Annotated in this window: 89 protein-coding genes, 3 pseudogenes and 2 riboswitches; of the genes and pseudogenes, 81 read left to right on the forward strand and 11 right to left on the reverse strand. The window is 47.6% G+C overall.

Annotated features, from left to right (window positions below):
- Window positions 1-530: 530 nt before the first annotated feature.
- Complete coding sequence (locus E2980_RS14070; RefSeq protein ID WP_135152819.1) at window positions 531-1,796, reverse strand: alpha-L-fucosidase; 1,266 nt, start codon at window positions 1,794-1,796, stop codon at window positions 531-533.
- A gap of 22 nt (window positions 1,797-1,818) precedes the next feature.
- A complete protein-coding gene (locus E2980_RS14075; RefSeq protein ID WP_167747126.1) occupies window positions 1,819-2,520 on the reverse strand; it encodes an SGNH/GDSL hydrolase family protein in 702 nt (233 codons plus the stop codon).
- 181 nt (window positions 2,521-2,701) lie between these two features.
- Here E2980_RS14075 and E2980_RS14080 point away from each other — a divergent pair, with 181 nt between their 5' ends.
- From E2980_RS14080 to E2980_RS24945, 6 genes and pseudogenes are all read left to right on the forward strand, one after another.
- Window positions 2,702-4,360, forward strand: a complete 1,659-nt coding sequence (locus E2980_RS14080; protein ID WP_135152821.1) for a DUF4091 domain-containing protein — start codon at window positions 2,702-2,704, stop codon at window positions 4,358-4,360.
- 99 nt (window positions 4,361-4,459) lie between these two features.
- A complete protein-coding gene (locus tag E2980_RS14085; protein WP_135152822.1) occupies window positions 4,460-4,750 on the forward strand; it encodes a hypothetical protein in 291 nt (96 codons plus the stop codon).
- Between the two features lie 37 nt (window positions 4,751-4,787).
- Window positions 4,788-5,102 (forward strand): immunoglobulin-like domain-containing protein, encoded by a 315-nt coding sequence (locus E2980_RS14090; RefSeq protein WP_135152823.1) that lies wholly within the window; start codon window positions 4,788-4,790, stop codon window positions 5,100-5,102.
- 233 nt (window positions 5,103-5,335) lie between these two features.
- Window positions 5,336-5,515, forward strand: a complete 180-nt coding sequence (locus tag E2980_RS14095) for a hypothetical protein (protein ID WP_135152824.1) — start codon at window positions 5,336-5,338, stop codon at window positions 5,513-5,515.
- A gap of 110 nt (window positions 5,516-5,625) precedes the next feature.
- Entirely contained in the window at window positions 5,626-7,293 is a 1,668-nt protein-coding gene (gene poxB / locus E2980_RS14100; RefSeq protein WP_135152825.1) for a ubiquinone-dependent pyruvate dehydrogenase, read from the forward strand.
- A pseudogene (locus E2980_RS24945) lies at window positions 7,190-7,531 on the forward strand (winged helix-turn-helix domain-containing protein); the annotation flags it as partial. The gene poxB and the pseudogene E2980_RS24945, both read left to right, overlap by 104 nt.
- A 71-nt stretch (window positions 7,532-7,602) precedes the next feature.
- Here the strand turns inward: E2980_RS24945 and E2980_RS14110 are convergent.
- Window positions 7,603-7,788 (reverse strand): enolase C-terminal domain-like protein, encoded by a 186-nt coding sequence (locus tag E2980_RS14110; RefSeq protein ID WP_167747128.1) that lies wholly within the window; start codon window positions 7,786-7,788, stop codon window positions 7,603-7,605.
- An 82-nt stretch (window positions 7,789-7,870) separates the two neighbouring features.
- Between E2980_RS14110 and E2980_RS14115 the strand changes: the two genes are divergently transcribed.
- The 39 genes from E2980_RS14115 (at window position 7,871) to E2980_RS14300 (ending at window position 53,666) form a co-directional block, all read left to right on the forward strand.
- Entirely contained in the window at window positions 7,871-8,086 is a 216-nt protein-coding gene (locus tag E2980_RS14115) for a helix-turn-helix transcriptional regulator (protein ID WP_135152828.1), read from the forward strand.
- Window positions 8,087-8,267: 181 nt separating this feature from the next.
- Window positions 8,268-8,990, forward strand: coding sequence for a SatD family protein (locus E2980_RS14120; protein WP_135152829.1), 723 nt, complete (start codon window positions 8,268-8,270; stop codon window positions 8,988-8,990).
- The gene (locus E2980_RS14125; protein WP_135152830.1) at window positions 8,983-9,936 is read left to right on the forward strand and encodes a hypothetical protein; all 954 of its coding nucleotides are present in this window, start codon (window positions 8,983-8,985) and stop codon (window positions 9,934-9,936) included. Before E2980_RS14120 ends, E2980_RS14125 begins: the two co-directional genes overlap by 8 nt.
- 139 nt (window positions 9,937-10,075) lie before the next feature.
- Window positions 10,076-10,249, forward strand: a complete 174-nt coding sequence (locus E2980_RS25020; protein ID WP_338080684.1) for a GNAT family N-acetyltransferase — start codon at window positions 10,076-10,078, stop codon at window positions 10,247-10,249.
- A gap of 113 nt (window positions 10,250-10,362) precedes the next feature.
- Window positions 10,363-10,459, forward strand: a riboswitch (glycine riboswitch).
- Window positions 10,460-10,578: riboswitch (glycine riboswitch) on the forward strand.
- A gap of 85 nt (window positions 10,579-10,663) precedes the next feature.
- Entirely contained in the window at window positions 10,664-11,791 is a 1,128-nt protein-coding gene (gene gcvT, locus E2980_RS14130) for a glycine cleavage system aminomethyltransferase GcvT (RefSeq protein ID WP_135152831.1), read from the forward strand.
- Window positions 11,791-13,143: an aminomethyl-transferring glycine dehydrogenase subunit GcvPA gene (gcvPA, locus tag E2980_RS14135; RefSeq protein WP_135152900.1), complete on the forward strand. Its 1,353-nt coding sequence runs from the start codon at window positions 11,791-11,793 to the stop codon at window positions 13,141-13,143. Before gcvT ends, gcvPA begins: the two co-directional genes overlap by 1 nt.
- Complete coding sequence (gene gcvPB, locus E2980_RS14140) at window positions 13,140-14,597, forward strand: aminomethyl-transferring glycine dehydrogenase subunit GcvPB (RefSeq protein ID WP_135152832.1); 1,458 nt, start codon at window positions 13,140-13,142, stop codon at window positions 14,595-14,597. Before gcvPA ends, gcvPB begins: the two co-directional genes overlap by 4 nt.
- Before the next feature lie 26 nt (window positions 14,598-14,623).
- The gene (locus E2980_RS14145; protein ID WP_167747129.1) at window positions 14,624-15,304 is read left to right on the forward strand and encodes an L-serine ammonia-lyase, iron-sulfur-dependent subunit beta; all 681 of its coding nucleotides are present in this window, start codon (window positions 14,624-14,626) and stop codon (window positions 15,302-15,304) included.
- Between the two features lie 18 nt (window positions 15,305-15,322).
- Window positions 15,323-15,712, forward strand: coding sequence for a glycine cleavage system protein GcvH (gene gcvH, locus E2980_RS14150; RefSeq protein WP_135152834.1), 390 nt, complete (start codon window positions 15,323-15,325; stop codon window positions 15,710-15,712).
- 52 nt (window positions 15,713-15,764) lie between these two features.
- Entirely contained in the window at window positions 15,765-16,613 is an 849-nt protein-coding gene (locus tag E2980_RS14155; RefSeq protein ID WP_135152835.1) for a lipoate--protein ligase family protein, read from the forward strand.
- A 118-nt stretch (window positions 16,614-16,731) separates the two neighbouring features.
- A complete protein-coding gene (locus E2980_RS14160; RefSeq protein WP_135152836.1) occupies window positions 16,732-17,103 on the forward strand; it encodes a DUF2294 domain-containing protein in 372 nt (123 codons plus the stop codon).
- Window positions 17,104-17,271: 168 nt separating this feature from the next.
- On the forward strand, window positions 17,272-18,393 hold the full coding sequence (locus tag E2980_RS14165) for an ABC transporter substrate-binding protein (RefSeq protein ID WP_135152837.1): 1,122 nt from the start codon (window positions 17,272-17,274) through the stop codon (window positions 18,391-18,393).
- A 25-nt stretch (window positions 18,394-18,418) separates the two neighbouring features.
- Window positions 18,419-19,348 (forward strand): nucleoside hydrolase, encoded by a 930-nt coding sequence (locus E2980_RS14170; RefSeq protein ID WP_135152838.1) that lies wholly within the window; start codon window positions 18,419-18,421, stop codon window positions 19,346-19,348.
- A gap of 146 nt (window positions 19,349-19,494) precedes the next feature.
- Window positions 19,495-20,316, forward strand: coding sequence for an ABC transporter permease (locus E2980_RS14175; protein WP_135152839.1), 822 nt, complete (start codon window positions 19,495-19,497; stop codon window positions 20,314-20,316).
- A 4-nt stretch (window positions 20,317-20,320) separates the two neighbouring features.
- Window positions 20,321-21,109, forward strand: a complete 789-nt coding sequence (locus E2980_RS14180) for an ABC transporter permease (protein ID WP_135152840.1) — start codon at window positions 20,321-20,323, stop codon at window positions 21,107-21,109.
- A 40-nt stretch (window positions 21,110-21,149) separates the two neighbouring features.
- Window positions 21,150-22,214: an ABC transporter ATP-binding protein gene (locus E2980_RS14185; protein ID WP_135152841.1), complete on the forward strand. Its 1,065-nt coding sequence runs from the start codon at window positions 21,150-21,152 to the stop codon at window positions 22,212-22,214.
- Window positions 22,215-22,276: 62 nt separating this feature from the next.
- On the forward strand, window positions 22,277-23,992 hold the full coding sequence (locus E2980_RS14190) for an adenine deaminase (protein WP_135152842.1): 1,716 nt from the start codon (window positions 22,277-22,279) through the stop codon (window positions 23,990-23,992).
- Window positions 23,993-25,463: 1,471 nt separating this feature from the next.
- Window positions 25,464-26,882 carry an ABC transporter substrate-binding protein gene (locus tag E2980_RS14195; protein ID WP_135152843.1) on the forward strand — a complete coding sequence of 473 codons (1,419 nt, stop codon included), beginning with the start codon at window positions 25,464-25,466 and terminating at the stop codon, window positions 26,880-26,882.
- A gap of 88 nt (window positions 26,883-26,970) precedes the next feature.
- Window positions 26,971-29,892 (forward strand): extracellular solute-binding protein, encoded by a 2,922-nt coding sequence (locus E2980_RS14200; RefSeq protein WP_135152844.1) that lies wholly within the window; start codon window positions 26,971-26,973, stop codon window positions 29,890-29,892.
- A 92-nt stretch (window positions 29,893-29,984) separates the two neighbouring features.
- Window positions 29,985-30,857, forward strand: coding sequence for a carbohydrate ABC transporter permease (locus E2980_RS14205; protein ID WP_240703038.1), 873 nt, complete (start codon window positions 29,985-29,987; stop codon window positions 30,855-30,857).
- A 5-nt stretch (window positions 30,858-30,862) separates the two neighbouring features.
- Window positions 30,863-31,729 (forward strand): carbohydrate ABC transporter permease, encoded by an 867-nt coding sequence (locus tag E2980_RS14210; RefSeq protein ID WP_135152846.1) that lies wholly within the window; start codon window positions 30,863-30,865, stop codon window positions 31,727-31,729.
- A gap of 16 nt (window positions 31,730-31,745) precedes the next feature.
- Window positions 31,746-33,809 carry a YIP1 family protein gene (locus E2980_RS14215; protein ID WP_240703030.1) on the forward strand — a complete coding sequence of 688 codons (2,064 nt, stop codon included), beginning with the start codon at window positions 31,746-31,748 and terminating at the stop codon, window positions 33,807-33,809.
- 13 nt (window positions 33,810-33,822) lie between these two features.
- Window positions 33,823-36,414 carry a DUF5696 domain-containing protein gene (locus tag E2980_RS14220; RefSeq protein ID WP_135152847.1) on the forward strand — a complete coding sequence of 864 codons (2,592 nt, stop codon included), beginning with the start codon at window positions 33,823-33,825 and terminating at the stop codon, window positions 36,412-36,414.
- Window positions 36,411-37,319 carry a carbohydrate ABC transporter permease gene (locus E2980_RS14225; protein WP_167747130.1) on the forward strand — a complete coding sequence of 303 codons (909 nt, stop codon included), beginning with the start codon at window positions 36,411-36,413 and terminating at the stop codon, window positions 37,317-37,319. Before E2980_RS14220 ends, E2980_RS14225 begins: the two co-directional genes overlap by 4 nt.
- 13 nt (window positions 37,320-37,332) lie before the next feature.
- Window positions 37,333-38,283, forward strand: a complete 951-nt coding sequence (locus tag E2980_RS14230) for a carbohydrate ABC transporter permease (protein ID WP_135152848.1) — start codon at window positions 37,333-37,335, stop codon at window positions 38,281-38,283.
- A 95-nt stretch (window positions 38,284-38,378) separates the two neighbouring features.
- On the forward strand, window positions 38,379-39,527 hold the full coding sequence (locus tag E2980_RS14235) for a GntR family transcriptional regulator (RefSeq protein WP_135152849.1): 1,149 nt from the start codon (window positions 38,379-38,381) through the stop codon (window positions 39,525-39,527).
- A 166-nt stretch (window positions 39,528-39,693) separates the two neighbouring features.
- Window positions 39,694-40,716, forward strand: coding sequence for a carbohydrate-binding family 9-like protein (locus E2980_RS14240; protein WP_135152850.1), 1,023 nt, complete (start codon window positions 39,694-39,696; stop codon window positions 40,714-40,716).
- Window positions 40,717-40,722: 6 nt separating this feature from the next.
- Window positions 40,723-43,335, forward strand: coding sequence for a transglutaminase-like domain-containing protein (locus E2980_RS14245; protein WP_135152851.1), 2,613 nt, complete (start codon window positions 40,723-40,725; stop codon window positions 43,333-43,335).
- A gap of 60 nt (window positions 43,336-43,395) precedes the next feature.
- On the forward strand, window positions 43,396-44,439 hold the full coding sequence (locus tag E2980_RS14250; RefSeq protein WP_135152852.1) for a glycoside hydrolase family 18 protein: 1,044 nt from the start codon (window positions 43,396-43,398) through the stop codon (window positions 44,437-44,439).
- Window positions 44,440-44,723: 284 nt separating this feature from the next.
- A complete protein-coding gene (locus E2980_RS14255; RefSeq protein WP_135152853.1) occupies window positions 44,724-45,389 on the forward strand; it encodes an HAD hydrolase-like protein in 666 nt (221 codons plus the stop codon).
- A 69-nt stretch (window positions 45,390-45,458) separates the two neighbouring features.
- Window positions 45,459-45,941: a DUF6526 family protein gene (locus E2980_RS14260; RefSeq protein WP_240703031.1), complete on the forward strand. Its 483-nt coding sequence runs from the start codon at window positions 45,459-45,461 to the stop codon at window positions 45,939-45,941.
- Window positions 45,942-46,526: 585 nt separating this feature from the next.
- On the forward strand, window positions 46,527-47,315 hold the full coding sequence (locus E2980_RS14265; protein ID WP_135152854.1) for a sugar phosphate isomerase/epimerase family protein: 789 nt from the start codon (window positions 46,527-46,529) through the stop codon (window positions 47,313-47,315).
- Between the two features lie 315 nt (window positions 47,316-47,630).
- A complete protein-coding gene (locus E2980_RS14270) occupies window positions 47,631-48,113 on the forward strand; it encodes a peptide ABC transporter substrate-binding protein (RefSeq protein WP_135152855.1) in 483 nt (160 codons plus the stop codon).
- 159 nt (window positions 48,114-48,272) lie between these two features.
- On the forward strand, window positions 48,273-48,734 hold the full coding sequence (locus E2980_RS14275) for a hypothetical protein (protein WP_135152856.1): 462 nt from the start codon (window positions 48,273-48,275) through the stop codon (window positions 48,732-48,734).
- Between the two features lie 213 nt (window positions 48,735-48,947).
- Window positions 48,948-49,391: a hypothetical protein gene (locus tag E2980_RS14280; protein WP_167747131.1), complete on the forward strand. Its 444-nt coding sequence runs from the start codon at window positions 48,948-48,950 to the stop codon at window positions 49,389-49,391.
- Between the two features lie 218 nt (window positions 49,392-49,609).
- On the forward strand, window positions 49,610-50,773 hold the full coding sequence (locus E2980_RS14285) for a copper amine oxidase N-terminal domain-containing protein (protein ID WP_135152858.1): 1,164 nt from the start codon (window positions 49,610-49,612) through the stop codon (window positions 50,771-50,773).
- Between the two features lie 126 nt (window positions 50,774-50,899).
- Window positions 50,900-51,877 carry a phosphotransferase enzyme family protein gene (locus E2980_RS14290; RefSeq protein WP_135152859.1) on the forward strand — a complete coding sequence of 326 codons (978 nt, stop codon included), beginning with the start codon at window positions 50,900-50,902 and terminating at the stop codon, window positions 51,875-51,877.
- Window positions 51,878-52,056: 179 nt separating this feature from the next.
- A complete protein-coding gene (locus E2980_RS14295; protein WP_135152860.1) occupies window positions 52,057-52,542 on the forward strand; it encodes a hypothetical protein in 486 nt (161 codons plus the stop codon).
- 98 nt (window positions 52,543-52,640) lie between these two features.
- On the forward strand, window positions 52,641-53,666 hold the full coding sequence (locus E2980_RS14300) for an NAD(P)-dependent alcohol dehydrogenase (protein WP_240703032.1): 1,026 nt from the start codon (window positions 52,641-52,643) through the stop codon (window positions 53,664-53,666).
- 152 nt (window positions 53,667-53,818) lie between these two features.
- Here the strand turns inward: E2980_RS14300 and E2980_RS25025 are convergent.
- Window positions 53,819-53,920: pseudogene (locus E2980_RS25025) on the reverse strand (GNAT family N-acetyltransferase); the annotation flags it as partial.
- Between the two features lie 156 nt (window positions 53,921-54,076).
- On the opposite strand from E2980_RS25025, the gene E2980_RS14310 reads away from it, so the two are divergent.
- The 12 genes from E2980_RS14310 (at window position 54,077) to E2980_RS14365 (ending at window position 64,833) form a co-directional block, all read left to right on the forward strand.
- On the forward strand, window positions 54,077-55,762 hold the full coding sequence (locus tag E2980_RS14310; protein WP_135152861.1) for a glycoside hydrolase family 2 protein: 1,686 nt from the start codon (window positions 54,077-54,079) through the stop codon (window positions 55,760-55,762).
- A gap of 246 nt (window positions 55,763-56,008) precedes the next feature.
- Window positions 56,009-56,362: a hypothetical protein gene (locus E2980_RS14315; RefSeq protein ID WP_135152862.1), complete on the forward strand. Its 354-nt coding sequence runs from the start codon at window positions 56,009-56,011 to the stop codon at window positions 56,360-56,362.
- Window positions 56,363-56,574: 212 nt separating this feature from the next.
- A complete protein-coding gene (locus E2980_RS24720) occupies window positions 56,575-56,898 on the forward strand; it encodes a nucleotidyltransferase domain-containing protein (RefSeq protein WP_240703033.1) in 324 nt (107 codons plus the stop codon).
- A 219-nt stretch (window positions 56,899-57,117) separates the two neighbouring features.
- Window positions 57,118-57,501: a hypothetical protein gene (locus E2980_RS14325; RefSeq protein ID WP_135152863.1), complete on the forward strand. Its 384-nt coding sequence runs from the start codon at window positions 57,118-57,120 to the stop codon at window positions 57,499-57,501.
- Window positions 57,502-57,641: 140 nt separating this feature from the next.
- Window positions 57,642-58,025, forward strand: a complete 384-nt coding sequence (locus E2980_RS14330; RefSeq protein ID WP_135152864.1) for an HIT family protein — start codon at window positions 57,642-57,644, stop codon at window positions 58,023-58,025.
- Between the two features lie 195 nt (window positions 58,026-58,220).
- On the forward strand, window positions 58,221-59,174 hold the full coding sequence (gene mraY, locus E2980_RS14335; RefSeq protein ID WP_135152865.1) for a phospho-N-acetylmuramoyl-pentapeptide-transferase: 954 nt from the start codon (window positions 58,221-58,223) through the stop codon (window positions 59,172-59,174).
- A gap of 88 nt (window positions 59,175-59,262) precedes the next feature.
- A complete protein-coding gene (locus tag E2980_RS14340; protein ID WP_135152866.1) occupies window positions 59,263-59,994 on the forward strand; it encodes a class I SAM-dependent methyltransferase in 732 nt (243 codons plus the stop codon).
- Between the two features lie 653 nt (window positions 59,995-60,647).
- Window positions 60,648-61,364 (forward strand): FHA domain-containing protein, encoded by a 717-nt coding sequence (locus E2980_RS14345; RefSeq protein ID WP_240703034.1) that lies wholly within the window; start codon window positions 60,648-60,650, stop codon window positions 61,362-61,364.
- Between the two features lie 4 nt (window positions 61,365-61,368).
- Entirely contained in the window at window positions 61,369-62,661 is a 1,293-nt protein-coding gene (gene murA / locus E2980_RS14350) for a UDP-N-acetylglucosamine 1-carboxyvinyltransferase (RefSeq protein WP_135152868.1), read from the forward strand.
- A gap of 35 nt (window positions 62,662-62,696) precedes the next feature.
- Entirely contained in the window at window positions 62,697-63,293 is a 597-nt protein-coding gene (locus tag E2980_RS14355) for a hypothetical protein (protein ID WP_135152869.1), read from the forward strand.
- 88 nt (window positions 63,294-63,381) lie between these two features.
- On the forward strand, window positions 63,382-63,870 hold the full coding sequence (locus E2980_RS14360) for an NUDIX hydrolase (RefSeq protein WP_135152870.1): 489 nt from the start codon (window positions 63,382-63,384) through the stop codon (window positions 63,868-63,870).
- Window positions 63,871-64,056: 186 nt separating this feature from the next.
- A complete protein-coding gene (locus E2980_RS14365) occupies window positions 64,057-64,833 on the forward strand; it encodes a DUF817 domain-containing protein (RefSeq protein WP_135152871.1) in 777 nt (258 codons plus the stop codon).
- On the opposite strand, the gene E2980_RS14370 is transcribed toward E2980_RS14365, so the two are convergent.
- The gene (locus E2980_RS14370) at window positions 64,834-65,283 is read right to left on the reverse strand and encodes a DUF6273 domain-containing protein (RefSeq protein ID WP_135152872.1); all 450 of its coding nucleotides are present in this window, start codon (window positions 65,281-65,283) and stop codon (window positions 64,834-64,836) included. It lies immediately after the preceding gene.
- Window positions 65,270-66,913, reverse strand: coding sequence for a glycan biosynthesis hexose transferase WsfD (gene wsfD, locus E2980_RS14375; protein ID WP_167747132.1), 1,644 nt, complete (start codon window positions 66,911-66,913; stop codon window positions 65,270-65,272). The genes E2980_RS14370 and wsfD overlap by 14 nt, the downstream gene beginning before the upstream one ends.
- 428 nt (window positions 66,914-67,341) lie before the next feature.
- Between wsfD and E2980_RS14380 the strand changes: the two genes are divergently transcribed.
- The 7 genes from E2980_RS14380 to E2980_RS14410 all read left to right on the forward strand — a co-directional run bounded on the left by E2980_RS14380 (window position 67,342) and on the right by E2980_RS14410 (window position 74,540).
- Entirely contained in the window at window positions 67,342-68,469 is a 1,128-nt protein-coding gene (locus tag E2980_RS14380) for an ROK family transcriptional regulator (RefSeq protein ID WP_167747133.1), read from the forward strand.
- A gap of 20 nt (window positions 68,470-68,489) precedes the next feature.
- Window positions 68,490-69,494: an asparaginase gene (locus tag E2980_RS14385; RefSeq protein ID WP_135152875.1), complete on the forward strand. Its 1,005-nt coding sequence runs from the start codon at window positions 68,490-68,492 to the stop codon at window positions 69,492-69,494.
- Between the two features lie 73 nt (window positions 69,495-69,567).
- Complete coding sequence (locus E2980_RS14390) at window positions 69,568-70,908, forward strand: ABC transporter substrate-binding protein (protein ID WP_135152876.1); 1,341 nt, start codon at window positions 69,568-69,570, stop codon at window positions 70,906-70,908.
- A gap of 102 nt (window positions 70,909-71,010) precedes the next feature.
- Window positions 71,011-71,940: a carbohydrate ABC transporter permease gene (locus E2980_RS14395; protein ID WP_135152877.1), complete on the forward strand. Its 930-nt coding sequence runs from the start codon at window positions 71,011-71,013 to the stop codon at window positions 71,938-71,940.
- An 11-nt stretch (window positions 71,941-71,951) separates the two neighbouring features.
- Window positions 71,952-72,779, forward strand: a complete 828-nt coding sequence (locus E2980_RS14400) for a carbohydrate ABC transporter permease (protein WP_135152878.1) — start codon at window positions 71,952-71,954, stop codon at window positions 72,777-72,779.
- Between the two features lie 21 nt (window positions 72,780-72,800).
- Window positions 72,801-73,484, forward strand: a complete 684-nt coding sequence (locus E2980_RS14405; RefSeq protein ID WP_135152879.1) for a copper homeostasis protein CutC — start codon at window positions 72,801-72,803, stop codon at window positions 73,482-73,484.
- A 51-nt stretch (window positions 73,485-73,535) separates the two neighbouring features.
- Window positions 73,536-74,540 carry an ROK family protein gene (locus E2980_RS14410; RefSeq protein WP_135152880.1) on the forward strand — a complete coding sequence of 335 codons (1,005 nt, stop codon included), beginning with the start codon at window positions 73,536-73,538 and terminating at the stop codon, window positions 74,538-74,540.
- A gap of 97 nt (window positions 74,541-74,637) precedes the next feature.
- Here E2980_RS14410 and E2980_RS14415 read toward each other — a convergent pair whose 3' ends face one another.
- On the reverse strand, window positions 74,638-75,030 hold the full coding sequence (locus E2980_RS14415; protein ID WP_135152881.1) for a hypothetical protein: 393 nt from the start codon (window positions 75,028-75,030) through the stop codon (window positions 74,638-74,640).
- Window positions 75,031-75,239: 209 nt separating this feature from the next.
- On the opposite strand from E2980_RS14415, the gene E2980_RS14420 reads away from it, so the two are divergent.
- The 6 genes from E2980_RS14420 (at window position 75,240) to E2980_RS14450 (ending at window position 81,697) form a co-directional block, all read left to right on the forward strand.
- On the forward strand, window positions 75,240-76,487 hold the full coding sequence (locus E2980_RS14420) for an IS110 family RNA-guided transposase (protein ID WP_135152882.1): 1,248 nt from the start codon (window positions 75,240-75,242) through the stop codon (window positions 76,485-76,487).
- 218 nt (window positions 76,488-76,705) lie between these two features.
- A complete protein-coding gene (locus E2980_RS14425) occupies window positions 76,706-77,977 on the forward strand; it encodes a phytoene desaturase family protein (protein WP_167747134.1) in 1,272 nt (423 codons plus the stop codon).
- 40 nt (window positions 77,978-78,017) lie between these two features.
- Window positions 78,018-78,599: a TetR/AcrR family transcriptional regulator gene (locus E2980_RS14430; protein WP_135152884.1), complete on the forward strand. Its 582-nt coding sequence runs from the start codon at window positions 78,018-78,020 to the stop codon at window positions 78,597-78,599.
- Window positions 78,600-78,994: 395 nt separating this feature from the next.
- The gene (locus E2980_RS14435) at window positions 78,995-79,375 is read left to right on the forward strand and encodes a hypothetical protein (RefSeq protein ID WP_135152885.1); all 381 of its coding nucleotides are present in this window, start codon (window positions 78,995-78,997) and stop codon (window positions 79,373-79,375) included.
- Window positions 79,376-79,779: 404 nt separating this feature from the next.
- A complete protein-coding gene (locus E2980_RS14445) occupies window positions 79,780-81,135 on the forward strand; it encodes a hypothetical protein (RefSeq protein WP_135152887.1) in 1,356 nt (451 codons plus the stop codon).
- Window positions 81,128-81,697: a HupE/UreJ family protein gene (locus E2980_RS14450; protein WP_135152888.1), complete on the forward strand. Its 570-nt coding sequence runs from the start codon at window positions 81,128-81,130 to the stop codon at window positions 81,695-81,697. The genes E2980_RS14445 and E2980_RS14450 overlap by 8 nt, the downstream gene beginning before the upstream one ends.
- 427 nt (window positions 81,698-82,124) lie before the next feature.
- Here E2980_RS14450 and E2980_RS25155 read toward each other — a convergent pair whose 3' ends face one another.
- A complete protein-coding gene (locus E2980_RS25155) occupies window positions 82,125-82,211 on the reverse strand; it encodes a MerR family DNA-binding transcriptional regulator (protein ID WP_420808651.1) in 87 nt (28 codons plus the stop codon).
- 167 nt (window positions 82,212-82,378) lie between these two features.
- Between E2980_RS25155 and E2980_RS14460 the strand changes: the two genes are divergently transcribed.
- Window positions 82,379-82,651: a YajG family lipoprotein gene (locus E2980_RS14460; RefSeq protein ID WP_135152889.1), complete on the forward strand. Its 273-nt coding sequence runs from the start codon at window positions 82,379-82,381 to the stop codon at window positions 82,649-82,651.
- Between the two features lie 97 nt (window positions 82,652-82,748).
- Here the strand turns inward: E2980_RS14460 and E2980_RS24730 are convergent, their stop codons facing one another.
- Both E2980_RS24730 and E2980_RS25160 read right to left on the reverse strand, forming a co-directional pair.
- Entirely contained in the window at window positions 82,749-83,021 is a 273-nt protein-coding gene (locus tag E2980_RS24730) for a GyrI-like domain-containing protein (protein WP_338080688.1), read from the reverse strand.
- A 14-nt stretch (window positions 83,022-83,035) separates the two neighbouring features.
- A pseudogene (locus E2980_RS25160) lies at window positions 83,036-83,280 on the reverse strand (helix-turn-helix transcriptional regulator); the annotation flags it as partial.
- Between the two features lie 111 nt (window positions 83,281-83,391).
- Here E2980_RS25160 and E2980_RS14470 point away from each other — a divergent pair.
- From E2980_RS14470 to E2980_RS14480, 3 genes are all read left to right on the forward strand, one after another.
- Window positions 83,392-84,168, forward strand: a complete 777-nt coding sequence (locus E2980_RS14470) for a TerC family protein (RefSeq protein WP_135152890.1) — start codon at window positions 83,392-83,394, stop codon at window positions 84,166-84,168.
- A 396-nt stretch (window positions 84,169-84,564) separates the two neighbouring features.
- Window positions 84,565-85,047 (forward strand): DUF2975 domain-containing protein, encoded by a 483-nt coding sequence (locus tag E2980_RS14475; RefSeq protein WP_135152891.1) that lies wholly within the window; start codon window positions 84,565-84,567, stop codon window positions 85,045-85,047.
- Window positions 85,048-85,057: 10 nt separating this feature from the next.
- On the forward strand, window positions 85,058-85,282 hold the full coding sequence (locus E2980_RS14480; protein ID WP_135152892.1) for a helix-turn-helix domain-containing protein: 225 nt from the start codon (window positions 85,058-85,060) through the stop codon (window positions 85,280-85,282).
- Between the two features lie 74 nt (window positions 85,283-85,356).
- On the opposite strand, the gene E2980_RS14485 is transcribed toward E2980_RS14480, so the two are convergent.
- The gene (locus E2980_RS14485) at window positions 85,357-85,782 is read right to left on the reverse strand and encodes an SRPBCC family protein (RefSeq protein ID WP_135152893.1); all 426 of its coding nucleotides are present in this window, start codon (window positions 85,780-85,782) and stop codon (window positions 85,357-85,359) included.
- Window positions 85,783-85,817: 35 nt separating this feature from the next.
- On the opposite strand from E2980_RS14485, the gene E2980_RS14490 reads away from it, so the two are divergent.
- The 7 genes from E2980_RS14490 to E2980_RS14520 all read left to right on the forward strand — a co-directional run bounded on the left by E2980_RS14490 (window position 85,818) and on the right by E2980_RS14520 (window position 91,472).
- Window positions 85,818-86,369, forward strand: a complete 552-nt coding sequence (locus E2980_RS14490; RefSeq protein ID WP_338080689.1) for a GNAT family N-acetyltransferase — start codon at window positions 85,818-85,820, stop codon at window positions 86,367-86,369.
- 154 nt (window positions 86,370-86,523) lie between these two features.
- On the forward strand, window positions 86,524-87,558 hold the full coding sequence (locus E2980_RS14495) for an ABC transporter ATP-binding protein (protein WP_135152894.1): 1,035 nt from the start codon (window positions 86,524-86,526) through the stop codon (window positions 87,556-87,558).
- Entirely contained in the window at window positions 87,555-88,343 is a 789-nt protein-coding gene (locus E2980_RS14500; protein ID WP_135152895.1) for an ABC transporter permease, read from the forward strand. The genes E2980_RS14495 and E2980_RS14500 overlap by 4 nt, the downstream gene beginning before the upstream one ends.
- Before the next feature lie 17 nt (window positions 88,344-88,360).
- Entirely contained in the window at window positions 88,361-89,155 is a 795-nt protein-coding gene (locus E2980_RS14505) for an ABC transporter permease (protein WP_135152896.1), read from the forward strand.
- A gap of 213 nt (window positions 89,156-89,368) precedes the next feature.
- Entirely contained in the window at window positions 89,369-90,289 is a 921-nt protein-coding gene (locus E2980_RS14510; RefSeq protein ID WP_240703037.1) for an aminoglycoside phosphotransferase family protein, read from the forward strand.
- A 96-nt stretch (window positions 90,290-90,385) separates the two neighbouring features.
- Window positions 90,386-90,850, forward strand: a complete 465-nt coding sequence (locus E2980_RS14515; RefSeq protein WP_135152898.1) for a hypothetical protein — start codon at window positions 90,386-90,388, stop codon at window positions 90,848-90,850.
- A gap of 139 nt (window positions 90,851-90,989) precedes the next feature.
- Entirely contained in the window at window positions 90,990-91,472 is a 483-nt protein-coding gene (locus tag E2980_RS14520; protein WP_135152899.1) for a hypothetical protein, read from the forward strand.
- The last annotated feature ends 212 nt before the right edge of the window (window positions 91,473-91,684 follow it).

A 91,684-nucleotide genomic window follows, 5' to 3' on the forward strand; every position in this document is an offset into this window, starting at 1 on the left:
ACACGCCTACACCTTTACAATAGGAGTTTTTATGTTGATTCACCAGAGATATTTCATCATAATTTTACATAAATAGTAATTTATAGATTTAATTTTATTCATGTTAGGTTTTACGCATGTCTAGTGGCGTAGGTCGAACTAATTGCGTGCGGGGAGCGGGTTTGAAGCGCCGTAGTTTACGTAGGTCGAACTAATTGCGTGCGGGGAGCGGGTTTGAGGCGCTGTAGTTTGCGTAGGTCGAACTAATTGCGTGCGGGGAGCGGGTTTGAGGCGCTGTAGTTTGCGTAGGTCGAACTAATTGCGTGCGGGGAGCGGGTTTGAGGCGCTGTAGTTTGCAGCGTAGGTCGAACTAATTGCGTGCGGGGAGCGGGTTTGAGGCGCTGTAGTTTGCGTAGGTCGAACTAATTGCGTACTAGGGGCTAGTTTGAGGCGCCGTAGTTTGCGTAGGTTTATTAATTGCGTGCGTGAAGTTGATTTATGAGTGAAGCAGGCTGTCTCAAAAGTTTCTACTTTTGAAACAGCCCCTTTCTTTATTCCTGCAATTCAAGCTCGACGACCGTGTCGCGTTCATCCGGCAGCTTGTTGGAGGCGAGGTTGATAAATAGATCGTCTTGATGGGCATGAAATCCCATCCAAGGGGTTTCTATGCTGATTTCAGAGTTGTCGGAGAGTAGACGGGCCTTCTTTACCTTAGGTTTCATGCCGTTAACGTTCACCGATCCGATTCCCCGGTCGAGAATATGGGCGTAAAGCTTGTTGCCGTTTCGGGTAAAACGGCCCCATTCCGGTTTAGGCAGCCCCGATGAGCTGCAGCCGACAATGCTGTCGGCGTTACGCCGCATCCATTCGCCAACCTCGGCCAGAATCGCGAGGGACTCCTTCGGAATTTCTCCTTTGGCGTCGGGACCGACGTTAAGCAGGAGATTTCCGTTTTTGCTGACGCATTCGACAAGCACGCGGATGACTTGCTGGGCAGACTTATAATCTTTGTCCATGGCGCTGTAGCCCCAAGTATTGTTAAGAGTGATGCATGCCTCCCACGAAATGGAGTTTCCCGCCTCGTCCGTAACGCCTTGCGGGGGAATGATCTGCTCCGGCGAAGCGAAGTCGCCGGCGAATATTTCCGGGTTCGGAGATTTAATGTTTCCTCCAAGCCGGTTATCGATCAGAATATCCGGCTGAATCGAGCGGATCATGTTGACGAGCTCGGTCGATCTCCATTTCTCGCCGGTCATATCGTCAAAGGAGTAATCGAACCACATGACGTCGATCGTTCCATAATTCGTTAGCAGCTCCTTGACTTGTCCATGCATATAGTCCAAATATTGGTCGAAGTCGATTTCCTTGTTCTTGTAATCATCATTGTTTCTCATAGGATGGTTTCCGACGGCCGGATAGTCGGGGTGATGCCAGTCGATGAGGGAATAATACAAGCCGACTTTCAGGCCTTCCGCGCGAAACGCCTCGACATATTCCTTAATCAAGTCCCGTTTAGCTCGTGTGTTGGTGGCTTTATACTCGGTCAGCTTACTGTCGAACAAACAAAATCCGTCATGATGCTTGGCCGTTAGTACCGCGTATTTCATCCCGGCTTGCTTCGCGGCGCGGGCCCATTCTTTCGGATCGTAACGAACCGGATCGAACTCGTCGAAATACGGTTGGTACGCTTCGTTGCTCATATATTCGTAGCTTCTTACCCATTCGCCCCGTGCCGGTATGGCATAGAGACCCCAGTGGATGAACATTCCGAACCTATCGTGCAGAAACCATTCCGTGCGCTTTGCGTGCTCCTTCATACTGTCACCTCGTTAACTTTATTTACAACCGAATCCCGTATTTCATAACCGTATTTCGGAGAGCTTCAGCCATCACGCCGTAACCGTAAACATCCGGGTGGATGCCGTCGTAAGTCAGTTGTTTGTTTAATGTCAGTCCATCGAGCTCGCACATGGCAGTGTGATAATCGATGTAGATGATTCCGTATTCCGCGGACAACCTTTGAAGACGTTCGTTAAGAGCCCGAATAAGCCGGTTTCTAGAATGCGTGGAAGGAGTCTCGTTACATGTCGGGATTAAGGAACAAACGATCGGTTGAACGACAGCATGAAGCGACCGCTGAATCATGGCCTGAAGATCTCCGGCAAATTCCCGCTCGATTTGATCCGCCGTTTTGTTGTCCTGCGGATGTTCCGATTCAAGTGCCCAAGTATTGTTGATGCCGATCATGATAATGACATATTTCGGCTTCAGCTGTATAACATCCGCATTAAATCGCTGGAGTGTAAACCCGGTCATATCCCATCCCATTCCCCGATTTTCGATACGCTGTCCCGATGAACCGAAATAAGACTGCAAGTTCCAGAAATGAGTGATAGAATCGCCGATAAATACGATGTCGATGTTCTCTTGATGGGACAAAATGGCTTCATTGTGCAAATCCAACTGAACTCTCCGTTCCAAAGTCGACAACGATCCTTCGCCAAGTCCTGGTCGTTCCATAGGGAATAACATTTTATCCATGGCAATCCTCCGTTTTCTCCATCCCAGTGTACCTTGCGAGATAGATCCGATGAAGCGTTTTAGCCAAAGAAGTAAACAGAACGGAAGCATGTAAAAATCTTAATACTGTTACAAAGGGATTGCCGTTATTATGATGGAAGGAGCAAGCGGAAATAGAAGATAAAGAAGGAGAGTATGAGCCATGAGCGATATTCGATTTGAATCCAGGTGCCTTAGTTCGTTGGTTAAAGTGTTCGCCGACCGGGAACTGACCGACGCGCCAACGATCAAGGCATCGGCCATGCGGAACGAAACCTTTTCTTTTCAGGTAGCTTTTCGAGCGAATCATCTGTTGAAGGAAGTGCGGGTGCGTATCGAATCCGACTTGTCGGAGGCCATGTCCGTGCGGACGGTTGGACTTGTTCCTTCCGAAATGCCGATATACGCAGACCATGACTCATCCATTCTTCGTGCCGAGCCAGGGTTGTTTCCCGATCCTTTATATCCGGTTGATGACAGGGAAGGAGTCACTGTTCTGCCAGGACAATGGCGGGCGATCTGGCTGACGGCGGAAATTCGCGACCAAGCGCAGGCAGGCATTCACCGGATTCAAATTCGGTTTGAAACAGCAGCCGGAGAGATTCTCTCCGAACAATATTTTGAACTGGAAATCGTCCCTGCGACTTTACCGAAACAGCGATTGATACATACGGAATGGTTTCATGCGGATTGCCTTGCCGTTCATTACGGGTATAAGGTGTTCAGCGAGGAACATTGGGACATGATCGACCGGTACGTTCGGACCGCTGCGCAACACGGGATGAACATGCTGCTCACTCCGCTTTTCACTCCGCCGCTTGATACGGAGGTAGGAGGGGAACGGCCAACGGTTCAACTGGTGGACGTGGTGAAGACGGGGGAAATCTATCGATTCGGATTCGACCGATTGACCCGGTGGGTGGAGATGTGCGACCGGAGAGGAATCGAGTATTTGGAAATGTCGCATTTCTTTACCCAGTGGGGGGCTAAACACGCTCCGAAAATCATCGCGGAAGTAGATGGGGAAAATCGGCAGATCTTCGGCTGGGAGACGGATGCCGGGGGAGAAGCGTACCGGGGCTTTCTGTCGCAATTTCTTCCGGCGTTGAAGGACTATATTAATCTGCACGGATTGGAGCGGCGTTGCTATTTTCACGTATCGGACGAACCGAATCTTAATAGCCTGGAGTCGTACAAGAGGGCAAGCCGGATCGTAAATGAACATTTGCCGCAATTTCCGATTATCGACGCTCTATCCGACTATGACTTTTATGAACAAGGACTTGTAAAGAATCCGATTCCCGCAAACGATCACTTAACGGCATTTATGGATAACGGTGTTGAAAATTTATGGACGTACTACTGCTGCGGGCAATACAAGAAGGTATCCAACCGCTTTTTTTGTTTTCCTTCGGCGCGCAACCGCATCATCGGGATGCAGTTGTACAAATTCGATATTGCCGGTTTTTTGCATTGGGGCTACAACTTTTGGTTTTCGCAGCTTTCGCGGAAGGTGATCGATCCGTATCGGGTAACGGACGCCGGTCATGCTTTTCCTTCGGGCGACGCATTCCTTGTTTACCCTGGAGAGAAAGGTCCTATTGAGTCGATCCGTTTAGAAGTATTTTACGAGGCGTTGCAGGACTTAAGGGCGCTGCAGCTGCTGGAAAGCCTAATCGGAAAGGAAAAGACGCTAGAGCTGTTGGAAGAGGATTTGCCTCAGCCGCTGACCTTTACCGAGTATCCGGACGATTCGGAGTGGCTATTGTCCAAGCGGGAACGGATTAACCGGACCATTTCCGAACATGTTCGATTGGGTTAATTTAACAGCTGCATGCACATTTTACCACGCAACATTTTGCACCGATTCCACGTCTTCACATCAAGCAAAACTAACATTGACTGTAGGGATATACAACAAATGAAAAAAGCGTTAGCGTCAATAATCTTAACCTTCTTAATTGTGGGCTGTGATCAGCAGCAACCTTTTCATTCGAATGATATTGAAATAGCCGCACAAGCACGGAATGAATCAGGAGTAGAATACGGAAAGCTAATTAATGGGAGAAACATTTTGAAATGGACCCCGCAAGAAATCTATGAGAAAACGGGGTATCCGGCACACTCGGGGAAACAACTTGTTGCCTTTTTGCCTCAGCACGTAGAATATGGCCCGGTTTATGTAGGCTTGTCTAAATACGCAAACTTATGAGAAGGAAATGAGGAGCAAGGAAGAAGTCAGGAAAAAAATGCCTACCAGATTAGGCTTGCTTTTGCCCCAGAAGAAGAATGTTTTGTATACATTAAGAACTGAGCTGATTGAGACCGATGGTACAGTTTCTGATTCCATAATGAGCATCGTCTATGTGCCAAGCGATACGATAAATGCGACGCTGACGACAGATAAAGAAGTATATTCATCGGATGAAACCGTTGTATTGACCGTATCAGATCTTGGGCCAATGAATTTATCCTTCGGAGTCATGTACCTGATAGAGAAAGAAGATAATGGAGCATGGGTACCAATTCAACAACGATTGGAGCTGGACATTGCAGGGCTATAGCGCGTCTCCGGAACAGGATTTTACTCAAGAAATCACTATCGACAAATTGGAGCCCGGTAAGTATAGGATTTCAAAAGGCGTCGAAGTGGCTGAATCGGGAAGCAGCACCTCGCTTTCCGACACGTTTGAGATTACGGGTTAAACCGAAATAGGGCAATTGTTCTTCTGGAATAATTTTCGATTGCCATGGAAACCATAAAGATCATTCCCCGCGCAAGGAGAGGAAAAAGCCCGTGAGCGAAATGGATTCCGACGTAAATGAAGACCGCAATCGAGAACGGCAGCTGGATCAGTCATTTGAAGTTTGGTATAAACAAATGGAAAACCAGATTCAACAACAAGAAGGAATAACTCGCGTTTCCGATGAAAATGTATTTGAAGCAGCGGTAGATATGGATGCCGAATCCGAATGAATATACGCTAGACAGAGCCCGACCTTCCGAGGTCGGGCTTGAAAATGTTTCTGAATAAGTCCATTGGGAAGAGGTGAACATATAAAAAAATTGGAAAATGGGGAGAAAAAATGAAGAGAACGATTGCGGATTCAATCATTGAGACATTATTGAATGCAGGCGTAACAAGAGTTTATGGGATCATCGGCGATTCGCTCAATGCCATCCTCGACGCCATCCGCCGTTCCGAAAAAATCGAGTGGATCCACGTTCGCCATGAAGAGGTTGCTGCGTTCGCAGCCGGTGCGGATGCCGACGTGAGCGGCACCATTGCCGTATGTGCAGGAAGCAGCGGGCCCGGTAATCTGCATCTCATTAACGGATTGTATGATTGTCATCGTAACCGGGTCCCCGTACTCGCGATAGCCGCTCATATCCCGAGTAACGAAATCGGAGGCGATTTTTTTCAGGAAACTCGCCCGGATCACTTATTTAAGGATTGCAGCTACTACTGCGAGGTTGTGACGGGCCCGCGGCAAATGCCTCGATCGATCACGATAGCCATGCAAACTGCCATTTCGCGGTCAGGAGTATCCGTATTGGTGCTTCCAGGGGATGTCGCGGCTTTTGAACTCGATAGTAGTCCCGTGCCAGAGCAAGTCCTCCATGTCACGAGCCCGGTCATCCGCCCTTCCGAAACGGAGTTGAAGCGGCTGGCCGAATACCTGAACAAAGCCAAGCGCATCACTTTATTGTGCGGTGCCGGTTGTGCGGGTGCTCATTCGCAGCTTATGCAGCTTTGCGATAAACTCAAATCGCCAATGGTTATAGCTCTCCGAGGCAAAGAGTACCTAGAGTACGACAACCCTTACAACGTAGGATTAACGGGTCTCATTGGCTATTCGTCCGGATACCACGCCATGATGGAATGTGACGTACTATTCATGCTTGGCACCGACTTCCCGTATAGACAGTTCTATCCGAAAGACGCGATCGTTCTTCAGGTAGACATTAAGCCTGAACATCTCGGCCGCCGAACCCCCCTTACTTACGGGCTATGCGGGGATGTGAAAGAGACGGTCGAAGCGCTGCTTCCTTATTTAATGGAGCCGCATGACACCGGCCATTTGGAGCAGCATGTTTCCCACTTCGCCAAAGTCCGTCAGGAATTGGACGAGCTCGCGACGGCAGGCCGCAAGCCCATTCATCCCCAGTACCTGACGAAGGTCGTTAGCGACTTGGCGAGCGAGGACGCCGTAATGACCTGCGACGTCGGAACGCCGACGCTGTGGGCTGCCCGGTATTTGCGCATGAACGGAAAGAGAAGACTATTAGGTTCTTTTAATCACGGTACGATGGCAAACGCTCTGCCTCAGGCCATTGGAGCACAGATTGCGAAACCGGGCCGGCAGGTCATCTCCTTATCCGGGGATGGAGGTCTCACGATGTTAATGGGCGATCTATTAACTCTTAGACAGCATAGGTTACCGATCAAAGTCGTGGTGTTTAATAACGGTGCGCTGAGCTTTGTGGAATTGGAAATGAAAGCAGCTGGATACTTAGAGATAGGAACGGAGCTTGATAATCCAAACTTTGCAACCGTGGCGCAAGCAATGGGAATAGAAGGTATTCGGGTAGAGGATCCGGGCGACCTTGAAGATGCTGTGAGACGCGCTTTTAAACATGATGGACCGCCTGGCCCGGTACGAGCGCTTGTCTGGAGGCGGCCAGAAGAAAGAAGAGATCCGCATCCGCGGTCTCCTCATCGACAAGGCATCCCGCCGGGTATTCGTGAATGACAAAGAGGTAGCTTTCACGACGAAGGAATTCGACCTGCTCACTTACCTGGCTTCGAATCCCAACCGGGTGTTCAGCAAAGATCAACTGTTCGAGCAATTATGGGGGATGGACTCGCTAGGCGACATCGCTACCGTCACGGTTCACATCCGCAAGATCAGGGAGAAGATCGAGATCGATCCATCGAATTCCCAATATATCGATACGATTTGGGGAGCGGGCTACCGATTCAAGGTATAAGTAACGCCGCTTCACTTGCCTCAGGTCGTAGAGAACCAGCAGCTGAAACAAATATAGGGAATCGGGTGCCTCTACCACTCCGCGAACGAACCGTCCACGTAGGATAGACGGGGGGTATCCCAATCTCCCTGATAGCTCCGTTCGATTAACGCTTCCTCGTTCACTTCGATTCCTAGGCCGGGACCTTCCGGAACGGCGATGTACCCGTCTTGAATCCGAAACGGCTTCTGAAGAGGTAACCTTCTCCCAAATCTCATCCCTCCGCCATGGAAGGATGCTCTTAGGCGTGCACGCATCGAGCTGCAGGCAGGAAGCCAGCGATATCGGTCCGAGCGGATTATGCGGGTTCGCCGTGCAGAACGTCAGACCGCTCTCGGTATCTGCTTCAACGATTATATAACGCGGGTTCGAATAGATCGCGCCAAGGAGCAGCTCCGAACAACGACGCTGAAAATCGCGAGAATCTCTCAGATGGTCGGTTACGAGGATCAGAATTACTTCTGCAATGTGTTCAAGAAGGTAACGGGGGTCAGCCCATCCGCATATAGGGGATAAGCAACCCCTTTGCTCAAAATTAATTAGGGGTATCATGCTAGAAAATCCGGTATACTAAAGAAAATTCCGGAAAAACCGGTACATACGGAAGAGTACCGGAAAACCCGGTATATATGAAAAAGTACCGGAAAATCCGGTATATTTGAAGAAATGCCGGAAATCGGGTACGGAGGGGACATCTATGTTGGAAGACGATCGAATATTGGGAATTTGTATCATCGCGGATGTTATAGCGTCGAGAAAAGCGGATAAGAAAGAAGAATTAAAAAAAATGGTAAGTATGCTTAATGAAACATTTAAGGAAGGACTATTAACAGATTTTACTGTCCGAAGCGGAGACGAGATATTCGGCATTTTAAGAAAGTTTTCCGATAGTTACAGGGCGTTAAAGGAGATGCTGCGACTTTCGGATGAGTTAAATGTACCTTTATACGTTGGACTAGGCTTAGGCTTCATTACCAACAGAGATATAACCAATCCTCACGAAGTTAACGGACCGGCTATATGGGATGCGGCAGATGCATTAAGCATGCTAAAGAAAGAGAAAAACGGAACACATAAAGGAGTTCAGATCCAAAAGACGTTTAAGTTTTATTTCTACTCTTCCGGTGATTTGCCTTATGAAGCATTAAACTCTCATTTATATTTTCTGTTCGAGCGCGTGCTTAAGCGTACGGAAAAGCAAAAAGAGGTAGTAGAAGCTGTTGAAAACCTAGCGGATTCCAATAAGTATGGGGAAATCGGAGAACGTCTTGGTTATGACAAGTTTCCATCGACAAACGTAAGTAAAATACTTGCTCGCGCAGACTTCAATCTCGTTTCCAATGCAGAAAAAAGCTTAATTAAGCTCTTAAATTATTTTCAAAAACAAATTCAGTCAAATGAGGATATCAGTCGTGATTAAACCTTTACTTTTATTTCTTATCGCTTACTTTCTGATAAACGGGTATTTGAGGGAGCCTATTAGATTCAATAAAATAGCTTGGCTTGACCGCCCCTGGGTAGTTAATGGGATGCTATCATTTTTGTGTGTAGTTGTATTATCTTATGTATTTAATTGCGGAGATTTCTATCTCGTTTTAGCGGCATTCCTTATTTTTGGAGCTCAGTATTTAGTAAACATTACTTTGCGGCCCCTTTTAAGAGAGAAAATGTCGCATTTCTTATTGTATCAGGCAATCCAACTATCCATAGTTTACTTCATTCTTTTATTGGTTGGCCGAACGGGTAACCCTAGGTTTGTTTTGGATCAAATTCATACATTGTTATTTTCGGCAAATTTGCATGTTGAAGCAGATTTAATCGTTCCGGTGATTTTTCTAATTCTGGTATTTATAACATATGTTGCTTCAGATATAGTCACAACATTTTTATATAAGTACGGAAACCCGGTTGCATTAAGTCAGAATGAGACCGCTGCAGCCTTGGAGTCAATAAGTGAGGATATCAAGACTAAGAAGCAAAACTTTAAGAATAGCATGCTTACAGATATGTCCGTTGAAGAACAAACTGAAGTTATCTTGGAACAAAATGAAGCGGGGCCTCAGAAGAAGACAACGGAATCGATAAAAATTCAGTATCAAATTCAGCAGACTGAGGATGACTCATCAAAGGGAAAATACATTGGTATATTAGAAAGAATCTTGATCTGCGTTTTTGTGTTTTACGAAATCTATCAGGGATTACTCTTATTGGGTGCTATGAAAACGCTGGCCAGATTCAAATTATTCGAAAATAAAGCATTTGCGGAATACTATTTAATCGGAACGTTGTTAAGTTTAATCATCGCGATGATGTGTGGGTTTTTACTACAACGGCTACTATCGGATGCAACATGGATCTACCATTAGACTTCATGAATATAAGACTGGCAAGGGAAGAGGACATTGATGCGATGGGAATTCACTTTGGAGCATCAACCGGAAAATAAGGGCGATTACCAGCAATTCGCCACGGAATGCGGAGCCTTCCTTATTCAAGCCATAAAAGGTGATCGGTGGCATACGGGTTGCGGAAACGAATGGAGTTATTGCTTCGCGCATATACATTCAATTGATCGATAAGGTACCAAGGCCAGGGCGCGTTACGTATCCTTTTGCCTATATGACCAATGTCTACACGGATCCTGATTATCGGTCGCGAGGGATTGGAGTCAGATACTGAGATGTAATATTATCTAACATGGTAAATCATTAATGATATATTTGTTGACATGCAATAGGGTTGGGCCGTTATAATGAAACCAAGGATAGGCAATAAGATAACTACATACGCGGATGATGGTAGTGGGAGAGATTACCGGTTCGAGAGGTAACGCCGAAGGAGTAAGCCCATACGGGTGAATCTCTCAGGCAAAAGGACCGCTATCGGACGCAATTCTGGAGAGAATCCCGGCAACGGGATCACCCAAGGGGAAACTTGCGTGTCGTTTCCATGAAGCCATGGAGACGAAGGCGAGGTAACTCTCAGGTACAAAGGACAGAACGGAAGGAAAGCATGCTGCGCTTATGGCGAAGTGCGTGCAGTTCCTTTTGGCTGTCCTTTTTGATGTGAATAGACTGTAGAAGAGGTGATGGAATGAGTGAATTGCGACGGACTTCGCTGTTTCCCTTGTATGCGGGCTATCCCGCCGTCCGATGCATTGATTTCGGGGGTTGGGAGCTGCCGGTCCAGTTCCATGGCATTCTGCAAGAGCATGATGCGGTTCGTAAACAGGCGGGACTGTTCGATGTTTCCCACATGGGCGAGTTCTGGGTGACCGGACAATATGCGGAAACCTTCTTGCAGCGGATGACGACGAACGATGTGTCCCGTCTCTCGGCGGGCCAGGCTCAGTATACGCTCATGTGTTATCCGAACGGAGGCGTTGTCGACGATCTGCTCGTCTACAAGCTGTCCCAAGACCAGTACCTGCTCGTGGTCAACGCCTCGAATATCGACAAGGATTTCGCTTGGCTGAGCGAGAACCTGATCGGGGACGTCGTCTTGGAGAACCGTTCCGAACAGACTGCGCTGCTTGCGCTCCAAGGGCCGATGGCCGCACGGATTCTAGCCCGCGTCACGGCGGAGCAGATCGGAAAGCTCGCTCCGTTTCATTTCCTTCATCAAGCGGAGGTATGCGGACGCAAGGCGCTTGTCTCGCGAACAGGTTATACGGGAGAGGATGGCTTCGAATTATACCTCGACTCCGGGGACGCGCCGCATGTGTGGCGGGAATTGTTGAGGGCAGGCGAAGCGGACGGCCTCATTCCGACAGGATTGGGCGCGCGGGATACTCTCCGCTTCGAGGCTAAGCTTCCCTTGTACGGTCAGGAGCTGTCCAAGGATATTACGCCGCTGGAAGCGGGACTTGGCATGTTCGTAAAGCTGGGTAAAGACGGTGGTTTCATCGGTCGGGAAGCGCTGGAGAGGCAGAAAGAAGAAGGGCTGCCTCGCAAGCTGGTCGGAATTGAATTGCTGGACCGAGGTATTCCGAGATCCCATTATCCGGTATTCGCCGATGGCCGCCAGATCGGCGAGGTGACAACGGGAACGCAATCGCCAACGTTGAAACGAAATCTGGGACTGGCATTATTGGAGACCGCTTATGCTGAGTTGGGCACGGAAGTTGAAGTGGAAATTCGCGGCAAACAGCTGAGGGCCGTAGTCATCAAAGCCCCTTTTTACAAAAAAACGCAAACAACGGGAGAAGGAGCTAAACCATGATAAAGCACCGCTACTTGCCGATGACGGAACAGGACGAAACCGAGATGCTGAAGACGGTCGGAGTGAATTCCGTTGAAGAGCTCTTCGCGGATATTCCCCAATCGGTTCGCTATGACGGCATCATGCCGATGTCCGGGGCGCTGAGCGAACCGGCGTTGCTGAAGCATATGCGCGGACTTGCGGACCGGAACGCCGATTTCGACCGTTTCACCAGCTTTTTAGGCGCGGGCATTTATGATCATCACATCCCTGTCGTTATTAATCACGTCATATCCCGTTCCGAATTTTATACGGCCTACACGCCTTATCAGCCGGAGATCAGCCAAGGCGAGCTGCAGGCGATCTTCGAGTTTCAGTCCTATATTTGCGAGCTGACCGGCATGAAGGTTGCCAACGCCAGCATGTACGACGGCGCTACCGCATTAGCGGAAGCCGCGGCGCTTGCCGGCGGGGCGACGAAGCGCAAGCGGATCGTCGTCTCCCGCACCGTCCATCCGGAAGCCCGCGAAATACTGCTCACCTCGGCGCGCGGGTTGGGACTTGAGGTCGTGGAGGTCGGCTATGCGAACGGCGTAACCGACCTCGATGAGCTGGAAGCGGCGATAACCGACGATACGGCCGCGGTGCTCGTCCAGACGCCTAACTTCTTCGGCTGCTTAGAAGATATCCGTCCCATTGAACAGCTCATTCATAAGCGTAAAGGGCTACTGGTCATGAGCGTCAACCCGTTATCGCTCGGAATACTCGAATCGCCCGGCGAGCTGGGCGCGGACGTCGTCGTAGGAGATGCGCAGCCGCTTGGCATTCCGGCATCGCTCGGCGGCCCGACCTGCGGCTTCTTCGCGGTGTCGGAACCGTTAATGCGGCGAATTCCGGGCCGGATCGTCGGGCAGACGGTCGACTCGGAAGGCAAACGCGGGTTCGTGCTGACGCTGCAGGCGCGCGAGCAGCATATTCGCCGGGAGAAGGCGACCTCCAACATTTGCTCGAACCAGGCGCTTCTGGCGCTATGCGCTTCGGTATATATGTCCACCTTAGGCAAAGCGGGTATGCAGGAAGCGGCGTTGCTGAACGTGAAGAAATCCCATTACGCTTCCGGGCAAGTGCAAGAGAGCGGATCTTTATCGCTGTCGTTCACCGCTCCGTTCTTTAATGAGTTCGTAGTGAAGCTGCCTTCGGGGGCAGAAGTGAGTTCAATAAGCGCCAAGCTGCTCAAGGCGGGATATATCGGGGGTTATGATCTGGGCTCAGCCTATCCGGAGCTTGCGGGACATATGCTCGTGGCCGTTACCGAGCGCAGAACGAAGGAAGAGATCGAAGGATTCATTCGCGAAATGGAGGCTTGTCTATGAAACCGGAAAAAGCGTTGATCTTCGAAATGAGCAAGCCGGGACGAGTCGCGTACTCTTTGCCGGAATGCGACGTTCCCGACATCGAGGCATCCTCCGTCATTCCCTCCGGACTGCTGCGCGGCAAGCCGGCCGAGCTTCCGGAAGTGTACGAGGTCGATGTTATCCGCCACTATACGGAATTGTCCCGCCGCAACTTCGGCGTCGACAACGGGTTCTATCCGCTTGGTTCCTGTACGATGAAATACAATCCGAAGATTAATGAAGACGTGGCACGATTTGCCGGCTTTGCCAAGATTCATCCTTACCAGCCCGAAGAGAGTATCCAGGGGGCGCTCGAGCTGTTGTATACGCTCCAGAACGATTTGGCCGCGCTAACGGGCATGGATCAAGTAACGTTGCAGCCGGCGGCCGGAGCGCACGGCGAGTGGACGGGTCTGATGCTCATTCGGGCGTATCACGAAAGTCGCGGCGATAAGCGAATGAAAGTGATTGTACCGGATTCTTCTCACGGCACGAACCCGGCTAGCGCAACTGTGGCGGGGTTCGATACCATCACCATTAAATCCAACGAACGCGGCATGGTCGATCTTGAAGCGCTCCGCGCCGCGGTCGGCAGCGACACCGCGGCTCTCATGTTGACGAATCCGAGCACGCTCGGCTTGTTCGAGGAGCAAATCGTGGAGATCGCCAAGATCGTGCATGATGCGGGAGGGCTGCTCTATTATGACGGTGCCAATTCGAATGCCATTATGGGCATCGCCCGTCCAGGCGACATGGGATTTGACGTCGTCCACCTTAACCTGCACAAGACGATGAGCACTCCGCATGGCGGCGGCGGTCCGGGCGCCGGACCGGTTGGCGTGAAGAGCAAGCTGACCCCGTTCCTGCCGAAACCGATCGTAAGCCGACGGGAAGACGGAACGTACTATTGGGACACGGATCGTCCGCAGTCGATCGGTCGCGTCAAAGCCTTTTACGGAAACTTCGGCATTCTCGTGCGCGCCTATGCGTACATTCGTACGTACGGACCCGAAGGTCTCCGCCGGGTATCCGAATGCGCCGTGCTGAACGCCAACTATATGATGCACCGGCTCGCCCCCTATTACGAAGTGGCGTATCCCGGCGTCTGCAAGCATGAATTCGTGCTTTCCGGAAAACGGCTTAAGGCATATGGCGTCCGTACGCTCGACGTAGCCAAGCGGCTGCTCGACTTCGGTTATCATCCGCCGACCATCTATTTTCCGCTTAACGTCGAGGAAAGCATCATGATCGAACCGACGGAAACCGAAAGCAAGGACACGCTCGATGCTTTCATTGAAACGATGATCCAGATTGCCAAGGAAGCGGAGACGGATCCGCAGCTAGTCCTGAACGCGCCTTATTCGACCGTCGTCAAACGGCTGGACGAGACGACGGCAGCGCGCAAGCCGGTGCTTTATTGTTCTTGCGGTTAATCGTAAAAGCAGAGGAGATGGAGAACGTGAGGTTTAAAGATGAATTTTCCATCTCTGGTCTTGCGATGATCGGGTCGCCAGACTCGCATACAGCGGGAGCGGCTCGGCTCGGACGCGCGGCCAGACAGTTGCTCGGCGGTCCGCCGGATCATGCGGTGATTATCCTGTGCGACTCCTTTGCCGCTATCTATGAAGGTCAAGAGACAAATAAGGCTCTGGTCGGAGGGGTGCTGAATTACTCTGCTGAAGATCCCCGCATGTCCAGCGCTCTCGCGGATGCCGAGCGATTAGGGATGAAGGTTTCCTTTGAACGAGGAAAGGGATTGGCGCTCCATCCGAATACGATTCGCTTGCTGCTTCAAGCCAAGGACGACGGGCGAAAGCTGATCCTGGTCGGAACCTCCATCGGCGACGGCCATATCGAAGTAGTTGAAGTGAACGGATTTGCCGTTAAATTCAGTTGCAGGTATCCTACGTTGGTCATCCGTCATTCGGACCAGCCGGGCATGATTGACGACATCGCGAATGTATTGAAAAATGAGGGCTCCAATATTGGAAACATGATTTTGGAGAGAGCGGGACAGCTTGGAGATGCTCTTCTCGTTCTGGAGCTCGACAAACCCATTACAACTCGATTAGTTGCGAATATTCGACGTATTCCTTACGTTCGTCAGATTGATTGGCTCGATTTATCCAATACTCTATGAAGAGAGAAGGCGCTAACGATGAGCGAAGTAAGAGAGCATTTGGCGTACAGCGAAGAGCACGAATGGGCAGAGGCGGTTGAAGGGCAGATCGTCAGAATAGGCATCACGGATTATGCGCAGAGCCTACTGGGCGACATCGTGTTCGTCGAATTCCCGGAGCCGGGAACGAGCGTTTCCGCCGGAGAAAGCATGGGTTCGATCGAATCGGTCAAAACCGTATCCGAGCTGTACAGTCCTGTGACCGGCAAGGTGCTTAAGGTAAACGGATTATTGCTGGATCAGCCCGAGCTTGTGAACGGCGAGCCCTATGAAGGCGGTTGGATCGTGGAGGTGGAAGTCGAGGGAAGCGTGGAGGAAGCTTTCGGCAAGCTTCTGTCGGCCGAAAAGTACAAGGCCATCATCGGGTAATCGACATCACGGTAAGAATCCACATCTAGGCAAGCAAGAGGAGGCAGCGCGCATGTGGAGATTCATCCATACCGGCAACCGTTCACCCGCGGAAAATATGGCGATCGACGAAGCGATGCTCACGGCGCATCAAGAGGGGATGACTCCGCCGACCGTCCGCTTCTATGGGTGGAGCCCCGCTACGTTGTCTATCGGCTATTTTCAGCAAGCGAGCAAGGAAGTCGATTTCGAGGCGCTTCGTTCCCGCGGCATCGGATTCGTCCGACGGGCGACCGGGGGGCGTGCCGTTCTTCACGACCGCGAGCTGACATACAGCATTATCGTCTCCGAATCTTATCCGGGCATCCCGGCCAACATTACTGAAGCGTACCGCGTGCTCAGTCTCGGATTGCTTCAAGGTTTCCGCAACCTTGGATTGGATGCCCGCATGACCGGCGTAGACGCCGCGAAGGATGATGCGGAGGAGACCGGAGCATCCCGCCCTGCGGGTTCTTCGGCCTGCTTCGACTCCCCTTCGCGTTACGAGCTCGTCGTCGAAGGCCGTAAGATAGCGGGCAGCGCGCAAATGCGAGCCAAAGGCGTTATCCTCCAGCACGGTTCTATTCCGCTGGATCTTGACGCCGGCCTTCTGTTCGATGTTCTGCGCTTTTCCGACGACCGCGCCAAGATCAGGATGAAGCGCGTCTTCGAGAACAAGGCGGTAGCGGTAAACGCCTGCATGCGCAGCAAGAATAAGTCTCCGGTGACCCTGCCGGAGCTTGAGTCCGCATTCCGCGCAGGGTTCGCCGAAGGTCTCGGGGCCGAGTTGGTATCGGACAAGCTATCGGATATGGAGGAGGAGCGGGCTCGGCGCTTATCCATCGACAAGTATGCCTCCGACGGGTGGAATTTTCGAAGGTGATTTCCTCGAATTGCGTTAGATAATGTGACATTTAGGTTGTCGAATCCTCATTATTTAGGTATAATAAACAGTATTAACGGTCCAAATGTTCGGATATACCGGATTTGAAGGTGAAACCATGAGACACTTGGACACAAACGAGAATAAAAAAAGGTTATGCCAGATTTACAATGAGATCTCGAAGGAATTGTTCGGCTTCGGCACGACGCTCCTTAAAGCGACCGTCGAAGGAGATATCGTGACTCTCATCGCCAAGCACCGCCGTTCCCCGCGTTCCGACGCCATGGAGAAGGAATCCCCCGGCTTGAAGCTGGAAGTGGATTTCCGCATGTCGCTTCTATATAAGAAGAAATATCGGGAGAAGCTGGAGACGGACATGGACTTGCCGGTCGAGGCGGTGCTGCGGGATTACGATTCCGCCACGCAATGGGCCGTAACGAACGTCATTTTACGAAATTCCGATCGAAGCGATCCTTCAAAGCACAATTAAATAGTGGGCGGAGTTTCCTGCGGATCCATTCTGACGGAGAATCCAATGAGCGGCAGCGGGCGACTAACTTTCTTTGTTTACAAAGAAAAGTGTTCTTGTTTATACAAGAGCGCTTTTCTTTTTGTTTTATATAGCTTTCAAAAAACAACACTACGGGAGGAAAAAACGATGAAAAAGAAATGGTTAGGCACTACGATGGCGACCGCGCTTGCGACTTTGATGCTGGTCGGCTGCGGAAGCAACAACGCGAATAACGCGGGAGAGAGTCCGGCGGCTAGCGCGCCGAGCAGCCAAGCGGCATCGACCGCGCCTGCGGACGCGCCGTCGGGCGAACCGGCGAAGCTGGTCATCTCGACATGGGGCTTCTCTCCGGAATTTTTTGACCAAGAAGTATTCGGGCCCTTCGAGAAAGCGCACAATGTTAAGATCGTACTGGAAACCGGCAACAACGCCGACCGTTTGAACAAAATTCGTCAAGGCACCTCGGAGATCGACGTGATCTACCTTTCCGACTATTACGCGCAGCAAGCGATTGACGAAGGTTTGCTGGAGAAAATCGATCCGGCGCAAATCCCGAACATTCAGAACATTTTCAGCATTGCCCAAGCGCCGCTCGGCGCCGACTACGGTCCCGCCTACACGGTCGGCCAACTCGGTATCGCGTACAATCCCGATATGGTGGAGAAAGAAGTGACCTCTTGGAGCGATCTTTGGGACCCTAGCTTCAAGAATAATCTTACCTTGCCGAACATAACCGGAACGGCCGGTCCTATGGTCGTAGACGTCGCCTCCCGCGTTGCCGGCAACGCTGCCTTCAACGAAGATGCGGCTTTCTCGAAGCTTGCCGAGACGAAAGGCAACGTCGTGAAATTTTACAGCAAGACGTCCGAATTCGTGAACATGTTCGCGCAGCAAGAAATCGCCGGCGGACCGATCATGGAATCTTACTTCAAGGATCTGCAAGCGGCCGTTCCCGGCGCCAAGTTCGTCAAGCCGAAGGAAGGCGGTTATGCCATCATGAACACCCTCAACGTGGTGAAAGGTTCGAAGAACAAGGAGCTGGCCGAAGCATTCATCGACTGGCAGTTGAGCAAGGAAGTGCAGGAGAAGTCCGCCAAAGCCAAGATCGACTCCCCCGTCAATAAGGACGTGCAACTGACGGAAGAAGAAGCCCGGGGCGTTACTTACGGCGCCGACGTAATCGAGAAGCTGAATAAGCTGGATATGGCGCTCGTCAATAAAAACATGGCTAACTGGACTGATCGCTGGAACAAGGAAATCGCGAACTAACAGTCGGCTGGAAGGAGATGGCAAAGTGAGCAAGCGAGTCATTCTGGACGTGGATACCGGCATCGACGACGCGCTCGGGATTCTGCTGGCCGTGAAGAGCGGCAAGCTTGAGATCGAGGGCATCACGACCGTATGCGGCAACGTATCGCTTGAGCAGGCGACATTGAATACTTGCAAAATCCTGGAGCTCGCGGGCGCGACGGATATCCCCGTCTATCCCGGAGCCTCAGCGCCCCTTATTCGCAAGTCCCACTACGAGCACCGGGTCCACGGCTCCGACGGTTTGGGAGGCGCGCTTTCCGGCGTTGAACCGGGGAAACGTCCGGAGTCGGGCTTCGGTCCGAGCTTTATCGTAGAAACGGCGCTGCGGTATTCCGGCGATCTGACGCTTATCATGACGGCGCCGCTCACTAACCTCGCGATCGCGCTTCAGCAATGCCCGGACTTGCCCCGCCATATTAAGGAAGTCATTTATATGGGGGGCGTCGTACGGGGACCCGGCAATGTGACGCCTACCGCGGAATACAACATCTACGCCGACCCCGAGGCCGCAAGAATTGTCGTACACGCTGGATTCGAGCGCCTGACCCAGGTCGGTCTGGATGTCACGCGAAGGGCGCTGCTGACGGAGAGCCATATCGGGCTTCTGACCGAACCGGCAATCCGCAGTTACGTTCAAGAGAGCACGGCCATCTATATCGATCGTTACGAGTTCGTCAACGGCGTGCGCGCTTGCGCGCTGCACGATCCGCTCGCCGTCGGCGCGGCGATCTGGCCGGAGCTCGTGGACGCGAAGGATTATTACGTCGATGTCGAAACGACAAGCCGGCTATGCGACGGCCAGACGGTATGCGATGTTCTGAACCGGCTTGGTCAGCCGCCGAACGTGCGCGTCTGCGAGCAGGTTGATTCGGAACGCTTTTTGGAGAGATTTATAATGACATTGAATCTCTAAGATTTTGTAAGCAGTCGTCTATGAACAGGCGTCCAGAGGCGTTCATAACCCGTCCGCGCTGGACGCCGATTCTTTTATTTTCCCGATATCGAATATCTCTCCCGCCGCCTGGCAACAGGCAAGGAGTCAAGCATAGGAGTTGTGTCATGAAAAAATCCGTGCTGTACGGGCTGCTTCTCCCGGGACTTCTCTTTCTGGGAATCTTTATGGTCGTACCGATCGTGCTTACGATCGGCTCGACCTTCTATCGCGGCGGCTCCTTGACGCTAAGCGGCTATGCCCACTTCTTCGAGGATTCGTATTTCAACCAGATTTTGCTGACGACGGTCGGAATCAGCTTGATCACGACGCTGCTGTGCGTGGCGCTCGGTTTTCCGACCGCTTACTACATTTCCAGGAAGAAGGCGCGGAGCAAGGGGATCCTGCTCGCGATAGCGATCTTTCCCCTGCTCACCAGCCCTATCGTCCGATCGTTCAGCTGGATGATCATTCTCGGCCGCAAAGGGCTGATCAACGACGTCATCGTGGGATTAGGCCTGGCGGAGAAGCCGCTCGATATTCTGTATACGCCTACGGCGATCGTTATCGGGTTGACCCACCTGTTCCTGCCGATCATGATCATATCGCTCGTCGGCGTTCTGGAGAACATCGATACGGACCTTGTCCAAGCGGCGCAAAGCCTTGGGGCATCCCGATTGTCCGCTTTCGCCCGAATCGTCTTTCCGCTCGCTTTGCCCGGACTTGTCATCGGAGCGGTAATCGTGTTCGTCGGCAGCCTGACGGCCTATACGACCCCGGCGCTGCTCGGCGGGAAACAGCGCGTGATCTCCACGTTCTTGTATCAGAACGCGATGACGCTTAATGATTGGTTTCTGGCTTCGGTTATCGCCGTCATCATGATTGCCATCACCTTTATCGTCGTCGGTCTGATGAACCGGGCGACGCATCAATTCAATCCGAAGGGGTAGAAGCATGCGGGAAAAACATTTCGGACTGGGCCTGTTCAGCTTGATGGTCTTCGTCTTTCTGCTCGGTCCGCTGCTCATTATATTCGCTACTTCGTTCGAGCCGGGGATCGTTCTTCAATTTCCGCCGCATGGCTTTTCTCTCCGCTGGTACGAACAGATTTTCAAGGTGGAGGGCTTTATTCGCACGTTCAAGACGTCGATCGCCATCTCGTTGCTCGGCAATGCTTTCGCTCTATTGCTGGGCATTCCCGCGGCATATGCGCTCAGCCGGTCTTCCTTCCGGGGGAAGGAGCTGCTCAACGGGATCTTTCTCTCGCCGATTCTGATTCCCGGCATCGTGCTGGGGTTCACGTTAATGAAATATTTGATCGTCGTGTACCATTTGCCGATGTATACCGGTTTGCTGATCGGGCACGTCGTCATTATGCTGCCGTTCATCGTCCGGGTCGTGGCTTCGAGCCTATCCAATTTCGACTTCGCCGTCGAAGAAGCGGCACTCAGTCTGGGCGCGGGACGAATGAAGGCTTTCTTCAAGGTGGTTCTGCCCAACATCCGCTCCGGCATTATCGCGGCCATGCTGATCGCGTTCCTGGAGTCGTTCAACAATATCGATATTTCGGTTTACATGACGGGCCCGGGAGTCAGTACGCTGCCGATCGAGATGCTTACGTACGTGGAAAACCATTTCGATCCGACCATCGCCGCGATATCCGTACTGCTCATGGTGATGACTGGCGTGATGATGTTCTTGATCGAGCGTTTGATGGGACTGTCCCATTTCACCTCGCGGTGAATTTGATTCAACATTACGGCAAAGGAGGCTCTGATAAGCTATGGCACTGCTAACGCTGGATAGCGTCTCGGTCGCTTACGGAAGCCAGACGATTCTGAAGGACTTAAAGCTGGACGTGGAAAAAGGGCAGCTGCTCTCCCTGCTCGGGCCGAGCGGCTGCGGCAAGACGACGACCCTGCGGTTGATCGCCGGCTTCATGGAGGCTCAGCAGGGGACGTTCCGCTTCGCGGGCGAAGATTATACGAGAAGGCCCGTGAATAAACGGAACTTCGGCATCGTGTTTCAAAGCTACGCCCTGTTCCCGCATCTGTCGGTTTTCGACAATGTCGCGTTCGGGCTGCGGATGCGCAAGCTGAAAGATTCCGACATCAAGACCCGCGTGGGACGCATTCTGGAAGTCGTCAGTCTCGGCGGCTTCGAAAAGCGGTTTCCGAAAGAACTGTCGGGCGGACAGAGGCAACGGGTAGCCATCGCCCGGGCGCTCGTCATCGAGCCCGATCTGTTGCTGTTCGACGAGCCGCTCAGCAATCTCGACGCGAATCTGCGCTCCGGCATGCGCGTGGAAATCCGCCGCATCCAGCAGGAGCTCGGCATTACGACGCTGTACGTCTCCCATGACCAGGAAGAATGCTTCTCTATCTCCGATCGGGTCGCCGTCATGAACAAAGGACTGATCGAGCAGATCGACAGGCCGGAAACGATCTTCAAATACCCGGCAACGGAATTCGTAGCGCGGTTCATCGGCTTTCATAACTTCGTGAATTTCGCCGAGCGCGCCGAATCAGACGGCGTCATCACGCTGCGGGCAGGCGACCGCTTGTTCGCGGCCGTCGGCAATCCGGGTACGAATCACCCAAGCGCGCTCAAAGGCGCCATTCGTCCGGACGACCTCGTAGTCACGGCCGGGAGCGAGGCTGGGCCGGCCAGAGTCGGCTCTTTGCCCGGCATCGTGAAGGTCAGCACGTATTTGGGCCGGAGCTACCAATATGTCGTGGAGACGGCGCTCGGCCCATTCACGGCCAATCAGGAGATGGAGAAGCCGTTTTACAGCGGCCAATCGGTCACCCTGCAGTTTCCGCCCGACAAGCTGGTGCTGGTCGACTAGCCGCGGACTTACCCGCGATTGGCCGGGACTAGATTTTCCAGGATAGGAGAGACTTTGAACCCATGATTGCAGATCAATTGATTACTAACGTGAAGGTGTTCAATAGTTATTATAAAACGTTCCATGAAGGCGATGTCGCCGTAGCGGACGGAAAAATCCTGTACGTTGGCCCCGGAGGGCCCGAGCTGTTCGAGGCTGCCGAATGCGTTGACGGTAAAGGGCAATACCTGATTCCCGGACTTATCGACATTCATCTTCATATCGAAAGCTCTATGGTAACGCCGTCTACCTTCTCTTACGGAATTATCCGCTGCGGAGTCACGACGATCGTGCCGGAGCCCCACGAGATGGCTAACGTGTTCGGCGTGGAGGGCGTCAAGGAAATGATAGCCGCAAGCCGGGAATGCGAAGCGGACATGTTCTACGCGATCCCGAGCTCCGTTCCGGCGACCCCGATGGAGACGACGGGCGGGTCCATCGACATTCCGCATATCGACGAGCTGATGCAGGGCGGGGGAATCATTTGTCTCGGCGAGATCATGAACTACGTGGACGTGATCCGGGATCCGGATTGCAAAACGAACCGCATTCTGCGCCATGTTCAATCGAACTACCCCGAGCTTATCATTGAAGGACATGTCCCGAAGGTGATGGGGTTGGATTTGCATCGGCTCATCCATGCCGGCGTCGGCTCCGATCATACCCATCAGAGCATCGAAGGGCTTGAGGCCCGCATCGCGGCGGGGATGTTCATAGAAATTCAGGAGAAATCGATGACGCCAGAGTTAATGGATTATTTCAACAGCCACGACGTTGCGGAGCGTTTCTGCTTCGTCACCGACGACGTCATGCCCGATACTTTCGTGGCAAACGGCCATCTCGACCACCTCGTTCGCAAGGCGATAAGGATGGGGATGCGTCCCGAGGACGCGATATACGCGGCGACTTACACGCCCGCGTTGCGAATGCGAATGCAGGACCGAGGCAGCATCGCTCCTGGCAAAATCGCCGATCTCGTGCTGGTGTCCGATCCCGAGAAGTTGGATATTCAGCAGGTGTACAAACGCGGCCGCAAAGTGTACGACGCGGCCAGCGAGTACGCCCAGGTATCGTCGTCGGGCCAATTCCCGGACTCCTTCTATTCAAGCGTCCGTCTTGAACCGCTGTCGGACGCGGACTTTACGGTTGCGACGGAGGCGGAGGACGGTACGCATAAGTTCCGTGTGATGATCGTGAAGGACGGTTCGACCTTCGTGGAGGAGAAGCACTCGCCCGTCGAGAGCAGGGGCGGGGAAATCCGCTGGGAAGAGAGCGGCCATGCCCTCATTGCCACCTTCGAGCGATACGGCGTAAACGGCAACCGGGCCTATGGCCTGATCGGCGGCGACACGATCAAACGCGGAGCGATCGCGACGACTTACTCCCACGACAACCACAATCTTCTCGTCGTCGGACGCAACGCGAACGATATGACCGCGGCGGCCAACGCCGTCATCGGCAGCCAAGGCGGCTTCTGCGTCGTAGAGGACGGCAAAGTGCTCTCGCATCTGGAGCTTCCCGTCGGCGGCATCCTGACCGAGGAGCCGCTTGAGGTCACCTCCCGCAAGGTAAAGGAGCTTCGCGAGGCGATGCTGACGCTGGGTTATGTGCATTACAATCCCATAATGTCCATCAGCACCCACTCCCTTACCGTCAGTCCGGCACTCAAAATCACCGACCACGGCTTGATCGACGTGAATGCGGGGAAGATTGTCCCGTTGCTGGTAGGGAGAGAGTAAAATCCATTTCGAATCGCCTATATAGTTTAATATCGCCTCTTGGTGACGCATGGGTTTGCGCTGTTCGACCCCCATGGCTCCGTGGAGTTTCCGCGGAAAATAGCACCGTGGGCGGGGGAGTGAAAGTCGCAACGGAAGAGCAAGGGAAAACTGCATCTGACGGTCAACGATGAAGATCACTCCTTGCTCAACGCTCCTTCGACCGGCAGTCCATCGGACTTTACCGGCCTTGCAAGCATTACGGTTCCGTTAAAGTATAGGAGTGACAATATCTCAGGCGGCAATGGCGAAATCAGTATGGAAAGCATACCCGTCAGCCCGTTCATGTAAGTAGTCGGCGAAGGGCCTCAGGGAGTCGGTGGGGTCGGCGCGGTAGGGCGTAGTTAGCTTTAGTCGAACTAATTGGGTGCTCGGAGTCGATGTCGTCTCGTAGTTAGCTTTAGTCGAACTAAATGGGTGCTCGGAGTCAGCGCGGTGAGTCGCAGTTAGCTTTAATCAAACTAAATTGGTCCTCATTGTCGGCGCGGTAGGGCGTAGTTAGCTTTAGTCGAACTAATTGGGTGCTCGGAGTCGGTGTGTCGTCTCGTAGTTAGCTTTAGTCGAACTAATTAGGTGCTCGGAGTCGATATGTCGTCTCGTAGTTAGCTTTAGTCGAACTAATTAGGTGCTCGGAGTCGATGTGTCGTCTCGTAGTTAGCCTTAGTCGAACTAAATGTCGGAGTCGGTACGGTGGGGCTTAGTTAGCTTTGCAACTAGAAAAGAAAGGTGGACTTGGCGACCTATCACTGACCTGCCTGCAACCCTGTTTTTATCGGCTAATCTAAGCGGATTTTTCCATTGGGCCTCGCGTATTTGCTTACTACAAGGCGATCAATTTATCTTCATAGGTTGGCCGTGACTTTCTTTCGGATCTCTGCTTCAATTCTACGTGTAATAACTGGAAGTTCTTTCAAGAACCTTTAGTTCAACTTTTGTAGTTGGATAGCTAGATATTGTGTTAGTCCCCTTACTTTCCCCGCAATTAACTAATGCCGATAAATATTAATCCTATAAGACTATGTCCGTTGGCTGCGCTTTCATGGTTTAATGTTGATAGACAACGCTCGACTTCCACAGAGACTGATCTTACATGTATATATCATAAATACGTGAGTCTTAGTCAAATATCGATAAAAGTTCCAAATATGATATATCATATTATTCTAAATTATTGGAAACCCTCTCAATGTAATCGCTTTATCGTAAAATAACAGTTAAAAAAGATATAGAAATACTTTACACTCTATGGGATTGAATATACAATGTAATAGAAAATGATAAAAAGGTATACTATTGATTATATCTAATGGTATATCAAATTAATTGATTATACTTAGTAGATCGGAGGGGGACCATTCCGGCGGAGGCGGAAAGCACTTGGATTCGGGTTGAAGCTTTGTTCATTTTCAAGTTAAGGGGAGGAAGTCACGATATGTTTATACGGACAAAACGCAATTGGATCGCGGCATTGCTCGCAGTATTTGTTGTTATTTTCGTAATAGGCTGTTCCAGCTCCAGCAATACAGAACCAAGCGCAACCTCATCGGCAAGTGAAACGCCAGCGGCTACTCCTGCTCCTTCTGCGTCAGCATCTGAAACTCCGGCCGAAGAAGCCGTAACCGATCTGCAAGGCGCTACGATCAAGATCGGCTCATGGTTCGACATGGACCCGCGCGCAATCGCCGAAGCCGACCGCGGCCCGAGCCAGGAAACGCAAATTCAGCTCATCGCGGACGCCGAGAGAAAGTACAATTGCAAGATCGAATTCGTCAAGTTCGCCGACTACGATAAATATATGGAAAACTTTACGACGACGGCGCTTTCCGGCGAACCGTTCGCCGATGTGGCAGCTCTCGAGTTGTTCCATGCCTTCCCTCAAATGGTCAAGAAGGGCTTCATCTTGCCGATCGACGATATGATCGATATGTCGGATGCAACCGAATATACGACCTGGATGAAAGAGGGAGGAAGCTTCGACGGCCATCAATACGGCTACTATGATGGAGGTCCGTCTCCATACGGATTGATCTACAACAAGTCGCTGGTTGAAAAGCTTGGCCTAGAAGATCCTTACGAGCTTCAGAAGAGCGGAGAATGGACATGGGATAAATTCCGCGAATTCATGAAGGCAGCGACTCAGGATACGAACAACGACGGAAAAACCGACGTATGGGGCTTAACCGGCGGATGGGATGGTATCCCGCGGATTACCGAGCAGTTCATTTACGCGAATAAAGGCGCGATCGACCGCGATGCAAGCGGCAACGTCGCGTATTCCTTGAATAGCGAGAATGCTATCGAGGCGCTGCAATTCGTATCCGACTTGTATAATGTCGATAAATCGATCGAACAGCCTTATCCCGAAGATCCTTTCAAGGATTTCGTCTCGCAAAAAGGCGTCATGGTTGCCGGCTATAGCTGGAACATCGGCGACTTGCTGACAAACATGAAGGATCAGAAGCTGGGTCTCGTATTTTTCCCGAAAGCTCCGAAGAGCGACGGATATGTCACGTACACGCCATTCGGCAACATGTTCTTCGCAGTGAAGCAGTCCAAAAACGCGGTCGCAGCCATGAAAATCATGGACGAAATCAGCTTGAAGTCCAAAGCCCGCGAGCTGGCGATCGAAGCCTATAAAACGGCTTTCCCAACGGAGGAAATGGTCGATACTCGCACTCAGATGTACGACAGCGTGCAATATTCCGGCGGCTATCTGGGAATTCCGACGGGCAATGATTTGTTCCAGGCTGTAATTAAGGATGTTACGGATGGCAAGGTCGCTCCCGCGACTGCCGTCGACAAGGCGAAAGGCCAATTCGAAGGCAAGATTAACGAGCTGCTGACTAAGTAACAGTTAACTATTTCTACATAAATAGTACCCCTAATCTCCGAGGAGCTCGTATGGCGATTAGGGGTACTATTTAGAAAGGGAAGGTCCTATGCGGCGTCCATCGCTAAAATTCCTGACATTACTGGCGGTTGCAGCCGCAGCTCTAACCATTAGCATTATACGACTCAATGCGCGACCCGACATGCCAGCAGCGAACATGCATAATCTCCCGGACGGCGGGGTTGTCTTAAACAGCCCGGTTCTCAAAGGGAGCTACTTGGATTATTTGACCCGGCACCCAGAGCTGGAGCCGGCTAAAGGTGAAGTGTTAATCGAAGGGGAAGCTTACAGCTCGGCCGTCGGCATGAAACCGGAAATATTGAATCGGTACGAAGGCTTGCAGGGCAAGGCAGTTAAAACCGGTGAAGAAGGCTCTATCGATTGGAGCTTTCATGTAGAGCAGGAAGGCTTCTATAATATCGACATTCGTTACTTTAACGTCGAAGGCAAGGGCTCCGATATCGAAAGGGAGCTTGCCATTGACGGCGTATCTCCGTTCTCCGAAGCGAAGTCGCTCGTTATTCATCGAATATGGCGCAACGAGACCGATCAGGTCGAACGGGACGGGCAAGGCAACGATCTTTCTCCCGATCAGGTCGAAGTGCAGAAGTGGCAGGATATCGTCCTAAAGGATGAAAGCGGCTATAATACGGATCCTTATCTTTTTTATATGAGTAAAGGCAAGCATACGTTGAAACTGACTTCCATCAAAGAGCCTTTGGTTATCGACTTCATTAAACTGTTAATGCCGAAAGTAACGCCGAGCTACGACGAAACGGTGAATTTATATAAGAACAAGGGTTATGAACCGGCGTCAAAGGCTCTGGTGAAGGTTCAGGGAGAAGCGGCGGCTTTCAAGTCTTCGCCATCCTTGCTGCCCTATAACGACCGGTCCAATCCGGCTATCGAACCTTTTCACGTATCCAAAATCCGCAATAACGCCATGGGAGGTTACGGCTGGAGAATTCCGGGCCAGTGGATCGAGTGGGAGGTTGAAGCGCCTGCGGACGGGCTGTACAATCTCGCGGTGAAAAACAGGCAAAATTATTTGCGGGGTTTCTCGTCCTTGCGCAAGCTGACCATCGACGGGAATGTGCCGTTCGAAGAGGCTAAGCAGATCGGGTTTCCTTACGGCAGCGCATGGAAAACGACCGTACTTGGAATAGACGGAGACAACCCGTATTTATTCTACCTTACGAAGGGCAAGCACCGCATTCGCCTGGAGGTTACACTGGGAGATCTGGCCGTAGCGCTGCGAACCGTTCAGTCGAGCATCCTGGATTTGAACGCGATGTATCGCAAGCTCATCAGCTATACCGGAACGGTTCCGGACCCGTTCAGGGATTACGACTTGGAAAAGCGCATTCCAGAGATGACCAAGGTATTCCGGGAGCAGAGCGATCTATTGTATGAAGTGGCCAGCTATATCGATGGGTCGGGAGGCTCGGGAAGCGATCGAACGGCCATGTTGAAAACGCTAGCCTTCCAGCTGAAGGATATGGCTGAACGGCCGGATACGGTTCCGTCGCGAATCGATTCCTTCAAGGGCAATGTCGGCGGGCTTGGATCGTGGCTGCTGACAACGAACGAACAACCGCTGACGATCGATTATTTAATGTTGGCGTCTCCTGATATGAAGCTTCCGAAAGCGGAAGCATCGACTTGGACCAAGATGACCAGCGGCATGCAATCGTTCGCCGCTTCGTTCTATGAAGATTACGACCAGTATGGCGGAGATTCCGGCGACTCCCAATCGATATCGGTATGGATTACGTCCGGTCGGGATCAAGCCCAGGTGCTGAAGAAGATGATTGACAGCTCCTTTACGGCGAAGACCGGCATTCATGTCAATCTGAAGCTGGTTGCGAGCGATGTGCTGCTGTCCGCAACCGTTGCGGGCAATGGTCCCGATGTCGCTCTTCCGGTAACGAACGACGTGCCGGTCAGCTATGCGAGCCGCGACGCGTTGCAGGATTTGTCCGTTTTCCCAGGTTTCGAAGAAGTGAAGAATCGATTTGCCGCTGACATAGTGACACCCTATGAATTTAACGGCCAGACGTTTGCCCTTCCCGATCAGCAGACGTTCCCTGTCATGTTCTACCGCAAGGATATTCTGGAGGATGAATTGAAGCTGAAGATTCCGCAAACGTGGGACGACCTATATAAGATCATTCCCACGCTGCAGAAGCATAACCTGCAATTCGGCTTCAGCAAGCTGATCGACCCGCCGGGCGTAGCGGCGCTTCCGCCTAATCCGCTATTCAGCCTGCTGCTGTATCAGAACGGCGGACGGTTCTACGCGGACGATCAGCAAGCGAGCGCTCTTGATTCCGAAACCTCGATGAAGGCGTTCAAGGCGTGGACGGAGCTCTACGTCAACTACAAGCTTCCGCTGCAGATCGATTTCGCGAACCGGTTTCGCACGGGCGAGATGCCGATCGGGATTTCGGATTATACGGATTACAACAAGCTGAGCGTGTTCGCGCCGGAAATCAAAGGTTTATGGAGCTTTTCGCCGGTTCCGGGCGTTCTCGGAGCCGATGGCACGATTCACCGGGAAGTCGCGGGAACAGGGACGGCGATCGTCATGTTCAAGAAAACGAAAAACAAGGATGCGGCATGGCAGTTTCTTGATTGGTGGACCAGCAAAGAGACTCAAATCGACTTCGGACGGCAAATGGAAATTAGGTTGGGTACATCCGCCCGCTACCCGACTGCTAATCTTGAGGCACTTGGTCAGCTGCCATGGCCGACGAAGGATTATAAGATGCTGAAGGAGCAAATCCATTGGCTGCGCGGAATTCCAGAAGTACCAGGCGGCTATTTCACGGGACGCCATCTGGACAATGCGTTCCGCCGGGTCGTCGTCCAAGGGGATGACCCGCGCGAGACCTTGGACAACTATATTAACTACATTAACGACGAAATTACGATTAAACGCAAAGAGTTCAAGCTTCCTTACAGGGAATGAGGGGGATCATCATGCAGCAAAAGGCACAGGCACATTCGGTCGACGCCCCCTCCCCGGGAGGGGAGAGGAAATTTCTTCGATTGTTCGCAGAGATGAAAAAAAGCAAGCATGCCTACGTGCTGATGGCTCCCTTTTTCCTCATCTTCGCCGTATTTACGGTTGTTCCGGTCGTCATGTCCGTTCTGCTGAGCTTTACGCATTTCAACATGCTCGAGCCGCCGAGCTGGGCGGGGTTCGATAACTTCGCCAGACTGCTGGTGAAGGACGACGTCTTCCTGGTCGCAGTGAAGAACACGCTTCTCTTTGCCGCGATCACGGGTCCGATCAGTTATGTGGCCTGCTTTTTCTTCGCCTGGATCATTAACGAGCTGCCTCCGAAGCCGCGCGCTTTGCTGACGCTGGTGCTCTATGCGCCGTCTATCTCGGGTAATACGTACATGATTTGGGCGTTGATGTTTTCCGGCGACTCTTACGGCTATATCAACTCCTTCCTTATGAACTGGGGATTCGTTCTCGAGCCGGTCCAATGGCTGCAGGATACGAGATACGTACTGGGCATTCTGATCCTGGTTCAGCTGTGGCTCAGTCTCGGAACCTCTTTCCTCGCTTTCATCGCCGGATTGCAAACCGTCAACCGCACCCTTTACGAGGCGGGGGCTATCGACGGCATTCGCAACCGCTGGCAGGAGCTTTGGTTCATCACGCTCCCGGCGATGAGGCCGCAATTGATGTTCGGCGCGATTATCCAAATTACGAGCTCCTTCGCGGTAGCGGAAATATCGATTTACTTGCTCGGGTTTCCTACCGTCGATTACGCGGGCCATACGATCGTCACCCATCTTATCGATTACGGAACGATCCGCTTCGACATGGGCTACGCATCGGCGATTGCCACCGTGCTATTCATGATCATGATGATGACCAACGTTCTGACGCAGAAGTTCTTAAAGAAAGTGGGTGAGTAGGAAGGATGAAGGCGGTTATCCAAAAAAGACTGAACCGCTCCTGGACGGTCGACATTCTTCTGCTCGTCCTGCTTGCCGGTATCGCAACCTTCATGGCGTTCCCGCTGGTGTTCACGATCAGCAATGCCTTTAAGCCATTGGACGAAATATTCGCGTTTCCTCCGAAGCTTTTCGTTCGCAACCCGACGTTTGTTAACTTTACGATATTGCCGGATATTTTCTCCGACTCCTGGGTCCCCTTCTCCCGTTATTTGTTCAACTCGCTGTTCGTGGCGGTAGTCGGTACGGGAGGGCACGTCATCATCGCTTCGGCGGCGGCTTATCCGCTGGCGAAGCTGAAGTTCCCGGGACGAACGATGATGATGAGCATCGTCGTCCTATCGCTCATGTTCACCTCGTACGTGACCCAAGTTCCGAACTACATGACGATCTCGTGGCTAGGCATGCTGAACACGTACTGGGCCATTTTGCTGCCTGCCTTCGGTTCGACCTTGGGCATCTATCTGATGAAGCAATTCATGGAGCAGCTGCCCGACGAGCTGATCGAAGCGGGTAAAATAGACGGGGCCAGCGAGTATCGCATCTTCTGGCAGCTCGTTATGCCTATCGTCAAACCGGCGTGGCTGACGCTCATTATTTTCTCGCTGCAAGTCCTATGGACCAACAGCTCCGTAACGAGCCACAAATACATTTATAGCGAGCAGCTGAAGACGATCGATTACGTATTCGGTCAAATCGCAAGCGGCGGAATCGCGCGCACGGGTCCGGTGGCAGCCGTCACTTTTCTTATGATGCTTGTTCCGATCGTGGTTTTTGTCGTCACGCAGAGCAGCGTCATTCAGACGATGGCCACTTCGGGTATGAAAGAATAGCAGGGGGGAACGGCCTTTGATTTCCAGAACAAGCATACTGGCGCTGTTCATATTAGCCGTCCTGCTAGGAACGGCGACTCCGGCATCGGCACAGGCGGACACTGGGTATACCTATTCTTATTGGGGCGATCCGAATCCGGCGCCCGCTGCTTACGAGCCGGTAAGAACGATGTACGGCAGCGATCTGTCGCTCGGCAAGCTGTCCTCCCCGCAGGACTTGTATATTAGCAAGGATCGCAAAATCTATTTGGCCGATACGGGCAACAATCGGATTATCGTCATGGATGACCGGTTTAAGGTGCTGCGGACGATATCCGAGTTTGACAGAGGCGGCAAGAAGGACCAATTTAATGGGCCGGAAGGGGTATTCGCCGCCCCGAATGGCGACATCTACGTGGCCGATACGCTGAATCGCAGAGTCGTGCGGCTTTCGGCTGATGGCCGGTTTCTCCAGCAGATCGGCGCGCCGGAATCGACTTTGTTGCGTCAAGGCTTTCAATTTACCCCGATCAAGCTCGCGACGGACAAGGCGGGACAGGTGTATGTCGCCAGCCGCGGTTCCTACGAAGGGATCATGGAATTCGATTCGGATGGCGTCTTTACCGGTTATATCGGTACGAACCGGGTTCGGTTCAATCCCCTGGATCTGCTGTGGAAGCGGATTTCCACGAAGGCTCAGCGCAGCCAGATGGAGCAGTTCATTCCGATCGAATTCAATAACCTCTCTATTGAAGACAACGGATTTATTTACACGACGACATCGGAGGAAAACGGCAGCCAACCGATCAAGCATATGAACGTGTCTGGTGTCGATATCTTGCGCAGCAAGGGCTATTTTCCACCAAAAGGAGACATTCGCGTTTCCATGACCGGCAGCAAACCCGGCAGCTCGATCTTCGTAGACGTGACGGAAGACGAGGCGGGGATGTACAGCGCTCTCGATTCCAAGAGAGGGCGTATTTTTACCTATGATAAGGACGGCAATCTGTTGTATGAATTCGGCAATCTGGGAAGCCAGGCGGGTTTGTTCCGTACGCCTTCGGCGATTGCCATGCTCGGCGATCAAATCGTCGTGCTCGATAAAGACTACAGCCGTCTGACCCTATTCAGGCCGACGAAATATGGTAGCGCCATACGAGAGGCCGTCCGGAATTTGGATGCGGGCAAAGTCGAAGAATCTACTGCCGCTTGGGAGCAGGTTCTGAAGCTGAACAGCAATTATGAAGTGGCGTACATCGGTATCGGCAAATCGCTATTGAAGCAGGGCGACAACAAGGAAGCCATGGCATACTTCAAGCTGGGCAACAACCGCGAATATTACTCCCAAGCATTCAAGAGGTATCGTCAAGATGCGGTCTATGATAATTTTGGTTACATCGTGCTCGGTATCGGTCTGATCATTGCGGCGGCGTACACAGCTATGAAGCTGGCGAAGCGCCGAACGGCCGGGCGGCATTTCGTGGAAGTCGGCGTATTGAAAAACCCGTTCTACACGATGATTCATCCCTACAAGGGCTTCTGGGAAATGAAGTTCGAGAAAGTCGGTCGCGTCAAGCTGGCCGTGCTGATCGTGGTGCTGCTCGCCCTGTTTACGATCTTAAAGCGGCAATTCAGCGGTTTCGTGGTCAACTACAATAATTTGGCAGAGCTTAACAGCATTAATGAGTTGAAATTCGTTCTGCTGCCTTTCGTGTTATGGTGCCTTGCCAACTGGTCGCTGACGACCTTGATGGATGGGGAAGGAAAATTCAAGGAAATTCTGACGGCAACGGGATATGCCTTAATGCCTCTTGTCGTCATTTCATTGCCGCAGACGCTTTACAGCAATCTGATTACGGTAGACGAGAGCGCGTTTTATTATTTGTTGGATTCGGCAGCGTACTTGTGGTCCTTCTGGCTATTGTTCGTAGGAACGATGACGGTCCATCAATATACGCCTCTTAAGACAGTCTCTACAATGGCGCTGACGCTTGTCGTCATAGGCATCATCCTGTTCCTCGGTCTTCTTTTCTTCAGCATGATGCAGCAAGTCATTAACTTTGTAATGTCGTTCTATCGCGAATTAGCGTTGAGATGGTAAAGGGGGGGAGGTCATGACAAGAACGCGAACGAAGATCGTCGGTATCGCGGGGGCTTGTATCCTCCTTGCGGGAGGGTTGTTCTACGGATTGCGGAAGTCGGGCGTTGATGAGGTTATGCCGAGCCAAGCAGGCATCGCATCCGGTCAGACAATCGGTATACTCTCGGACCGACAGAGTGGGGCGGCAAGCTCCAATTCCGCGGAAGAGCAAGCAGCTTTGAGCTTGATGGAGGTAGCTGCCGAGAACGAATTCTTAATTCTATATGTCAATAACGAGACGGCCGAAGTGGCCGTTAAGGACAAGAGAAGCGACTACGTCTGGTTTTCCAATCCGCCGGAGCGCGAGCAAGACCCTATTGCCTCGCCGCTTTACAAGTCCGAGCTATCTTCCCAGGTGACGGTAAGCTACTACAATGACAAAGGTCAGTTGTCCGCCTACAACAGCTACGACGACAGCGTAAAGCTGAAGCAGTTCGAGATCAGCCGGAAGGATGGCGAAATCGAAGTGCGATATTCCATGGGTAAAGCGGCGATTGCTCAGGACGGCATCCCTAAGATCATTAGCAAGGAGCGGATGGAACAAAAGATCCTGAGCCGTCTGCAGGATGAGGATGTCAAAAAATCGCTGCTGTACAAATTCAAATACGACGAGACGAAACAAGTATACGTCGTTCGCGAATTGAAGGAATTCGTTGCGCAAGAGCTGCTGGGATTATTGCGGCAAGCCGGATATACGCAGGAAGACGCGGCGGAAGACAACGCGGCGAACGGTATTACCGCTGCCTCTGAGGACGGCGGGGATAACATCCAATTTACGGTTCCGGTTGTCTATTCACTTGAGCAGGATCAATTCGTCGTTACTATCCCTGTAGACGAGGTGCAGTATCCTAAAGCGAATCCAATCGCAGCTCTGAGCGTCTTGAAATATTTCGGCGCTGCGGATGAAGGCAAGGAGGGTTATCTGTTCGTTCCCGACGGTTCCGGTGCGTTGATCCGGCTGAACAACGGAAAGGTCGGAGCTGAGCCTTACCGAATGCCGCTATACGGGGAGGACAGCACCATTGTCGTAAAGGAAAAGATACAGAGCAACGAAGCATCCAGACTTCCGGTGTTCGGCATGAAGCAGAACGATCGCGCCTTCGTCGGGATCATCGAGAAAGGCGATGCGCTTGCAACTGTGACTGCAGATGTGAGCGGGCGATATCACCAGTACAACAGCGTAGCCAGCGAATATCATCTCGTCAATATGGATTACTATACGCTTAACTCGGGTGAACGCACCAGCTCCGTCCCGATGTTCCAATCCAAGACCTATAAGGGCGACATCCGCATTCGTTACGCTTTTACGGCAGGTTCCTCCGCCGATTATGTCGGAATGGCCAAGATGTACCGGCAGTACCTGGTTCAAAGCTCCGGCTTGACGCGATTGCCCGCGCAGAAGGCATCGCCGTTTATCATGGAGCTTCACGGCGCATTTCAACGGGATAAATCGTTTCTCGGGATACACTACAACGCGACTGAACCGCTAACGACGTACGGCGAAGCGAAGAAGCTGCTTGGCATGCTGGAGGATCGAGGCGTATCCTCGATTGTGCTGCGATATGTAGAATGGTTTAATGGCGGCATCCGCTACGCCTCTCCTAGGAAAACAAGTCCGATCGGTGCGCTTGGCGGGAAGAGCGGGCTGAAGGATTTGGCGGAATACGCGCAAAGCCGGCAAATCGGATTCTATCCGGATGTCTCCTTCTTGGAGGCGGATAAAAAGACAGGAGCAGCGGAGTTTCTGAATCATAGCAAAGCCAGAATCTATGAATACGATCCCGTCATGAATACGCAGGATCTAAGCCGATTCTCTCATTATGTCGTGTCTGCAACCCAGGTGCCGGACATAGTAAGCAGCTTCATCCAGCGGTATCCGAAGCTGGTTAGCGGCGGCGTTTCGCTGAATGATCTGGGCAATCAAGTCGATTCCGACTATTCGCCGGACCATCCGATCGACCGTCAAAACGCGCGTGGCGTGATTGAAGGCGAGCTGGCAAAATTAAATCGGGCAATCGGCTCAGTTATGGTCAGCGGAGGCAATGCTTATTCGATCCCTTACGCGGATATTGTCGTCCATGCTCCAACCCGCAGCTCGGGGATGAACCTAACGGACGAAGATGTCCCATTCTATCAAATCGCGCTTCATGGTTATGTGCAGATGGCCGGTCTTCCTTTCAACACAGATAGAGGCCAGAACCCCCGGCTATCCTTGCTCAAGGCGCTGGAAACCGGGTCGAATATTTATTACGAATGGTTCTATCGGGAGCCATCGGTTGTTAAGGACACGGATAGGAACGGATTGTATTCCGCTAACTACGAGGGATGGCTTGACGAGGCGGTACAGATTTACCGGGAAGCCGACGGTATATTGTCGAAGGTCGCGGATCAAACGATCATTGGCCACAGCAAGCTTGCCGAAGGCGTATACCGAACCGTATACGAGAACGGGCAGTCCGTGACCGTCAACTACAACGAGGAAGCGGTGTCGGTGGACGGCATGGAGCTGGCTCCCGAAGGCTACAATCTGCAGGCGGCCGGCGCTTCCGCTGGAGGTGCGAAATGAAATTGTGGAGGAAACGGCTGTCTCTTGAGCAGAAGAAGGCCTGGACGGGAGTTCTGTTCGCTTCTCCGTTGATTATCGGTCTTATTCTGTTGTTCGTCTTGCCGCTTATTCAATCGTTCCGGTACAGCCTGAGCTCGATCGATCTGGTGGAGGGCGGGTTTACAGTAAATTATAAAGGCATCGGAAACTTCGTAAGCCTGTTTACGACGAATCCCGATTTTCCGAGAAAGCTGACGGAGTCCATCGTCGACATGGTCGTGAACGTTCCGATTATTCTGATCTTCAGCTTGTTCGCGGCAGTGCTGCTTAACCAGAAATTCAGAGGGCGCGCTTTCGCGAGGGCCGTATTTTTCCTGCCCGTCATTCTCATGTCCAGCGCGGCGGCGTCGGTCAGCATCAGCTATTTCGTAGGCGGGATGTCGATGGGTGATTCGGGCGCTTCCGGCGCCGGGCAAGAGAGCTTGATGAAGAGCTTCGAGCTGAAGAAGATGCTGCTCGATTCGGGCTTTGCTCCGATATTCGTCAATTATTTGACCGGAGCGGTCGACCGGATCTATGACATCATCAGCTCCTCCGGCGTGCAAATCCTCATTTTCCTGGCAGGGCTTCAATCGGTATCGCCGTCCCTGTACGAAGCGTCAAGAATCGAGGGCGCAACGGGTTATGAGATTTTCTGGAAGGTGACGTTCCCGATTATGACTCCGCTTATGCTGACGAATTTGGTCTATTCGATTATCGATTCGTTCAGCACGAGCAAATTAAACGAGGTAATACGTTCCGCGGCGTTCGAGCTGTTCGATTTCGGATTAAGCTCGGCCATGTCCTGGGTGTTCTTTATGGTCGTTGCGGTCGTGCTAGCCGGTTCCGTCGGTCTGATTTCCAGAAAAGTATTTTACTACGATTAAGGAGGAGTGCGGAATGAAGCTCCCGGCGTCGCGCCTGAACCTGATTGCCGATCGGTATAACCCGGTGGAGAACGGGAAGAAGGGGTTGTGGATCACCTTGCGCACCCTCTTGATTGTCGGATTTTGCTTTATTATTTTGTTTCCATTGTTCCTGAGGCTGTCCGTCGCTTTCCGCAGCAAGGCGGATATTTACGATCCGACCGTATTGTGGATTCCCAGACATTTTACGCTCGAGAACATCAGGCTGGCGATCGAGTCGATCGATTACCCGACGGCGTTGCTTCACACGCTGCTCATCTCTGGCGGCACGACTTTTATCCAACTGCTGTCATGCGGTTTCGCGGCTTACGCCTTCGCGCGATTGAAATTTCGCGGCAGCGGGCTGCTGTTCGTGCTTGTTCTGTTCACGATCGTCGTGCCGCCTCAGACCATCATGATTCCGGTATATATGACGTACCGATATTTTGATCTGTTCGGACTTGTTCCTCTATTAACCGGGCGCCAAAGCTTTAACCTGATCGATACCTTCTGGCCGTTTCTCATTTCGTCTGGTACGGCTATGGGGTTGAAAAACGGACTCTATATTTATATCTTCAGGCAATTCTTCAGGGGAATTCCGAAAGAGCTGGAGGAAGCGGCGTTCGTGGACGGAAGCGGGGTTATTCGCACCTTTATCCGGGTCGTATCGCCGAATGCCATTCCCGCCTTCGTGACCGTCGCGCTGTTCTCGTTCGTATGGCAATGGAATGACAGCTACTATGTATCCTTGTTCCTTAACCGGGTTAAGGTGCTGTCGACGGAAATGATGAGCATGGGAACGAATTTGAAGGAGCCGGATCCAATTTATCAATTGATGCTGTTAAATACAGGGGTATTTCTAATGATGATCCCTCTGATTATCCTGTACTTGTTCGTCCAACGGCATTTCGTCGAAAGCGTGGAGCGTACGGGAATTACCGGATAGCGGGAGTCTGCCTTGCGAGTATGCAATTGTATATTGATAGAATGTAAAATAAGGATATACTGAAATTAGATAGCAAGATTGAGGAGAGGACTTACTTGTTGAAAGGCGACAGTCCGTTATACCAGCAGATCATCGAGATTTTGCGGGATCGCATCGCGCGCGGAGAATATATACCGAACCAGCAGCTTCCGACCGAAGTGGAGCTTGCGGAACAATTCGATGTCAGCCGGATTACATCCAAGAGAGCGCTGATCGAATTGGAACGCGAGGGGCTTATCTATCGAAGAAGAGGCAGCGGAAGTTTTGTTAAGAAAAGAGATATCGCAAGAGCGACGGAGGAACAGGCGGCAGTTTCTTCAAGCCGAATTATTTCCATGATCATTCCTTACGTCGCCTCGAACAATATGCTTGGTTACTATCCAGGCGTGGCAGATTATTTGGAGTCTAAGGGATACTACCTGAGCATTCATAATAGCGATTGGAGCAGCGAGCAAGAACGGGAGCTGCTGCGGTCTTTACCCAAGCGAGGGACGTCAGGCATTCTTCTGTATCCTGTCAGCAACCAGCACAATTTGGATATTGTCCACTCTTTGCAACTGAACGATTTCCCGATCGTGACGATTGATCAGTACTACAGCTTCCTGACAATGGGCAGCGTTGTTTCCGACAATTATAAAGGCGGTTATATGGCGGCAACCAAGCTGATCGAGCTGGGCCATACTCGCATCGCTTTTTTATCGACTATCGGCATTCAATATCGAAGTACGGTGCGCGATCGGTTTTTCGGATACAGCAAGGCGCTGACCGACAACGGAATTCCCCTGGACATCGAACTGATATTCAGCGACCTGCCGCCGGAAGCGGAAGGGGAACCGCTGAGCAGAAGAGCCTATTATAAGATGCTGTTGAACAAAATGTTAGAGCTTGAGGTGACGGCCATTCAGGCCGAGCATGATGTCGTCGCCCTGGATTGCATCAAAGCCGCGCTCGACATGAATATTAAAATTCCCGAAGAGCTCTCGGTTGTCGGCTTCGACAACAATGAAGAAATTTCGCTGCAGACGAGTATACCGATTACGACGATCGAACAGGATTATCAGGAAATCGGCAGACAGTCCGCGATCATGATCATCGAGCAATTGGAATCGGGCAAACGCCAGCAAACCCGCCACGAAATACCGGTGAAATGGATCGACCGGCAATCTGTCGGACCGGGGCCGGAACTGCATAACCTGATTGACTAATGGTCAGTCCGATTAAACCTCTCATGCAGAGGTTTTTTCTTTATCTATATTTAATTTGATATTGATATAACCAAAATCGAACTTCTATTGCATATCTAGAATATATCTAATAAAATAATAATATAATTAGGTATATCATATGATTAGAGGGATTGGAGGGAAGGTAATGTTCAAAAGCGGGGTGCCGGAACCCAATATTTCGTTTGCTCCCAAACACTATATTTGTCGCAGAGCTTCCGGACCTCTCGCGGTGGACGGTCGTTTAGACAAGCCATTCTGGAAAGATGCGGCATGGACCGATGATTTCGTCGATATCGAGGGTGATCTCCGGCCGAATCCGGGCAAACGGACGAGAGTCAAAATGCTGTGGGATGACGAGTATTTTTATTTCGGCGCCGAGATGGCGGAGGATCAGATTTGGGCGACGCTGACGGAGCGGGACTCGGTCATTTTTCACGATAACGACTTTGAAATTTTCATCGATCCGGATGGCGATACGCACCACTATTACGAATTCGAGATTAATGCGTTAAATACCGTGTGGGACCTGTTTCTCGTTAAGCCCTATCGCGATGGCGGGCCGCCGCTCAACGGATGGGATATTAGCGGGCTGAGGACTGCTGTACATATTGACGGGCAACTGAACAATCCAAAGGCGAATAACCGCGGCTGGAGCGTCGAAGTCGCCATGCCATGGAACAGCCTGCGCGAATGTGCGCCGGAAGGGCGACTTCCGCGCATCGGAGAATATTGGCGGGTCAATTTCTCCCGGGTACAGTGGCAGGCGGAAGCATTGGAAGACGGCTACCGCAAGGTGAACGACCCGGCTACGGGCAGGCCTTATCCGGAGGACAATTGGGTTTGGTCGCCGATGGGCCTCGTCAATATGCATTATCCGGAGCTATGGGGTTATGTCGTCTTCGCGGACGAAGAGGGGCCATATTCCTTTCAGCCGCCCGCAGACGAGAAGGTGAAATGGGAGCTGCGCAAGCTCTATTACCGACAGCGCAATCATTATGCCCAGCATGAAGAGTTTAGCCGGGATGCGGCCCTGCTGATGGGGACGGATCAATGGACGATCCAGCCGGCAATCGAAACGACCGGAAGGCTATTTCAAATAGCGGCTTCGTCGGCGGACGGCAGCAGCACGTACTATATCCGCGAAGACGGAAAGCTCTGGAAGGAGTGAGGGACGATGACGATAAGCTCGGCGGCATTTTCATTGGAGGAACAATCGCTTGCGACGATCGAGCGCAAGTTCGAAGAGAAGCGCAAGCTGGCGCATGAGAGGGAAGAGGAGCTGTTCGGCATTTTCCGCGGGGAGCTTACCGGCGAGGAGAGGTTGGCGCTTAAGTTCTTATATGCGTATATGCCGTTAAATGACTTGGCGGATTATGATGGTGAATTGTTTCTGAAGCACGTACGCACAACGCTGGATATTCGCAATCGGGTGCCGTGGGGGAATCGGGTGCCGGACCATTTGTTCCTGCATTTCGTGCTGCCGTACAGGGTAAACAACGAAAATATCGAGGACAGCCGCGGCATCCTGTATGAAGAGCTCTCGGAGCGCGTATCGCATCTGTCGATGGAGGACGCGATTCTGGAAACCAATCATTGGTGCCATGAGAAGGCGACCTATATCAGCAACGATGTCCGCACCGTTTCCCCGATGACGCTCATCCGGACCGCTATCGGACGCTGCGGCGAGCAATCGACATTAGCGGTTGCGGCGCTGCGAAGCTTATGTATTCCAGCCCGGCAATGTTATACGCCGCGTTGGGCGCATAGCGACTCGAACCATGCGTGGGTAGAGGCATGGGCAGACGGAGCGTGGCATTATATCGGCGCCTGCGAGCCGGAGCCGCGTCTGAACCAAGGGTGGTTCAGCGGTCCCGCCCGAAGAGCGATGCTCGTTAATACAAGGGTGCCGGCTAACTATCTCGGACCGGAGCCGCTTACGCTTGCCCATGAATGGTATTCGGAGCTAAATCTGCTCGACACCTACGCACCTGTTCGCAATATCACGGTCAGGGTGACGGATACAACAGGAACACCGGTTGCGGGCGCGTTGGTCTGGTTTCATGTTTACAATTATGCGGATTTTATACCTATTGCCAAGCTGACGGCGAATGAAAGCGGCGAGGTCGCGTTCAGAACCGGATTCGGCGACTTGTACGTTCAGGCTTGGCAGGGGGACAGTCGCACCGAAGCTAAAATTCGCGTCGGGGACAGCGATGTGTTTTCATTCGTACTTGATCTGAAGCCGCAAACGGAAGGCATTCTCGATCTGGATATGGTGCCGCCGCCCGTCATTCCCGACAGTGAGGCGGATCTCGTATCCGCAGAGGAAAGAGCGCTGCATAACGATCGTGTCCAAGAGGGTGCAAGCATTCGCAAGCGCTTTGAAGATACGTTCCTAAGCGAGGCGCAAGCGGCGGAGCTTGCAGAGGAGCTTGGTTTGCCCGTAGAACGGGTATGGCCCGTTATTCGCAAGGCTCGCGGCAACAGCCGGGAAATTGCCGCATTCCTGCAAGAGCAAACGGCTGAGCATGGACAATGGCCGCTTCAATTGCTCGAAAGCTTGAACGATAAGGACTTGACCGATACGTTCCGGACGACTTTAATGGACCATTTGACCGGAGCGCTGCCTTATCGGAACGACTTCGATGAACAAATCTTCATTTCCTATATTCTATGTCCGCGCGTGCTCTTCGAGATGATTCGCCCATACAGAGCCTATTTCCAATCGACTATTAGCGCCGATCAAATCGAGCGATTCCGCAGCGATCCGGCGGAATGGATCCGGTTTCTGGAGAACAAGTTCGAGGTCATCGACGATCTGTCGTTCTATCAGGGCTCGGCTACTCCTGCGGGCAGCTACAGATTAAAGAAGGGCGACGGCGCTTCGCGCGACATTCTGTTCGTTGCAAGCTGTCGCAGCTTCGGGATTCCGGCAAGGCTTCATCCAAGCGAAAGGATGCCGCAATATTGGCTGAACGGCGCTTGGCAGTCCGCGGAATTCAAATCTGGGGAAGGCGTGCCGGCCGCTAGGCCGGAAAGCGGCAAACTTCTCCTCCTTCGTGACACTGACGCTTCGGACGATATGGCCGCCTCCTATTATTTGAACTTCTCGTTCGCCAGATTGGAGAACGGAGTTTATAAGACGCTCGTTTATGCCCGCAACAAAACCGATGTGTACGACGAGCCTTTCGAGGTTGAATCGGGTTACTACCGGATGATCGCCGGCACGCGGCTGAAGGACGGCACAACGCTCGTACGCTTGACGTATTTTGCGATATTTCCAGGGAAATTGACGAAGCTTCCGTTAACGTTCCGTCAGCAGCCGATAGACATTCCGATCATTGGCGAAGTCGACCGTTCTTGGACCTTCACGCTGTCGGATGACGTCAGCAAGCCAATCGGCGAATGGCTAAATCCGAAGGGCATCGTGCTTGCCTGGATCGAGCCCGATCGCGAGCCTTCCAAGCATTTGCTCCGCGAGATCGGCGAACTGGCCGGCAGGTTCGAATTAACCGGAACGAAGATACTGTTCGCGGTCGGGGACAGCGGCTGGACTGCATCCTTTAATCCGGCTGCCTACGAAGATTTGCCTTCCGACACCTCATTCCTGCGCGATGTTCGGCATTCGGCGTTGCTTGGCGCAACGTCCCAGACGGTCGTCAACACCTTGGGATTGCCGCATGTGCTAGTCATAGACGATCAGGGCAGAATACGCTACGAAACATCTGGGTATAAGCTCGGCATCGGAAGAGAAGCGCTGCGCATTGCGGAGCAATTAGCGGACTAACGGTAAATACTGGGGCTTCTGGCCATGCGGAGCGCTTATAGATGAGAGGAATCGTTAACGATGAGACGGAACTGGATAACTGCGGGATACGCCGTAGACGAATGGCTTTCGAAAATAACGAAGGAAGCCGCCTTGAAATTAACGCATTTGAATGTCGCTTTCGGACATGTCCGGGAAGATGGGATTTCGATCGATCATCTCAAGCATTTGGATAGCCTTCAAGTGCTTAAGGGTTATAATCCCGAACTGACGATCCTGTTGTCCGTAGGAGGCTGGGGCGCAGGCGGCTTCTCCGAGGCCGCCGCCACTCCGGCGGGACGTAAGCGGATGGCCGAAACGGCTGCTCTTATTTTGCGCAACCATCCCTTCGACGGGATCGATCTCGATTGGGAGTATCCTTGTTATTCCGAGGCGGGAATCGTATCCAGCCCCGACGATAAAAGCAATTTTACGCTGTTGCTGAAGGAAATAAGAGAAGCACTCAACTTACAAGGAGCAGCGGCAGGCAAGCATTTCCTGCTGACGATTGCCGCGGGCGCGGATCAATATTATTTCGATGGCACCGAGATGGACCGCATTCATCCCTATTTGGATTTCATCCAATTAATGACTTACGATATGCGCGGCGGATTTCAAACGCTGACCGGACATCATACGAATCTGTATACGCCTACCGGAGATTTGTTCCGCATAAGCGCGGATGCATCCGTCCGGTTGTTCAGGAACGCGGGCGTCCCGGCCGACAAGATCGTCATTGGCGCCGCCTTCTATTCACGCATGTGGAAGAACGTCCCGGATAACAACAACGGCCTCCATCAAATGACGACGGGAGCCGGCGGATACGGGCCCGACTTCACCCGGCTGACCGCCGACTATATCGGAAAGAATGGCTTTACGCGGCACTGGGACGAGGAAGCCAAAGCCCCGTATTTGTTCGACGGCGAAAGCTTTATCTCCTACGAGGATGAGGAATCGTTGCGATATAAATGCGACTATGTCGTGGAACAAGGATTAGCCGGAATCATGTTCTGGGAATACGGCTGCGACACGACGCGGCGTTTGCTGAGTGCTATTTACTCAGGTTTCGAAGAGAGGCATTTGTAAGTTTGATTTAGCATAGATTTAAGGGCATGGGCTGTCTCGAAAGTAGAAATTTTACTTGAGAGGCAGCCTTATTCGCGATCAAGTCTCCCTTTTCCGGTTTCTTCCCAAATAAGTGCTATATGCTGTTATCTTCCTTATAACCCTCACTGAACCGGTAAATAATTGCATATCGTTGTTATTTTATAGGCTAGAGGGTTTTTGTGATGAAAATTCCGACCAGCAAATTCCAATATGTGGTAGTATTTAATGAAGTTCAATTCTAATGTGTGTGGAGGTATGGATTTATGATGATTTCTTTGTATAAAGCAGAACTAAAAGATGCTTCAAAAATCCATGAAATACAAGTCAAATCATTCATGCCGCTTTTGGAGAAATATAAGGATTATGAAACAAGTCCAGCGAATGAGTCTGTCGAAAGAATTGCTGAACGTATTAATCAATCTTTTACCGACTATTACATAATAAAAAGTTCTGAAATTGCAGTAGGTGGTATTAGAATTGTGAAAAAGGAAAATAAATTATTTCGAGTCAGTCCTATTTTTGTTCGTGATTTTGAACTATTCCCTTATTCGATGGATGCTATAAATCGCTTAAGGTCTTCCTACATTTGTCCACACGCTTCTGACGCTGGATGCGAGTGCCATAAACCGAAGCCAGGTCTCCTTATAAAGGCTGCACAGGACCATCAGTTAGATTTAACCCGTTGTGCCGTTATAGGGGATGTTGGTTCCACAGACATGATGGCGGCAGACGCGGTTGGTGCTATTAAAGTTATAGTCATGACAGGTTACATGACAGGTTGGAGAAAAGAGTCTTTAGAAGTCTATCGACATAAATGGAGTAATGTGGAGCCTGATTTTATAGCCCCAGACTTTTTAGAAGCCGCAAAGTGGCTTGTTTCGAAAATGGGCAAACGATTTCAAAAAACTTTTAACCCATTGCACAATTAATGACAGGTTATGGGTACAACTTGGCATATAAACAATTGATGGAATATCTAACAAGGGAGAGGATTGGCAATGATTGAGGACGTAAAAAATGTTGTTGCTCCGAGCTTGGAAACACAAGGGTACAAAGAGAAACGAAGCGGATTTCGGCGATTGGATTGGTCCTACCACTTTGTGGCGGCTCCGTTGGCGATTGTCGTGCTCATATTCTTGACCATAGAGCTTTTCCGTGGTCTAGGCCAGAGGGAGATGTCGAACCTAGACTGGCTGCTTTTCATTCTAGCGGTATGTCTTGTCTTCGCGGTTGCGTGCATCCGGCGATACGCGACGAAGACGCAAGACCGAATGATCCGGATAGAGGAGAACTTCCGTCATTACCGGCTAACCGGGCGAACACTGGACCCGCGCATTTCGATCTCCCAGATTATCGCCTTGCGTTACGCCGGCGATGATGAATTTCCAGCCCTGTGTGAACGGGCGGCGACCGACGGAATGAGCCCTACAACCATCCGTTCGGCGGTTATGAACTGGCGCCCCGACACAATGCGGATTTAATCGCATCCCGACAGGGTACGCATCTTTCGTCCAGATTATTGTTAATAAAGGAGCTTGCAGCGTGAAGCTCCTCTTTTCTTATTGACGGTCAGAATAGTTGAATAGGGCAGACTGCCGCGGCGGGTCAGCTTACTAAAATGCTAGATACCTGTTATAAAGATATATGGCACCTGACTCTTGTCGGGCATTTTAATATAATCAAACAAACATTTGATGGGCAGAGGCATTATGGAAATTTCTTTCATTCCTGATAATCATATCGAACGGCTTGGCGGAATCCGGCTTTACGAATATAACCCGGTTTTTTTCTACTGGTCTTTTCGCGGGATGGATTTGCCATGCGGAAATACTGAGAACTTGAAGTATATAACTTTAATGAAAATGCCGAGTACATAAACTTATCGAAATCCAAACGATAATGGAATGAAGCAGATTGCTGCGGCAGTCTGCTTTTTCATTAAAGTAACGGGTAGCATTCCTACAAATAAAGGAAATCATATCTTGTATATAGAAATAAACATGAAAGGTTTACGGATGGCACACCAATAAAAGCTATGACAGAAAAAGCAAGAAAGGAAGAGGCTTATGATTACCATTTATGATTGGTTTGGCTATGATTTGCCGATTAAGGAACGTTATCAGTTAATAAAAGAAGCTGGATTTGATGGCGTTTTATTATGGTGGAGTGATGGCTTTGGTCGTGACTGCTTAGGTCGGAACGATTACCGCAACGGACCGCAAATTGCGCGAGAAGCGGGTCTTTTTATAGAAAACATCCACACACCAGTCCAAAACGAAAACAAACTCTGGATTGACAATCTGGACGGTGAAACCGTAACTGATTGCTATTTACAATGTGTTGCAGATTGCGCCGAATTTGAGATTCCGACAATGGTGGTGCACTTGCCCAACGAAAACAATCCATATAACACATTGGGACTGGATAGAATCAAGAGAATCACTGAAAAAGCTGAACAGCTTGGTGTCAATGTTGCACTGGAGAATTTATGGAACCTTTCCAATTTGGCATATGTACTGGAGCAAGTGGATTCCCTGCGTATCGGATTCTGTTATGACTGTGGACATCACTACCGCCATTATCCAGGCGATGATTTATTATCCATGTACGGTTCCCGGTTAATGGCACTACATTTACATGATAATAACGGAAGTTATGCCCAACACGGGTTACCCTTTGACGGCACGATTGATTGGTCTACAACAATGAAAAAAATTGCGGAAACGGATTATACAGGCGCGACTGCAATAGAGGCCATGAATTGGGATTATGAGGATTTATCGGCTAAAGAGTTTTTACATAAAGCGTTTGAGCGAGCAAAAAGGCTGGAAGCATTAAAACTCTATAATCCATGAAAACGGAAATAATCTGCAACAATCTTTGATATATGCAGGATGCCGTAATTAGCTGCATCTTCTGCCTATTTCCCAAAGACGAATAAAAGGCACATTTACCTGTCGAGTAAAGCCCGAACGTATTCAGCGCTCGGGTTTTTGAGTATTTGGAGGGGCGTATTGCCGTGTGTTCGCTCTTCAGGAGTTACGCTAATGGTCAGTTTAGTTAAAATTGTGCATAGAATTTTCACAGGATTTACAAGTTTATAGTAAAATAAGTAAGTAAAAGGGACTGACTTGAAACAATAACAGAATGATGAAATAGGGGGGATGAAAATGAGAATAACAAAACTTTTTTTATCTTTAGCTATACTTAGTGTAATGTTAGCTACTGCATGTTCGAATACAATGCCCACAAAAGATATTGGGAAATTGTATAGCTTGGCTTTAGATGCATACATGCCAATTGATGAAGGTCTAAATGGCGGAATGAAATATATTGCAATTGACATGAGTAACTTTAAAGACCTTGATGATAAAGATAAGGGACAAATTCTCAAGCATTTTAATAAATACAATGTTGAAGTAATGGAAGCGACGTATGAGCAATTAAAAGCCAAAGGGTTGTATGACCCCAAGACAATGGTCCTTAATGGCATATTGTTACGAGTCGAAAAGACGGAGATATTAAATAATAAATTTGTTGTTGAAGGCTCTAAATATAGGGCTGCGTTAGGAGCAATTGGAACAAAAGTCGTTGTTGAATTGAAAAACGATAAATGGCAAGTAACAAAAGCCGCCACTACATGGGAAAGTTAGTATTTGATAAGATACCAATATGATCATTGAGGGACGGATACAATAGTGGAGGAGCTCGCTTCGGGCAGCTCCTCTTTTGGTTCATTGAAGAAACGGGCAGGATAGTTCCAATTTATGGTAGCATAAGAGTGAAATTCATTTGTGCGGAAGGGGGCACTAATGTTGTGCGAATTGCGAAAATGCATTCTAGTTTGTTTTTTCTTAATAACCTTTCTATCTGCTTGTGGCAAGGAACAGTCATTCGAGTCCGAAACGCTTTATTTTTACAGCGGCGAGATGTTATCTTTGGTTGACCAACGGGAGAGTGAATATTCAAGGGACAGAGGAGTTTTGTATACCCTAGGACTAACTGACTTCCGTCCGCAAGAACCAGCATTTAAAAAGTTTACTGAATCCTATCAGGGTACTGGTAAAGAAGGTCATATTTCATTTTCAGAACGGACCAAAATATATTCCCGCTCTAAGGCCACCAATACAAAGATCACAATTCCTGTTTCAGATTTATTTCAAGCTTTGAAGCCTATTGGTTCAGGAGATTACCCGAAAATCGAATTCTGGGTAACCCCTTATAAAAAAGGGGAGTATGACGTTGAGGCGGTTGAAGTTGTATTGCTGCATTAGCGTCGAACCTTGAACTAACAGGTACGATAGTGGAGGAGCTTGCCTGTAGGCAGCTCCTCTTTTTCATCATTAAAGTAACGAGTAGGTTAACGTGGCAGTGTAGAAGATATCAGAGTTTCAACAACCAACGTTAGCGATGGTAATTCGTTGCACAAAGAATTGTTCTTTGGGTCTTGGGTAAAATATCCAAAACAATTGAATTGAGGCTAAGTAATGAAAACGGTCCTTTTGTTCATCATGATCTTGACAGCGAATTACTCACCAATAATTTCATTACTTAAGGGTGAAGATGTTGCATCCATGCAGATTGTTAGAAACATGCCTGGAGAACAAGGGCATATTTATAAAAATACTGATCAATCAGGAAAAACTACAATAACAAAAGTAATTGGGTGGATCAACACTTCAAAACCTGTCAGTGGCCCAGCGGAATTTGGAAAGTATCCAATGCTTATAAAAGTACAGTTGAACGATGGAAGACTGATTATTGTTTCACAAGCATATAAATGGTTCCATGGAACAATGGCCGATGGGAGAGGGATTTCACACTCTGCCCCTATAAAAAACGAAATAGTGATAAGGAATGGTTCGAACATGTTTCGTGCAAAATCGCTAGAACTTTATGGTTGGATTGAAGAAGTCTGTAAACAAGAATAAAATGAGTTGGAACAACAACACAAAGGCTGCCGAGGGACATGAATCAACGGCCTTTGCTCCACTAACGGATAACGATACTTGAGGAGCTTGCTTTACTGAAGCTCCTTTTTTTAAGAACGAGCAATGTTGTAAGTGGAATTAGAGGAATTCATGCGTAACCTTTTGTTCGTTTCCTCGTCTAAGTATTGTTAGCATTTTTCGGAAATGGAGTGAATTTATTGAAATTAATTAAAAATTCAATTCATGCTTTAGGCATATCCGCATTCATTATGGCAGGGATGATTTTCTCAAGCCCCATTTCAATGGCAAGTAGCGAACGTGTTATATCTATGACTTCTGGGGCCCCAACTATTCGAATTTTCCTAAACAATTCACAATTTATGGCACCTACCGGTATTCCAATACTAAGAAAGGGTGCAGTATTAATTCCATTGGAAGGCTTGTTAGCCGCAAAAGGAATGGTCAATTACGACAAAAGATCTAAAGTAATTAAGGTAAATAACATTCTCACGGTCGGAACAATAAAAGAGGGCTCTAAAGTAGGGTATATAAACGGGAAAAAGATAGTCTATGCAGCAGAGCCCCAGCGAATAAATGAGCAACTCTATGTGCCGCTACGATTCATAAGTGACGCAATCGGAGGCAAGCTCGAGTGGAACGCACATGAACATTACGCAAGTATAAAATATCCGGAATTCATCGGTGATAATACGGAAAGTGGTAACTACCTCCTCGATGGTATGAGCGGAGTATTATACAACCGTGATGATAGTGGGAAAATCCATCGACTCGGGATATCTACCGCGAAGCTAGAACCGGGTTATATCATCGGTACGAAGATGACAGCAGCAAAGGTAGCTGATGATGCTGACTTGATCAGTATTTATCATTCTCACGGGGAGCCATCGTCTAATGTTGAGGTTTACACCTTGTTTATAAAAAAAGGAAAAATCCTTCGTCAATCACATGCGCATTACTGGGAGTTCGTACCTGATGATATAAAGTTATATAAGGGTAATGCGGTGATGAACGACGGTCATATTGTTCGTTTGATCGGGGTTGATGGCTCCGTGATATCCTCTTGGAACGTTTCTAAGCTTGCTGGAAACCCGGATCATAGTTACGCAGTTGAAGCTTTAGGGGAGGGTTATATCGTGGTCCGTTGGAGCAATGAAGGTTTTCTTACGGTTATTGACCTACGCGCGCAAAAAGCTGTAATTCTCTTTAAAGAATTTGGAATTGATCTTAAGGATATACCTGGCTTCAGATATGATTCTATAAGGTTTTCGGGCATCGGTAACGATCCGACTGAATTAGAATTTACGTTTACGAATAGAGACAATCAAGCCAAAATTTACACGTACAAGTTGGGTGCGAATTGAAGTCTGAGATGAAAAATCGAAAACTAGGCGGGATTTAAATTGATTTAGGTACGGCAGGGCTGCTTCGTGGTAGCCCTTCGTTCAGCTAGAATAAGATCAAATTACTTCCGGAGGTCAAAGAATAATATGGAAAAGAAGATCAAACAACTATTCACTCAAGATATATTGAGACAAGCTGCGGAACGTTATGGTATACGCGATGACTCAATGATCGATTTAAATGGGTTTCAAAACTTCGTTTATTCTGGGTTGGTCGGAGATCGTGAAGTTATTCTAAGAATTGCCCATATCACACATCGGAATGAAACATTAACGAAAGCGGAATTAGATTTTATCATGTTTTTGGCGGAGTCTGGAGTAAAAGTGGCTAGACCGATTCAGTCTCTATCCAGTGATCTTCTTCATACAATTGATGATGCTTTTGTTGTGACAGCCTTTGAGAAAGTCCCTGGCAGAAATGCAAAAATTGCCGAGGAGAGCAATACTTTTTATGATAATATAGGTCAATTCGTTGGGAAAATACATAAGCTTTCACTTCACTATGCCCCGCAAAATATACGATATGATTGGAATGACAATGCACTATTAGCTTCATTTAAGAAATATTGTCCGTCAGAATTATATAGCAGTTTCGACCGTTTAATTGGTGAAGTTAGCGCTCTTTTCAAGGATAAAGATACATACGGCCTTATTCATGGGGATGTCAGTTGCGGAAATTATCTAAATGATGGGGATAAGGCCAATATTATCGACTTTGACGAGGCGGAATATAGCTGGTTTGTGTCCGATATTGCTACACCATTATTTTATGAAATCCCTATCCCGTGGGTTGTGGATGGAGAGGTAAGAAAGGAGATTACAAAGCGCTTCTTTTCCAACTTCTTAAACGGCTATTGTAAAGAAAATACTATAAGTCAAGAATGGTTAAAGAAAATATCTTTATTTATCGATTTAAGACAAGCTAGAGTTTTATCCGCGCTATATAGAAGCAGAGATTTTAATGCTCCTGATTGGAGTGAATGGGATGAACAAGCTCGACGCTTCTATTATTTTAACTTACTGAATAACACACCGTATATTGATATGGACTTTTCGCGAATGTAAATTTGTTTGTTCCTCTAATGGGACACGATAACTTAATAAAATCAAATCGGTAGCGGCCAGAATCGTTGACATAGTCTCAATATCAGAACCTGTTGTAACGGAGGTTACTGCTGACCAATAAACGCTAAGTTATTAGTCTTACGTTAAATAAAAAAATCATAAAAGTTGGTGCGATTTTGGTGAGTGGCAACGGGATCATCCGAGCCATTCAATCAATTGAGGACGAACAGGAAAGAGATACGATTACGAACGACAACGATTTGTTCGCGCCTCCTCTTCCAAGAGGTGCTATGGATAACATAATGGAAGGAATTGAGGGAGACGGATCGCCTTGGTCATATATGTGCGCATCGCTGTTCGCAAGGGAAGCGAAAGAATACGGCGCATTATGGCATGGCGTCAGTTGGGAAGCTCACTGTGTAGTGTCACCTGATTTTAGCGACGACGCAATCATTACTCCCGACTATATAGACTTGGAATGGAAGAAAAAGCCCAGCGACTTTACGCCTAAGGTGGCCTTTGTAGAAGAATCCGTCGTCGTAACGTTCTACACCTTCAGCGGATTGGGCATTTCAGGCGTCTACGAACATGTTGACACGTACAGGAAAGGCACTTATGTATTCGAAACTATTAATGAAAAGATTGCCGAAGGTGGTATGGGTTGAACGGCTGCCGTAGGTGGCCGTTTTTACGTTAACGCAGTATAGTTCCTGTAATGGTAAAATAAAATGTTGTGAGACGTCAAAAGGGTTGGAGGTTTACGATGAGACCGGAGACAGAAGTTTCATACCATTCTGAAGAACGAGGAATACGCACAATGAGGGCGCTGGTTTATGAAAAATATGGCTTAACCGATGTCCTGCGGATTGAAGAGGTGGATGTCCCCGCGCCCAAGGACCATGAAGTGCTGATAGAGGTCCATGCATCATCTGTGAATTCCTGGGATTGGGATCTCCTGCGCGGAAAACCGTACCTCACCCGTCTTGGCGCGCTCCGTAAGCCCCGTTACAGCATCCTTGGCGCGGACGTCGCGGGGCGAGTAGTCGCCGTGGGCGCAGCTGTCGAACGTTTTCGACCGGGGGACGAGGTGTTCGGGGACATTTCCGGCAGCGGTTGGGGCGGATTTGCTGAATATGTAAGCGTTCGTGAGAAGGCTTTGACTCCGAAGCCTGCAGGGCTGAGCTTTGAACAGGCGGCGGCCATTCCTCAGGCGGCGGTTCTCGCCTTGCAGGGATTGCGAGATAAAGGAAAGCTTCGAAAGGGCCATCGGGTTTTGATAAATGGGGCGGGCGGCGGCGTCGGAACGTTCGCTATCCAATATGCTAAGTTGCTAGGGGCGGAAGTGACCGGTGTGGATAGCGCCGGGAAGTTGGAAATGCTGCTTTCAATCGGGGCTGATCGTGTACTGGACTATACTAAAGATGACTTCACTGCAATCGGACTACAATACGACCTGATCCTCGATGTCGTCGGAAACCGATCAGTCTTTGCGATCAAGCGCGCGCTTAAATCAGGCGGTACGTATGTGATGGTTGGCGGCTCATTGCATCGCATCCTCCAGGCTATGTTGGTGTCACCACTTACCGCTTGGTTAGAAAAGAAGAAAATGACACTTCTCCTCCATAAGCCGAACCACGACGATCAGTTGGTCTGGAAAGCGTTTGTTGAAGCTGGCCAAATCGTGCCTGTCATTGATCGTCAGTATCCGTTAAGCGACGCGGCTCAGGCGATTCGTTATCTTGGAGAAGGCCGTGCGAAAGGGAAAATCGTCGTGTACATGAAAAGCTAGCTAAGCTATCGGGAAACGATAATTGAGGAGCTTGCTACGCGGCGGCTTCTTTTTTGTTTGTTGATTGAAGTAACGGGCAGGGTAACTGGGCAATCATGTTTAATTAATTAAGCACTGAAGATTCGGATCTTTTTTGAGCAACAATTGGACGCTCACGGTAGTTTCAGAATATACTCTTCGACATCTTCACCACGTGCGTTGGCGAACCCCTTGTCCTCTCCAGAAATCTTGAACCCGCATTTTTCCAAAACACGTTAACGGTTGGATTACCGGTGATATTTCTAATTAATTCTAGATGTTGTTTATTGAGCTACCGCGTAAGGAATTCGGGCGACATCATACGTTCACGGCAAGGATCAAATATGCTACCATGATTTAAAGAGAAGAGGAATCTGGAGGGAAACGCCGCGATGATCCGCTTGTTTGAAACGAATCGCATTCGTTCTGTCACGGAGTTAGAAGGAATATGGGAATTTGCGACGATCGAAAGGGGAGACCGACAGGTATCCTCATACCCGTACCTTTTGCCGGTGCCGGGTTGCTGGGAGAACCATCCCGCGCTAAAGACATACCGAGGGGTCGGCGTATACCGGCGGACGATCGAAGTCTGCGAAACTGCCAACCTCCGTTTTACGTTCAAAGGGGTAAGTCATACAGCCACGGTGCTGTTAGACGGGAAGCCGATCGCCTCCCACTATAACGCTTATACCGCGTTCTCGTCCGTTGTTAGCGACGTGAACGCGGGCACACACGAGCTGGTCGTTATAGTCGACAATTCGTTCCATGCCGACTCTTCGTTGCACCAACCGAACGATTATTATTCGTACGGCGGCATTACACGGCCGGTTGTCATGGAGCGAGTTCCCGATACGTTCCTTGAACGGCTGCAGTTCACGCCTCGTCGCGCGAACGAAACGTGGAGCGCCAACGTCTCGGCGACGGTCGCGAACGTCGGAGACAAGCCGCGCAACGTTCGCGTACGCTGCAATCTTGCTGGCCGCAAGTTCGATCTGGAAGCGGGCGTCGTCGCTCCCGGTGCCGTCGTTGCGTTATCCGGCTCGTCAGAGTTCACTTCGCCAGAGTCTTGGTCGCCGGATTCGCCGAAGCTCTATTTATTGGAAGCGCAACTGTATACGGACGAAGACGAATCACCCTGCGACGATCTTATCGAGCGAGTAGGTTTCCGCATTGTAACGACGGAAGGCGGCAAGATTCAACTGAACGGCGAAGATATCGTTCTGAAGGGGTTTAATCGGCATGAGGATCATCCGCATGTCGGGTGCGCGTTCCCGCTGGCGCTCATGTCGCAAGACCTGGATTTGATGGAGGACATGGGAGCCAACACAGTCCGGACGAGCCATTATCCGAACGACGAACGGTTCCTGGATCTGTGCGACGAGCGCGGGTTCTTCGTGTGGGAGGAAAATCATGCGCGGGGGTTTAGCATCGAACAGATGCGTCATCCGAAGTTTTCTGAACAATGCGAGGCGGTCAATCGCGAGATGGTGGAACAACACGTCAATCATCCTTCGATTATTATCTGGGGCGTCCTGAACGAGTGCGCCAGCGATTGCGAGGAAGGACGGGAGCATTATGTCCGGCAGCTGAATCAAATTCGGGCAATGGACGACAGCCGACCGTTAACGTTCGCATCCCATCATCGCGATCGCGAGATCTGCTTTGATCTCGTCGACATCGTCTCGTTTAATTTATATCCGGGTTGGTACGGGGACGAGGACCCCGGCGAACTCGTCGATCTAGCGCGCGGATGGGCGGAAGCGGCCGGCGGGGCCGGCAAACCGATCATCATGAGTGAGTTCGGAGGCGACGGCTATTATGGTTACCGAGATTCGAGCCGCGTTCGAGGGACGGAAGAACGTCAGGCGGACATTATTGAAGCGAATTTGGCCGCCTATACGGCTAGACCCTACCTGTCCGGGATGCTGATCTGGCAGTTCTGTGATTGCCGTGTGACGGAAGGAACGGGGTGGCTCCTGACGAGAGCCGGCACGCAGAACAGCAAAGGCATCGTCGACCGCTACCGTCGTCCGAAGCTGGCATACGACGTCGTAAAGAAGTATTTCCGCCCAAATTGAGAAGAAAAGAAGAACGTTCAGTAAAGGCACTATATTTTTAGATTTGTAACTGTAACACATTAAGCTAACGAGTACGATAGCTCAATAAATATCAGGAGATGGCAGCAGACATCAATGGATCGGTAGCCTTCTCCGCTAACAGGTTATGAAGGAAGCTTTCAATTTTAACTTATTAACCTTGATTTCGTACATAAACATGAGGAACTTTCTATACTGGTGCTATATGAGCAACTAAAGGAGAATATTATGGTAAGAAGAATGAATATTACTTTTACAATTATAATGATGTTAATCTTGCTTATTTCCTGTAATAAAGTCTCATATAATAATTTATTGTCTGAAGAGAACGATAAGTATTTCATTCTTTATGTTGGATCTTCTGAGGATGGTCATCACAAAACACCAGAAATTATTAATAAAATAACTGACAAAGGAAAAATAACAGGAGCAACTTTAATGTGGAGTTTAGAAAATGCGAAAAAACAATACCCTGAATTGGAAATAGAAAGGTCTCCAGCTTTTTTAATATTTGATACCAAAGGTGTTGTGTTGAAGACTTATAGCGAACAAGAGGCTATAGATTTTCTTTTTTCACGTTAAATAAAGTTTATTTAGGTAACGGGTACGATAGTTGAACACGAAAGGGCTACGTTATTAACGATAGCAATAAAAACATGGAAGCAGCCGACCACAATGATCGGCTGCTTCATTACGCTAACGGGCAGAATACTGGAACGATGGTGAAGAATTAAACTGGAAATGAGACTGCGGGGTGAGCGCTAATCGAAAAGTGTATTGAGGTAAACAAAATAATGAATGGATTTCGTTTGCCTTGGGTTATTGCTGGAGGATGGTCGATCGATCTCTATCTAGGTAAAGTAACACGAGATCACTCTGACATTGAAATAGCTATTTTAAGAGACCATCAATTAGCAATACGAGAATATCTGACTGGTTGGGATTATAAGAAGGTCCAAGGCGGAAAAATAATAACGTGGTCTGAAAATGAAATATTAGAACTGCCTATCCATGAAACCTACGCGGAAAAAGTTACTGAGAAGATCGAGATCCTCTTAAATGAATCCAACAAAGATTGGTGGATATATCGCAGGGATTTTCGAATACAAAGATATTAATTACAGCAAATGGAATCCCATACTTAAGTCCAGAAATTACATTACTATTCAAATCAAAGAACCCAGAACCAAAAGACGAAAAGGACTTCAAAAATATTGTTAATTACCTGAATGATGAACCAAAAGCTTGGCTGCAAACATCTCTTAAGCTCATATATACCGAGCATCCTTGGATTGAGTTACTAAGCTAACGACTACGAAAGTGGAAGAGGTTTGGATATGTACATATTAATGTCAGCAATCGTATTCTCTACTTTAATCGGAATTGTAATTCTTTTTCAACTTGCATTAGCTGCAGGAATGCCTTGGGGAAGTTATGCAATGGGCGGGAAGTTTCCTGGCAAATATCCACCAGCTATGCGTTTCGCCGCTATATTTCAGGTCATCATCCTGGCATTACTAGCGTCAATCGTGCTAAGTAAGTCAGGTTTCATGTTTCCTGATTGGTACCCCTTTGCAAATGCAGCTATCTGGTTTGTTGTGATTTCTTCGGTGATTGCTACTATATTAAACATTATTACGAGGAGCAAATGGGAAAGAAGAATTTGGGCACCTGTATCTTTGTTGCTGCTTATTACAATTATAACTATAGCCATCAGATAGTTGATCATTCAACTATCGGGTACGATAGTATAATGAAGCGGATTACAGTTGCAGTCTGCTTTTTTCATTGAAGTAACGGGCAGGATAATGGAAATAAGTTGGAGAAATTTGGGAGATGAAAAGAAATGAGGGATTAAACATTGTATTTTCCATTTTGCTTTCCTGAAAATGATAAAGAACAAAGCATCGTTCTTAGTAACGAATATTGTTTATTCGTTCAAAAACCTCAGCCTGTCTTATTGGGTTCAGGCTTAATTGTTCCCAAAACACATAGGGAAACTGTATTTGATTTAACTCACCAAGAATGGCAAGCTACTTTTGAACTTTTACAAAAGGTTAAGGGACTACTGGATAAAGAATATCAGCATCAAGGCTACAATGTCGGCTGGAATTGTGGTCACGTTGGAGGACAGGAAATATTTCATGCACATTTGCATGTTATCCCTAGATTTGAAGATGAACCCTTAGCAGGAAAGAGTATAAGGTACTGGTTAAAACAACCTTCTAACCAACGGGTAGATTAGAATGAAAGTTAAGTTATTCCGCTAACGGGGAAGTAAAGTGGAATACGCGGTTGCTTCGGCGGCCGTTTTTAATTTGTTTAGCTAACGAGCAGACTAGTGGAACTGTACATTGGTAAAAATCGGATTTGTGGGAGGAATATTTGTCCAGTGAAAAGAAGTACAATAATCAATAAATAACTCAATTGGAGCAATGAAATGGATATCTCTATCTTGAGTGTTTCAGGAATGACTTTCTTAATTGTAATTTTGCTCATGCCGATTTTAATACGCGGTCTTCGTACATTAAAGCTAACGCAACCAATTAGAGCTGAGTTGCCCCCTGACCATCAAGCAAAACGCGGGACGCCATTAATGGCAGGAATTATCCTGCTGATCGGGGTAATTACTTCATTGGCATCTTATCCAAGACCACTTGTGTTATTTCTTGCGGCAACATTTATTCTATTCAGTATGATTGGTTTTATGGATGACTTTAAGAAGGCTGTATTTCAAGATCCTTCAGGAATATCAAGCAAAACCAAACTGGTACTTCAGTTTGGTTTTACTAGTTGTCTTTTATATACGCTGATCAGCCAGTTTTCAATATCTCCAGAGATCACCTTATTTAAAAACATGTTTATTGATCTTCCAATTCCCGTCTACCTTATTTTGACGACCTTGTTCATTGTAGGTTCGGCAAATGCAATAAATTTTACTGACGGCTTAGATGGTCTTTTAATAAACGTGGCAATACCGACTTACTTTTTCTTTTTTATCATTTCAGACCATATCGAGGTTAAAGCTTTTTGCTTGGTAATGATTGCTTGCTTACTAGGCTTATTTTTATACAATATTTATCCAGCAAAGGCTTTCATGGGGGACACAGGATCACTTGCAATAGGTGGTTCATTATCTTTTTTAGCCATTATTGAAAAGGTCGAAATTCTCATGCCTATTTTGTTTTTGGTCTATTTTGCTGAACAATTATCAGTGATTATTCAGGTGTGGTATTACAAAAAAACTAAATTACGCATATTTAGAATGACACCAATACATTATCACTTCAGTTTGAAGTACGGTTGGAGTGAGAATAAAATCGTTGTTATTTTCGGTTTTATCTCTTGGGTATGTGTTTTTATCAGTTTGGTAATCTGGTACTTCTTACTTTAGCAACTGCTGTTAACGGCACTATAACTCAATAAAGACGCGAAGGCAGCCGACAAGAACGACCGGCTGCCAGTATCAAAGGAGGGTAGACATGGCTGACAAGATATTTGAAGAGTCCAGGCTTGCAGATGTCTACGATTTGTTTGATTCGTCAGAACGTCCAGATCTTGACCCGTATATTGCAATGACCGAAGAGTTCGGCGCTCAATCCGTGATTGACCTTGGTTGTGGAACCGGCATCCTTGCCTGTCGACTTGCTGCTTTGGGTAAGGAAGTCATTGGAGTCGATCCAGCCGTCGCCTCGCTCAAAGTCGCAAGCCGTAAGGCGCATGCAGATCGGGTTAAATGGCTTCATGGAACAACCGCGATGTTTTCTGGATTGCAGGTGGATCTAATCACGATGACCGGAAATGTCGCCCAAGTCTTTGTAACCGACGAAGAGTGGATGTCAACACTTCGTGAATGTCGAGGCGTTATTCGACCGGGTGGACGGCTTGTGTTCGAGGTCCGGGACCCTTCAAAGGAAGCTTGGAAGAACTGGAATTGTGAACAGTCCTATGAGGTGATTGAAGCGCCTGGAATCGGAAGGGTAGAGACGTGGGTGGATCTCGTCGATGTGCAACTACCACTAGTTTCGTTCCGTCGCACATTCGTTTTTCAGAGGGACGGGACGGTACTGACCTCGGACTCGACATTGAGGTTCCGGAGTCGGTCCGAGATTTTTGACTCCTTATTCGCCGCGAACTTACCTGTCGAGGATATTCGAGATGCACCGGATCGCCCTGGACTAGAATTCGTATTCATCGCTCGCTGCTCGGACTAAAGCGATGGGCCTCTTAAGAAGCGGTTCCTCTTTTGTTACTCAGTGAAAACTGTGCTATGAGCAAGGAGTACTAAATGAAAAAAAGACTAATCATTTCATCTTGCTTTGTTGCTTGTAGTGGGTGTGGTATGGTTTCTTTGGTCAATTCAATCCAAAGATATTTCCGTCGAGCTGAAAGGAACGAGATATCAGTTGGGCGAAAAGGGTTGGCTTTCGTGAGATACCCATCTATGGTGGTTACGACTTCCAGGAAATGAACGATGATCAGACATTTATGATCTTCAGGGCAAGAAAGTAAGTAACTAAGTAAGCCAAAGGGAGGAACCTGTTGCAAAGGACGGTTCCTCATTTTTTCTTAGGTTATTGCTTTTTAACCGTCTTGCGACTCTGATTTGCCATAAAACTATAAGAAAGATACTTGAACGGCTGCCATGGGCGGCCGTTATTACGTTTAAGCCAAAGTAATGTTCAGTTATCGTCTCCCTGGATCTTTCCCGAAGCGGGAAGACCGGTGGGTGACTCCCAGCGTTATTGAAATGTGAGCGTGGCGTCAGTGAATAGTGGTTTTCTTCATCCCTGGTTTGAGTTACGATAAATAGTGGGAATATTAACCAATGTTATTGAAGGCCTGTTCTAGCAAATGGAGGTGCAAAATGGAAGAAGACTTTGCATGCTTGTATGTTATTCGAGGTGAGCCCTACCGCTCAGGCACCTGCCTGAATTTGAGTGGGGATGAAACGCTCGTCGGCCGGGTCTCCGATTTTGTGATTCCGGATTTAGCTTTTACTAATGCGTTTATTTCCCGACGGCATTTCATCATTCGCAAGGAGCATGAAAAGGCGGTGCTGTACGATTTGGGGAGTCGACAAGGAACGGAGATTAATGGCGTACGGCTAACACCGCACACCCCATATCCCCTAAACAATTTTGATATTATAAGGCTCGCCAAAGGGATGACTGTCCTACACTTTTCTTTTATGTTTGCCGAGCAAACCCTTGAAATCGAACCGCTCAGTATCACTAGTCGGCTAGAAGTGCCGGACTTGCGACTAACGATTCATTGGGAGAAAAGGGAATGCGTGGTGGAAGGCAAGCGGATCCCTATGTCGGAAAAAGAATATTTGCTGATTCGCGTGCTTCATGAGAAAGCGAACCAACTTGTTACCCTCGAGGAAATCAGATCCAGAGTGTGGCCGGAACGGACGTTGGGAGCGGAAGGCTACTCCGATGTCTCACTCGACGAGTTGAACGCTTTGGTCTACCGGATTCGCAAAAAATACGGTAAAGACACCTTTCTTATTAGTGCAATACGCGGCAATGGCTACGTTCTCGAATCGGAATTGAAATCGTCATATCGAAAGTGGGAATAGTTTAATGAAATATATAGAAACGGAGTTTTCTGGCTCGTTGAATGGAAAAGTACATATACCGGGAGCAAAGAACAGTTCCCTTGCACTTCTTGTCGCCTCTTGTCTGGCGGACGATATCGTAACGCTACGAGGTATTCCACGTATAGAAGATGTCAATATTATTGCGGCGATCGGCCAGGATATCGGCATGGAGTTGAAACAGGCATACGGACAAGTTATCATCGACCCGCGAAGAATTCACAACGCTATGATAGACCCGGGCAAGGCTTCGAGCTATCGGGCGTCTTATTATTTTGCAGGTGCGCTGTTATCCAAATTCGGTAGAGTCACGATTGGATTCCCGGGTGGTGACGATTTCGTTTCAAGACCGATTGATCAACATATCAAAGTGTTTAAAGCACTTGGGGCAAAGGTTTATACGTTCAATGATTATTATGTAGTCGAAGCTGCGGAGCTGAAAGGTGCGGAAATTTATTTCGACACAATTACTTCCGGTGCGACGATTAATGCAATGCTAGCGGCTGTTCTGGCAAAAGGACGGACACAACTTCACAACGCAGCTTTGGATCCGGAGGTGGTGGATACGGCAGCCTTTTTAAACCGGCTTGGCGCGCGGATCTATGGGGCGGGAACGGAACATATTCGCATTGAAGGCGTCTCGTTTTTAACCGGGGGATCGCACGCGGCGATTCCGGATCGATTGATCGCTGGGGCATTTCTTATGGCGGCCGGACTACGTGGGGGGCAGGTTACCGTCATGGATGTCATTCCTGAGCATCTTGGCGCCTGCCTCGCAAAGATGGAGGAGATAGGAATGGATGTCGAATTTGGAGAGAGTCACATCACGGCATTTGGTACAGGATCACTGAAGGCGACTCGAATTCGGACAGGCATGTATCCGGGCTTTGCTACCGATTTACAACAGCCAATGACAGCGCTATTGCTGCAGGCTAAGGGCAAGAGCATTGTTACTGACCGTGTCTTTCCGAAACGGTTCGCTCACTTGCCACAATTGAGACGGCTTGGCGCAGAGATTGAACTGCGAAAAGAAAGCGCTTTTATCAGAGGGGGACTTCCGCTTCAAGGTGGCTGGGTGCATGCTACGGATGTACGTGCCGGCACCTGTCTGTTGCTTGCTGGTTTAGCGTCTGAGGGTCGCACTTGCATTACGGGCGTCGAGCACATCGAGCGTGGATACGAGGACGTAATCAGCAGTTTCCAATCCATCGGAGCCAAGCTCTCGATGCGCGAGTTGAATGCGCAGGAGTTGCCCGGCCGGATCCATATGAACAACTAAAGGGCTATCAGAAATTTTATGCAAAGGAGATTTACATGGGATCAAGAGTAATGCATTATTGTATCGCTGAGCTATTAGCGAATGAATTAGGAATAGTAGACGATCAATTCTTATTAGGTGGAATCGCACCTGATGTTCATAAGAATATGAATGAACCCAAAAGTAAATCTCACTTTATAAGATCAAATTCTGAAGGCATATTTTTTGCAGACCATATTGGATTCAATGAAAAGTATATCAACCACATGAAAAATCCATTTTACTTAGGGTACTTTTATCATTTAATATCAGATGCGATCTGGGTTGAAGAAATTTATTATAAGAAGATAAAGTGGTTGCCACAACCAGAAAAGAAGGAAGCTCAGGAAAAATATTATAGAGATTTTTGGAGATTGAATGGAAAACTGATAGACCATTATTTCTTAATCCTTAAACCTTTACAGGCTAAAACAATACATATTGATGAGATCGATTACAGATTTCTACCAGAATTAATAAAAGATTTAGAAAGAGATTTTGAAATGACGGATGAAGCGAAAAAGCAAGAGCTAGAAATCCTTGATCTCGAAGAAGTAATTGAAATACTGGAAAGAACAGTAAAGGAATGTGTAGCAATTTCCATCAAGACATAGACTCGGAATTCAGTCTTGCTGAGGTATCTGAAAGTACAGGAACAATATGAAATAAATATACAACCTTACCATATTAGGAGGTCGTGAAATGGCGTTTCCGACACATATTGTTTCAGCAGGCGGAATTGTAGAAGATGGGAATGGAAATATCCTATTAGTAAAAGCCCATGACGATGGTTGGGTGTATCCTGGTGGGATAACTGAAGTTGGAGAAAACCTGATTGATGGCGTGATTCGTGAAATCAAAGAGGAAAGTGGAATAGACGCCACTGTTAGCCATTTAATTAGTGTTGTTTCGAATACAACGATCCATAAGTGGTATGACGGTGTGACTGATGTTCCTACGAAGGTCATGTTTGATTTCGTGTGCAAAGCTGTGGGTGGAGAGTTAGCTACTTCTGATGAAACGAGTGAGTGCAGGTGGGTTCCAAAGGAAAATGTTCTGGATTTGATTACTTTACCCGCAATCCGCATGCGTTTTGAAGCTTATTTGAACTTTAACGGCTCTGTGAACTATATGGAGTACGTCACTGCGACAACGTCAGAATGTAGTGTCAGGCTTCAAAGGCGTGTTTAGTTGTATGAGGGCTCGTGTTTTGGTATTTCTCGTTCAAATTCGGATACTCGGCGTTCGGCGAATAATTTTTCTAGTTATACTCGCTCTGCATCACGATTTGCCCGCCAACGGTAGGAAAAATCAATGACTAGAATTAAAATTGATGAATCGTACGATAAAATGGGCAGGGGGAGGAGATAAGCATAATTGAAACCAATCATTCAACTACTGCATTTTGGCTATCATCAGGCGATGAGCTGCATATTTCCTGTTGCGATCTTTGGAACTTTAGCTCTCTCTAACGTAATAGCGGTACCTTTCATTCATCGTTATGATGCCATTTTGCTTATACTGCTTGGAGTGCAATTCTTTATGTACCGCAGCGGATTAGAGACACGTGATGAAATCAAAGTAATCTGTGTATTTCACTTTATTGGATTATTGCTGGAGATATATAAGGTATGGATGGGATCATGGTCATATCCTGAGCCTGGGTATACGAAGTTGCTCGGTGTCCCGCTCTATAGCGGATTTATGTATGCAAGTGTAGCAAGCTTTATGTGTCAGGTGTGGCGGAGACTGCGGATGGACATGACCGGCTGGCCTGGGCTTTGGCCTGCGGTACTGCTAGGAGGAGCAATCTATTTCAACTTTTTCACACATCATTTCATTCCCGATTTTCGTTGGTGGTTGACGGCGCTTGTGTTTATTATCTTCTGGAAAACACGGATCATCTATCGGGTACGGACTATAACTTATCGAATGCCCTTAACTCTCGCGTTTTTCATTGTAGGTTTTTTCATCTGGTTAGCAGAAAATATAGCCACATTTTTTGATGCTTGGAAATACCCTGATCAGCACCAAACCTGGCAACTGGTTAGTTTCAGCAAGATCAGCTCATGGTTCCTTCTGGTAATCATTAGCGTCATCATCGTTGCCCAACTTAAAAATGTTAAAGCTAATCGAATAAGGAACGATTCATGATTAATATTTAGCCCTAACCCACATGACCGGCCGTATACCCAGTACAGTATCCACCTTTCGATGATATACCTGATAGTCAGAAGAAACTATGCGCGCTTTGTCGGTGCTGCTGTAATAAGGGGTGGAAAGCCAATAATCAATTGGCAAAACAGAAGCGGTCTTAGATATGTCAAAAAGCCGTTCCACATCATCTACGGACGGCAATGTTAAATAAGCTGAGTATATCTTCCAAAATGCCCGATTACTGTCCTGTGAAACATATTTAATGGGCGAAAACCAGTAATGGGGCCGATCTCCGCCATCGGCTTGTTGCGAGTTTTTTTCGTTACTAAACGCAGGATATTCTGCTTTTTGAATGCGATTCAACTCGTCATGCGTAAACCATAAATATACTTTGGCATTCAAACTTTTTTGAATGCTGGCTTTTGCATAATCGTTAGAGCGTTTCATCATACGCACTGCGATATAACGCGTCTTTAGCGATAACCTTTACCCAAACGTTGCTTTTCTCCAAAACATACCACTCGATGGGTTTGCCATCTATGCGGCCAAGCGTTATGGTTTCCGGTTTGCTCGGATAAAAGGAAATGACTACTAATAAAGCCGCGGAGGCAATGCCAACTCGTCTAAAAGTTCGGCTTTTAAGATCAAGATTGTCCAACAACAAAAGGATGATCAGGATATCCAAATGCACATTAAATAAAAACATGTGCTTTTGCAAATCCGCATTGCCGTTGCTCACAATGGGGACAATGAATTGCCCCGCTGCGGCACCCAAAAGCGCCAACCTCAGCAAGATGCTGTATAAGCTAGCCTTTTTCCTAAATAAGGAAATCAAATTTGCTAAAGACAAAGCCAAGACAATGCTTAAAAACACAGAGGCAAAGCCAGAAAAACGCTTTCTGATGCTCTCCCAGACATTCATTCTAAAATCAAACAACAAGTCCGCTCGCTGGTTTGGCAAATTAATGTTGGCTAAATAAGTGGGCCTAAGAGGTAAAGCTGCCTCAGCACTTATATCCAGCTTTTCAGCAAAAAAGGCAGGATGGGTCAAATAATATTTTAAAACTCCGATTTTGCTTATTCGGTCAAAAAACAAAGACTGAAAGTTTGGATCATAATTGTTATAGGGATTTAAGGGTTGTCGTACGTAGGCGTTTATGGATTCCAACTTGGACAGTTCCGGCGGTAAACCCAGATCTTTAGCGGCCTGCTCCGGCACCGGATTATCGTATAAAACGCCAAAAAAAACAGATTGAAACGTGGTAACCTTTTTCATCCATTCGGGCGCTTGTTTCACATAATAGTAAGATGCGAACAGCATAACAACTACTGAAACGCATATAATGATTTTCTTCCTCAGCCCTTCATTTTTGATCGCATAATAAGCGAGGGGGACGGACAACAACAAAGTTGAGGGAAAGTTGGCCGGTTTCGAACCGGAAAATATAAACAGTGACAGGATCAAACCTATATAGACAAAATAGGTGTTTTTATCCTTTTCAAGATACATAAGCAGTACAAAGGATAAAATCAGAAAAATAAGCGTAGTTGATTCTCCGAAAAAAGAGTTGAAATAAACCAAATACCCGCAATCTAAAAAAATAAAAGCAAAAGCAATTTTAACGGCAATATTGGCGTACGTATTGTTGTTCCACTTTTCCTTCAGAAACAAAACCAGGGCAAATGCATAAATGATAATAAATTGAACCGTTTGAAAAAATAGGTTAAACAAGTTGGAATCGCGATGTACAAGTTTGTTGGCTAAGGCATTAAAAAACAGGGCTATTTTAATAAAGATAAATTGCGTGGAGTAATATCCTGCAGGACTGTCTTTAACGGGAAGAAACATATTTTTAAAATACTGAATAATTCTGGTGGGGTTCGATATCTTATACCAATATTCTGCACTCAAATACTTTATACCACTGATAGAGGTCAGCCCAAATGCTCTCATCGTCCTGTTAAAGTCGGAATTATCGGCAAGCCCTATGGCCGTTGGCACATAAATCAGTAAGGTAATGACGATCACAATGAAAATGTAGAGAGCCGATATCCTAATCTTGTTGGATTTAAGCAAAATATCGCTCCTTCTTATGTGGAAGCAGACACGAGTTAAGTTGTTATTCGAAAACTGTGCCCAAAAATTAGTTTCGAAATACTCTTTAAGCCGAAAATGACTTCACATGAACGAATAAGTAAGAATTCCTTACATTAATTTTCTGTTAAAAGGATATTGGCTATTTGTAACCGTGTTCAATGTAAGGTATATTGACATATTATAATATTTCTTATTGACATCCTAAGGAATGACGATTTATAGTTAATAACATGATGTAATTAATTAACGCGTATATATTCAAAAATGTTTGCGTTTTATAATTTTATTCTCGCAAAAAGCCATATTGTTTGTTTATTTAATAACCTTATGAAATTAATTAAAGAAAGGCTGTGTTAGCAATCTACTCTGAAAAACACGATCAGGAATTCATCAAGAAGAAAAATCAATTGCTGATCCTGGATATGGTCCGTAAACATCGGCCCGTCTCGAGAGCGGAAATCGCCAAGTTGATCAGAATGAGCCCCACATCGGTAGGGCGTATTGTTAACGATCTGATTGAAATCGGATTGGTGAAAGAGACGGACCAGTTCTCTTCCGGCGTAGGACGTAAGGCGACCATGCTCGACATTGATGTTCAACAAATTCTTTCGGTTGGCGTGGAGGTGGACCGTAGTGTCATCCAAGTTGGTCTGGTCGATTTGGATGGTCGGGTTGTAGCGGAGCAGCACCACGTGATTGAGCGTACCGCCGGACAGCCCGGGATTATTGCCGAGAAAATTGCCGGCATGATTATCGGGTTGGCGGATACGCAAGGAATAGCGGCTTCCAAATTTATAGGTGTCGGTATCGGAATTCCCGGCATTATGGATACGATCACCGGAAACGTCGTTTTTTCCGCCCAAATGGGTTGGACAAATGAACCGTTCGCCAAGATGGTGGAAGCGATAATTAACTTGCCCGTTGTACTGGATAACGACTTAAAAGTGAAAGCCCTTGGTGAAAGCAGCATCGACGCCATGTCCAACAAAGAGATAACTGCTCTTATCAGCATAGGGAGCGGCGTTGGCTCTGCCCTGGTCATGGATGGGAAAATCTATCGCGGCGCCAACAACATAGCGGGCGAGATTGGGCATTCCACTATTGATCCCAATGGAAAGCTATGTGAATGCGGCAAGAGGGGGTGCCTGCAGACTTACATAACCGATTTGGCCATGCTGCAGGAGGCTAACCAAATCAAGCCGGTGTCGAGCGTAAATGAGTTGTTTGCACTGATGAGAGCCGGCGAAGCGTGGGCGCACAACATTATTGATCGTGCCTGTACATATATTGCGGTTACCATTAATAATGTCGTTTGCACCTACAATCCGGATACGATCATTCTGACGGGAGACTTTATCGAGAATCATCCCGAAGTGTTCGAAACGGTAAGAAGCAAATCGAAGGCTTTCATTTGGGAACCTTTTATCGGAACTTTTGAATTGATCCGTTCCAAGCACGGGGAAAAATCGGTCATGGTCGGAGCTGCTAAGCTTGTGCTTCAACAACGCTTGGACCGGGGCTTGCGGCACAAATGACATCATGGGGGGGAAAAAGCATGGAAGTGAAGCTTGTCAAAGAATTCCGCGGCGGCATTGAAGAATGCGTACATACAGGACATATTTGCGGTGTGAACGACCGGGGCGAAATCCAATACTCCGCAGGAGATCCGAATGCGATCACGTTCTTGAGGTCAGCGGGCAAACCGTTCCAAGCGATACCGGTCATCCGGCATGGCGCCGATGCCAAATTCGGTTTAACCGATGCGGAAGGAGCTATTCTAGTAGGCTCCCACCGGGCTGAGCCGTTTCATGTCGAGGTTTTGGAGTCGATTATGAAGAAAACCGGAATAGGCGAAGAACGGCTCATTTGCCATCCGACCTATCCGCTCAGCGTATATGCGACCGAAAATCTGCTGCGCGAACAAAAGCCCAAAAGATCCATTTACCATAACTGCTCCGGCAAACATCTTGGCATTCTGGCCCTCTGCGAAACGATGGGGTATTCCTTGGATGGATACGGAGAACCGGATCACCCCGCGCAACAGGAAATTCTGGAAACGCTGGCCTACTTGGCGCATTATCCAAAGGAGAAAATCGGTCTCGGAACCGATGGCTGCGGCTTCCCGGTGTTCGCAATGCCGCTTCAAGCCTTGGCAGTAGCCTATTTGAAGCTAGCCTGTCCTGACCTTATCGCAAATCCCGAAATCCGCGGCGCCGTTCAAGTTATCGTGCATCGGATGAATAAACATTACGAGATGGTCGCGGGAACCGACAGGATTTGTTCAAATCTTCTTATGGATCCGAATATCGTGGCCAAGGGCGGTGCCAAAGGCGTCTACTGCTTTGGACTAAAGAAGGAAAGGCTTGCCTTTGCCCTGAAGGTTCTAGATGGTTCCGAAGACGAGTGGCCGATCATCGTGGCGTCCATTCTGGAACAAATCGGGTATGAGAACCGGGCGACGATCGACCGGATGTACGGGCTTACGCCAGCAGACATTCGAAACGACAACGGGCGGACTATCGGCCGTAATCAACCTGTGTTTACGTTGAATTTACAATAAATAATCAAAAACAATCCGCATCCTTTCATATAACGATTCGACGGAGCGGCTTCAATCAAAGGAGGAACAAAACATGAATAAACGAGTTTGGACTGTCATTTTGCTGGGTGTATTATTAATTTCTTCCGTACTTGCAGGCTGCGGGAACAACAAGGAAAGCTCGTCTTCCGGGAGCGCAAGCGAAGGCGGAAGCGGCGAGAAGGTTAAAATCTCTTATCTGGATCCGCTGCCGAGCAATGAACGGACAGAACTCATGAAACAACTCATTCAAAAGTTCGAAGAGCAAAATCAGAACATTACGGTCGAGTATATGTCCGTTCCTTGGGAGGAAGCGAATAAAAAATGGATGACGATGGGCGCAGCGAAAATCTTGCCGGACGTTATCAGCGTGGACGATACATCCCTAGCGGGAATGAGCGCAGCCGGATACCTTCAGAGCCTTCAACCCTACTACGATAAATGGGATCAAGTCGCTAACCTGACCGAAGCGACCAAGCAAGCCCGAAACAAATACAAAAATGAAGTATACGCCATTCCAGACGCATTTCTACTGCAGGGTCTGTTCATCCAAAGCAGCTGGTTTAAAGAGAAAAGCCTGCCGGAAACAATCGATACATGGGCCGATTACTTCTCTCTTGCAGAGAAGCTGACCGATGAGAGCCAAGGACGTTATGGAATCTCTTTCCGCGGCGGCGCGAATGGCATCATCCGCGCAATGGAATACGTGATGGCGGCAACCCATTCCGACAGCTGGTTTGATAAAGAGGGCAAGGCCATTCTGTACAAACCGGAAGCCAAAGAAGCGTTTAAGAAGTTCTACGATCTTTACCTGAACGGCTACGCGCCGAAAGAATCCGTCAACTGGGGTTTCAATGAAATGGTGCAAGGCTTCATGAACGGTCAGGCGGGTATTCTGAACCAAACGCCGGAAGTCATCGCAGTCGCCGAGAAGAACATGCAGCCGGGCAGCTGGAATGTCGTCCCGATGCCGAAGTCGGACGACGGGAAGCGGTACATATTCTGGGGATTCACGGCCGCATACGCGATGTCCTCGAACTCTGAACATAAGGACGAGGCATGGAAATTCATCGAGTTTTTGAGCTCGCCGGAAAACAATCTCGAGTACAGCAAGAAGAACTCGAGCATTCCGATCTATGCGGAGAACCTGAAGGATCCTTTCTTCAGCACCGGCCCAATCTCCGGTTACGCAGGTTCAATGGCCGACACGAACATCGTGTTCGCCGGGCCCCCAAGCCACTTGACCAAGCTGGGAGAATTCACGGGTACTTACGCGTTAGAAGAAACGCAAAAATATATGACCGGCAACCAATCGCTGGATGATACGGTCACCCGCTTGGCCGACTGGCTTACGAAGGAACAAACTGAATACCTAAAGGAAAACCCGCAGCCTTAATTTCAACATCAAAGAAAGAACACGCATAACCGAGCGTAAGGGCGGTGAAGCCGTTTTGCTTGGTTATGCGTGTTTTCCATCTCATGAAGGCGGTGAAGCGATATGTCTTCGACAAGCTATCCAAGGAAACTTTCCTCCGTTCGAACTAAGCGATTATTACGCAGATGGGAGCCCTATTTTTTATTGCTTCCGGCGCTGCTCATTGTGCTGTCCTTTTTTGCTTATCCGGTAATAAAAGCGTTTCAACTTTCATTTATGCATTACGTGCTGTTTGAGCCAAGCAAAATCGGTTATTCGGGTTTCGATAATTTCAAGGCGCTGTTGATGGATTCAAATATGCCCCGGATTCTGTTTAACTCGGTCATCTGGGTCGTTGCGACGGTAGGGCTGCAGTTTGTGCTTGGTTTCATGCTTGCGCTTGCGCTAAACAGACATTTCAGAGGCAAACACCTGTATCAAGCGATCGTTTTTCTGCCGTGGGCGGTATCCGCCTTTCTTATTGGAATGATATTCAAGTGGATGTTCAACCAGCAGAACGGTCTGATCAACCATTTGTTGTTGGAGCTCGGACTGATCGACAAAGCGATTGCTTTCTTGGCCATTCCGGGAACCTCCATCATTCCCGTTATCATCGCCATGGCGTGGTATGGCGTACCGTTTTTCGGAATCATGATATTGGCTGCGCTGCAATCGGTCCCGCACGAAATATACGAAGCGGCGGATATCGACGGAGCGGGCAGGGTAAAACGGTTATTCTCAATTACGATTCCCTACATTAAGCCGACGCTCGTCCTGACCGTGCTGCTGCGGGTGATCTGGGTTTTTAACTCGGCGGATCTGATTTATATCATGACCAATGGGGGACCTGCCAACAGCTCGCATAATCTGCCCTCCTATATTTTCAACAAAATCGGTTACTCGACAGACTTCGGGCAAGCCTCGGCGCTTGGCGTTCTAATGCTAATCATCCTGACCGTGTACACAATCTTCTTCCTAAGGGTAACGAAATACAACGAAGCGGGTGATATCTGATGCAGCTTTTCATGAGAAAAAGACTACCGGGCATCATCCGTTTCTGCGTTTTAGCTTTATTTCTGGCAGGTACCCTCCTTCCTTTTTATTGGATGCTGGTTACGTCGTTAAAAACGCGTTTGGAAATCTACGGCAAGAAAATCACGTTGTGGCCGGAAAATCTTACATGGGTTAATTATGCGGAAACGTTCCGAAGCTCGAGTTTTCCGCACTATTTTGCCAATAGTTTTGTCGTCAGCATACTCAGCGGCATTCTGGTGCTGGCGGTATCCATTCTCGGGGGGTACAGCTTGGCCCGGTACCGTTTTCGGGGTAAAGGCATAATCTTGCTCATCTTTTTGTCCACGCAGATGGTACCGGTTGTGATCATGTTGGTTCCTTTGTTTATGGTATTCGGCAATTTGAAGCTTCTGGATACGCTGCCCGCTCTTATTATCACGTATACGGCCATCAACATTCCGTTCTGCATGATTACGATGTCCGGTTTCTTTCAACGCGTGCCAGTTGCGCTGGAAGAAGCGGCGATGATCGACGGTTGCAACCGAATGGAAACGGTGGTCCGGATTATATTGCCCATCATGCTGCCAGGCATCGTCGCCACCTTCGTCTTCGCCTTTACGGCTGCTTGGAACGACTTGTTCTTCGGCATCATGTTCACGACCAGTGAAAGCGTTAAGACGGTACCGGTCGGATTGAACAGCTTTGTGCAAAAATTCGATATCAACTGGGGCGAAATGAGCGCTGGCGGCGTTCTGTCTTTGATTCCGGTGGCCGTTCTTTTCGCATTCATACAGCGTTACATTGTGGCAGGGCTCTCGCAAGGAGCGGTAAAAGGATAATGGAAACGGAGACGAGAGAATATGCTGCTTGAAGTCATCGCAACATGTGCAGACGATATTGTCAAAGCGAATTCGGGCGGCGCCGACCGGATTGAACTGGTGACGGGGCTGCAGGAAGGCGGCATGTCTCCAAGCCTGGGATTGCTGGAAGCGGCGGTTAACTTATCCGCCGTTCCCGTTAACGTCATGATCCGTCCGCACAGCAGATCCTTTCATTATGATCCGGACGACCTTCGCATCATGATCAAGGATATCGGCGCGGTTCGGCGGGCAGGCGCGGCTGGAATCGTAATCGGCGCTCTTCAGGAGAACGGCCGGGTGGACAAAGATACGCTCAAGCGGCTTCTGGAAGCTGCGGAAGGCCTTTCCGTTACGTTTCATCGCGCATTCGATGAAACACGGGATTTAGACGAGGCGCTGGACGATTTGCTCGCTTTTCCCGTGGACCGGATTTTGACCTCCGGCGGCAAGCCGAGCGTACTGCAAGCCATGGACACCATTGGTCGTTTGGTTAAGCGAACGCAAGGAACACGACTCCGAATACTCGCCGGAAGCGGCTTGACGATAGAAAGTCTGCCGGAATTTATAATGAAAACCGAAGTGAAAGAATTTCATTTCGGAAGGGGTGTACGCGCAGGCATGCTGGCGACCGGCCAGATCGATCCGGAGCTTGTCCGACGGATTAAACAGTCGATCGGTCAGTAACCGAAGAGGAGCCAAAGCCCGGCGACCCGCTTATGAAAGAGGTAACTCATCATGAACGACATATATGTAGGCATCGACGTAGGCGGCACTAAAATGCTGGCTGCGCTAGTAAACGGAAACGGAACGATAATGGCCAAGGTTCAGCAACCTACAAGGGCAGAACGCGGAACGAAGGACACCATTCGCCGCTTAATGGCGATGACGGAATCGCTGATCAAAGAATCTTGTTCCGAAGCCGAAGGCAATACCATCCAAGGTATCGGTATTGCCGTTGCCGGAATTCTCGATCCATCCAAAGGAACAGTAATGCTTGCGACCAATCTGGGATGGGAGAACGTTCCGATAGGCCCGTTGTTTAAGCAATATTTCCAATGTCCCGTTCAGGTCATCAACGACGCCAATGCTGCTGCTCTAGGAGAATGGCTTGCCGGGGCGGGCGTCGGAATGAAAGACGTCATCTATGTTACGGTGTCAACCGGAATCGGCGGCGGCATCATTAGCGACGGGCGATTGATGCTCGGTTCAACTAACAGCGCGGCAGAGCTCGGTCACATTAGCATAGACCGTAACGGACCGTTATGCGCATGCGGGAATCGGGGATGTATAGAGGTTTACGCCTCCGGCAACACCATTGCCAAACGTGTACGGGAAGACATTAGGAGCGGAGAAGCGAGTACGGCGATCGTTCTTGAAATGGCGGGCGGGAACCCGGAATTGTTAAATGCCCGGCATGTTGCGGAAGCAGCGCAAGCAGGAAACGAGTATGCCAAAGACAGACTGGCAGATGCCGGATCGGCTTTGGGGATGGGTCTTACCGCTATCATCCATCTGGTGAATCCTGAGATGATCATACTCGGAGGCGGAGTTTCCCAAAGCGGCCGTCTTCTGTTCGAACCGATGCTCGATACAGTACGCGGACACGGAATTCCGGAAATGGTAAATAGAGTCCGGTTCGTTACAGCGAAGCTCGGCGGAGATGCGGGAGCGGTGGGGGCCGCCCTCTGGTGGCGGTATGAGCGGACAATTACGTCTGCCGTCCAAGAGGCGGTTTGGTAGGGGGATATAGACAAACACGATATTGAAAGGTTACCGTTCTCTCCATACACCCTAAAGCCGGCAGCGATCGGCTCGAAGGTCCCGGCAGTTCATAATGTTAGAATGGTCCTTCTTCGTTTCCTTCTTGTGGCGGGGTGTCGAGCCTGCTCGGATTTGACGATACGAAACCGGGGATGACTCTTCGTCCTGCATCTCTGGCAGCAACCGAGACTGCGATCGAATCCTCACCAACACCGGAAGTCGTTACTCGTACAGTCACCGCATCAAGGTCTGCAAAAATATTATCAAAGGTTTGTAACTGATTGGGTATTACGGCGACAAGCCTCTGCACATAAAGCTCCTGCATAGAAGGCCCGTCCGCGGCTCCCCGGGCATGAAACACTTCAAGCAGGACTTCGGCCGAATCCGAACCGATATTCGCAGCGCGAACGGTGAGCGACTTCATATCCCTTCCACGATTCTCTATAGCCCCGGTTGAAAGTCTAGCCACTTTATCACCTCTTTCTGATTTGTTTTTAGAGTATGTATCAAACTTCCATTTCGATTGGATGAGTCCCTAGTATAGAACGATCGATAGATGATTGAGCTAAACATTCCTGTAAGGGCTAAGAAATGGCCTTTGTCAAAAAAGGAGCGCCTCGGTATGATGGGTTTGTCCAAGGGTTCGAAACCCAACACCATCAAGGAGGCGCTCTTACCATGAAGTTTAAGCAATCTAACGGCCAAAATCAACGAATTGAACGAATTACCGCTTCTCATCTTGTTATAGGTATCGATATGGCAAAAGAGACCCATGTGGCACAAGCTACAAACTACCGGGGGATCGTACTGTCTAATCGACATCTATCTTTTAGTAACACCATTGAGGGGTTTGAAAAGCTACGGCGGTGGATGGAAGGATTGCAGCAAAAGCACCGGCTAAGCAGCCTCATCATTGGCATGGAACCCACCGGACACTATTGGTGGAACTTGGCGAATTGGCTTGCAGACAAAGGCTTTAACGTGGTGCAGGTGAATCCCGCAACCACTAAAAGAAATAAAGAGAACCGCGATAATTGTCCTTCCAAGAGTGATCCGAAGGACGCACTTGTTATTGCAGACGTTGTAAGCCGTGGCTACTACTATGAATACTCCCGTCAAGCGAATAGCTTTCAAAGGTTGCGCACCATTATGAGTGATAGAGAATTTTGGGTCACGAATAGTGTTCGGCTGCAGAATCGGATTATCCGTTGGCTGGATATTCGCTTCCCTGAATATGCCTCGGTGTTTAAAGATTGGACCTGTCCACGATCGATAGCGACCCTCAAAGCGTTCCCGTCTCCGCTTGATCTTAAAGGTCAATCGACGGCAGAGGTAATTACAGGTTGGAGAAAATATATGCAGCGAGCTTGCGGTTCCACTGGCATTCAGAAAGCTGCGGAACTAATCTCTAAAGCGAGCCAGAGTGTGGGTGATACTGCTGCGCTCAATGAGGCTAAACAAGATTTACAACGCTTAGTAGAAGAATACGAGCGTATCGTTAGCATATTAGAACAGATTGAACAGAAAATTGTAGCTTTACTCGGTGAGATTCCTATGGCTAGCCAACTTCGCTCTATTAAAGGTCTTGGCCCGATCTATACCGCAGCAATTCTGTCTGGTGCGGGCGACCTGAAACAGTATGCCCATGGGCGTCAGTTGCTGCGGAAAGCCGGGTTAAACTTGGCCGAAAGTATGTCGGGAAAACGAAAGGGACAGATCGTGCTTTCGAAACGAGGAGATGCCACGCTGCGAAAATATATGTATCTCGCTACCCTTACGCTAGTAGGAACCAATCCTGAGTTTCGACAGTTGCATGAAAATAATGTCCAAGTTAAGCAAATGAGTAAGCAACAGTCGGTGTTTAAACTGCTTGGAAATATTGGGAAGGTCGAGATTATCTGTTGTTTTCAATCTTGGCTAATGTAAGGAACAACAATTCTATCCAACCTATATCTCAGCCCAGGGGGCTTGCACAGTGAGGATAACGCGCTACCGATGGCTCTCATTCTTCAGTTGACCAACTCAAGATGAAAAAGTTCCCAAATCGTTCACGGTTACAACGCATTTGACATTGCAAAAGGGGTATTGCAACGATAAAATTAGACTAAATGGTTAGTTTAATTTTTTTTGGGGGAGTTGATAGTATGAAGAAAGTGGGTATCGTAGGAGCGGGTCTAGGTGGCTTAGTAACGGCGGCTTTATTAGCGAAAAGAGGAAACCAGGTTGTTGTTATGGAACGTTCGCCGATTCTGGGCGGCAGAAGCCATGTCGTTTCAAAGAATGGTTTTACAATCAGTTATGGTGCCCATGCGGTACTGGCTCCCAAACAGGAACCTCTGCGTTCCATTGTTCGCGAACTTGAACTGCCGATGGAGTATAGGAAGGCAAGCTTGTCCAAATTTAAACTCTTTATGGAAGGCAAAGTAATCTCCAGTCCGCTTGGTTTCGGTGCGTTGACCTCTCCCGCGATTTCGGGTTTTTTCAATCATATGTTATGTTTGAAACAATTTTACAAGATGGTAAAGCAAGCTCCGGCTTTTCCGCAAACCATGTCCGTAGGCCAATGGATCAGGGAAAACGTCAGGAACCCCGAGATCGCCAAAGTCCTTTCTGCTTATGCAGCGTTATCGGTCTACGACGGCGCACTCGACTTGTACTCCATGAACCGTTTCGTTGAATTAACCGCCCGAGAGTATGAAAAAAACGAGCCTCTAAGCTATATGGGGTATGACGTCCTCTTGGGAGAGTTGCAAAAAGCGATTACGAAAAATGGGGGCGGCATTCTTTTCGGGAAACCTGTCTCGGATCTTATCGTTGAAGCTGACCATGTGAAAGGCGTCATATGTGCGGGAGAACGGTATGAATTCGATGAAGTGGTGCTGAACGTTCCGCCGAAAGAGTTAGGTAAGCTTCTAAGTTATCCATCCCTTGCGGATGAGTTCGGCTGGTATGTCAATCAAACGGCTCATTATGTGTTCGTCTATGATCTCATGCTATCCAAGAGGCTCCGCGGCGATATCGGTAATTTGTTGGATCTGGATGGAGGCTTCTACATAAATGATTACGGCTTAAACAATCCTTCTTCCGTACCCGCCGGCGGACAGTTGATCAACGGCCTGAAATTTTTGACCGAACAGGAGCAACTAGACGACAGCCACGCGAAGGAGTCTCAAACTGCATTTGAAACTTTGCTCCATAAAGTATACCCAGGATGGGAAAAGTACGTGATAAACAAACGAATTATAAACAGAGCTATGGTGAACGGAATCGCCAGAAGAACAAATGCCAAACTTTTGCCGTTGCAAAGCCGAGCCGTACGGGGATTATACCTGGTTGGAGATTCTACGGAAGGGTCGGGAGCACTTGGTATGCCTTGTTATGATAGCGCGAAGAAGGTAGCGGATTTATTATCCTAATCGAAGCAGGAAGTATGATCTTAGATGGAGGAACCAATACATGAGTCAGGGAAAAGAAAAAATTCTGCAAACCGCTTTACAGGAATTTGCGGAGAAAGGGTACGATGGGGCCAGAATCGATTATATTTCAAAAATGGCCGGTGTTAACAAAGCATTAATTTATTACCACTTTAAAAGTAAGGAAGAATTATTCACGGCGGTTATTAACGACTTATTCGAAAAAGCGGTTTCCGTTTCAATTGAACCTACAGGTACATCCGTTCGCGAAAACTTGATTCAAGTCATGGAACATTTCATTGATTTTCTTCATTACAACCCATATTTCGTGAAGATTATGGACCAAAGCGTTGCGCAAGATCGAGACATATTTCATCAGCTTCATCACCAAAATTTCTTTTTCGAAACGGTGATTGGGATGTATCAGCTTGGCGTCCAGACCGGCGAATGCAGGAAGGTCGATCATCCTGAAGATTTCATCGTAAGTTTACTAGGTGCGGTTTATTTTTATTTCTCTCACCACAAGGCGATTCGTAAATTTTACGGGAATATCTCCGAAGAGGAAGTCATCTCGATCCGAAAAAAAACGATGAAGGATATGATCTCGAGGTTGACTTTTTTGTGATCCGTCTGAAATCTCTAAGACATTTTTGCTGCGGGAATTTTTTTCTCTTCATACGGCATCAAATTCCATAGAGTCTAGGAAACAAGCTTACTCCAACGAGCAAAGGAACATAAATGAACTGAATAAGCCCTTTTGAAAAAATCGTGGTTACTCAACTAACGGAGAACAATAGTTCAACACCAAAACGGTTGACGCGTGGCAGCCGTCACTTCGCTCCCATGAAAATAATACCCCATTTTCATCATCTGTGGTGCTGCGTCAGCATATGCGTGGCTAACGGATCGCTACCACCGATTCGTATCCATATATACCTCCGTCCTCCGCACCCAGACCCTAAGAAATTAAGGCAAAACCAAAAAATTTAAGATGGTACCTATTGACAAGGAGGAGCTTCCATGAAGATCGTGAATAGTCATTTGCATTTTCCGAAAGCAAAACTCGCTGCACCAAACGGCTACGGTTATATTCATGTAGCAGCAGAGCTGGAAAGACCGGCCGGCCCGTTTCCACGCAGCACTGATCTGAAGCGCAGCGTCATTCGGCAATGTAAAGCAATTGCAGACCGCCTTCAAAAGCTGCCTCACGTTCGTAACGTTCATGTTTTCGAAGCCGTGCTAATCGCCCCCGGTCGCGGTAAACTGCTCAACAAGCGTAAAGGGCAAGTTCATCTCGCTAAATTCGATGCAGTTGTCCTTATTGAAACGGACAGTTTACAGACGGCACAAGCAAGTGCAGGAAAGTTCACTGTTTCAAGAATTGATACAACTCTTGTCTAAACATTCCGCGTATACCCACTCGGTAGCCGCTGTAAATGCCCGTAAAATTGCGGAAGTCGATAAGACTCGGCCTGGGATATTTCTATTCAACTATTTTTACGCTGACGATGTCCGAGAACTATTGCCCGTTTGGGAGTATACTGCTGGATGGTTTATGGTAAAGACCGGCCTCGACAATTCAACGCTGCTTTTGCCCACCGAAGGGGAATCTTCACAGTATGGGGTTATCAACCACTGCAGATGGGACCGCTTGTCCGATATCGTCCCGGATCCCCTGTTTCGCAGATCGTTCCGCAAATATGTGTTGGACAATTTCGAATCCAACGGTATTGCGGCGATGCCAATCTTGTATAAACTCGTATAATCTAAACTTGGAGGTTGTATAAATAGAAGAGACCATCAGCTTGAGAATCGTTCAAACCGCCTATCAATTATTTACGAGTAGAGGAATTCCTAAGCGATGTTCAGAAATCAGTTCCGGAGTTATGGAATCAAATCGTCCATTTCCGCATGGAAAAGGCGAGGTTACCATTTATGAGCGAAAGAGAGGGATCTCAAATATGGAAAACGCTAGATTAACAAGTCTCTTAACAGTAGTGTCATCCACCATTACATTATCCGTCATACTGTTCATTACTATAGGATCTGGTATTGCCATCGAGTACGGTCTGATCAGCTTACTTGCATTAATTGGATGGTTAAAATTTTCATATAAGTCAACACCAAGTCAAACTAATACCGTACCAAAATATATATTAGGTATTGTATTGATTGTTGCTTTAAACACAGTTCGATATACAGCTGACTTCTCACAATTTATTTATTTGAATTACAATCAGTGGTTCACAGAATCTTTCACACTTAATCACACGCAATGGTTTGTATGGATGGTATGTCTGCCAGTCTCCCTTTTACTTTTTGGTGGATATTACCTGAGCAAACGTCAAACCGTCGGTTATTTCTTCGCTTGGTGGGGGTTTATTTATATCACAATTGAATCTCTCCTACAATTACAGATAGAGTTAGGAAATTATTCATCCTATAATCATGTTTACTATTTGGGTCTCATTTTGGCGATGTTGCTATTCAATATCAGTGTATCTGGTATCTTGAAGCTCATTAAACCTAAAGGAGAAGAGCAAAAAATTGAAGATTATCAGCCTTTGACCAAAAAGCAAAAGAATTTATGGTCTTTACTATTAGTGACCTTTGTTATGGTATATGCTGTAACCCTTTATACGCAAGCTGGTCCCTTACCCGTTGGAGTAATTGTAGGGTCCATGATGGGAGGAATGATTGGTTGGCGGAAAACGACTTCCAATATTCCAGCAGATCCTTATAAACTAGTTCCTTTATACCTTTTATTACAAGCACTTTTTTACATTCACGTTGGAGAAGAAGTGCTCACACACTTTAACCGGGGAATTGCATCCATTTCAGGACTCCCATGGTCTGACGTGGAATTTGATTACGTTATCACTTTCTTAGGACCCATCTTTTGGGTATTTGGAGCATATAGTCTATGGAAAAGACAAGTATTTGGAAATTTCATCTTATGGTTTATGATTGTTGGAATGATTTTAGGGGAACCAACCCATCTTCTTGTATTCCCTATCGTAAGAATGGTCAAAGAGGGAATCGGTTACGAATATTTTTCAGGCATGTACACGGCTTTGTTCCCTATGATACCAGCAATATTAGGATTAATCATAATTCTAAAAGATCATAAGAAACATAAGAAGGCGATAAATAATGTTTAGATATTGTTTACTCTTTGTAATATTTTTTATGTTATCGATTGATACCTCTTATGCGCACGGATTTGGTGGAAGTGGATTTCTACATCCATTAACAGGAATTGATCATCTTTTTGCGATGGTAGCTGTAGGGCTTTGGAGTGCTCAAATAGGAGGAAGAGCAGTGTACCTAGTACCTTCTTGCTTCTTATTTATGATGGCAGTTGGGGGGATTGTTGGGTTTCAAGAAATTCAACTCAGTAATGTAGAGTTTATGATTGCCTTATCAGTTTTGTTATTAGGCTTAGCTATATCTTTAAACAATAAGAGCTCAATCGTCTTGGCCGGATTGGGAGTTGCCATTTTCGGATTTTTTCATGGGTATGCCCATGGTACTGAAATCCCCAATACATTAAATCATATTGAATACATGATTGGATTTCTAGTTACAACTCTAGGTTTACACATCATTGGTGCAGTTAGCGGATTACTCATCCTAGAAAAAAGAAAAGGATCGACTACTTTAAGGTTCTCAGGCTTAACGATTTTTGTTATTGGAGTATATTTAACAATATTAAAGATTTAAAATGTCATTGGGCTCTAGGAATGAGCCGCCCCGTATCAAACCCGGGCGGCTTAATCGAAGTTTTTTAAATTAGATGACGTTTAGTCCCGGAATCGTCTTTGCGCGACGTAACTCGATACGATCGTACTCGGGAACTGATCCGCTAAAATAATAGTAACCGTCGGCATGAACGAGATTGCTACGAAATATGAAATGAGTCCAGTGATGATTAGCCGATGGAAGGCAGAGTTCCTTGATCGAGCATCAACGGTGTTCGAGAAGAAGACGGGCGATACTGAGAAGCTGAAGAACAAGGAACGTCGTGAGTGGGTCCGATATCTTATACCGAGGGTTGCCTCATGGAGAAGGTTATCATTATAGGAGAGATGCAAATACGCCTTCATATCATCGAGTGACAAACCCGCTTTTTTCAGGCATATAATGAACTTCATTTATCCTCTGAACGGTACACGCGATGACCATTTGCCTTTCGTTCCGCACGTGGCAGCAGGCCAATTTTCTCGTAATATTGTATGGTATCTTAGGTTAATCCGGTCTGCTCCGAAATTTGTTTAATAGTATTCCCATTGACTTCACTCATTATTTTTATCACATGCTATCTTATCTGTTTAAGTAAATTGTACAACTTGGAGCTTACTCCAAGTCAAGTAAGGCAGTCCACTCAGTAAGGGAGGCAGAAAAATGAAGAAAATAGTTATTACAATGTTTGTCTTACTGACTTTTATTGTAAGTGGTTGTAATAGTTCAGAATTAAAGGTATCAGAAGAACAGGCGAAATCAAGTGTTATCGAACAACACACTGGAAACAACGGCAAGGTTAAAATACTATCAGTAGACCTCAAGAGAAATAACTATATAGTTGAGTGGGAAAATGAAGAAAATTGTGAGAAGGGAATCGATTCTGTTAACGGAGAAAATGGATCGATTAAAATGATTGAGGCTTCAATCTGTTAATAAAGTAGTCCTCGAGCTGGACTGTCTCAAAATTTAAATGAACCGAATTTCATGAAGAGAGCAACACGAAGTGTAGATACTCGTGTTGCTCTTTGTTCTAAGATTCAGACTTCTTAACGATAGGGATCCAGATTTCCATTTCATACATATTGTTGCCACGATCGTAAGTCATTTCAAACTCGGGACCGTTTGCGAATTCGTAGTTAGAGCTCGGAAACCATTCTCCCCAAATACGCCGCCACAATTCATGAATACCGCTCTGTCCGTCAGGGTAGTGGCCGGTTGGGAAAATCGCGTAAGTTTGAGGGGGAATTTGAAGCTGCTCAAACCCTCCCGGCAAGCTGCTTTGGGGTAAGAAGTAACCGATCAAGTAGGAAAATTGGTGGATAACCGAGGATAGGCTTTGAGTGAAACGCCTTTATCGCGCGCTGACATTGGCATCACACCATGCATTTTTTTGAACGCTCTGGAAAATGCCTCAGGTGATTCGTAACCATACTTCAAAGCGATATCGATGACCTTTGAACCGCTTTGTTGCAGCTCAAATGCGGAAGGGTCAGCCGAATGCGCCGAATATATTCTGAGAGCGGCGCATTGGTTATGAACGAAAACATCCGATTAAAAAAATGAACTCCATCGGTGACTTATTCCGTATAACTATTGCGGAAAAGTCAATATTATCTACATCTGACTTTGTCGGCTCATTATACTTACCATGGTTGTAAAGGAGAGAGTGCAAGTTGGAGTCATTGTGGTTGGAATATGCGTGGGCACTGCTAATTCTTATCTGTTTGGAAGGATTGCTATCGGCTGACAATGCGCTCGTATTAGCGGTTATCGCAAAGCATTTACCGGAGGACCAGAAGAAGAAAGCCATCAACTATGGGATCATCATGGCTTTTGTTTTCCGCTTCGCCGCTCTCTTTGCGATATCGTTTATTGCGAACGTCTGGCAAATACAGGCGATCGGAGCTGCTTACCTTCTATACCTCGGGTTAAAGCACATCATCAAAGCGCGTTTTGGCAAGGAAAACGAGAAATTTCGCGAGGACGTAGAGAAAGATGCTGCAGGAAAAGGTTTCTGGCCAACCGTGGGAAAAATCGCTCTTTCGGATCTCGCCTTTGCGATTGATTCCATTCTTGCTGCAGTGGCTCTGGCGCTTGGTCTCCCGGATTCACCGCTTGGTAATTTCGGCGGTATGGACGGAGGAAAATTCTTGGTTGTCGTGCTTGGCGGTATCGCTGGGCTCGTCTTGATCAAATTCGCGGCCGCATGGTTTATTAAGCTGCTTGCTCAACACCCAGCACTCGAGACCACCGCTTATGCGATCGTGGCATGGGTCGGTGTGAAGCTCACAGTAATTACGCTGTCCCATGAAGATATTGGCGTATTAGATCATGATTTCCCGCATAGCACAGTCTGGACCCTTATCTTCTATGTTGTGTTGGTTGCGTTAGCCCTTCTCGGTTGGTTTGCGCCTTCGAATAAAAAACATTCACAGACTGATCAGGTCTAATGCTGGATTAATATTTCTCCAAAAAAAGAACCCGGTAAAGTATACCGGGTTTATTGATGCTTTCATAATATTTTACTGGGTGGATACATCAGCTTTACTTCGATTTTTTTTGTACTCCAGTTCTTCCTTGATCGTTCGGGTTGTTAGATCGTGACGGGGCATGCTTTGGGTTGTTTTTATCGGATGGTTTGATCATGTTTATAGTTCACCTCCTGTCTTATTCCATAAAAAGTATTTCTCCAAACCGCTATCCTTATGTTTGCATTCCGGAGGGCTGCCGTAATGTGGACATTACAAAACAACAATAATATAATTCGATTTAACAATAATTTATTGTAAAACGATAAACTTTGTGTTAAAGTCAAATTAAATTTAATAATAAGTGAGGGGCTTTTTATGAAACGAGGCACAACGCTCTTTTTAAAGACGGCGGTTATTCTTATTGGCATCCCAGTTCTTGCTTTGTGCATATTTTTGGTGCCTGAGATAGCAAATTTTGCAGCAGAATTGTATCCGGATCTTACTTATATGAAATATCTCGTTTTTATCGATTTCTATGCAGCGGCGATACCTTTTTACTTTGCCCTGTATCAAGCTTTTAAACTTTTAAGCTATATTGACAAAAACAACGCTTTCTCCGAATTATCCGTACAAGCGTTAAAGAATATAAAATACAGTGCAATCATAATTAGTAGCTTGTTTGCGTTAGGCATGCCGCTTTTCTATCTGGTGGCGGAGAAAGACGATGCCCCAGGTATCATAATAATCGGAATGGTGTTGATTTTCGCCTCCATGGTGATTGCCGTTTTTGCTGCCGTTCTCCAAAAGCTTTTAAAAGACGCTATTGATATAAAATCAGAAAATGATCTGACGGTCTGAGGTGAATAACATGGCGATTATCATCAATATTGATGTGATGTTGGCTAAAAGAAAAATGAGCGTCACAGAACTTTCGGAGAGGGTTGGAATAACGATGGCTAACCTCTCTATATTGAAAAATGGAAAGGCAAAAGCGATTCGATTATCAACTTTAGAGGCGATTTGTAAGGCTTTAGAATGTCAGCCTGGAGATATATTAGAATACAAAAGTGACGAAGGCACCATTACCGGATAATGTACAATTTAATTTAATCCACAAAAAAACCTTCCGAAAGGAAGGTTTAATAATGGTTTCTTATCTTAATCTTGTTAAGAAATTTCACTATATCTTTTAAAATTGTCAAGGAACGACTGCCAGCCTGCTTTTTGCTGCTCGATGGAATGGGTTGCTTCAGCTTCAAAATCTTCAATTACCTTAGTGTGGCTTTCTTGACTAATAAAAGAGACCGTAACTTTTCTTCCATCTCCAAGAGTGTAAGAAATAAATTCGTTTATTCTCACTTCATCATAAACTCCGCCAAAATCAAATCCAAAGCTCCCATCCTTTGCTTCCAATCTTGTAAGAAATTTTCCGCCGACCCTTAAATCATTTTGAGCAATTGGTGCATGCCAGTCGTCAGCTGCAAAAGACCATTTCGTTATATGCTGTGGTTCCGTCCAATATTCCCACACTTTTTCAACTGGCGCATGAACTGTGGTTTCTACCGTTATTGTTACTTTGTCACCTGTTTCCATTATGATTACCGCCTCACTATATAAGATTTAGATTTATGGATAATTATACCACTAAGCTAATTGGAAACGATAGTGGAAGAGGAGTGTTCCATCGCAACTCCTCTTTTGTCTTTTACGAACGGGCAGGATTGTTTCAATTTGGTGGAGAACTTTACCAAAGACGAATTAACAAAGGGGATAGTCAACTGAAGCGAGAGATAATAATTAATCTGCCTATAGAACCGCACGAAGTTCCAGCTTTAAGAGAACTGGTGGGTTGGGACGGCCGACATTCTGATTACCCAACTTTATTTGAGCGTTGCAACTTTTGGGCCGGTCTCCGAGATGCAAAAAAAGAGCTTATAGCATTCGGCTATGTTACTGGAATGGGTCTACAGCATGGCTATATGGAAGACATAATTATACATCCGCATTTTCAGAAGAAAGGACTAGGCCAAGCCTTAGTAAAGGAATTACTTCAAGAGGCGGAGCGTGCCGGGTTAGAGATTGTAACCTTGACCTACGATTCAAAACATACATCATTCTATACAGAGAGTGGATTCATACCTTGTTCTGGAGGATTGTGGAAGAGAAAGGAAGGCTGCTAGAGATCCGGTAGCCTTCGCTCGAGTTAAAGGAAAATGCGATTCCTTTGCATAAAATAGATATGATTTTCCCTCTAATTTTAGGGGTATTTGGGTTCTTATTTGTAAGATAAAATTGAAAATTAAGCAAACAGATCAATAGTGATGGAGTGAACAAATGAGTATCATTTCTGTAAGTGGTGTCACGAAAATATATAGGCAATATCGGCGCTTCCCGGGGATTATTGGTTCCGTCAGAAGCCTTTTTACACGCCAATATTCAGAGGAGATAGCTGTAAAGGATATTACGTTTTCGATTGAGAAAGGTGAAGCAGTCGGGTATTTAGGACCCAACGGGGCAGGAAAGTCCACGATGATTAAAATGATGACGGGAATCCTTTTGCCGTCAGCTGGAGAGGTTAGAGTTCTTAATGAAATTCCTCATAAAGCAAGGAAAAACAATTCCCAACATCTTGGTGTGGTTTTTGGTCAGAGAAGCCAACTATGGTGGGACCTCCCTGTTACGGACTCCTTTGAACTACATAAATACATTTATAAAATATCTGACGAGTCGTACCGTAAAAATCTTGGATTTTGTACGGAGCTATTATCGCTTTCGGATTTCATAAATAAACCCGTGAGGCAGTTGAGTTTAGGACAGAGAATGAGAGTGGAAATCGCTATGGCTCTTCTTCATGAACCCGAGATCCTATTCCTTGATGAACCAACTATTGGTCTCGATGTGATGGCCAAAGACCAAATCCGGCAATTTTTACGGGCAGTTAACCAGGAGAAAAAGACTACGATTTTGTTGACGACTCATGACATGAAGGATATTGAGGAAATTTGCCCGAGGATGATCATCGTTAATAAAGGAAGCCTAGTTTACGACGGCTCCGTTGCCGCTCTTCGAAGTAAACTTGGAGATGAGCGTCGTGTTGTGATTGAATTCGCTCAAGATCCTGGATCAATTGAGATATCGGGATTAACCTTAATTAAAGAAGAGGGTTCTAGAAAAACATTTCTATTTACTCGGAATGGAACAACGGTTTTTGATTACGTAAGCCGCATTGCCGAGAAATATCCTATTGAGGATGTCTCAATCGAAGATGTAGATATCGAATCAATCATCAGGCGGCTGTATAAGCAATTAGCAGCAGAAGATGAAGAGAGTCAAGGGCGGCAACCCATATTGGTAGGGGGAGCAAATTGAAAACTTATCTCATGTTTACTGCAAAAGCGTTCTCGAATCAGATGGCATATCGCTCTGAAGTCTGGTTTCGATTGCTGGGCAATTTTGTTACGATTCTTATTCAAGTAGCAATTTGGAAAGCGGTAATAGGTGAGGTTGATGTAGGACAAGTTTCCATTGAAACGATGACCACTTATAGCATTCTAAATACTCTGCTCACTGCCTTACTGTTAAACGGGATCAGCGGAAAAGTAGATAGCAGTCTCAAATCTGGTTCGATATCTTCCGAGTTGGTCAAGCCTATTTCCTATCCACTTTATTTGCTATTTGAGGGATTAGGTGGTTCCGTGTATCAACTGGTTTTCACGGCTGTTCCTTCATTTCTCATTGCGTGGTTATATTTTGGTATTATGCCGCCTGCTTCACCTGTGTTTCTAGCTGCATACGTGACTGCACTTCTGATGGCGTTGGCCATATCTTTTTTGCTTGGCTACCTAGTATCTTTAATTGCCTTCTGGTTTATGAATCATTTTGCACTCAGTTGGATGCTCGGCGGACTGTTAACAATCTTCTCGGGTTCTTTTCTTCCACTGTGGCTGTTCCCTCCAACCTGGGAAGGCGTGGCAAAGCTTCTCCCGTTCCAATTTCTTGGTTACGTACCAGCGTCTCTGTATCTAGGTGTAATACCTGCGGAATCTATTCTTGGGGTATTTATAGCAGGGATTATCTGGATTGCAATACTCTTATTAATCGTACAATGGCTCTGGAAAAAAGCAATTAGCCGTTTGGTAATCCAAGGTGGTTGATAGAAAGGCGGACAGAAATGACCTTACCATTATTTTTTAAGTTAGTGCGCCTTTTAATGAAGGAGAGAATGGAATACCGGGCTGATTTTCTCCTCTCTATATTTGCACAGATTATTGCTTATGGCGGAGATTATATTGTCATTTGGATGTTTATACAAAGATTCGATACAATAGCAGGGTGGAACTGGCCAGAGATCGCGTTTCTCTACAGTATTGGACTTTTTACATACGCATTAGGGGCTTCCTTTTCGTTTGTACAGATGAGGGATTTGGAAGAGCAAGTCAAGAACGGCACATTCGATTCATTGTTAATAAAACCAGTGAACCCTTATTTGTTTTTAATTAGTAGGGGGTTTAATCTTGGATATATTGCGCATATACTCATTTCAGCTTCTGTCATGATTTGGGCAATAATTCAATTAGATTTAAAATGGACACTAATTAATGTCTTGTACCTCATCCTGTCGGTGATTAGTGGTGCATTAATTAACGCGGGTATCATGACACTGATAGGGTCAGTATCATTTGTTTGGGTAAGGTCTGGATTTCTGTTTAACTTATTCTTTAGACTTAAGGAATTCATTTCGTTTCCTTTACCTGTATTTGGTGCTCTGATCCAAATATTGCTTACCATTGTAATGCCACTTGCATTCGTAAATTATTATCCTGCTGCATTTCTACTTTCAAAAGACATTTTGGGGTTGCCTACTTGGTCCATGTGGTTCGTTCCAGTGGTTGGACCGTTTTGTTACTGGGTGGCATATAGAGCTTGGATGGGAGGAGTTAATAAATATCAGAGCGCAGGTGGCTAATTATTTCGGCAACCCAAATCGTAACTCTAGAGGTTTAAGCTAAACGGATATGATAGTGGAGGAGCGTTCATGTTGGCAGCTCCTCTTTTTCTTCATTAAAGTAACTGGCATTATAGTTTAGTTATAAAAGTACTTTCCAAAAAAGTGTGTGGTAAACTGTTCGAAGCATGACACTTGAGGGGGGTTAAAGAAACTATGGAGGACTCTGTAGTTATGCAAGCAGAACGAATTGCAGGCGATTTTCTGCGAGAACAAACAAAAACATCTTACCAAATCATAGGTAAAGGTATCACAAATCAGGTTTGCGTAGTCGAAACTAAGAGCCATAAAGTCGTTGTCCGCATGAACCATAAAGATACATTTCCAAGCTTTATCAAAGAAAAATGGTGTATCGAGCAAGCAGCCGCAGTTGGCATTCCTGGACCTGAGGTGTTGTCCATTGGCATCGTTGATGAAACAGCCTATATGATTCAAACTTTTATAGATGGCAACAACGGGTTAGACAGTACGGTTCCCAAGTCCGATATTTGGAGGCAGCTTGGCGAATATGCCAGGCATATTCATTCGATTCAAGTGAAAGGATACGGAGACAATCTGATTGATCCAGTACATGGTGAGTTTCAGTCACCTTCTCATGCAGGATCGGACGGCAGTTGGCAAGGGTATGTGCAGTATAATATCAATAGTTTGACGGAGTCTGATCGGTTGATTGAGCTTGGAGTAATTACTCGGATGGAATCGCTGAGAGTAAGAAAACTGTTCGAGAATCTGAAGAAGGAAACGTTCCGCTTCGGTTTAAACCATGGAGATATCTCTTTAAAGAATACGATTGTCAATCAGGCAAACCAAGTTATATTGCTGGATTGGAATGCAGAAGTAAGCGTGGTACCGCATGCAACTGTTGCTCAATTGATGCATTACCAAATCCTAGGACTAGAAGAAAGCGCAAGTGTTGAGGAATTCAGAGCGTTTATGGACGGGTACGGATTAAGTGATAAAGACCTTTCTGAAACAAGGCATTTGCTGCTATTAAGGGCTTTCGATAACCTCAGGTGGGCTATTGATCGAAGTCCTGATCTGATCGAACCCTATGCTGTATTTGCGAAACAAGTCGTTGACATGATTTTGGATTAGTTAGCAGAGATAGAGCGATGTTTTTAACCAAGGGTGAAGAAATAATGAAATTAGGATAGTTTGAATTCTAGTTGGTTATAGGGAGTTGTGATGAAATTGAAGCGTATTTTTGGCATTTTATTTTTATATGTAGTTGTACTAAGTGGCTGCACAGGTGAAAGCAGGTTATATTCTGGTATTGAGAAAAGTGATATTGTTGATATTTCTAATGTCAAAAATATTGAGTTTATCTATCAATACAAAGGGCACACCGAAAATTGGGCAGCACATTATATCGTGTTCAAAATGAAAGATAATGATAACCATACATCAAAAATGTTATTAAAATATATTGGCAAGAAACCTGGACCGACTGGTGAATTAAGGTATGCATATCAAACAGAAGGTGGTGGAGATGGTAGTGGCACAATGTCCAATGCCGAATCAGAAAATCAAATTTATAATCTAGGTTCTTCAGGAGGTAATGGCGCCATTGCAGCTGAAGATTCCATAGTTAAAATGCAGGTCTATTGGAATGGAAATACAGAAGATTTTGAACTGAAACCTGAGATGAATCAGTAAACTGAATGATAAAATAGATTGAACTAAAGGATAAGACCTTTATAAATATCTAACGTCTATACTGTTATGACTGTCTAAATTAAAGAGAGGGGTTCTTATTATATCATCTAAAATAAAATTATTTGTAATCCTGACTGTTATGCTATTCCTAATTGTTGGCTGTAATAATGGCAATAAGGAGAACGCTGTTAATGAATTCTCAATCCATTTGGTTAAAGACTTATCCATAACTGAAGCCATGAGTAAGAAGCTTAATGATCTTCCATTAGAAACTATACCAGTGCTTACCGACAAGGAAATTAGAACATATAATTGGAAAGAACATGAATTCACAATGAAGGAAGGTATTAGTTTAGAGGAAAAGTTAGAAGGGATAATACCGGGAAGTGGTGGTAAACCGTTTGTTGTAGTCGTGGGCATTGAAAGAATATATCTAGGGAGTTTTTGGTCCAATTCTTCTTCTCAATTTTATGCTTTTGATATTCCAAGGATATCTTCAATGTGGCTTAAAAGAAGTGATAATGATATTTACAAAATAAATCATGGAAAAAATCAGAATCCTAGAGGAGATACTAAAATATTTGAGGCATTAAAAGGATTAGGGAAAATCATTAATTATTAATTGTTCAAAGTTCCCAAATAATCATCCTTTCTAAAATAATAAAGCCCTCGCCTCTTAAAAAGAGAGACGAGAGCATACCCCGATGTATAATGCTACATATAATCTAGACAGCAAAAAAGGAGTTTCTTAGTTGTATGACAGGTCCAAGAAGGAAGTTTACACCGGAAGAAAAGGCTCGGATCGTACTGGAAATTCTGAAAGAAGAAAAATCG

The organism is Cohnella luojiensis (genome assembly GCF_004564235.1).
Classification (GTDB): Bacteria; Bacillota; Bacilli; order Paenibacillales; family Paenibacillaceae; genus Cohnella; species Cohnella luojiensis.

What these genes read in the sequence shown, in the direction of transcription:
- E2980_RS14195 (WP_135152843.1), top strand. Translation starts at nt 25,464, where the DNA reads ATGTTTATACGGACAAAACGCAATTGGATCGCGGCATTGCTCGCAGTA.
- E2980_RS14360 (WP_135152870.1), top strand. Translation starts at nt 63,382, where the DNA reads ATGGCGTTTCCGACACATATTGTTTCAGCAGGCGGAATTGTAGAAGAT.
- E2980_RS14495 (WP_135152894.1), top strand. Translation starts at nt 86,524, where the DNA reads ATGAGTATCATTTCTGTAAGTGGTGTCACGAAAATATATAGGCAATAT.
- E2980_RS14370 (WP_135152872.1), bottom strand. Translation starts at nt 65,283, where the DNA reads ATGAAACGCTCTAACGATTATGCAAAAGCCAGCATTCAAAAAAGTTTG.
- E2980_RS14075 (WP_167747126.1), bottom strand. Translation starts at nt 2,520, where the DNA reads ATGGATAAAATGTTATTCCCTATGGAACGACCAGGACTTGGCGAAGGA.
- E2980_RS14420 (WP_135152882.1), top strand. Translation starts at nt 75,240, where the DNA reads ATGAAGTTTAAGCAATCTAACGGCCAAAATCAACGAATTGAACGAATT.
- E2980_RS14340 (WP_135152866.1), top strand. Translation starts at nt 59,263, where the DNA reads ATGGCTGACAAGATATTTGAAGAGTCCAGGCTTGCAGATGTCTACGAT.
- E2980_RS14300 (WP_240703032.1), top strand. Translation starts at nt 52,641, where the DNA reads ATGAGACCGGAGACAGAAGTTTCATACCATTCTGAAGAACGAGGAATA.
- E2980_RS14175 (WP_135152839.1), top strand. Translation starts at nt 19,495, where the DNA reads ATGAAAAAATCCGTGCTGTACGGGCTGCTTCTCCCGGGACTTCTCTTT.
- E2980_RS14405 (WP_135152879.1), top strand. Translation starts at nt 72,801, where the DNA reads ATGCTGCTTGAAGTCATCGCAACATGTGCAGACGATATTGTCAAAGCG.
- E2980_RS14275 (WP_135152856.1), top strand. Translation starts at nt 48,273, where the DNA reads ATGTTGTGCGAATTGCGAAAATGCATTCTAGTTTGTTTTTTCTTAATA.
- E2980_RS14250 (WP_135152852.1), top strand. Translation starts at nt 43,396, where the DNA reads ATGAGACGGAACTGGATAACTGCGGGATACGCCGTAGACGAATGGCTT.
- gcvT (WP_135152831.1), top strand. Translation starts at nt 10,664, where the DNA reads ATGAGTGAATTGCGACGGACTTCGCTGTTTCCCTTGTATGCGGGCTAT.
- E2980_RS14385 (WP_135152875.1), top strand. Translation starts at nt 68,490, where the DNA reads ATGGAAGTGAAGCTTGTCAAAGAATTCCGCGGCGGCATTGAAGAATGC.
- E2980_RS14265 (WP_135152854.1), top strand. Translation starts at nt 46,527, where the DNA reads ATGATTACCATTTATGATTGGTTTGGCTATGATTTGCCGATTAAGGAA.
- E2980_RS14190 (WP_135152842.1), top strand. Translation starts at nt 22,277, where the DNA reads ATGATTGCAGATCAATTGATTACTAACGTGAAGGTGTTCAATAGTTAT.
- E2980_RS14220 (WP_135152847.1), top strand. Translation starts at nt 33,823, where the DNA reads ATGACAAGAACGCGAACGAAGATCGTCGGTATCGCGGGGGCTTGTATC.
- E2980_RS14205 (WP_240703038.1), top strand. Translation starts at nt 29,985, where the DNA reads ATGAAAAAAAGCAAGCATGCCTACGTGCTGATGGCTCCCTTTTTCCTC.
- E2980_RS14160 (WP_135152836.1), top strand. Translation starts at nt 16,732, where the DNA reads ATGAGACACTTGGACACAAACGAGAATAAAAAAAGGTTATGCCAGATT.
- E2980_RS14200 (WP_135152844.1), top strand. Translation starts at nt 26,971, where the DNA reads ATGCGGCGTCCATCGCTAAAATTCCTGACATTACTGGCGGTTGCAGCC.
- gcvH (WP_135152834.1), top strand. Translation starts at nt 15,323, where the DNA reads ATGAGCGAAGTAAGAGAGCATTTGGCGTACAGCGAAGAGCACGAATGG.
- E2980_RS14355 (WP_135152869.1), top strand. Translation starts at nt 62,697, where the DNA reads ATGGGATCAAGAGTAATGCATTATTGTATCGCTGAGCTATTAGCGAAT.
- E2980_RS14255 (WP_135152853.1), top strand. Translation starts at nt 44,724, where the DNA reads ATGATGATTTCTTTGTATAAAGCAGAACTAAAAGATGCTTCAAAAATC.
- E2980_RS14240 (WP_135152850.1), top strand. Translation starts at nt 39,694, where the DNA reads ATGTTCAAAAGCGGGGTGCCGGAACCCAATATTTCGTTTGCTCCCAAA.
- E2980_RS14400 (WP_135152878.1), top strand. Translation starts at nt 71,952, where the DNA reads ATGAGAAAAAGACTACCGGGCATCATCCGTTTCTGCGTTTTAGCTTTA.
- gcvPB (WP_135152832.1), top strand. Translation starts at nt 13,140, where the DNA reads ATGAAACCGGAAAAAGCGTTGATCTTCGAAATGAGCAAGCCGGGACGA.
- E2980_RS24720 (WP_240703033.1), top strand. Translation starts at nt 56,575, where the DNA reads ATGAATGGATTTCGTTTGCCTTGGGTTATTGCTGGAGGATGGTCGATC.
- E2980_RS14085 (WP_135152822.1), top strand. Translation starts at nt 4,460, where the DNA reads ATGAAAAAAGCGTTAGCGTCAATAATCTTAACCTTCTTAATTGTGGGC.
- E2980_RS14090 (WP_135152823.1), top strand. Translation starts at nt 4,788, where the DNA reads ATGCCTACCAGATTAGGCTTGCTTTTGCCCCAGAAGAAGAATGTTTTG.
- E2980_RS14505 (WP_135152896.1), top strand. Translation starts at nt 88,361, where the DNA reads ATGACCTTACCATTATTTTTTAAGTTAGTGCGCCTTTTAATGAAGGAG.
- poxB (WP_135152825.1), top strand. Translation starts at nt 5,626, where the DNA reads ATGAAGAGAACGATTGCGGATTCAATCATTGAGACATTATTGAATGCA.
- E2980_RS14260 (WP_240703031.1), top strand. Translation starts at nt 45,459, where the DNA reads ATGATTGAGGACGTAAAAAATGTTGTTGCTCCGAGCTTGGAAACACAA.
- E2980_RS14280 (WP_167747131.1), top strand. Translation starts at nt 48,948, where the DNA reads ATGAAAACGGTCCTTTTGTTCATCATGATCTTGACAGCGAATTACTCA.
- E2980_RS14325 (WP_135152863.1), top strand. Translation starts at nt 57,118, where the DNA reads ATGTACATATTAATGTCAGCAATCGTATTCTCTACTTTAATCGGAATT.
- E2980_RS14475 (WP_135152891.1), top strand. Translation starts at nt 84,565, where the DNA reads ATGAAACGAGGCACAACGCTCTTTTTAAAGACGGCGGTTATTCTTATT.
- E2980_RS14070 (WP_135152819.1), bottom strand. Translation starts at nt 1,796, where the DNA reads ATGAAGGAGCACGCAAAGCGCACGGAATGGTTTCTGCACGATAGGTTC.
- E2980_RS14180 (WP_135152840.1), top strand. Translation starts at nt 20,321, where the DNA reads ATGCGGGAAAAACATTTCGGACTGGGCCTGTTCAGCTTGATGGTCTTC.
- E2980_RS14225 (WP_167747130.1), top strand. Translation starts at nt 36,411, where the DNA reads ATGAAATTGTGGAGGAAACGGCTGTCTCTTGAGCAGAAGAAGGCCTGG.
- E2980_RS14485 (WP_135152893.1), bottom strand. Translation starts at nt 85,782, where the DNA reads ATGGAAACAGGTGACAAAGTAACAATAACGGTAGAAACCACAGTTCAT.
- E2980_RS14520 (WP_135152899.1), top strand. Translation starts at nt 90,990, where the DNA reads ATGCTATTCCTAATTGTTGGCTGTAATAATGGCAATAAGGAGAACGCT.
- E2980_RS14510 (WP_240703037.1), top strand. Translation starts at nt 89,369, where the DNA reads ATGCAAGCAGAACGAATTGCAGGCGATTTTCTGCGAGAACAAACAAAA.
- E2980_RS14345 (WP_240703034.1), top strand. Translation starts at nt 60,648, where the DNA reads ATGGAAGAAGACTTTGCATGCTTGTATGTTATTCGAGGTGAGCCCTAC.
- E2980_RS14115 (WP_135152828.1), top strand. Translation starts at nt 7,871, where the DNA reads ATGCGGGTTCGCCGTGCAGAACGTCAGACCGCTCTCGGTATCTGCTTC.
- mraY (WP_135152865.1), top strand. Translation starts at nt 58,221, where the DNA reads ATGGATATCTCTATCTTGAGTGTTTCAGGAATGACTTTCTTAATTGTA.
- E2980_RS14395 (WP_135152877.1), top strand. Translation starts at nt 71,011, where the DNA reads ATGTCTTCGACAAGCTATCCAAGGAAACTTTCCTCCGTTCGAACTAAG.
- E2980_RS14390 (WP_135152876.1), top strand. Translation starts at nt 69,568, where the DNA reads ATGAATAAACGAGTTTGGACTGTCATTTTGCTGGGTGTATTATTAATT.
- murA (WP_135152868.1), top strand. Translation starts at nt 61,369, where the DNA reads ATGAAATATATAGAAACGGAGTTTTCTGGCTCGTTGAATGGAAAAGTA.
- E2980_RS14290 (WP_135152859.1), top strand. Translation starts at nt 50,900, where the DNA reads ATGGAAAAGAAGATCAAACAACTATTCACTCAAGATATATTGAGACAA.
- E2980_RS14310 (WP_135152861.1), top strand. Translation starts at nt 54,077, where the DNA reads ATGATCCGCTTGTTTGAAACGAATCGCATTCGTTCTGTCACGGAGTTA.
- E2980_RS14110 (WP_167747128.1), bottom strand. Translation starts at nt 7,788, where the DNA reads ATGAGATTTGGGAGAAGGTTACCTCTTCAGAAGCCGTTTCGGATTCAA.
- E2980_RS14245 (WP_135152851.1), top strand. Translation starts at nt 40,723, where the DNA reads ATGACGATAAGCTCGGCGGCATTTTCATTGGAGGAACAATCGCTTGCG.
- E2980_RS14450 (WP_135152888.1), top strand. Translation starts at nt 81,128, where the DNA reads ATGTTTAGATATTGTTTACTCTTTGTAATATTTTTTATGTTATCGATT.
- E2980_RS14315 (WP_135152862.1), top strand. Translation starts at nt 56,009, where the DNA reads ATGGTAAGAAGAATGAATATTACTTTTACAATTATAATGATGTTAATC.
- E2980_RS14490 (WP_338080689.1), top strand. Translation starts at nt 85,818, where the DNA reads ATGGATAATTATACCACTAAGCTAATTGGAAACGATAGTGGAAGAGGA.
- E2980_RS14480 (WP_135152892.1), top strand. Translation starts at nt 85,058, where the DNA reads ATGGCGATTATCATCAATATTGATGTGATGTTGGCTAAAAGAAAAATG.
- E2980_RS14410 (WP_135152880.1), top strand. Translation starts at nt 73,536, where the DNA reads ATGAACGACATATATGTAGGCATCGACGTAGGCGGCACTAAAATGCTG.
- E2980_RS14435 (WP_135152885.1), top strand. Translation starts at nt 78,995, where the DNA reads ATGAAGATCGTGAATAGTCATTTGCATTTTCCGAAAGCAAAACTCGCT.
- E2980_RS14210 (WP_135152846.1), top strand. Translation starts at nt 30,863, where the DNA reads ATGAAGGCGGTTATCCAAAAAAGACTGAACCGCTCCTGGACGGTCGAC.
- E2980_RS14185 (WP_135152841.1), top strand. Translation starts at nt 21,150, where the DNA reads ATGGCACTGCTAACGCTGGATAGCGTCTCGGTCGCTTACGGAAGCCAG.
- E2980_RS14425 (WP_167747134.1), top strand. Translation starts at nt 76,706, where the DNA reads ATGAAGAAAGTGGGTATCGTAGGAGCGGGTCTAGGTGGCTTAGTAACG.
- E2980_RS14155 (WP_135152835.1), top strand. Translation starts at nt 15,765, where the DNA reads ATGTGGAGATTCATCCATACCGGCAACCGTTCACCCGCGGAAAATATG.
- E2980_RS14120 (WP_135152829.1), top strand. Translation starts at nt 8,268, where the DNA reads ATGTTGGAAGACGATCGAATATTGGGAATTTGTATCATCGCGGATGTT.
- E2980_RS14230 (WP_135152848.1), top strand. Translation starts at nt 37,333, where the DNA reads ATGAAGCTCCCGGCGTCGCGCCTGAACCTGATTGCCGATCGGTATAAC.
- E2980_RS14430 (WP_135152884.1), top strand. Translation starts at nt 78,018, where the DNA reads ATGAGTCAGGGAAAAGAAAAAATTCTGCAAACCGCTTTACAGGAATTT.
- E2980_RS14270 (WP_135152855.1), top strand. Translation starts at nt 47,631, where the DNA reads ATGAGAATAACAAAACTTTTTTTATCTTTAGCTATACTTAGTGTAATG.
- E2980_RS14080 (WP_135152821.1), top strand. Translation starts at nt 2,702, where the DNA reads ATGAGCGATATTCGATTTGAATCCAGGTGCCTTAGTTCGTTGGTTAAA.
- E2980_RS14460 (WP_135152889.1), top strand. Translation starts at nt 82,379, where the DNA reads ATGAAGAAAATAGTTATTACAATGTTTGTCTTACTGACTTTTATTGTA.
- E2980_RS14165 (WP_135152837.1), top strand. Translation starts at nt 17,272, where the DNA reads ATGAAAAAGAAATGGTTAGGCACTACGATGGCGACCGCGCTTGCGACT.